This window comes from Thalassotalea eurytherma (assembly GCF_030161415.1).
In the GTDB taxonomy this organism is placed as follows: domain Bacteria; phylum Pseudomonadota; class Gammaproteobacteria; order Enterobacterales; family Alteromonadaceae; genus Thalassotalea_G; species Thalassotalea_G eurytherma.
This window is the reverse complement of sequence record NZ_BSSU01000002.1, coordinates 1-115,343: the sequence shown is the minus strand read 5'-3', so window position 1 is coordinate 115,343 and position 115,343 is coordinate 1. Positions and strand designations below refer to the sequence as shown.

Here is a 115,343-nt window from a genome sequence, read left to right as displayed (position 1 = left end):
TTTTATCAAGATCTACGTCAATAGTGATATCTGTTTCTTTAGTGGTGCGTGTCACGCTACTTTGGCGGTTATTAGATAACAGCTGATCGGCAATTGCCAACCAATTTAAGGTATCGCGATTGTATTGAATGCCAACAATACCCATGTTTTTGGCTAATTCGATATCTGTTTGGCGATCACCAATCACGTATGAGTCTTGGAAGTTAACTTTGCCTTGTTGCAGGTAGTCGGAAACTAAACCGAGTTTTGGCTTCCGGCAATTGCAGTTATCTTCTTCAAAGTGGGGACATAACAAGACATCATCAAACACCACACCTTGAGTAGCAAATAGGTCCATCATCTTATCGTGAGGAAGATCAAAATCTGATTGTGGGTAGCTGTTGGTTCCTAAACCGTCTTGATTAGACACCATGACAAGCCTGTAACCCTTGGCCTGCAATTTTAAAAGTGTAGGGATCACCATTGGCTCAAAGACGAGCTTTTCTAACGAATCGACCTGTTTGTCGGTGATTGGCTCTTCTATTAACGTGCCATCGCGATCAATAAATAAAATGTTTTGTTGAGACATGGTGTTTCCTAAACCTTTAACGTCTTTGCCGAAGTGTTTGCTAAGGCTTGTGTTATTGTATTTTTTACTAAAGATAATTCGTATTCGTTACCAATGCTTATACGTAAACAATTGCGTAATTGTACTTGTTTGGATTGATCTCGAATTAAAATGTTTTGTGCTTTTAATAAGTCGAAGAGGCCATCTTTATCATCGCATTCAAATAAAACAAAATTGGCATCGCTTGGGAAAACACGTTTACACCATTGCTGCTCACTTAGCCATTGGCTAAAGTCTTGCTTTAGCTGATTTAACGTAGTGACATCTTGTTGCATAGCTTTAATACCGCTTGCACTAAGTGATTGGCTCGCTATGTCAGCAACTGGCGCTGCAATTGGATATGGAGCGATGACCTTTGACATCATGGTAATAATGGCAGGGTTAGACAAGGTGAAACCACAACGTAAGCCAGCTAAACCGAACGCTTTAGATAAGGTACGTAGCACAACTAAATTATCGTATTGGTTTAATAATTTTTGCATGCTGTTTTGCGGGCTAAACTCAATATATGCTTCGTCTACTACTACGATCGCTTTTTCTTGAAAAATAGCTAACGTGTCTAAAATTTGTGACTCTGGCAATAGGTTACCTGTTGGGTTACCAGGAGAACATAGGAAAACGACTTTCACTTGTTCTGCAACTGCTTTGATACCATCGATATCTAACGTATTGCTTATCATCGGGACGTCGATGACATTTACCCCTTGTGCTTGAGCACTAATGCTATACATACCGTAAGTAGGTGAACAGATTAGAATGCTGTCTTGGTATGCTTTACAAAAGGTTTTAATGACGAGCTCAATACCCTCATCGGCGCCTCTAGTTGCCAATAACTGTGTTTTATCTAGACCGCTATAATTGCTATAACCTGTGAGCAAGTTGTCAGGTTGAAAGTCTGGGTAACGGTTTATATTGCTACTTTTAATTTGATACTCGCCTGAACCTGGAGCTTCATTGGCATTTAACCAAACCTTAGCATCGGTATCACTATCTGCTGAAGAAAATAGTCGACGGGCAGATTGATAAGGCACCATATCAACGAGCTCTGCACGAGCGAGGTTATCAATAAGTGTTTTAGTATTCATTGTCACGTCTTAATCCTCTTGACCATCAAGTCGAATAGTGACGGCGCGTTGGTGCGCGTCTAAACCTTCTGCATCAGTTAACTCAATTAAACATGGAGCAAGCGCTGCTAGCCCTTGCTGGCTAATCTCTTGAACGGTATAACGACGAGAAAAATCAGCCAATGACAGGCTACTTACCACTTTAGAATAGCCATAAGTAGGCAAAACGTGATTGGTGCCACTCGCGTAATCCCCAGCTGATTCAGGCGTGTATTTGCCAAGAAAAATAGAGCCTGCGTTACGTAATTTGCCCACTAAATCGCGTGGCGATTGTGTTTGTACAATTAAATGCTCAGGTGCGTATTGATTTGAGACTTCAACCGCTTCTTCAATACTGTCGACTAAAATGAATCGAGCGTGTGTTAACGATGCCTTTGCTATTTCTTTTCTCGAAAGTTGTGATAACTGTGCTAACGTTGCAGCTTGAACTTGCTCAATTATTTGGTTATTTGTCGCAACTAAGACAACTTGTGAGTCACTACCGTGCTCTGCTTGAGATAATAGATCTGCAGCGACAAACTGTGCATTGGCCGTTTCATCTGCAAGTACAAGCACCTCAGACGGCCCCGCGGGCATATCGATAGCAAAACCTGGTACTTGTTGAGATAGTTGCTTTTTAGCTTCTGTCACATAGCTGTTGCCAGGGCCAAAAACTTTATTAACTGGCGCAATACTGTCTGTGCCAAGCGCTAACGCGGCAATAGCTTGTGCGCCACCAACAGCATAAATTTCTTCAATACCACATAATTTGGCCGCAGCGAGTACTTCTGGCGCAATATTACCCGCACTATCTGGTGGTGAAACTAACACTCTGCGACGACAGTTAGCAATTTGAGCTGGCACACCAAGCATTAATACCGTTGAAGGTAATGGCGCTGTGCCAGCAGGAATATATAAGCCGACACTATCGATAGCTTCTGACTTTAACTGACAAACAACACCGGGCGATGTTTCAACACTGATTTCTTGAAGCGTTTGTGCTTGGTGAAAGCTTTTAATTTGGCTATACGCTTTTTCTAGTGCTGCTAAACGACTTTCACTCAATGACGCAACAGCTTGTTTAACTTGCTGCTGGCTAACGGTTAGTTCGCTCAACGCAATACCATCAAATTTTTTCGTTAAGGCCAGTAAGGTTTCATCACCTTTGTCACGCACTTGACTAATGATATCGCAGACTTGTTCGCTAAGCGTCTCGTTATCTGCGATTGCTGGGCGCATTAATAATGCAGCTTGTGCTTGCGCAGATAATGTTGACCATTGGGTAGTGGTAAACATTTTCTACTCCATCATTTTTTCAATTGGCATCACAAGGATGGAGTTACAACCTAACGCTTTAAGCGCTTCCATGGTTTCCCAGAAAAAGGTTTCTGTTGCCACTACGTGTACGGCAACTAAATCATCACGGCCAGCAAGTGGTAATACCGTTGGTGTTTCTTTACCAGGCATTAGTTCGCTAACTTGTTCAATTTTTTCAATCGGTGCGTGAAGCATAATGTATTTGCTTTCTTTCGCTTTCATGACACCTTGCATACGTTGCAATAAGGTGTCAAATATCGCTTGTTTATCTTGGCTTAGTGGATTTGGGTTTTGAATTAATGCTGCTGTAGAGCGATAGATGACTTCCACTTCTTTTAATCCGTTGGCTTCAAGCGTTGCACCTGTCGACACAAGGTCACAAATACCATCGGCTAAACCCACACGAGGGGCTACCTCTACTGAACCTTTAAGTAAGCAAAAATCAACATCGATATTGTTTTCACTTGCATAGCGTTTTAATAATTGTGGGTAAGTCGTCGCAAAACGCAGTCCGTTAAGTGATTCAATGCCGGTGTATTCAAATTCTTCAGGCATGGCCAATGATAAACGACAGCCACCAAAGTTTAGTCCCTTGGTTCTAATATATTCGCTGTTGTTACCTAATAGTTTGCGCTCTAATGCAGCTTCTTCTAACGTGTTGTCGCCAACGATACCTATATCACAAACGCCATCCATAACTAAGCCAGGAATATCACTAGAGCGCACACGCATAATGTCAATTGGCATGTTTGATACATGAGCAAGTAAACGCCTGTCAGTGAGGTTTAGTTTTAAGCCACAGCGTTTAAGTAGGTTTTGAGTATCGTCGCTAAGACGACCTGACTTTTGCATGGCGATTGTTAAACGTTTTGTACTTGTCATGATATTTCCTTAAATTATCACTCGAACTTCTAAAAAATTAAATCCTAAAAACTAAAAACCCCCGAAGGAGAAGGACTCTTTCGGGGGTTACGTAATATTTTTCCCGCTGAAAGGTCCATAGCCCCTCAGCGATTAAACCTGAGCAGCTAACCGATAATATGGTGATGATGATGTAAGTTGCTAAGGTTTAACATATTGCTTGAATCTCTTTACTGGTACTTGTTAGTAATGTGCTTGTATACACTATAATATTTTTTGCTGACGACACATTCGCCACTTGCTAATTACACTAAAGGGAAAAAAAAGATTGTGCAAGTGTCTTTTGTGATTGTTTTATGAAAAATTTCTATATGTTATGTTAGAAATAGATTTAAGTTGTTCAAATAATAGCCGATACAAAGTTAGGTTGAATGAAGTAAGCAATGGTTATGGATATTTTTACTACACAATTAAGGCGCGTTGTGCCTGTTAGGATCAAACCAGAAAAGCTTAAAGTGAAGGCTTTAGCTAAAGATGATCGTGTGGGTAAATTAGACGAAGAGCAAGACCATAGCTTAAATGATGAAGTTGATGTTTACAATCATAACCAACAAGATGAGCATAGCTCTGATAGCGAAATGCATCACGCGAGTGATGTCTCGCAAGAAGATGCAGATAAAAGCACGTCGAAAGACAACGAAAAATCTAAAGGAAATCGCTTAGATATTTTTGTTTAGGCTATCTTGTTGTCGAGCTTTACGCTTATAATTGCCTAAAATCACTTTTCACTTAAATCCATGGCTCAAGTCGAACAAGCTTTTTCGGCATCAGGCGCGTTAGCGCAAATTATTGATGGTTATAATCCGCGACAAGCACAAATTGATATGGCGCTTGAAGTTGAGCAAGCAATCGCTCAGCAATCATCCTTGGTGGTTGAGGCTGGCACCGGTACCGGTAAAACCTTCGCGTACCTCATACCTGCGTTACTCAGTGATAAGAAAGTGATCGTTTCCACAGGAACAAAAAACCTGCAGGAACAATTGTTTCATAAAGATTTACCCCTTATCAAAAAAGCCCTTAAGTACCATGGTCAGGTTGCCTTATTAAAAGGTCGTGCCAATTACTTGTGTTTAGAGCGCTTAGATCAATTCTCTCGTAGTCGAGGTCAACTCGATGCTCAAGGTTTACAAGACTTGGTTAAAGTTAAAACGTGGTCAACGTCAACTAAATCCGGTGATATTGGAGAATTAGTAGATGTTGCTGAAGATTCGCAAATTTTTCCATTAGTTACGTCTACTGTTGATAATTGCTTAGCAAAAGATTGCCCGTTTATTGAAGAGTGTCACCTGGTTAATGCAAGGCAAAAAGCTATCGATGCAGACGTTATTGTGGTTAATCACCATTTGTTTTTTGCTGATATGGCGTTAAAAGATACCGGTTTTGGTGAGCTAATTCCTAAAGCTGAAGTGGTCGTTTTTGATGAAGCACATCAAATTCCAGATATTGCGAGTGAGTACTTTGGCGATGCGTTTTCTACGCGACAAATTCATGAATTGGCTAGTGATGTTATTGCGCAATATAAAACGGCGCTGACTGATGTTAAACAGCTTGGTAAAGCGGCAGAAAAACTCGATAAAACAGCGCAGGAATTTAGGCTGCTTTTTCCTTACGACGGTGAACGAGGTAACTGGCGAGAGAAAATAAACATAAGCCAGTTTGAAACACAATATCAGGCGTTAAAAGATGATCTTGATTTTCTTTATCAAGTATTAAAGTTATGCGTAGGCCGAACACAAGAGATCGATCATTGTTTTGAACGTGCGGTATCGCTTTTGCAAAAGCACGATTTGATGGCAAATACTGACAGTTTTGGCATTAGTTTTTGGTACGAAACAACAAGGCGACATGTTGTGCTTCATCAAACGCCTTTATCGGTCGCTGATAAATTTAGTGCTTACGTAAACGAGTCTAACGCAGGTTGGGTTTTTACCTCAGCAACGCTTGCCGTCGACGGCCATTTTGATCATTTTAAAAAACAACTTGGTTTAACCGCTAAAGCATTGTTTTTAGATAGCCCGTTTGACTATTTAGCACAGTCACAATTATTAGTTCCACGATACTTACCAAGTGCTAACCACCCGAATCGAGCAAAAAAGCTGGCAGACCTAGCGACGCAATTAATTGCAGCTAGCGGCGGGGCCTGTTTTATACTTTTTACCAGTTATCGCATGATGAATATGGTCGCAGAGCTTCTTGAAGAGCAAATCAGTAATGAGTTGTTAGTACAGGGGCAAATGAGTAAACGTAAAATACTCGAACAATTTATTTCCTCTAAAGACGCTGTGCTTTTAGCAACGGCAAGTTTTTGGGAAGGTGTTGATGTTAGAGGCGATAAGCTAACTTGTGTCATCATTGATAAGTTGCCATTTGCCTCGCCAGACGATCCTTTGCTACAAGCAAGAAGTGAAGACGTTAAGCGCCAACAAGGCGACCCGTTTGCTCAAATTCAAATGCCACAAGCTGTTATAGCATTGAAGCAAGGGGTAGGGCGTTTGATTCGTGATGTACATGATAAAGGTGTATTGGTTATTTGCGATGATAGAATTGTTAATCGACCTTACGGCGAAGTTTTTGTAAAATCCTTGCCAAATATGAGACGCACTCGAGATTTAAATAGTGCAATTGCGTTTCTCTCTACTATTAATGAACAACAGAGTAATAAATGAATTTACTAGCCATTGATGCTTCAACAGAAGCATGTTCCGTCGCCTTAAATTTTGAAGGTAAACAATTCACGCAGTTTGACTTGTGCCCACAATCGCATTCGTTGTTGTTACTACCGATGATCGATGAAGTGCTTAAACAGGCTAATGTGACATTAGCACAACTCGATGGTTTAGTGTTTGGACGTGGCCCTGGCAGTTTTACGGGTGTTCGTATTGGTATTGGCGTAGCACAAGGTTTAGCTTTTTCTTCAGATTTACCGGTATACGGTGTGTCAACCTTGCAAGCCATGGCACAACAAGCATTTGAAGAGCATGGCAAGTCAGATGTTTTGTCAGGCATTGACGCACGCATGTCGGAAATCTATTTAGCGCACTTTAACGCAGATGACGCTGGCCTAATGCAAAGTATAAAAGATGAAATTGTAATTAAGCCGGCACTTGCCCAAGAGCATTTAGCGGTGAGTCAGCCTTTATATTGTGTAGGAACAGCATGGCAAGCTTATCAAGAAGCACTTGCACCGATGCAGCAAAATGCCGGACAACCTGATGTTTTATTTCCTCATGCCAAGTATATGTTAAAAATTGGCGAGCAGGCATTTAACGACGGCAAGTCAGTATCCGCCGAACATGCTCAACCTGTTTATGTACGCGATACGGTTTCGTGGAAAAAACTTCCAGGTAGAGAGTAGTTGTCGGCTTATTTTATTTTAAGTTTGTAGCTTATTATTAACTTTGCTAAATTAACGTTATGCAAATCAATTCTTCAACCAACACATATCCTGTTACTCAGGGCGTAAATTCGGGTCAAAATGTGGCTCGCGATTCGTCACGGATCGCTCGTGAGCAAAATGTTGAAGATACTACGAAAAAACCTGCCCAAAATAGTGAACGCCCGGTTGAGCGCTTAGACGTTAATGAGCAGGCGTTGGCTATTGTTGATGAACAACGTCAACAACAAACGGAACAAGAAGCTCAGCAGCAAAGCTTGGTGTTGTCGTCTGAAGGTGACACCAATAACACCTCGGTAGAGCAGGTAAATAATCGAAATCTCACGGCTGTTTCAGCGTACCAAGGTGTAGAAAACCTTCAACAACGTAGTGACATTGAACAACTTTTTGGTGTTGATCTTTACGCCTAATGCCTAATCAAGAAACGTCCCTGTTTTCTAAATATCATTTTTATTGGCTATTATTAGCGGCCATTATCTTTCGTCAAATTCCTATCGTTTCTGTGCCATTTAACTGGCTGGAAAGCTATTTTCATGAGCTCAGCCATGGCTTAGCGGCCATTATGACCGGTGGGCGTATTGTCCGTATTGAACTGTTTACCAATGGTGCAGGCCTATGCACGACACAAGGAGGTATCCGCTTTTTTGTTAGTTTTATGGGGTATTTCGGTGCAACCTGTTTTGGTGCGCTAATCTATAGCCTATCAGGTAAGCGTTTGCTGCATGCCAAAGCCCTTTGTGGCTTAATGATAGGTATTCTGGCGATTACCTTAATATTTTGGGTGTCGGATATTCTTACCGCTGTCATTATCTTAATGCTGATTGGCCTATTCGCGTTGAAATGGCGCATAAAAAGTGGCTATTCATTAAACATATTATTGAAATTCACCGGAATCATTGTTTTATTGAACAGTGTTTATTCACCATTGTATTTGATTGACGGTAGAAGTATGGGGGATGGAGCAACGTTGGCTAACCTTGCGTTTATTCCTGAATTCGTTTGGGTAGTTCTTTGGTCCGCGATTGGTGTGTTCTCATTGTTTTTATTAGCTAAACGCAGCCAGTCGCTATAAGTTGTAATAGAGATTTATGCTATGTTTGATGTAAGTATTTCACTACCCCATTTAACGGTTGCTGCCGTGTCCAATCAAGCAACAATGGCATCAGATAAACCCAAAGTTATTTTCTTACATGGTTGGCTTGATAACGCGGCCAGTTTTTCTGAGTTATTGCCTTTTTTTGAAGATTATCATGTTGTGGCTATTGATTGGCCAGGGCATGGGTTGTCAGATCATAAAAGTGTCGGGGCCCATTATCATTTTATTGATTGGGTCGACGATCTTTATCAAGTGCTCAATGCATTATCTTGGTCTAACGCGCATATTGTGGGGCATTCAATGGGCGGTATGATAGCGACAGCTTTTTCAGCCGCTTTTCCTGAGTATGTTCGTTCGTTGACACTGATCGATGCCTTTGGCTTCATCAGTGATCAAGAAAAAAATACCACCAAGCAAATTAAACAGGGTATTGAAAGTCGATTAAAGCAACAGCAAAAAACCGTAAAACTTCACCCAAATCTGCAGTCTGCAATAAAAGCCCGTTTAACGGTATCTGATTTTTCTATGAAAGAAGCTACACTGATAGTGGAGCGAGGAACTGAGCAAACTGAGCAGGGCGTTAAGTGGCGCACAGATTCACGGCTTAGAAACGTTTCGCCTTATCGGTTTACCTATGGTCAAGCACAGCAATTAATGCGTGATTTAACTGTGCCGGTTCAGCTGATTTATGGCGATAAAGGTATGGATTTTGTCGGCAAAATGCTAGAGAAGTTTAAGCCGTTAGTTCCACAACTAACGACCATTCAAATAAATGGTGGTCACCATGTACACATGGAACACCCAGAGAAAACCGTACGTTATATTTTGTCGTTTATTTCGGCACATTAACGTATTTTATTAACAAATTACTGGGCTTTTGCCATGAAGTGTGGAATTATGCGCAACTTTCGAGTAAAAACTCAGTTAAGAAAATTAAGTGCTCAATGATAAAAATATAGAAGTAAAAAACGAATATGAGCCCAACGAGTCGTACAATTAGGAGGAAATAGTGGAAAAAATTTGGCTAGAGAAGAGTTATCCGCCGGGTGTTCCCCACGATATAAATCCAGATAAATATTCATCTCTTGTTGAAATGTTCAACAAGTATGTTGGTATCTATGCAAATCGCACCGCGTTTATCAATATGGGTGCTGAGATTAGCTATCAAGAATTAGAAGAACAAGCGAAAGCATTTGCTGCTTATTTGCAGCAAGATTTGGGCCTTGTTAAAGGTGATCGTTTTGCCATTATGGTGCCAAATACATTGCAATACCCAATTGCTTTATTTGGTGCATTGTTGGCAGGTCTTACTGTCGTAAACGTTAATCCGCTTTATACGGCACGTGAATTAAAGCACCAGCTAAATGATTCTGGCGCGAAAGCGATGCTGATTATTGAAAATTTCGGTAAAACCCTTGAAGAAGTGATTGCTGATACGCCGGTAGAACACGTAATTCTTACGTCACTTGGTGATCGTTTAGGTACGATTAAAGGTAGCATTGTCAACATGGTCGTTAAGCATGTTAAGAAAATGGTACCGTCTTTTCATTTACCAAACACCATTAGCTTTAATCATGTCATAAAAGCGGGTTCAAAATTACCTTTTACCCCAGTATTGCTGAATGGTGATGACTTAGCGTTCTTACAATACACCGGTGGTACAACAGGTGTTTCTAAAGGCGCAATGCTTACTCATCGCAATATGGTTGCCAATTTAGAGCAAGCCAAAGCAATGATCAAAGAATTGCTATTAGAGGGTGAAGAGCTCGTTGTTACTGCTTTACCGCTTTATCATATCTTTGCGTTAACGGCGAACTGCTTAACGTTTATGACGATTGGTGGTACCAACTTATTAATCACAAATCCGCGTGATATGCCTGCTTTTGTTAAAGAGTTAAATAAATATCCGTTTACTGCGTTAACTGGCGTAAATACGTTATTCAATGGTTTATTAAATACGCCTGGCTTTAGTGATATTGATTTTAGCCGACTAAAGCTTGCTTTAGGTGGTGGTATGGCTGTTCAAAAAGCGGTGGCTGACAAGTGGCAACAGGTGACTAAAACACGATTACTTGAAGGCTATGGTCTGACAGAGTGTTCACCCATGGTTTCAATGAGCCCTTATGATCAAGATGGATACAACGGCACGATAGGTGTACCAGCGCCATCTACTGACATTAAAGTTATGTTAGAAAATGGCGACGAAGCGCCGATGGGTGAGCCAGGTGAAATGTGGGTATATGGCCCACAGGTCATGAAAGGCTACTATAACCGTGAAGAAGCGACTGAAGAAATATTAAAAGATGGTTGGTTAGCAACCGGTGATATTGCCGTTTGTCACGACAATGGCCATTTTTCAATTGTCGATCGCAAAAAAGACATGATTATTGTCTCTGGCTTTAACGTATTCCCGAATGAAGTTGAGGATGTTATTGTGATGCATCCTGCTGTTGTTGAAGCCGCAGCTGTTGGTGTGCCTCACGAAGTGAGCGGTGAAATAGTTAAAGTATTTGTAGTCGTGAATGACAAAAACGTATCAGAGCTTGAGCTGATTAAGCACTGTCGTGAAAACCTAACAAACTACAAAGTACCTAAAATTATTGAATTTAGAGAAGAACTACCAAAAACAAATGTGGGTAAAATTCTTCGTCGTGAGCTTCGTTAATTCAAGCTAGCTTCGACAAATACTTCTAGATACTAAAAAGCCACTCAACTGAGTGGCTTTTTGTTTTATACGAATACGTAATTATTGTGCGTTGATACGCTCACCGTTTACGTCAACACTATCATCACTCATTAAATAAACATATAACGGCATAATATCAACTGGTGTCGCAATTGATGTTTTATCTTCTGCCGGATACGCTTTATTACGCATAGGCGTATTAGTCGCCCCTGGGTTAATCGCATTACAGCGGATGTTCGTGTTGTCATATTCATCAGCAATCACTTGCATCATGCCTTCAGTGGCAAATTTAGAGACACTATATGCGCCCCAAAATGCACGACCTTTGTTGCCAACACCAGAAGACGTAAAAGCTAATGAGGCGTTTGGCGCAAGTTTCAAGGCTGGCAATAATGCTTGTGCTAATAAAAATTGAGCGGTGACGTTAATTTGCATCACGTCAGTCCAAATTTGTTCGTGAATTGTTTCAAAAGGCGTTAGTTCACCTAATGTTGAGGCATTTAACAGTGCACCATCTAATTTGCCAAACTGATCAACAATCGTTGATGACATATCATGGTAATTTTTTTTCGTTGCGCCTTTTAAATCGAGAGGAATAATGGCTGGCTCGGGCGCGCCTTGTGCAACAATTTCATCATACACTTTTTCTAGTTTTTCAACGGTTTTGCCTAATAAAATAACCGTAGCACCTAAACTTGAATAAGTTAGTGCAGCTTGCTTACCAATGCCATCACCAGCACCTGTAACGAGAATGGTTTTGCCTTGTAAGCTGTTTTCTTTGATTTGATAATCGAACATAAATATCTGAACAATGATGAATAAAAGCGTATTTTAAACATAAAGGGCGACGCTGACGAGACAAAAGTGACTAAATTACCGACTTATCAGCAAAATGTTACTAATAGATAAAAAAATCGCTAGCAGATTGGTAAATCTTGAGGTAATGTTAACTGGTCTAACTTGTTTGATTTCACTTATTTCAAATAACAAAATATTAAGTACAAACATAGAGCAAGTTAATTACAACAGTAATAAAGACTAGTCCTTGGGGAGATATAATGAAAAAGCTAGTTCTTAGTCTGGCAATCACCAGCGCACTCGGTTTAGCCGGTTGTGGTGGCGACGAGACTATTTCGAGAGTACAAGATAATTTAGAGAATAACGGCACAACGGTTTTACCAGCATCTCGCGTTGTGTTTGATCCTTCAAATGGTGTTTTATCAATACCAAATGACCTTCTTTTTTCAGGTACAACAGACGGTACATTAAACGTACCTGTTGCTGATCCAACTGATTATGCAGATCCTTCTGTCGCAGTAAGTGCGCTAGACGGTTGGTCGACTGTAAACCCTTTTACCATTGCCATTACTTATCAAGACGGTGTTAGCCTTAATGCTGATAGTGTTGACGGTAATACTGTTCGTGTATTCGAGACGGTTATGGGTGGTCCAGTTCAAAATCCAGGTTATGAAGATTGTGCACAAGTACCACAAGGTGCAGCCTGTACAGTCGTGAGTGAATTAATTTACGGTGTCGATTTTATCGCGCAAGCCAGCGGTGGCAGCGTTGCAATTGTTCCTTTACAGCCGTTAAAAGCCAAAACAAGCTATATTGTGGCGCTAACTGATGGTTTATCTGATACAAATGGTGAAGCTGTTCAAGGCTCTACAACTTATGAGCTTGTTAAGCAAGACATTACAACGCATCCGTTAGGTAGCCAAGCTCAGTTAGATCTGCAAGGCGTAGTGAATAGCTACGAAAGTGCTATTGGCCAAGCAGGTATTGATACTGAATCAGTGATCTACACGATGGCAATGACGACACAGTCAACTGTCGATGTAATAGGTACAGTCAAGTCATTGATGGCTCAACAGTTTGCTACTGAAGCAGCAATGATGCTTCCACCATCGTTATCAATTACCGGTGTAACTGATACAGGTTTATCTGTCGCTGATGCATTAACAGGTCAAATTCCAGCTGAATCAGTGCCGCTTTACAGCACCGCTAATTTATATGCTGCAACAATTAACCTACCATATTACTTAGGTGTCCCTTCGGCAGAAAACCCGACAGCACCAGTTACTGATTGGTGGAAAGCGTTATGCGACTCTGCTGCTACATTAGCAGGCTTAGCTGCGCAAAACCCAGGTGCAATTCCTGCAGATCCTGTTGATGCTATCGACGGTGAATGTATGGCTATTTCTGCAGCAAGTGGATTAGCAGCACCAGGTTTACGTAACTTAGGTGTTGATACAGAGCGCCACTTAACTAAATTTAACCCAGTACCAGCACCAACAGCGACATTGCCTGTCGCTATTCAGATGACAACACCTGATGTAGCCGTTGCAAATGCAGTACGTGCGAGTTTAGGTTTAGGTGACATTGCAATGCCAGCAGAGGGTTGGCCCGTTGCTATTTTACAGCACGGTATTACCTCTAAGAAAGAAGATATGTTAGCTATTACTGGTGCACTATCTTTACAAGGTATTGCGACAGTTGCAATTAACCATCCGTTACACGGTGACCCGGCATTAGGTGGCAGCCGTGGTTTTGATTTAGACCCAACATCACCTGGTGACGAAATCAACGCAACAACGGTATCTGCTACTCATTACATGAACTTAGCAAGTCTATTAACAACGCGTGACAATCTTCGTCAATCAATCGTTGATACCTTAGGTTTACGTTTAGGTTTAAATACCTTACCAGGCTTGATTGATGGCTCAAAAGTAACTTACTTAGGTCACTCATTAGGTGCTATTACGGGTACTGGCTTTACAGCAATGGCGAATAGCCCATTGGATCCACAAATTGATCCATTATTTGCTGTGAATGCTTCATCGCTTGCAATGCCTGGCGCTGGCGTAGCGAACTTCTTATTAGAATCTCCTTCGTTTAGCGGTTTAATTAAAGCAAGCTTAACGTTAGAGCTTTCTGAAGATTTTGCAGCATTAGTTGCAGCAACTTATCCAAATGGTCCAACTGAAGCTGAACTTGTCGGTATTTATGCGCAATTCTATGCAGCGTTAACTACTGAACAGCAGGCTGAGTTAGACGGTGGCTTCGCAGAGTTTACGTTTGCCGCGCAAACAGTAACTGATGCGGGTGATCCGGCTAACTACGCGGCAATTTTAGCGGCGACTCAAACACCAATTCATTTAATTGAAGTGGTAGGTGACGGTATGGATAACTTATCAGACCAAGTGATTCCAAATCGCGTTTCTACTACGCCAATTGGCGGTACTGAAGGTTTAATTGCGTTGCTTGGTTTAGAGAACGCAGGTGACAACCTAACTGATTTACCAATCGGTGGTACAGGTGTTATTGGTTCAACGGCTGTTCGCTTTACAGAAGGCTCACACTCATCAGTGTTAAGCCCAGTAGCAAGTGCTGCGGCGACCACAGAAATGCAAACGCAAGTTGCAACCTTCTTTGCAACGTTAGGACAAATGGTTCAAGTAACTGATACTGACGTTATTCAGTAATGGTGCAAACGCCTAGCGTTTCTTAAAAGAAAGATGACGAAAGCCCTCACTTGTGAGGGCTTTTTTTATCGCTAGAATACTTGAATTGTGTACAATGAGCACAAAGATACTAATAGATTAAATAACTAAAATAGGTTGGGACAATTTTTGGAATTTTTATACGAATATGGCTTGTTTTTAGCCAAGGCAGTCACTTTTGTACTGGCATTTATTATTGTTGTAGTAACGATTACCGCAACGGCAGTAAAACAAAAGTCTAAAAAAGGTGAGTTAGAAATAACCGACTTAAGTGAACAATTTAAAGAAGTTGAAGAAGACGTTATTCATCATCTTTTAACCAAGGAAGAGTTAAAAGAAAAGGAAAAACAAGATAAAAAAGCAGCTAAAGAAAAGAAAAAAGAAAAGACAGCAGACGCAGATAAAAAGCATCGCCTATATGTGCTTGATTTTAATGGCGGTATCGATGCAAAAGAAGTCAGCAGTTTGCGCGAAGAAATTAGCGCATTATTAACGGTTGCAACACCTGACGATGAAGTGTTTGTGCGTCTTGAAAGCGGTGGAGGCATGGTGCACGGCTATGGTCTTGCTGCTTCTCAACTAGATCGTATTCGTCAACAAAATATTCCACTTACGGTAGCTGTAGATAAAGTTGCGGCAAGTGGTGGTTATATGATGGCTTGCGTAGCGAATAAAATCTTATCGGCGCCATTTGCAATTGTTGGCTCAATTGGTGTTATCGCACAAATTCCAAACTTTAATAAATTATTAAAGAAAAACGATATTGAGTTTGAACAACTTACCGCAGGTGAATTCAAACGCACGTTAACAATGTTTGGTGAAAACACTGAATCAGGTCGAGCTAAATTTGTCGAAGAGCTTGAAGAAACGCACGTTCTATTTAAAGACTTTGTTCGTGAGCATCGCCCTAGTTTAGATATTGATAAAGTCGCAACAGGTGAGCATTGGTTTGGTCTTAAGGCGAAAGAACTTGGCCTAGTTGATGACATTCAAACCAGTGATGACTACTTGATGAGCGCAAGTAAAGACAAGCAAGTTGTTTTGTTAAAGTACGAAGTGAAAAAAGGTTTAGCGGAAAAGTTTTCGAAAGCAGCAAGCTTATCTATCGAAGAGGTTTGGAGTAAGCTTTGGCAAAAGAACCAGTTGCTTAAAGGGTAGTTCACAATATGGAAGCGACTTTTTGGCATAACTGCTGGCAAAAAAACTCAATAGGTTTCCACCAAGATAGTATTCATCCATTTTTGGCCGAATATATCGCGCCAAGAATCAACTCAAACGATACTAAAGTGTTTGTTCCTTTGTGCGGTAAGTCGCTAGATATGTTCTTTTGGGCTGAACATATGAAGGTCGATGGGTGTGAGCTCAGTGAGATCGCATGTCGTGATTTTTTTAAGGATCACGACCTAACTTATGCAACTCAAACGTATCCTGACTTTATTTGCTATCAAAAAGATGAAATTAGATTGTTTCAAGGTGATATTTTTAACTTAAACAATCAACAGGTTGCTAACTTTAGTTGGATTTATGATCGTGCTGCGCTCATTGCTTTACCTAAAGCATTGCAGGCTGAATATGTTGACTATATTAAAGCAAAGTTAACCCCTGGCGTTACGTTGGCTTTAATTACGCTGGAGTTCCCAGAGCATGAAATGTCAGGTCCACCATTTCCTGTGTTTAAAGCTGATGTACAAACATATTTTTCAGACTTTAACATAGAGCATGCTGCAACGAGAGAATTAACAGATAAGCAGTTTGCAAGGCGTACCTTTGACGTGAGTTCGTTGGTTGAAAGGCTGTATTTTATAACGGCTAAAAATGCATAACCCAATAAGCTTTTACTCGCTGTTATACGAAAAAGGCGCTCAAATGAGCGCCTTTTTTATTGTCGGTATTTCGATTAATCTCTCATTTTATGGAAATCAATATCTTCAATCTTTTGGCCTGCATTTGGATCATTAAAAATGTCTTCGTTTAAATGTCCTTCAGACTTAGCGACTACCATAGTAACCATTGAATCACCCGTTACATTGACAGCAGTTCGCGTCATATCTAATAGGCGGTCAACACCAATAATTAAGGCAATGCCTTCTACCGGTAAACCAACCTGATTCAGTACCATCGCTAACATGATTAAACCAACACCTGGCACACCAGCTGTACCAATTGAAGCTAATGTCGCTGTTAAAATAACCATTAAGAAGTCAGATATCGTTAAGTCAACATTGAAAACTTGAGCGATAAATACCGTCGCTACACCTTGCATGATAGCAGTACCATCCATATTAATGGTTGCACCTAGCGGTACTGTAAATGAGGCGATGGAATTGTCAGCACCCATTTTCTTTGTCGTTGTTTCTAATGTGACGGGCAACGTAGCATTCGAGCTAGCGGTCGAGAAAGCGAAAATCACGGTATCACGCATTTTCTTTAAGAAGGTAATTGGGTTTAAACCGGTTAGCAGTTTTAGCACGATTGGGTAGGTAATCAATGCGTGCATAAATAATACAGCTAAAACCACCATGAAATAAGCGATGAGATTGCTGATAGTATCAATTGAAATGTCCGTGAATAATTTAGCTAATAAACAAAATACACCGTATGGTGCTAAGTTCATTAAAATAGTCACCAAGCGCATGATAACTTCATTTAAGTCAACAAATAGCTCAGCAATACGTTCACCAGCTTGTCCGGCTAACGCCGTTGCAATACCAAAAAGTAAAGCAAAAACGATAACCTGCAACATATTACCTTGAGCAAAAGCAGTAAAAGGGTTGCTAGGGAACATTTGGATAATAACTTGTGCTAAAGACGGAGCCTCTTTACTGACAAAGGCAGTGTCTGAAACCATGTTAACGCCTTCTCCAGGTGAAACTAGTAACGCTAATGTAATTGCACCGGTAATCGCGACAGCCGTCGTAATCAAGTATAAACCGATAGCCTTACCACCAATTCTGCCTAATTTCGCCGTATCGTTAAGTGAGCACGTGCCGCAAACTAATGAGACAAAAACAAGGGGAACAACTAACATTTTTAAGCTGGCTACAAATATTTGGCCACCAATTTCAAAAATACCATCAACAAAAAATGAGCGGAATGAAAAGTCAAAAAAGTAGAGTGGGATAACAAAGTCTGTGCCCTGCGGCATTAAGAGTTTTAGCAAGAAGCCCGTTAAAATACCAGCTATCATGCCGATAACGATGCGTTTAGTTAAATTATTAGATTTATTTTCAGTCATAAATTATAAAAGGATTGAGTTATTTACTTTGTTTAGCGTAGCAGTATTTGGCTTGATAAAAAACCTCTGAAAACAGGGATTTCGAATTTTGTCGTGACGTATTGCTTATTATTCGGTTAAGATAATGTTGCTTATTAAAATAACACTAGGGAGAGCCTGTATATGGAGCTACTTCGTCGCTTAAGTTTATTGCTTGTGCTTGTTACAGTCGTCAGTTGTGGCGGTGGTGGTGATGGCCTATCAAGGGATGGTAACGGGGGGGGTGATAATGGTGGTACAGATGACAGTACTATAACCGTTACGCTAACCAGTACAGATACGAATGTCACTGGGCAAGTACCTGTTACTATCAGTGCAACAGTACTTGAAAATTCTCAGCCAAAAGAAGGCGAACTCGTTACCTTTACAACAACGCTTGGCGCTTTGTCTCCTACATCAGGTACTGCTCGTACCAACGCAGATGGTATTGCTGATATTGTGTTAACGGCAGGCTCGGTTCGTGGCGCTGGTGCTGTTACTGCAACATTAGACTCTGGTGAAACCGCAAGTTTAACTTTTTCTACACAAGGTGATGATATTGGTGTAGTGGGTGATATTAATATTACCGTTGAACTTGTTGATGCTCAGGGTAACCCTACTGATTCAATCACCGCTTCTAAACCGGCTAAAGCGATTGCTACAGTTAATGGTATTTCTGCACCGTTGATAGTGACATTTGACGCAAGCATTGGTGATTTACCTATTCCTACGGCTATTACTGACGAAAATAATCAAGCGAGTGTTGATTTATTTGCTGGTACCAGTTTAGGTGCGGGAACAATCACAGCGAGTATTGAGTCAGGTGAAAGTGGGCAAGAAATTTTTGTTATCGGCTCTACGTCAGTATTTATGGGAAGCGGTACACCATTTGAAGAAGGTGTTGCTGACATTGACTTAGCTGGTAGCTTGTCTGCTGGTGGTACGGCTGTCATTACCGTCAATATTGTTGATGAAGCAGGCGAACCGTTTACAGAAGCGATTGATGTTAACTTCAGCTCTAGCTGTTCAAGTACAGCAGCGCCAACGGCTGTTATAAGCTCTCCTATTAATACGTCTAATGGTACAGCATCAACGACTTACCTTGCGCAAGGTTGTGTCGGTGATGACACCATTAATGTTACTGCTAATGCAGGTGGCATTAACTTATCAGCAAGTGCCGTTGTCAACGTTTTACCCGCAGATGTTGGCAGTATCGAATTTGAATCAGCAACACCAGCAACTATTTCTTTATTAGGTACTGGTGCAGTTGGAGGCTCAGAAAGTGCGACGGTTGTTTTTAAAGTATTAGATACAAACGGTGACCCAGTTAATGGTCAAACAGTAAACTTTAGTTTAAATACTGATGTTGGTAACGTTTCAATTAGCCCTGACAGTGCAACGACAAACGCTGAAGGTTTAGTTCAAACGGTAGTTAACTCAGGTACGGTGGCAACATCAGTACGTGTGCAAGCGGTTATCGATGGTAGCGATCCGGCGATCACGTCACAATCAAGTTTACTTGTGGTTTCAACCGGTATCCCTGATCAAGACAGTTTTAGTTTATCTGCCGATATCTTAAACCCAGAAGCTTGGGTAGTTGATGGGACAGAAGTAGAAGTTACTGCGCGTTTAGCCGATGCTTTTAATAACCCAGTACCTGATGGTACGGCTGTTTCATTTACTACGGAAGGTGGTTCAATAGAGCCAGCATGTATAACGGTAAATGGCCAATGTAGCGTGACTTGGTTTAGCCAATTCCCACGCCCTGAAGGTAAAACGCTTGCTGAAGAAGGTCGTGTCCCAGAAGAATATAATACTATGGGGCAAAAATATGGTGGTCGAGCAACGATTTTAGCAACGGCGATCGGTGAAGAGTCATTCCCAGATTTAAATGGTAATGGACGTTTTGATGCAAGCGAACAAACTGCATTTGAAGGCACAAATATCAGTGGGTTTGTCTATGATCTGAAAGAAGCGTTTGTTGATCATAACGAAGATGGCTTATATAACCCGCAAGAAACTGGTGGTGAAGCTGGCGGTGATATCGAAACATTTGTTGATTTTGATAACTCACAAGACTTCACCGTTAACGATACTCAATACAATGGCGTATTGTGTGCTATTCCAGCTCATGCTGGATGTTCAGCGCAAAAGTCAATCAACGTACGTCAACAACTTGTGATTGTCATGTCTGGCTCGTCAGCAAATTTCGTGACGGTTTCAACCAGTGATGCTGTTGTTTCAACGATTGATGATGACAATGATCCTGCTACACCAGAAGTGCCAAACCCAAATTATGATGTAGATGATAATACGGTGTATATCGCTGGTGAAAATGTTGGTTCAGCAAGCGTTATTATTGCTGATTTACATAATCAACCAATGCCTGCAGGTACAACAGTAACCTTTAATGCTACGGTCGGCTCAGTGCAGGGGACATCAAGTTTTACTTGGCCAAATGATAACCATAACGGTGGTCGTGCATTTGGTGTGTCAATTAAAGGGGAAACAGAGCCGAAATCAGGCACATTGCTTATTGAAGTTGAAACACCAGGCGGTGCGGTAACTACATATAATGCAATTAATATTGTTATCCTTTAGTCATTAACGACGAATAAAAAAGGCAGCGTAAATACGCTGCCTTTTTTGTATTTGGTTAACTATTGCTATTTATTCATTTCATTGATCATCAATGCAGAAAGGTTACCTGCTACCTCGAGTGTTTTAGCCACAGCTTCTTGACCGCGACCCGTACTGTCAGTAAATGGCGCTATTTCCATCATGTCTGCACCCGTTATCAGGTAGATTTCAGCTAATGCTTTGATAATTTCCTCTGCTTCTTGAGGGTATAAACCATCTGGCTCTGGTGTCCCTGTTGCAGAAGCAAATTCTTGGTCAATTGCATCGATATCGAAACTGACGTAAAGCTCATCAATCGATTCTGGCGCTAACTGCGCTTTGATCCTTTCGATAATGACATTAACACCTTCTTCACGTACTTCATGCGCCCAGTGTTGTTTCACACCAAAGGTATCTTCCCAATGTGACTTAGGTTTACCACTTGAACGAATACCAACTTGAATTAAATGATTTGGTGCATGTAAATCATCTAAAATATGTGTACACCAAGAGCCAAAACATAAATCTATCCCTAATCGTTCATGCAATAAATCTGTGTGAGCGTCAAAATGGATAATTGCAGCGCGCTTACCTTGCGCTTTCTTCGCGACTAAATATGCTTTTGTCAGTGGGTAACTAATTGAGTGATCGCCACCAATACCAAAGATGCCTTTTTCAGGGAATTCACGGTAGAAATCATGCAGCGTTTCTTCTGTGATACTGAGTGGGCTTACCGGTAAGGTACTGTTTTCATTTTGATAAAGGGCGCGTCGACAGTTGCTTAATGTCGCTTCATTTAAATACTTGTCGTGCAATAAATGTGGAATAACACGCACATCACCTAAATCAAATACGGATAGGTTAGGGTGCTGCTCAAGTAATGTCGAGCGAACAAATAGTGGTCCCCAGTTAGCGCCACGTAAAATACCACCACCACAATCAGAGGCAATCCCCAACATCACTGCGTTGCAGGCCGACGGTAGTTTTTCAAATGACTGGTGCCAAAGCGCATCAATATTTTTTGTTTGGCCAAACAAGCTGTAGTGAAGGGCTTCTTTACGTTCTTTTGCTGTATTTACCGTAAATACACCATTGCCAGGTGGGCAAAGGGTTTGCTTGATGTTTTCAAAAAATTCCTGTTTAGAGCTTGTCATAATTTTCTCGAACTTACTTGTTTGAAGTGAAAATGACCACATCTTATGAATAATTATTGTTTTTATTTGCAAAAGATGGCAATTGCTTGGCTTTTATTGAAAAAAGCTATTACCTTTTCATGCAAAGTTTATTATGATGTGGCGCCAAAAATTTGGGCGTCATTATATCTAAATAGAAATATTTGGCTAATATAAAAAAATTATTACTTGTCAGCCTCGCGAATAATAGATATATCTAATAGTTATTTTAAAAAGCTTGTTATAAGTGTTTTTATTCATCATCGCCCAAGCTCATCCATTATATAGTGCGATACATGAAAGCTAGGGGAATCACCCCTTTATTTAGGAATTTTAGAACATATGGCAAAATCACTGGTCATTGTAGAGTCACCAGCTAAAGCTAAAACGATCAACAAATACTTAGGCAAAAACTTTGTCGTTAAATCGAGTGTTGGTCATGTCCGTGATCTTCCAACGGGAAGCTCAGGAAAAAAAGTTGCTGCCAAGTCGCCGGCTGAAGTAAGAAAAATGGCGCCTGAAGCAAAAGCAAAATATAAAGCAAAACGTGATAAGCAAGCATTATTTAATCGCATGGGGATAAACCCTGAAAAAGATTGGCAGGCTGATTATCAAATACTGCCAGGCAAAGAAAAGGTCGTCACAGAATTAAAGAAACTTGCAGACAATGCTGACACTATCTATCTCGCAACCGATTTGGACCGCGAGGGAGAAGCGATTGCATGGCACTTGAAAGAAATTATTGGTGCCGATGATGATAAATATAAGCGCGTGGTGTTTAATGAAATTACCCAAAACGCGATAGAACAAGCGTTTTCTGAACCAGGCGAATTAAGTATGCCTGGTGTCAATGCCCAACAAGCACGACGCTTTTTAGACCGTGTTGTTGGCTTTATGGTAAGCCCATTATTATGGAAAAAACTTGCTCGTGGCCTGTCAGCAGGGCGAGTTCAATCCGTAGCAGTAAAATTAGTCGTTGAAAAAGAACGTGAAATTAAAGCATTTATTCCTGAAGAGTTTTGGGATATTCATGCAGACACGTTAACTGCAGACAAGACCTCACTAAAACTTGCTGTTACTCATGAATTGGGTAAAGCGTTTAAGCCAGATAACGAAACGCGCACAATGGCTGCCGTTAAGTTATTAGAAAATGCAAGTTATCAAGTAAGTAAACGTGAAGATAAGCCTTCTAAAAGCTCATCATCAGCACCGTTCATTACATCAACGCTACAACAAGCGGCAAGTACCCGCTTAGGCTATGGTGTTAAGCGCACAATGGGCTTAGCACAGCGTTTATATGAAGCTGGTCACATTACCTATATGCGTACCGACTCAACGAATTTAAGTAAAGATGCCGTAGAGATGTGTCGTACTTATATTCGTGACAGCTTTGGCGATGACTACCTGCCTGAAAAAGCGAAAGTTTATGGTGCTAAGTCAAATGCACAAGAGGCGCATGAGGCGATTCGCCCATCTAATGTAAAATTAGAAGCAGCTTTGTTGATGGATATGGACGCCGATTGTAAAAAACTTTACGAATTAATCTGGCGCCAGTTCGTTGCTTGTCAAATGACAGCAGCTCGCTATGACGTTTCAACATTAACAGTAAGTGCCGGCGATTATGATCTTAAAGCCAAAGGCCGTGTGATGAAGTTTGACGGTTGGACGCGTGTGCATCCTCAACTGTCAAAATCTGATAAAGATACACATCTCCCTGATTTACAAGTTGGTGATGAATTATCATTAGTTAATTTAGAGCCAGCACAGCACTTTACTAAGCCGCCTGCGCGATTTGGTGAAGCATCGTTAGTAAAAGAGTTAGAAAAGCGCTCTATTGGCCGCCCATCGACGTATGCGTCAATTATTTCTACTATTCAAGACCGTGGTTATGTACGTTTAGAGAATAAACGTTTTTATGCTGAAAAAATGGGTGAAATCGTTACTGATAGTTTATCTGCTAGTTTTAAAAACTTAATGAACTATGACTTTACTGCGACGATGGAAGCTGAACTCGATCAAATTGCTGCTGGTTCACAAGACTGGAAAGCATTGTTAGACGAGTTTTACAAAAACTTTACTGAGCAATTATCAACTGCTGACAAACCTCAAGACGAAGGTGGTATGCCAAGCAATGAAGTTGTCCTTACAGATATTGATTGCCCAACGTGTGGTCGTAAAATGGGCATTAGAACAGCCTCTACAGGTGTATTTCTTGGTTGTTCAGGCTACTCATTGCCACCAAAAGAGCGTTGTACAACAACCATGAACTTAACCTCTGGTGAAGAGGCTGTTAGCGTTTTAGCTGAAGATCAAGAAACTGAAGCATTACGTGCAATGCATCGCTGTCCTAAATGTTCAACAGCAATGGATAGCTACTTAATTGATGAAACGCGAAAGTTACATGTTTGTGGTAACAACCCTCAGTGTGATGGTCATGAACTTGAGCTTGGCGAATTTAAGATTAAAGGCTACGACGGTCCAATCATTGAGTGTGACAAGTGTGGCTCTGATATGGAGCTTAAATCTGGGCGATTTGGTAAGTACTTTGGTTGTACCAACGCAGATTGTAAGAACACACGTAAATTATTGAAAAGCGGTGAAGCTGCGCCACCTAAAGAAGATCCGGTGCAATTACCAGAGCTACCTTGTGAAAAGTCAGAAGCACACTTCGTGTTACGTGACGGTGCGGCTGGTATTTTCTTAGCGGCTAATACTTTCCCTAAATCAAGGGAAACTCGAGCACCTAAGGTTGCAGAACTCAGTCGCTTTAGAGATAGAATTTCTCCTAAGTTTTATTATTTAGCAGACGCGCCGGCAAAAGACCCTGATGGTAACGAATCTATCGTTCGCTTTAGTCGCAAGACAAAAGAGCAATATGTAATGACTGAAGTTGATGGCAAAGCCACTGGCTGGACAGCAAAATATATTGATGAAAAGTGGGTGGAAGAAAGTAAAAAGAAAGCGAAACCTAAAGCAAAGGCTAAGCCTAAAGCAAAAGCTAAAAAATAGTGTTTAAGGTGACAGAAATAAAAAAAGCTCAACGTTGTTGAGCTTTTTTGTTTTAAATCTTAGCACTTATGTATTTGCAGTAGTGCTGATCAGTTTATCAAGCAAGTAGGTTAACTGCGTAAATTCACTTTCTGATAACCCTGTTTTGCCAAATAAGGTTAACGGGATATCAATTGCTTGCGCTTTAAGCGCTATACCCGACTCAGTTAAAGAGATAAGCACCGTTCTTTCATCTTCTTCACTACGTGTGCGTTGAACTAAGCCATTTGTCTGCATTCTTTTCAGTAAAGGTGACAACGTACCAGAATCGAGCTCTAAGGTCTCACCAAGCGACTTTACTGACAGTCCTTCACTGGTTGATTGCCATAGGGCTAACATAACCAAATATTGCGGATAGGTTAGGTTTAACGACTTTAATAGGGGCGCATACATCTTCGCCATTCGTTTATTTAAACGATACAGGCGAAAACATAACTGATTTTCAAGCGCTAAATGATTGGCCATTTTTTTACGCTAGTTGTGCTTTTATGTCAGCTTCAATCGCTTGAGGTTTAGTGGTAGGCGCGTAGCGTTTGATCACCTGTCCATCTTTGCCAATTAAGAACTTTGTGAAATTCCACTTAATTTTTTTAGTACCTAAAATACCTGGTGCTTCTTGTTTAAGGTGATTAAATAAAGGGTGAGTTTGCTCACCATTAACGTCTATTTTTGCGAACAGCGGGAAGCTAATATTAAAATTCAAATCACAAAACGATTTGATTTCATCATTTGAACCTTTTTCCTGTTGTCCAAATTGGTTACAAGGGAAAGCCAATATTTCAAAGCCTTGATCTTGATATGCTTTATAGATGTTTTGTAAACCTTCATATTGCGGTGTAAAACCACACGCACTTGCGGTATTTACCACTAATACGACTTTGCCTTTATATGCAGACATTTCAATGTTTTCACCTTTAAAATCTTCTGCGCTGAACTGATAAAATTGACTCATGATCTATAATCCTCTCGTTAATTAAAATAATGGTAGTGCAAAATTAAGTTGTGTGCAATCTATTTTTGCAGAGTAGAAAATTCTTGGTTTTTAATTGTTGTTAATGTTCGCTTTTTAGATAGAATGCCTAAAACTATTAGGAGTCATTAATGAAAGTAGCATTCATCGGGTTAGGTGTCATGGGTTTCCCTATGGCAGGTCATTTACAAAACGCTGGCTATAAAACAACGGTTTATAATCGTAGCGAAGCAAAAGCAATAGCTTGGCAGAATGAATTTTCTGGCAATATTGCTGCAACACCTAAAGATGCGGCGCTTGAATGTGATGTTGTTTTTTGCTGTGTGGGCAATGATGATGATGTAAGAAGCGTCGTTTATGGCGATTCAGGTATTCTTGCCGGTTTAAAACAGGGTGCTATTTTAGTTGATCATACAACGGCATCAGCCGAATTGGCGAAAGAGCTTGATAAAGCCTGCCAAGATAAAGGCTTTGGTTTTATTGATGCACCTGTTTCTGGTGGTCAAGCAGGTGCTGAAAATGGTGTTTTAACTGTGATGTGTGGTGGTAGTGAAAGTCATTTTGCCAAAGTAGCACCAGTGATGGATGCCTATGCGCGTTTTACACAATTAATGGGGGATGCAGGTGCAGGCCAGTTGGCTAAAATGGTCAATCAAATTTGTATCGCTGGCGTCGTTCAAGGTTTAGCTGAAGGTTTTAACTTTGCAGAAAAAGTCGGATTAGATCCAGATAAGCTGGTTGAAACGATATCTAAAGGAGCGGCAGGCTCATGGCAAATGGAGAACCGCTATAAAACGATGTTTGCAGGTGAGTATGAATTTGGCTTTGCCGTTGATTGGATGCGAAAAGATCTTGGCATCGCTTTTGAGCAAGCACAGCAACATAATATTGAACTACCGATGACCCGCATGGTTGATGGTTATTATCAAGAAGTACAATCTATGGGCGGCAATCGATGGGATACGTCTAGCTTGATTGCACGGTTTAAGAAGTAGATAAGCCAAATTTAAAAAAAGCCTCTATACTTTAGCTAATCGTTAGAGGCTTTTTATGTCGTTAAAATATTTACAGCTATTTTTTTGCGTTGTTTTTTTAGTGCAAGCTACTGATGTACTTGCACATTCTTCCGTTAATGAATCTTCTGATCCTACAGATAACTTAGTACCCATCGATATTGTTATTCCCGGCCCGTTAGATGGTAACAAAGTGAGAAACCCGTTTATTGAAGGCTTACTTCGATTAGTTTTTCGTAAAGAGAACTATCGTGTAAATATTGTTTACCATAAAAGAAGTTATACCCAAGGTAGGGCGTTAAAAGAGCTCAGCGATGGGAGCGAGATAGACTTAAATTGGTCTACTACCTCAAAAGATAGAGAAGCGCTATTAAGAGCAATTAAATTTCCATTATATCGAGGGTTAATAGGTTGGCGAGTTGCCTTAATTCGACCATCTGATCAAGCATTGTTTTCTGAAGTGAAAACCAAGCAAGATTTACAGCAGCTTTTAGCCGTTCAACGCTTTGATTGGACAGATTACGAAGTATTTAAAGAGAATCAGCTACCAATTGAAGGCAATTTTACGTTTCCATTATTATCAAAAGCTATTACATCTGGTATTGCAGACTATTTTCCTCGCTCTGTTTTAGAAGTGGTAACAGAGTCGGAGCATGAGCGTAATAAAGCTCTTGTCATTGAAGAGTCACTTTTATTTAAGTACAAAGCCGCCTATTACTTTTTCGTTCAAAAAGATAATGAAGCATTAGCAACTATTCTTGAATCAGGGTTAGAAAAGGCGTTTGTTGACGGCAGTTACCAAGTTTTATTTACGCAACATTTTGGTCATTCTTTAGCTAAACTAGGGTTAGATGAGCGTGTGGTGATTGAGCTCAGCAATACAAGCTTTCCAGTAGAAGAACACGCGGAAAAGTATTGGTTAAAGTAATGAGTGAGCTCTATTACTGGCTTATATAGTTGTATAATGCCTTTAAAATGGCCATTTTATTTTCGTTACTTTCATGCTCATAAGCTAAGTTTTCAAGTTTTAGCATGTATTCCTCAGCACTTAATATGCCTTTACCACCGAGTTGTATTTTATCTTTGCAATACAATTGCCATTGTTGTTTTTCTTCTTCGTTTAGCAAGTGCGGGTAATTTCTTGCTCTAAATCTAAATAACATAGGTGCAAGGCGAGGATCTTGAAACTCAAATGGGTGCAATGCTAACTGCTCGGCTGGCAATTGATGCAATACCGACATTTGTGCTTTATCACCATCACTAAAGAATGAACCTGAATAAAGCGCATGCTCTGCGTCTTCTTCAAGAGTATTATCATAGGTGCTCGTAAAAACTTCCGTTAAGGTTTCACGAAGCTCTAGGTGCTGCTTTAATTTCGCTAAGTTAGCTAAGCAAGCTTCTCTATCTATACCAAGTCGCTCTGCGTTTTCTGGTAGTAAGGTTTTAGCTGGAGCGACAACAGGGCACTTGTTAACATGAATCAGCTTTACTGGAATCGGCAACTCATCTTCGGCTAAATCTTTATATGAGGTATAGAGCCTTTCTTTTATTTGCGCAGCGTCGAGTGTTAACAGCGGGCTAATGTCTTTAGCTAAGTCGACACAGATAACCGCATTTTTATTTGTCGGATGGTAACTTAGCGGCGCGAACCAGCTTGTACACCCATTGGCTGATGGAATTTTACTTGTCGTATGAACAATCGGTGTCATGTTATAAACATCAATATGTGCACTGACTGCTTTTTTATTTTTAAGATCAAAAATGAATTGATAAAGCTTAGGTTGTTTTTCCTTAATCAACTTTGCCATTGCAATGGTCGCATAGACATCGCTCATTGCATCATGGGCTGCTTCGTGGCTTATGCCATTTGCTTGTGTTAGCAATTCTAGCCTAAAGCTGACAATACCGTCTTCATTTTCTGGCCAATTAATACCTTCTGGACGCAGAGCATAACAGGCGCGAACCATATCGATAATATCCCAACGACTATTACCATTTTGCCATTCTCGCGCATACGGGTCGTAAAAATTACGGTAAAGCAAATAGCGCGTAACTTCGTCATCAAAACGAATGCTATTGTAGCCAGCAACACAAGTATTTGGTGCAGAAAATAAACCATGAATACGTGCGGCAAATTCTGCTTCAGGTAAACCTTCTTTTAACGCTTTTTGTGGCGTGATACCAGTAACTAACGCGGCTTCGGGTTGCGGCAAATAATCAGCTGGTGGCTGACAATAAAAGACTTCAGGCTCACCAATAATATTTAAATCATAATCTGTTCTAATAGCAGCAAATTGTGAAGGCTTATCGTACTTTGGTGATACGCCCCAGGTTTCATAATCGTGCCATAAGATCGTTGGTTGATTATTATCTGGCGTTTGGTTGTTTGCTTGGCTTTGATGCATCATTTATTACTGGGTTTCGTTGGTATATGCACTTTTACTTAAACTCGCCCTTAAATCTGTCATCAGATCGTCATAGCGATTTATCTATGAATCAGGCAAGATAAGCGTGCTTGTTAAGCGAGCATCATAAACCTTTTAGGTAACCAAATCGAGGTTATTCATCGGGCAAACTTATGAATTATTGTATATTTAGTTACATTCGTACTATTTGACGAAAAGAAAATAATTGCTAGAGTCATCCTAATCACTCAAGGTTATGTATAACAATATGAATTTAATGAACTAAGGTAATTTAAAATGAATAAAAATAGTAAACTATTACCCTTAACTCTTGCGTTAAGCCTGTCATTACCATTTGCCGCAATGGCTGACGACCACGGTAAACATGCTTTTGATAACTCTCACAGAAGTGAAGCTAACCAGAAACGTGATGAGTTTCGTAAGCCTCACGAAACACTGGCATTTTTCGGTGTAAAATCAAGTGATAAAGTTGTAGAAATTTTACCGGGAGGTGGTTGGTACACTGAAATTTTAGCGCCAATGTTAAAAGATGAAGGTGAGTTAGTCGCTGCCCATTATCCAACAACAGTAGAATCAAAATATCGTAAGCGTTCTCGTGACAATTTCGAAAAGAAACTTAGCGAGAATAAAACGGTTTACGGTAAGGTCACTATAGCTGATTTTGATGCGAAAGCTGGCGTAGATAAAAAAGCAATGAACGCTGATGTTGTGCTGACATTTAGAGGCCTGCACGGCTTACAAAATGGTAACGATTTAGCAGCAGCCTTTAGCCAGTTTAATCAAATGCTGAAAAAAGGTGGCAAGTTAGGTGTTGTTCAACACCAAGCACCAGAAGGTTATGACGCAGTGCAAACGGCTAGAAAAGGCTATTTACCTAAATCTCATGTTGTAGCGGTAGCTAAAGCGTCAGGTTTTGATCTAGTGGCTGAAGGCTATTTTCACAACAACCCAATGGATCGCATTATTGTTGACGGCGTAGCAGGCGGTGTATGGTCATTACCTCCATCGTTAAATGCTAAAGAAGAAGCTGACAAAGAGAAGTTTCAAAAAGTAGGTGAATCAAACCGTATGACCTTGCTATTTAAAAAGCGTTAATGGTTTATCAATGATGAGAAGAAGGAGCTAAGGCTCCTTTTTTTATGCAAGAAACAAAAAATTAAATCGCTTATTCAAACAATTAACTGGCACTAATTGGCTGCTAACAGGTTATAATAGGCAAGGAATAAATTATTAATTGTGGAGCATCACTTGCAATTCTCTGACTTTGGTATTGATCGTAAATTACTTGAAACGGTTGACCATTTAGGTTTTAAATCACCAACCGACATTCAACAACAAGCAATCCCAGCCGCGATGGCAGGTAACGATCTTATTGCATCTTCAAGAACAGGTTCAGGTAAAACCTTAGCTTTCGTCTTACCGGCGATGCAAAGAGTTATAAAACAACGCGCGTTATCAAAGAAAGATCCACGAGTTTTAATTTTGGCACCAACACGTGAATTGGCAAAACAAGTGTTTAGTCAATTGCGACTGTTTACGGCGAATACGTCTTATAAAGCGGTGCTTATTCTTGGCGGTGAAAACTTTAATGATCAAGTTAAAGTACTTGAAAAACACCCTCATTTTTTAGTGGCAACACCAGGCCGTTTAGCCGACCACCTTGATCAAGGGCACTTTTATTTAGAAGGTTTAGAGCTTCTGATCCTTGATGAAGCCGATCGTATGCTTGATTTAGGTTTTGCTGAGCAACTTGATAAAGTAAACAAGTCGGCAAACCACCGTAAACGCCAAACCTTGATGTTTAGCGCAACACTTGATCATGCGCAGGTTAATGAGTTTGCTATGGATATGTTGAAGTCGCCAAAACGCATTTCAATTAACCAAGGCCATGATGAACATAAAGACATCACGAAACGTTTTTACTTAGCTGATAACCTTGATCACAAAGAAGCATTGCTCAGTCATGTGCTTACTCATGAAAAATTTACGCAAGTCATTATTTTTACCGCGACTCGCAGTGATACTGAACGTTTAGCAAGTTACTTATCAGCGCAAGATATTCCTGCCGTTGGCTTAAGCGGAGAACTAAACCAAGGCCAACGTAACCAAATTATGGAGCAGTTTAGCCGTGGCCAGTCTAAAGTTTTAGTAACAACAGATTTGGCATCACGTGGCCTAGATTTGGTGAATGTTTCTCACGTAATTAATTTTGATATGCCAAAACATACGGAAGAATTTGTTCACCGTATTGGTCGAACAGGCCGAGCGGGTAGTAAAGGTGATGCAATTTCATTCGTTGGTCCTAAAGATTGGTTAAGTTTTAAAAATGTTGAAGGCTTTTTACAAAGTCAATTTAGCTTTGACGTTATCAATGAACTACCTGCTAAATTTAAAGGGCTAAAACCGAAGAAAGATAAAAAGCCTAAACAAGCAGCGAAGCAGGAAGAAAACACAGCACCTGCTCAAAAACAAGCAATGGGCGCTAAAGTGAAAAAGAAAGTTCGCTTTGTTGAAGATGCCGGTGATTTGCCTGTACTAAAACGTAAAACTGGTCTTCAGGATAACGACAACGAAGAGTAATACGGACAGTTGATGAAAAACATTGTGGTAATGACGGGCGCAGGGATGAGCGCTGAAAGTGGCTTAAAAACATTTCGTGATGATAACGGGTTATGGGAAGGTCATGATGTAATGTCCGTTGCGTCAATTGAAGGTTGGAATCAAAACCCTGAATTGGTACTCGATTTCTATAATCAACGCCGTCGCCAGCTGTTAACGGTTGGGCCTAATGAAGGGCATTTAGCGTTAACAAAACTTGAGTCGGCCTATCAGGTTAATATTATTACCCAAAATGTCGATGATCTGCATGAACGTGCTGGCGCAACTAATGTCCTGCATTTGCATGGTGAGTTACTAAAAGCGTGTAGTATCAAAAACAAAGCCCATGTTCATGATTGTCGTCGCGATATATTATTTGGTGATACCGGCGCAGACCATGAGCAAATTCGCCCGTTTATCGTATGGTTTGGGGAAGGTGTTCCACTACTGACACAAGCTGCACATCAAGTCACTCAAGCAGATGTTATATTCATTGTTGGCACATCAATGCAAGTGTATCCTGCCGCGAGTTTAGTTGAATACGCTAAACCTGATTGCCAGGTGTACTACATAGATCCTAATCCACAAATTAATCGTTCACTAGCGCAATCAAGCCAGCTTGAAGTGATTGAAGATAGCGCAGGTCATGCTGTACCCAAGCTTGTCGATAAATTACTTAACGCGGTGAAATAGGGCGAACAAAGGCAAGCAAATTCGTTTGCTTATTGCGATAGCTTTTATATCGTTCGTGGTAAAGCTTAGGTAAAGAGTCTTCTGATACCTTGTTAAAACCTGATTTGAGGTATAATGCTGTTAACGATATATCTGCAAAGCAAATAATCGACTTTTTCAATAAAGCCATCTCGTCTATTAACGCCTTACTTACGCCATAATTTCTGTATTTTGGGTCAACAAATAAACCATGTAAAAACAGAGCCTTGCTCTCGTTACTATCATGGTTGTCTCGCATTTTGTCGTGTGCTTTTTCTATGTCTGACATGATGACACAACCAATGATTAGCGTATCCACTTTTGCCACAAAGCAATGATCAAACCCCATAAACTTAGCGGGATATTGCTGTTGTTTGTAAAAGGCCGTGATATCTTTTTTATCTGATTTGTTTGCCGTTTCAATGGTGAATGACAAAGACATACTAGGAGAGTTCGTTAGAGGGCAATAATGACTCAGTATAATCAAATTACCCTCGTAAAACTATGTGAGTGATATTAAATTCGAAGCGCTTTTTCACCTCGCGCAATGCCTACAGTACCTGAGCGCACCGATTCTATGATTTCCGTCTCATTGGCTAAAATACCAATAAAGGCGTTAATTTTTTCCACGTCACCGGTTAACTCGATGGTATATACCTGTTTACCGATATCCACAATTGACCCTCGAAAGATCTCGGTAATGCGGGTGACTTCTGTTCGCGCTTTATCTGTCATTGCTAATACTTTAACTAACAGCAACTCACGCTCAACATGATTACGCTCAGTTAAGTCGGTAATCTTAATCACATCAATCAGTTTATTTACTTGTTTAACAATTTGCTCAAGTACGCGATCGTCACCTTTTGTCACTATGGTAATACGCGACAAGCTAGCGTCTTCAGTGGGCGCAACAGATAAGGTTTCAATATTAAAAGCACGCTGTGAAAATAGGCCAACAATGCGTGATAATGAACCGGGTTCATTCTCTAATAAAATTGCAAGAATACGACGCATTATGCTTTTACTCCTTTGCTTAACCACATTTCATCTACCGCGCCATGCTTAATTTGCATAGGGTAAACATGCTCTTTTTCATCTACTAAAATATCAACAAAAACCAATCTATCTTTTATCGCAAATGCTTGCGCTAATTTTTCGTCTAACTCATCAAGGTGATTAATTTGAATACCTATGTGGCCGTATGACTCTGCTAATTTAATAAAGTCTGGCAGTGACTCCATATATGACGACGAATGCCTACCACCATAAATCATATCTTGCCATTGTCTTACCATGCCCAATGAACGGTTATTTAATGAGATGATTTTTACCGGCAAGTTATATTGCAAACAGGTCGATAATTCTTGAATATTCATTTGAATAGAGCCGTCACCTGTTACACAAACCGACTCAGCGTCAGGAAATGCCATTTTTACGCCCATGGCTGCTGGTAAACCGAAACCCATCGTGCCTAAACCACCTGAGTTAATCCATTGTCTTGGCTTTTTGAACGGGTAGTATTGTGCAGCGAACATTTGGTGTTGACCAACATCTGAAGAGATGTAGGCATCACCATGCGTTACTTCATACAATGACTCAATTACCCGTTGTGGTTTAATTTTTCCTTGGTCTTGTTGATAACTAATGCTCTTTACTTGGCGCCATTCATTAATTTGCTGCCACCAGTTTTGATTAATTGTTTCATCAACCACATATTCTTGCGCATCAATTTCTTCAATTAACTGCTGCATAACAATATCAACCAAACCAACGATAGGAATGTGAGCATTAATGGTTTTCGATATTGAAGTAGGATCGATATCAACATGCACGATGGTGGCATTTGGGCAAAATTTCTCTACCTTATTTGTCACCCTATCATCGAAACGTGCACCTAATGCTAAAATTACGTCAGCATTAGCCATTGCTTTATTAGCTTCAAGCGAGCCATGCATGCCTAACATACCGATGAAATTATCGTGCAGGCCACTTATGCCGCCTAAACCCATTAAGGTGTTAGTGATAGGCGCCTTTAATCGTTCAACTAGCGAAGTTAATAGCTCGCTTGCGTTAGCGCTAATAATGCCACCACCAGAATAGATAACTAAGCGTTTCGCTTGCGTAATCGTACTCACGGCTTTTCTAATTTGTTTTTGATGTCCTTTTACATTTGGATTATAAGCACGCAAATTGACGTCTTTGTTCATTTCAAATGCAGCGGTGTGATCTGGTATTAATATATCTTTAGGCAGTTCAACAACGACAGGTCCAGGGCGACCAGTATTGGCAATGTAAAATGCCTTAGCAATAACATTTGGGATGTCTTTTAAACTACGACAGCTAAAACTATGCTTTACGATAGGACGAGAACAGCCAACAATATCGGTTTCCTGAAAGGCGTCGTCGCCAATCAAGCTGCTAGCAACTTGACCCGCTAATACCACCATAGGAATTGAATCCATATATGCGGTGGCGATACCAGTCACACAGTTTGTAGCGCCGGGTCCAGAGGTTGCTAAGACAACGCCAACATGACCAGTTGCGCGAGCGTAGCCGTCTGCCATATGAGTTGCCGCTTGTTCGTGGCGAACAAGCACATGCTCTACGTCATCTTGATTAAAGATTGCATCATAGATATCTAGAACTGAGCCGCCAGGGTAGCCAAAGATGTACTCTACATCTAATTCAGCTAACGCTTTTACTACCATTTCTGCGCCAGTAAGTTGTTGCGTTGTCATTTGTTTTTTACCCTATATTAAAAACGATTAAAACCACACATAAAAAAAGCCCCCAGTCTGTCGAGTGGGGGCTTTGTTAGATTCATTACTAAAACTTATCAGCAACAAGCACCCCGGGGTAATAAAATCACCACGACTGAGAGTTTGTTGAGGACTAAGCTTGAATTCATTTAAAGTTAATGTACTAAAATATTAATTGCTCTATTAATAGCAAACACAACGTGAGTGTCAATAACTTTTTACAATATAGTGAATATTGTAGCTATTTATTGTTGTAAACGGTTAGGAAACACCCTAGTATTTTTGTGATTTTGGCTATTTGAATAGGAATTCGCATGTAAGGCGATGTTTCTAATAGTTAAATTTTTTTCAATTTTTTTTCACTTTTAAGGATTATGATGAAAAAACCCACTTCACAGGACACAATTAACCCCGCTCACGCTTATTTTTTAACCGTTTCCCCGTCTACCGCTCACGTTTGCGGCTACCGTTTCAAGGATTTTTGTCGCTTCACTTTTGACACTGATGATTTTAATAACTGCTCTTGGGGCGACATGAAATATCAACACGTCCTATCTTATATCAGGCACAAGCAAGAGGAGGGACTTAGCGTTAGTACATTAAAAGTAATGTTAGCTAACATTAAAAGCCTGTCAGAGCAATGCTATGTGCTTGGGTATCTTAATATCGAGGAACATTGGCGTATACAGAAAATAAAACCTGTGCGCGGTCAGACGCTACCCGCAGGGCGCTGTTTAACACTGGAAGAGATTTTAACGTTGCGCACTTTCTACCGTCAGCCGCATATAGACAAGCGGCACGCGTGGAACGGTGCAACAATTGCGCTTGGTTTAGAGCTTGGTTTTCGTAGAATCGAAACAAGACGGTTAAAGGTTGATGATATCGACTTTATTACAGGAACAATCGTTGCCACAGGTAAAGGCAACAAAAAGCGGTTAATTCCGCTCACAGACAACGCCGCAACCGCGCTAAAAACCCACTTAATTGCAAACAAAGTCACTAAAGGGTTTGTCTTTTGTAATCCTTACACATTAGAGCCACCGAGCGACCAAAGGCAAAGCTATGCTTGCGAAACTGTTGGTAGATTATTAAACCTATCCCATTTTTCAAGTCACGATTTAAGGCGCACCTTTGCAACCATGCTACTTGATAACGGCGCGGATTTAATTGCGGTTCAGCAATTGTTAGGTCATGCAAGCATTGAAATGACCAAAATTTATGACAGAAGAGGCGAGCGCATCAAGTTAAGCGCTATAAACCTACTGCCTTATTAGGTACTTTGCTCGTTGATATTGTTGTGCTTATTGGTTATCTTCGGTTGTTAATATCAACCAATAAGAAACATTATTTTATGGCGCTTTTAACAGCTATCGCTCCTTTTTTGGTCTTTATTTTAGGTGGCTTAATTGCATTAGCCTATAAAAAACCCCAAGAACACGAAAAACTAACCAATATGCTTGTGCGCTTTGCACTTGAAGGTTGGTGGGGTACTCTCTTGTTTTTTGGCGGTGCACTTAGCTTGTCGCTATACCAAGACATAGAAATGACAGGCTTTTTTGCTCTATACGTTTCGAGTTATGCATTTGTGTGGGTCTTGCCATTACTTACTCTTTTATTGTTTCTCCTGATGCGATTCTTAGGTTATGTTACGGAACAAATAAAATCTTAAAAACTCGCGTAAAAAGCAATATTTTCGCCTTGTTATCGTTACCTTGATAACACAAAGCCCTGCGTTAACAGGGCTTTTTATGCTTTACGCAATGACTTTCTTGCTCGATGAATTTAACGCGCTTTTCAAGGTTTTCAAGCGTTCGTTTTATCCATGCTATTTCCGTCTTTATCGCTCCAACACTGGCAATCGCAATAATGACTTGTGATAACAACAACAAGATTATTTGATTTTCCATCATTCTAATGCCCCTTTGACCGTTTCAAATAATTCATCGTCAAGTTTGTTGTCGGTTTTCTTCACTAAGTAACCGCAACAAGATAGCGTGATTTTGATTATCACTTTTTCCGTTAACAGCTTAAACGCCATTGTTTTTAAAATTGACCCTAACATTGTAATACCCCTTAAAATGCAAAATTAGCCGTGAATTTTTTTAGCAATCCAACTGCCTAGCTGAAAGTTTTCATTACCCGTTAGCTTTGCGCCAACGGCGTTAACGCCACGGTTAAAAATATTGTCATCGTTAATCGGGTTTATTGCTTGCCCCGTTTCGCGTGCAACTTCGGTTGCTTTGCGCTCGGCAAGATAAGCTAGCCCAACAACAATAACGCCTGCGGCTGTTACCATGCCCGCCTTGGTGTTAGCAAATTTAACTAATTTGTTCGTCATAAAACCCCCAATTAAACCCGTTTAAAATTTGTTTTTCTGTGTATGGTTGCACGCCATTTTCATGCTTAATCATTACCTCGATTAATCGTGGGTAATCGCTTTCGAGTAATGGCTCATAACGGCCAACACCGACAAAAGCGGCGGCGTGGTCGATATAACTTGTTGTGTTGTTTTCGCTCGGCGGCGCAAAGCGGTTAATAATGGCATGAACACTATTAAGCCCGTATTTGTTGCGATACGTGCGCAATATTCTTGCCCCCGCTCTAATGCCGTGCTCTGGCGTTTCAAACTGTGCAAAAGCGCCATCGTCACCGACAAGCCCCAACCAGTTTTCACCTTTGCGAATATTAAGCGGGTTATTATTTCTAATGCCCCGTGTTTGCTTTTCATTCATCGTAATGCCCCACAAAAGCAGGGCAAGCACTGCAAGCCCTGTTTTAGTCATCTAGTTAACCTCTTGCATAATCGCCACTGGCACGCCACCCGTTAAGATGCGCGAGCCTTTCCAACGATAAATAGAGTTGCCCTGCGCGTTGTCACGATAAGAAACAATTAACTGCCCTGATGTAGTTAGACAAGCGCTTGAATCACCTTCACCCACTGACCCGGTAACGTCATAAGCATGATAAGCAACAAGCGCTAAGTTTTCGTTAAACACCTCTAGACCATAGCGACCATTCACCACAACAGTGCCGTTAAGCACTTGCATGCCTCGCGCCTCATAGCTATCAATTGAACTTACTTCTTGCGTCCACTGTATGCCATCAATTGAACGATGAATTGACGGAGCAAGGCGAGCCTTAATAAACAAGTAACCTGTCTTTTTACACACGCCAAAGCCTTGCACCGTGTCTGCTTCAACGGGCGGCACGTGTTCAATCCATGTCACGCCGTTATCTGTGCTAACAAAGTGTTGTGTTGAACTCATAGCATGAATATCGCCATTTGGCGCAAGCTTTAGACCAAGAATGTGATTTGTTCCCGACGTATTCCACACAGGCTGATTCGCTAACTGCGTCCACTCCTCACCAAACACATTGTTTGTAATATGAATGCGCGCATCTGGCTTAGTGCTTTGCATAGCAACGCCTTTGCCGTTGTATACGTCAAATAAGGTAAAGCTACCCCCCGACGAATTAATACGCTCTGATTCAAGCGCAAGCGTGTCTTGATGAAAGCGCTTTAAGTACCCGTTTTCACATAAAACATAGATATACTCACCATCATAAACGGGCGTTTGACCTGCGCCCCCTTCGTAATCGTGACCTATGTCAATGGTTAATTGCGGCGTTAAATCATCACCGTTAAACACGTATGCAGTGCGGTAACTGTAATTAAAAGCAACAAGGCGCGAACCATCACGCGTTGTAAAATAATAATCTAAGCGCGTATTACCAAAGCCCGTTTGACCCGCATCGGTAATATCTAAAAACGTCTCGGGCGTGTTAACTTCACCCGATGTAAAAACAGGTTGAAATAATGGCTGATAAGCGCCGCTTGTTTCGTAAGCGTAAACCGCGCCTTGCGTTTGCATTGAAAAGGTTTCGCCCGCTTTTACTGGTATACCGTTGACAGCATTTAGACCAACGCCACCAATAAAAATATCGGCTTGCGGCGTAATTGTGATTTTATTGCGCCCGACTTTTGTCGGTAGCATTTCGTAAACATCACTAAAAACCTGACCTTCTAGCGATTCAAGCGCGCTTGACCCTACGGCTTTTGCATCAATTGGCGCATAAGTTAGCGGAATATCAGCAAGCCAAACTTTTACTTGCTGTGTTGTGTCTGATTCAAACGACACGCTAACAAAGCCCGCATTAACAGGAAATGCCATACCCGACACAATTTTTGTCTCAAAAACGGCATGCTCTTGCGTCCTGATGCGCGCAGTAATTTCGCCCGCCGCCAGCACTACATTAATAAAGCGCCCTTGCTGTGCAATCTCGGTTGCACGCCCCGCGTTAATTTCTACGTTAAAAAGCATTATTTGCCCCTCATAATAAAGACACTGACCACCGCACCAATAACCAATAAGCCAACGGTTTTCATGTTGGTTTCTGCCAATTGTGCGCCATCACTGCGGCTGTAACTGTCGGCGAATTGCATCATAGATTTAAAGCCGTTAGTTAGCGCAGTGTTGTTATCTTGTTGCTGTAAAAAGGCTTGCTCACCATTTAGATTTGCTAAATCAAGTGCAAAATCATTATTCAATTGATTAGATAATATGCTTGCTTCAACGGTGGAAAGCGCCATATCTAGGTTATTGTTGTTGGCTTCGTTTATCGTGTAGTTGCTTGCTTGAAAGATGCTATCAGCAAAGCCTAGACTTTGATTTTGACTATCTGATAAAAACGCCGCGTTTGTGTCATGCATTGCGCCCGCTAGGTTGCCCGCTTCAACGCCCGCTTGTATTGCGTCACTACCTAGCGCATAGGCTAATTCTGCCCCGACACCGATAGCATTATCAGCAAAAGATAATGATTCACTCGCAAGCCCTGCGTTGATTTGATTCGCTTGTGCTGCTAGCTCAATCGCGCCACCATCTAGCACGTTAATTGTGCCCGTGTTGTTGTTGTAATCGCCCGTTAGCGAGTTATCAATCTCCCAATCTTGCGAAAAATCCGCGCCGCTATAATCGTGTATTGTGCGATTATCTTGGTTGGTTGTTGTCTTTTTAGAGCTTGAAAATAAACCCATGTTAAGCCCCTATTTTTTAGCGAAAAAGAACAGCGCCACCACAACTACTGCGCCAATTGCTAACATATTGCTTTGATTGTCGTTAACCGATGTTTTGTAGCCAAAATCACCGAAGTGCCCGCCATCATCACCGCTAACGCCGCTTGATGCCGACATACCGCCGCCACCCGTTAAACTCGTTAAATTACCAAACATAAAAAAACCTTATTTTTTGATAAAAAAAAGCCCTATAAGCGGGCTTTATTTAAAATTGAACCTTGCAAAGTTGCCGCTTTATTTTGCGCCATTGGCACGCATAAACAGGGCTAACCCCAATAAACCAAGACTTGCAATCAATAACGGTTGATTGATTTCAATCGGTAAAGATTTCTTTTGTGTTGGTTGTACAACTTGCGTATCTCGCACAACGCCCGCGCCATTCTCAAGCTCTGGCACAACTTGCGCTTGAATTTGGTCTTGACCGCTTGCGCTTTTTGCACCTTTGACTTGTTCAACGGTAATCCACGCATCAAGCGCACCTGATAAACCCGTATTAAACGATTCCCAAAAGCCGCCCGCTTGCGTTGTAGCTACTGGCGTTTGTTTTTGCATTGTTAGTTGGTTTGCAAACATAAAACCCCCTTAAAAGGGCGAGCGCTTAAAAGCGACCCGCACCCCATACATCAACGTATTCGACCATCACTTCAACTTGACCCGTTTCAACTGCACTTGCGCGAATGCGGAAGTCTTGAATGTTTTGGGTAAGTGGTAAGGCGTGCTTTACGTCACCATCTAGAATTAAATCAATCACCGTTGATTTATCCGTTTCTGGCGTGCGACCGTTAGCGCTTTGGAACGTGCGCGCAATATCCGCGTCAATGTCATGCCAGTTCACATTATCAACAAGCAATTCCGCTTTAGTGATTTGACACTTACCATCTGCGTCCGAGCCATCTGGCATGTACATGTGAATAGCTGAAATACTTGCGCCTTGTGGGCGTGGTAAGTTGTCAATATCAAATTGACCCGCCGCCGATACTGGCACAATAAAACGGCGCACTTTGGTTAAGTAGTTAGGCACGTTAGCAACTGATTGCGTTGTCACTGCGTAAGCATTTAACACTGGCGCGCTTGCCGCCGCATCAATATCAAATTTGATGTGAGCAGTTGTAATGCCTTGTGTTGGGTTTGTATCTAGCCCGAAGAAACGACGGTCTGATAATTGGTGAAGCTCTGGACGCGCAAAGTTAAAAAATAACGTGTTAGCTTGTGCAGGGCGGTTATAGTGTTTATCCATAGATAAAAGGCGCTCGCCGTCTACCCATTCCGACACCATGCGACCATTGCATTCAAGACGAATGTTTTTAAGTTGCGCGGCGGTAACACCTGAAAATGCTAATGCAACGACTTCATAAACGTTACCTACTGGTAAAGTTAAAGTCACTGTGTTGCCTTTGGCAACATTAGCGATAGTTGGAAGTTGCTTTAAACTTTTCATTTAAAACCCCCAACTACAAATATTTTTTAATTGATAGCGGCGCAAACTTCTTTACTGCGGCTAAAACTGCAAGCGACACTAAAGCGCTTTTAATCATCGTTTTGTTAATCATAATAAACCCCTGCCATCACGGCGTTAGTTAAGTTGGTTAAAATTCATTTATAGAAGTAACACAATAAGAACATGTTACAAAGTGTTTACTGTTTATCTTATTTTTTTAATGCGGCGCGTGCCTAATTTGCCCGCTTTTAAACTCATGTCACTGCGTTTAAATTCCACCCATTCAAGCGGAATCATTTGTTGTAACATGTCCGTGCTTACATCAATTTCGAGCGCGATTTGTTTGCGGTCTGCGTGTCTGCCAAGTTGAAACACATTGATTGTTGCGGCGTTAGATAAAATGGTTTTATCCGCTTCGCTAGGGCGTTGCGTAACAGCAAGGATTTTTATGCCAAACTTGCGCCCGCGGCGAATTAGTCGCCCCCATGATGGCGGCGCTTTGCCTGCGCTTGTGACATCGGCGATTTCTTCGGCGATTGCCGCGCAGTTACCCCAACCAAAAGCACAATCGCAAAAGTGCGCAAAAGCCTCTTTACCTTCGGCAACAAAGGCGATTTTTAACGGTGTGTTTTTGTGCTCAATTATTTTTAGCGCTAACTCTTTAGCGCTTGTTACTTTAATAAAGCCCGCTTCTGCGCCGTACTCATTGTCGGGGTCAAACGCTATCACGCGGTTAGCTTTTTTTATTTCCGCTTTGATTTTGCTTGATTTGCCCGTGCCTGAGTTGCCGCAAATATATACGTGTTCAGCTTTTAGCGCGGTGTTAGCTCTAGTCATCGGCTTTCACCTCGCTAGGCTCAATCACGTTGCTTTGTGTGTCGGGCTTTTTCTCTGGCTTTTCTTTTAGTGGCACGCCTGCACGGCTACCAATAACCATTGCCGTAACCATTAGCGCGGATAATTCAAGCCCGTATTTATCAAGCCCGCTATCGGGTAAATATTTATCCAGTAATTTGCCGTACACTTGCCCGAGTTGGGCGCTTTCTTCTGCTTGGATTTTCCAGTTTGGTGCAAAAATATCTGCACTAACTTGGATAACTTGCGAGACTAGCGCGGCGCTTTCAATTTCTGGCTCGGCTTCGGCTTCAATATTTGCTTGTGCTTGCGCTTCTTCGCTTAATGGCGGGTTAAGTAAGGGGTTTTCTTTATCAAGTTGCTCGCCTTGAATAACAAGGGATTCGAGCGAAAAGGCTTCATCAGCATCAATGTGCTGTTCTTCGGTTGTCATAACGTTTATCTCCAACGGCTGACAGGCGCATAAAATGGCGTTTAATTAATGGTTATTGGTGAAAGTTTTCACCGTAAAGGGCAAGCCCTATTGCTTTTGCTATTTTGCTAAGTTGAAACATGTTATTCCTCATCGGTAAAGATGGTTGCAAACAACCCCTTTTTAGGTTGCTTTTCTTCGTTTGGCTTATCCGTTTTGTTACCTGGTAACTTATCGTTAAAAAAAGCCGTGTGCTTTTGCATGTAATCTTGCCCGCTTGGCATGTTGGGCTTTACCATGCCCGCCGCGCCAACGTAATACAGTTTATTTTTTTTGTCTTTTCTGACTTCTGCTTCATCATTGCAAAACGGGCACGTAATTGTGCCAATGGTTTCGTTAGCCATTATGGTTACGCTCCAATACTTCTAATCTATCAATCAAGCTTTCAACTAAATCAACACAGCCCGCAACGGCTTCTTCTGCAAGCTTGGGTTTCATTAACATGTTTGCGCTTTTGATGCGCTGTATATCAAGCTTAACGGCTTCTAATTTTTCTCTTACTGTAAACAAAGTGCTGCTCCTTTTTGTTCGTAACGGGAATTTTCCGTTAACGGTTTTGCTTTTATTAAATTAACATCAAGCTTTCTTGTTACGAAACGGTGCTGTAACCCTTGCAAATAAGCGATATGCTCAAGGCGGGCTTGTTCGCGCGCTTTGCACAATAGTGCGCCTTTATTGCTGTAACTTAACTTAACGCGCTTTGATGCGGGCTTGTTGCGCTGGCGAGCAAAAAAGGCTGATTGCATTTCGTTAAAAATTTCTTGTGAACGGGTTTCTAAATTCATGTTATGCCACCTCTTGAAAGTTGCCGTTTTCGTCTAAATAAATACTGCCTTGCTTGTGGCTAATAACGTCATAATTGGCATCATGTGCCGCCCATTGCCACGTTAATTCTTTTGTTAGTAATAACCATTCGCTATCACGTAAATGCGCCCTTGATTGTTTCACTGCTTCGATAGTGTCACGGCGTAATTGTTGCCAATGGGTATAACGGTGCTCTTTTACTTCGCAATTCCAAAACCGCTCTTGCATAGCGAATGTTAAAAAGCGTTCGGTTTGCTTTTCAGACAAGCCGCCAATACAAAAATCTGTTACGTAGGGGAGGGCGCTTTTATGTTGCGTTAACGAAGCGATTTTTTCGTTGGTGTTAAACAACTGCTTTTTTAGTCGCTCGATTTCTTCGCCGCGCCTGTTGCTTGGTGTTTTGTTATTGATTTTTTTCATGATAGCAACACGGGTTTTGGTGTCTTTTTGTGTTGCACTTAGGGCGTTAATTTTGCCTGTGATACGGCATTTTTTACGGCTTAACTTTTCGCGTAGTTCGCCTAAAATAGCAATGAAATTATCGGCATAAAATTCCCCGATACAATCCCAACTTGGGGCGCGGGCGCTTTGGCTAATGCCGTAGCGATTCCCTAGAATATCGCCTTGCTCTGATGCTGTGCCCTTTGTTAAATAGCCTACAGCTTTTAATAGGTAATTACTGGCGGCGTTTTTGTTTTTGATGCGCTCTAAATTCGCAAAACCATGCCCCCAAATTTTTTCTAATCTTTGCGCCCATGCATGAAAATATTTATATTCAACGTTCCAACGCATCAACACGTGCACATGCGGGTTTTTTTCACCGTGTTCATTCTCTGGCATTTCGGCAACCCATGCATAATCGAGCGGCGCGGCAACCTCTTTTAAGCCGAAGTTATAACCTTCTTCAAGATAGGCGCTATCGTGGTGTTTTCTGTGGTTGTAGTTGGGTAAATCGCGGTAATTTTCCACGCTATCAATGGGTACTAATTCACCCGTATTATTCTTTGGTGCAACCTTTTCAGGGCAATACATTGGCAACGCACCACGCACGCCACTAAACGGGCGCAAGTGCTGACCGACAACAACGGAATTATCAAACGGCTGTGTTTTTGACGGCAAGATAAAGGTTTGCTCTGCTTCGTCCTCATCAAGTTCAAACTCTGGCATGAAGCCGCGCTGATAGACTTTTTGCGCGGCATCAAAAAAGCGGCTGACTTCTTTGCCAATCGTGGTTAATGGCTCGAAAGTAACGGGAGAAAAACAACCCGTAGCGGCAATGGCATCTGCAAAGCCAAGTGCGCGCTCATCATCATTATGCAAAATGTCATTTGGTACGCCGCTGATGCATTCAATTTTGTAGCTGTGCTTTTGTGTTTTGGTTTTGCCATTTTTTAACTGCTTGGTGGTGGTGTAGGTGTAGCGCTTGGTTTTGTTGCCGTTAACGCAAATAATCGTTTCAAGTTTTTTTCTGGCTTCTTCGTTAAACGTTAAGGTTAAAAACGTTGTAAAACCATTGCGGCACGCCGCCATATATGCGCCTGATTCCAATAGCTTACGGCTTGCTTGTTGGGTTAACGCGCTTGTCATGCGTGCGCCTTGTTGGGTTGGCGGCGCAGTTTTTGACCCGTTGCCATTAGTCACTAAATTAAACTTGTAACGGCTCGACCATTCTTGGCGAAACAAGCGCACCGTTGTTTTTGTGTCTTTGCCTAGTGCCGTAGACGCTTGTTGCATACTTGAAAACACGCTGTAAGGCGTTTTTTTGCGTTTACAGCTAATTGGCTCGGGCGCACCAACAAAGCCCGCCTCGTGCTTTCTGCGAAGCTCGGCGTTTAAATCGTTCAATGCTTGGCGCTTTAGTCGCTCGCCCTCGGTTTTCTTATCCACTAAAGAGTGCAAATTGCCTGTCGGAGATTTGCAACTCTTGACTAGCCTATTACTATCAACGGCGAAAACTGCGTTTTCTTGTTGCGCCTTACGGCGTTTTTTTAGCTCGGCGTTTAATTCACGGTCTAATGCTTGCGCGTTGTCAATTTGCCATTTTTGCGGCACTAAAAAAAGCGGCTTTATTAGCCGCTTTTCGTGATTGCTTGTGGTACTCACTTGCTAAGCACCTCGGTCATGTTAACAGTATGGTAAACGTTACCGTGCTTGCATTGCCAATCAGCACTACTGCCCTTGATAACAATCGTTAACTTAGGCGTTAACGTGCGCGCCGCTACATCGTACAAGTAAAATTCACCGCTTTTTAACTCAATCGCTTTTTTTAACAAGTCATCGAGCAAGCGAAAAGAAAACGACTCTTTACCCCATTCAGCGTGCACAAGTGAGCGCAAAACAAGTAAAACGTCTCGCGTTGAATCTGAGTTAAAAACGCTAGGGATTTGTTGGTAAATATCTTTTTGCTTAATCATTAGTATGCCGCCTTTACTTGTTGGTTTATTAGTTGGTTGAACTGCGCCGCGCGCTTGGCTAATCGTTTAGCTTTGGCTTGCGTGCCTTGCGGGCTGTTAAGGCGTTGATAGTAGGTCTTTGAATTGTCAGTAATGCGTAAACCGTGCTTTTCGCGTAGCGCTTCGATGCGGGCTAGGCGTTTTGCCATCGGCACAATTTCTGTGAATTTTTTATGACGGCGGTCAAGTGTCTCGCTAATGATTTCTTGCGTGGTCTTTGTGTATATTTCCATGATAAACCCCTGTTAAAAGTTTCTTACTTTCCTGTTGAAAATCACGGGCTTTGCGTTGCAACGCGCCACCCGTTAACAGGAGAGTGCCAACCGTCAAGCAATGAGTGCTAACAACAAAACTGAACGGTTTTTATGCTGTAACCTCATCGGGAACATGGTGTAAATATGCGGGAACAAGTTGCAAAACGGTTAACTGTGGTCTATTTTTAAAAAGCTAACAACAAAACAGGTGTCTATATGACTGACTTAAACCCCTTGCTAGACATGGTGCGCGGCGATTTGTCCGATAATAAATTCGCGCAAAAATGCGGTATTCCACGCGTTTCAATCTCTAAATACCGTAATAACCACGCTTTTCCATCAAATGACACGCTTGACGTTATCGCCAAAGCAAGCGGGCTTGACCCTGTAATGGTGTATTTATTGGCGTATGCTGAACGCATCGACAACCCCGATGTAGCAAAGCGTTTAAAGGAAATGGCGCAAGAAAATAACGCATCTGACACGATTAACTAATGACTAATAACGATAACGTAGAAAACTTGGAAAAAGGCAAAATTACCCCCTGTAACAAGCTGTTTACAAGTGTAACTTGCGGGATTGGCTAACTGTTTGTTTTTTAAGGATAATATGAGGTTGGTTACAGTTTAATTGTAGCTATTTATTATCAAATTGTAATCTTGACATTAAATCTATTTAAAAACTTTAAGTGTATGTATATAGTGAGATTAAGTTATTTTATTATTGAACTTAGCTAAAGTTATGTAATCGTAGTAGCATAACGACATGACAAAAAGTTCATTAAACAAGAGGTTATAATGAAATTAAAAAACATCATCGCTGCAGTAGCGTTCTCTTTTATTTTAGTAGCGTGTTCTTCAACCCATAACGCAAAAGTAAACTTCGATAAAAATGATCAAATTGATACGTCGAATTATAAGACGTTTGCTTGGATTTCCGAATCGAAAACATTGGCGTTGCCAATTGATTTAAATCCTGTCATGCAGGTACGAGTAGAGGAGTCAATTGAACAAGTATTCATTGATAAAGGTTATAAGCTAATCGATGACGCAGAAGCGGCAGACTTTACAATTGCTTACACCGTAGGCTCTAGAGACAAAGTAAAGGTTGATAGCTACCCAGCAAGTTACCATGGTAGTTTTGGTTGGGGTAGAGGCTATTACCCTAGTCATCGATACTACGGCATGAGCGCAGGTACAGAGACACGTGTAAGCTCATATACTGAAGGTAAATTAGCGATTGATATTTTTGACGTTAAAACGAAGCAACCAGCATGGCATGGTTGGGCAGTGAAACGTCTAAAAAATGGTACGCAAGAAGCACCTAAAGAAGTCATTACTGAAATTGTTAGTCAAGTAATCAGTCAGTTTAATGTAACACCTGTACAATAAGTGACGATAAAATGTTCAATGTAAAAGCGGGCTTTAGCCCGCTTTTTTTATTCTTTAATCTTGTTTGTAACGAGTTTGTTTCAGCTAGCCGTGCCCATAAGTCCTGCTTGTTACTTTGGTGTTAAGCTTTTGTAATTAAAGGGTTAGCACCAAGGGTGTTTTGATCTACATCAACATGTTATCGGCACAAATTAGTTATAAAGTGTTACCACGTTTGTTATTTGAGTAGTTTAAGTTGTTTTCAAACAAAGGGTCACATTACACGGCAGGTGACTTCGCCCAACGCAACCTATTAAGGTGCGAGCCAAATACGCCTATTTATAAAGCTGCAAGAAGTATTTTAGATAATCAGTGTAGTTCCATTCTTGTAGAGAAAGATAACCAAATTGTTGGTATATGGACAGAAGCCGATAGTACTCTTATTACTCATCAGCAGCTATTAGGTACAGAAATTCAATACTATATGAGCTCACCTGTTGTGTCGGTTGAAAGTCACACAACGATAGAAGAGCTGATCATTAAGTTTTATCAATATAAAGTACGCCATTTATTAGTCTGTGAAAATGGACAGCCAACAGGCATAGTTAGCCAATCTGATGTCATTAAAAAGCGTGGCATTGAGCACCTGTTAAGTTCTCGACAAGTGAAAGAAAGCTACCAACGCCAACGCCCGATCACATTAAGCAGCGCAATCACTTTTGAGAGTATTTGTCAGCATATGCGAAAGTCTCGCGCAACGTCAGTGCTGATCGAAAATAAACAAACCAATGAAGTGGGTATTATTACTGAGCGGGATTTAGTGCGAATCCTTGCGGCTACTCAGCCTGTTGTTGATGTCTGGCTTTACACTTCGCACCCGCTAGTAAAACTTTCCGATAGTTGCACGTTACTCGACGCGTTTCACATGTTTAAAGAAAACAGTGTGCGTCACGTTGTGATCACCGACGATGAAAATAACGTGTTGGGCGTATTATCATTTAAAGATATTTTTGCGGGCATTGAGTACGCTCACTTTAATGAGCTTCAATCAACCATAGCCCGCAGAGAACTTGCGTTAAAAGATTCTCAAAAAAGCCTCGTGCTTGCAGAACGTATTATTTCAGCCTCGGTTGACGGTGTTATGATTGCTAACCAAAGTAATGAAATTATTTCTGTTAACCCTGCTTTCAGCAAAATAACAGGCTATGCGGCCAGTGAAGTGGTTGGTCAAAAAACATCTTTGCTTAGTTCTGGTATGCACCCTAAGTCGTTCTATCATTCTATGTGGTTAGACATTAACGAATTTGGCCAATGGCAGGGTGAAATTTGGAATAAGCGTAAAAACGACGAAATTTACCCGGAATGGTTAACTATTATTCGCATTGGTGAAGTCAGCGAAGATGATATGCACTATGCTGCAATTTTTAGCGATATAACAGAGCGTAAGAAGGGTGAAGAACAAATTCATGAGTTAGCCTATTACGATGATTTAACTAAGCTACCTAATCGTTCATTGTTTAACGACCACTTATCATCAGCACTTAAAGAGGCTGACGGTAAATTGGTTGCCGTCTTATTTATCGATCTTGATAGGTTTAAACAAATTAATGACACATTGGGCCACAAGGCTGGTGATGAGTTGTTAGTGATGGCGGCAAAACGCATCTCCTCAAGTGTTAAGCATTCGGATATAGTTTCACGGATGGGGGGGGATGAATTTGTTGTCTTGGTGCCTGCTGTAACTCATATAGACCATGTTGAACATGTCATGGGCCAGATTGTTACCGCTTTGAGCAAACCTTTTCTCTTATCTGGCCGAGAGCTTATTGTAACCTGCTCCATTGGCGCATCCATCTCATCAGAAAGCGGTTCTTGCGGCGATACGATGCTAAAGCACGCAGATATCGCGATGTATGAGGCGAAAAGCCAAGGACGAAATACATACCAAAGCTTTAAAAAAGAAATGAACCACGCTGCGGCGCAAAAACTTGCCTTGGAAAACCATTTACGAGCAGCCTTAGTTAACGATGAGTTCACAATAAACTACCAACTTCAATACGATAATAAAAATAATTGCTACAAAGGTTTAGAAGCGTTAATTCGATGGAAAAATCCTATCTTAGGTAATGTATCACCCGCTGAATTTATTCCTGTGGCTGAAGATATAGGATTGATCGTTGACATTGAAAGGTGGGTTTTCAATAAGGCTTGTCTTCAACGCCGTATCTGGCTAGAACAGGGCGTTGCATGCGGTAAATTATCGGTTAATGTGTCAGCAAAGCACTTTAGCAAAAACCTCTTTCAGTCAATAACCGATGCCTTATCAATCTCTGGTTTGCCTGCGAAATACCTAGAAATTGAAATTACAGAGTCATGTTTTATCACACGATTCGATTTTGTTAGTGATGTCATGAAGCAACTAACCGATATTGGCATTACCATATCGCTTGATGATTTTGGTACTGGTTATTCATCGTTAAGCTATTTAAGCCAACTTCCTATTAACGCCATTAAAATTGACGCAAGTTTTGTTGCCAACATTCCCGGAAAAGAGCGAGATTGTCGGCTTGTTACCGGAATCATTTCGATGGCGCAGAGCCTTGGCTTAGATATTGTAGCTGAAGGCGTTGAAGACATTGAGCAAGAGCAATTCTTAAAAGACAATGGCTGTCATGTTATTCAAGGTTATTTATATTCTAAACCCTGTCGTGATATTTGTACGCAACTAGCGCGCTAAGTTTCAGGCGTTAGTCCTGTTGCTGACGTTGCGGTATTGGTTGAGATACTGTAGCGTTGGCCTCAAATTCTCGGTAGTCATTGAGCAAAATGAAATTAACAATAGAGCAAGATAATCAAGGTGATATTGCGAGCTTTTTAAGTCAAAAAATTATAGCGTTTAATCATCAGCACTGGCAAAAAACAAAAAAGCAATCGCTAGCATTAACCTATCGTGATGATCAAAACACAATAATCGCAGGCGTATCAGGCATTACTTTTGGTAATTGGTTGCATTTGGAACGGTTATGGGTGGATGAGCCTTATAGAAAGCATGGTTTAGGCGCTAAGCTTTTACAGGAAATTGAACAACAAGCTACGGAGCTAGGCTGTACTCAGGTTCTCGTTGATACGCTAGAGTTTCAGGCTAAACCTTTTTATCTCAAATATGGTTATAACGTTGAATTTGAACAGCGCAATTACCCATTAACGGGCACAAGAACCTACTTAACCAAACCCCTTTAACCTAAATTACCGTTAGTTTCGCTATAGGATCTTACTCAAATGGGCTTACAACCCCATTCGCACCTTGCTGCAACATATGAGTATAAATTTGTGTCGTTTTAACATCTGAATGCCCCAATTGTGCTCGAACCGTTCTGATATCTGCACCGCTTTGTAATAAATGCGTTGCAAAGGAACGTTTAAGTGTATGAGGTGTATTCGGCTTGATGAGCTTGGCTTTTTTTCGCGGCAGCTTTAATTGCTTTTCGAACACCTGTATGGTGAAAGTGATGACGACGAATTTCACCTGTTTCAGGATAAATCAGGCACGATTAATGTGGCCGTTTCACCTTCTGTTAAAATGGTAAAAATCTGTGCTTCCGTGAATCGTTGTTTTTTCATGTTGTTTTCTTCGTTAAGGTTACTTTAGCGGGAAATCTCTATTTAGGCGATTCTGATTTTATGGGAGGGTTACAAGAACCTTCGCAAAAAATCAGAATATTCTCATTCCCGAATAGATTTACCACACAAGTCTCTAGCAATGTCGATAGTCAAAAACTATTATAGTTTCTACTTCATATTGTTAGATGCTTTACTTTAAAAGTTAAATTGCATCAATAACTACCGTCTAAATATTGTTAATTTAATGTTAAATATTCTCGCTAGGTGAAGTTATTCACACGCTTCACCATGATCTACACAAATCGTGAGTAATGACTTCTATTTTTCCCAAAACCAATGTAGGAGATGTCTCACATTGGCGTGCGAGATATATAGTATTTTTATAAGGTTGATTATATTTTAGCTTGTTAAGTGTCTGTTTTTTTTAATGTTTTATGTTGCTTTTGCTATATGTGAACATTTTGTGACTATATGTTTTTTTATTTAAGTGTCTTCTTCTTTAAAGTCAAAGGCGTAATATTATCAACGTCAGGAAGGCAAAGGTCAGGAAGACCTGTTACTAGGAAGGTAGCTTACTAGGAAGTAAAGGACAGTTTCAGGGTGAAACTAGTAATATGGATGTTACACAGGATGTATCTTAACTTAAGGATAAGTTAACAAGGAAGATAAGCGCCAGGATGGCGATAAGGATAGCTTAGAAATTGTATCTGCATTTCAAGGTTGAAGTGCTGCCGAGGATGGCAAAGGAAAAGAAAGGATGCTTAGGAATAACTAGGGATAGTGTCTTCAGGATGAAGCATGGACTAATGATTGATGTACGGATATATCAAGCTAGATAATTAAAAAGCGACCCGCACTGGGGTCGCTTTTTCTTTTCTAGGTCAAAATAAAATTATCAATTTCTTCTGTTCTACTCAACATAGCGGGTCACTTAATATACTTGTGACTTGAATCTATCGTTATCGCTATTCAACTTTCTAATCTTGATATTCATCGATAATCGTTGGCACTTTATAATCCTCGTGCTAGCTTAAATAAATAGTTTAACGTTTTATTAACGCTAGGGTGCAGTTGTTGAATGGACAACCATATTGAAAGCCTTTTAGTTCATTGGCTTAAACACAAAGATAAGTGTCAATGGGTATTAGCGACAATTATTGAAACTCAAGGTTCAGCTTATCGAAAAGCAGGTGCCATGATGCTGATCAATGATTTGGGGCAATATGTTGGTTTGGTTAGCGGTGGGTGTCTTGAATCAGATGTTATGCGTCATGCGATAGAGTGCTTAGCAACGGGTGAAAACACAAGAATCACTTATGATATGCAAGACGACAGTGATATCAGTTGGCAGTTAGGCATTGGCTGTGGCGGCATGGTGAAAATACTACTGCAACCCATAAATGAAACGAATAATTTCCTTAGTTTAAAACAAGTATATCAGCAATTATCTGCTGGTTATCCAGCTTCTTATTGCATTAATTACAGTACTAAACAGCCAAATAATTACCTTTGTGATGGCGATATAACATGTCAAGAAAACCAGCTTCAATTTGAATTGAAACCTCGTATCCGCATCGCTGTTTTTGGTGCTGGCGCAGACGCTATTCCGGTTGTAAAAATGGCGCGATCTCTTAGTTGGCATGTCACGGTTGTAGATCCAAGACCAAGCTATGCCAGGGCCTCTCTATTTAAAGAAGCTAGCGTGATTATTAAAGAGCCTTTTAATACCCTAGTTGATAGTCCTGCGTTAGAAAAAGTTGATGTTGCAATTATCATGACGCACAACTTAACGTTGGACGCACAAGCGCTTCGCTTGGTGCAGCAACTTAACTGCCAATACTCAGGCTTGTTAGGGCCAAAGCATCGAACAGAAAAATTAATGAAAATAGCGGGTATTAACGCGTCAGAAATTCGGGTGCCACTTTTTAACCCAATAGGTTTTGATATCGGCGGTGAGCTGCCAGAGTCAATTGCCTTATCTATGTTGAGTCAAGCTCATGCCTTTATGTACGGTAAAATTGATGTCAATGTCGCTGGTAATGTAGTTAACATGAGTGAGTATAAAAGTGCGATATAAAGCTTTAGTATTTGCCGCCGGCAATAGCTCGCGCTTTCAAGGGGTAAAGCAACTGGCAAGGGTTAATGGCGCGACGTTAGTTGAGTCGAGCTTTTGGCGTGTCGCGAACAGTGACATTGAAGATGTATTACTTATTTTAGGTCATCATAAAACACGAATCTTATCGGTCATTGATATTGATAATTATGCCGTAGGCTATGTAGAACAAGCGCATTTAGGTTTCGGTGTTAGTATTAGCGAAGCAGTTACTAAGTATGTGCTAGATGAATACACTGATAAAAGCGTTAGCCATGTATTAATTGCCCTAGCTGATCAAGTGGCGTTAACAACAGCGCATTTTAATCAACTTAAGTCAGCTTCATTAGCTCATCCAAATAAGATAATTTGTTGCCAAACGCGTGCCGGAATTTGTTCCCCTGTTATTTTCCCTTATGCTTATTTCAACTCGTTGTGCCAACTCAACGGTGACAAAGGCGCCAAATCAATTGTGATGAAAAATATGGAAAACGTTATTACGATAAATGTTGACGAAGCGTTGATAGACATAGACACACAAGAAGATTTTTTACGTTGGCAACAAGCCAATTCAACCGCAAATACATTAAATATTAAACGCCCAATTGGAGCGACAATAAATGATTAAACTAACAATTAATAATCAAGATGTAGATCTGAGCGTAGAAAAAGAGATGCCTTTGCTTTACGCCATTAGAGATGAATTAAAAATGACTGGCACTAAGTTTGGCTGTGGCGCTGGTCAATGTGGTGCCTGTACCGTTCATATTGATGGGCAAGCCATGCGATCTTGTATTACACCGATTTCGTTTGCCCAAGGTAAGCAAATAACAACGATCGAAGGGTTAGACGAAAACAATGATCACGTATTGCAAATTGCGTGGCGTGAATACAAGGTGCCTCAGTGTGGTTATTGTCAATCTGGACAAATTATGAATGCTGCCGCCATGCTATCAAACAACGCTAATCCAAGTGATGATGATATAGATAACGCAATGCAGGGCAATATTTGTCGTTGCGGCACCTATCCTCGTATAAAGTCAGCCATTAAGAAAGCGGCCCAACTTAAGCAAAGTCGGGAGTCGTAATCATGTCTACATTAAATAAAGTTAATGACCTGCAAGTTGTTAATGTCAGCCGTCGTCGGTTTATTCAAGGTTTAGGATTAGGTTCAGGTGCATTAGTGTTAGGCTTGTCCTTGCCTGGCTTTTCAGCCTTAGCAAGTGGGCAAAGCATGAAAGATAAAGCAGAGCATGCTTTAAACTTTTTTGTTGCGATTGATGATAATGGTAAAACATCAATTGTTTGTCATCGGGCGGAGATGGGACAAGGTATTCATACCTCAATACCACAAATGATCGCTGATGAAATGGAAGCCGATTGGGCCCAAGTTTTCATGGTCCAAGGCAAAGCCGATAAACGTTATGGCGCACAAGGTACTGCCGGTTCAACGTCTATTCGTAACCAATATATTCAAATGAGACAAATTGGTGCCAGTGCTCGACAAATGCTTGAGCAAGCGGCAGCCAATGTTTGGAATGTGCCATTAACGCAAGTTACTGCGCAAAACCATGAAGTGAAAAACCTAAGTAATGGTAAAACGTTAAATTTTGGTGAGCTAGCAAAAGCGGCGAGCCAATTAACACCGCCAGAGGCTGAAAAATTAACGTTAAAATCGCCTGAGCAATTTAAATATATTGGCAAAGAAGTCAAATTGTTCAATATGGATGACATTATTGCAGGCAAAGCCATATACGCACAAGACATCCAATTACCTGATATGTTAATTGCGAGTATCGCTCGACCGCCAGTGGTCGGTGGTAAAGTCGAGTCTTTTGACGCAAGTGAAGCATTAAAAGTAAAAGGGGTGGTTGAGGTTATTCAACTTAAAGAGCGTAATTATCCAGTGAATGTTCAGCCACTTTCGGGAGTTGCGGTTCTTGCCACCAATACATGGGCAGCCCATGAAGGTAAAAAGAAGTTAAACATCAAATGGCAAGACGGCGAGAATGCTGTTCACAATACGAAAGCCTATCAACAAGAGCTTATTGATAAAGTAAATAGTAAGGGGATATCGGTTCGCCAAAAGGGTGATGTCTACCAGCATCAATTTGATGAAAGCTTAACGGTTGAGGCAACATATAGTGTGCCATACATTAACCACACGCCAATGGAAACACCGAGCGCAACCGCGATTGTTACTGGTTCTGGTGACGACACAAAATGCACTATATGGGCTGGTACGCAAAATCCGCAATGGGCACAATCTTTAGTCGCTGGCGAATTAGGTCTGCCGCAGGAAAAGCTAGAAAATGTAGCGTTAAACCTTACGTTGATGGGTGGTGCGTTTGGCCGAAAATCTAAGTCTGATTTTATTATTGAAGCGGTAGAGCTGGCCCAAAAAGTCAAACGTCCAGTGAAAGTCGTTTGGACCCGAGAAGACGACATTCAGCATGGCTTTTATCATTCTATTTCTGCGAACTACTTAAAAGCGCAAGTTACGCCAGAAAAAGGCGCAGACTTTTGGCTTCAACGTGTTACGTATCCGCCAATTGGTTGGTTGTTTAATGATAAACAAGATAGGCCAAACGATAATGACTTATCCCTTGGTTTTGGTGATTTACCCTTTGAATTAAACAATTTAATCTGTGAAACCCAAACGGTAACCACTCATATTAGAACCGGCTGGGTGCGCTCGGTAGCCTGTATTAATAATGGTTTTGCTTTAGGCTCGTTTGTTGATGAGCTAGCCGTTAAGGCAAATGTGCCAACAAGGCAAATGTGGTTAAATTTATTAGGCGAAGATCGCATGGTTGATGTGAAAGCTGAAGGGTTCAACTACAGCAATTACGGCATGGACTATTCAACACACCCGATTGATATCAAACGCATGAAATCGTTGATTAATTTAATTAGTGATAAAGCAAACGTTGAAGAAGCCTTGCCTGAAAATCAAGGTTGGGGGATAAGCTTTCTACGAAGTTTTGGCTCTTACGTAGCCGCAGCAACAAAAGTCGAAGTGAGTAATAAACAAGTTAAGGTCCTTGAAATGCACACTGCAATCGACTGTGGCGTGGCCGTAACACCTGATCGTGTGAGATCGCAAATGGAAGGAGCGATGATTTTTGGTTTATCAATTACGTTAATGGGAGAAATTACCACTAAAGACGGTAGGGTTGAACAATCAAACTTTCATGATGCGCCAGTGACGCGTATGCATCAATCGCCACCTATGCATGTGCATATCGTTGACTCACAAGAGCCTCCTGGTGGGGTAGGTGAGCCTGGTGTTCCGCCTATTATACCGAGTATTACTAACGCTATATTTCACGCAAGTGGTATTCGTATTAGACACTTACCAGTCAATAAAACGTTGAGCGTCTAAGTTAACTAAAGAGAGGTCAGAATAACGGTTATTCTGACCTCTAGCACTTAAAGCGTTTCTATGCCTGCAAGTTGTTGTGAAAACTCGTCTAAGCCAAGTTCTAGACAATCACTATCATCAGCCCAGTCAACGCCAATAACAATATTATCTTGACTTAAATCTTCAACCCAAAATTCTAACCATTGGCTAACAGTGATCTTAGCCGCTTGGTAACTTTGCCATTCTTCAACACAATGTGCTTGTGCTTTTTCTTGACTAGACCAAACCGGCATTACGTCAGTTTCTTCAAAATGGATAGAATCTAAAACAACCCAATCTTCTGAACTTGGTTCGCAAAGTGCCCAAATAGCTTGGTCAGGTTTAACCTGCTGTAAAAAGTTTTCTAATAACTTTTCAGTCATAATGTTTTCTCAAATGTAAATGAAATAATAGTCTGAAGCTATTATATCTACTGCAGCAATGAATTACTTATTTTTATTTAAAGTAACGTATTTCTTCACGTTGAATGGGCGCTCTTTTCTGCAAGTTTCGCTATTGCTTACTTATCTGCAACGACGGTTTATCAAGCAGGCCTGTTGTTTGCTTGAACGTATACGGTAATTAGCTTACTGACCATAGTTGTTGCCTTGATTGTTGCTATTTACTATTGGCTAAAAGGCGTTGGTAAAAGAATCCTAACGATAGCGGTGAAGGTTATTAGCTAGCACTTCAAACGAGAAAGCTTATTGCTACTGGTAAGCGAAAATGCATGTTATTAGCAGCCAGTATCTTGTCCTTGAAGGTGCTGGTTGATCACCAAATTAATGAGTTTAGCGATGTTAGGAAGAATGTCGTTTTTCTTTTTAATGCGAATACAGCCTTTGCCACAATCAAAATCAGCCAGTAAATCTTCAGCCTCTTCGATTTTAGCTATATTGCCAATGTATAAGCCAACGAAATGCTTCTGTGCATTCAAATGAAAAACAAAGGTGTTGTCGTCACCAAAGCCTAACATTTTATAATTAATCGATTCTTTGAGTTGGGCAGGGTGGTCAAGGATAAGTTGGCGCAAAGCCAAAAGCGTTGTTTTGCGCCAATCATCGTCAAGCAAAGAAAGGTAATGAAGCGGATCTTCTGCTTGATATTGCACGAGTTATTTTTTCGGGTTGAGTTCGTTGAACTTTGCTAACTGCTCAGGCGTTGCAGGCGTTTGATGTTTCTCTTTCCATTCAATGTATGGCATGCCGTAAACCTGTTCACGGGCAGTATCAATATCTACCTCGACACCTAGCTTCTCAGCTTCTGCAACCGTCCATTTAGAAAAACAGTTGCGACAAAAACCTGCCAGATTCATCAGTTCAATGTTTTGTACATCTTTACGATTATCTAAATGCGCTAATAAACGTCTGAATACTGCTGCTTGAATTTCTATTTCTTTATCCATGTTAAACCTTTTTCTTTATTCTTCTGAGTCGACGGGCTTTGTTGGCACTTTGTAGCGCCTAATTTGTACAATCATCCCCATATATGGGTGATCAAAATAATGAATTTCTTTCGAAATCACCCGACGATTTTGTGAAAATCTCACGGCTTTTATTTGATGTTCTGGATCACTTAATAGGGCCGTTTCATGCGCTGCCAATGAGCTGTTAGCCACACTAAATTCAGCGGTAATATACAAATAGTGATTTAGGTGAACATTAAACAAGCCATCAATGGTCCAATCAACTTCCGGTGCAACAGGCATAACGAGTTGAGCCAATGGATCCGTTGAGTCGTCAACAGTCAACTCTGCAAGCGCATCTTGGGGAGAAATATCACCTTGTTGTAAGGTGTCAATAACCTCACTAAATGGGTGAGCTTTATCAACTATCGGAAGTGGTGTTTCGATTGGTGATTGATCAGCCGTTAACTCGTCAATCAATGATTGAGCCGTAGCTTCTTGTTCAACGCTCGCCATAAGTTCGACTTTTTCTTGCGTATAAGCCTGCATTGCTTTTTCATGGGCGTATGCTAAGTTTTCACCGGCAAATAATCTCATTGGGCGAGAACTACGCTTATTAATCGCGGGTTGACGCCACGCAGTATGTAATAAAGGCCTAAAATTCTTACTTCTTTTTAACTGCAATACAATGTCGTGTAATGCTAAAGACGCATCGTTAACAAGGTAAGGTTGTGACGAGTAAATATCTTCGTAGCGCATAATGGTACTTGGCATATTTTCAAGTGAAAAGTAATCAGCATTGAAGTTAGGTACGTCTTGGCTTAATTGGGATAATACTGCATCTGGCAGCAGGCAAATATCGTCAGGAATTGAAAACTGATAGCTAAATTGTTGCTCATCAAAAAAACGCTGGGCTTCGTTTACTTGGGCAAGCAATGCGTTTTGCTCTTCAATCGTTAAACTAGAAACAAAGGCTTCATCAGAAACTATGTCGTTTGCCGATGGCGTTGGTTGAGCAAACAGATCATCAATACTTTCTACTTTCTCGTATCCTTCACCGCTCAAGCTCGAGCTATAGTTTAGCTCTGATTCGTCAGTACTAATAATTTCTTGATCTCGTTGTTGAAACTCGAAAACTTCATCATTTGTAAGTGGACGATTATTGATTGTTTCGACGTTTGAAACCGTAAAACTTGTCTCTAAAATGCTGGCTTGATTGACATAAGGCGTAGGATATTCATTACCGCAGCTTGGAATTAATGCCTTAGTCGCTTCAAGGTTTGGGTTGATGTGCTTTGTTAATAAATCTCTAGGACGGTTCAACTTTACCTCAGGTAACTTAACGTCAAAGTCTTCTTTAAGTGCGCTTTTATCGCCAAGTTGGGCAAATAAAATAACTTCTATTTCAAACCAACGCTCTTTCGCTGCATTTTGAGCACCAGCAGTTGCTGGCACAAATGTTAATGCGCTGATAACGGCAAAACCAAGAGACTGAGTTAACTTCATTTACAATCCATATGAAAGCATTTAGTCGAATTGTCTTTGATAATAACAAATAATTATCAAAGACTTCGACAGATATTTTTGATTTAACTATTTTTTATTTGGGCTTAAATCACTAATAATCGATGTAATTAGCGTAAATCGTGTTTGCGTTGAATCTGTTTTCTTTACAAATTTGACTTTATTGGCGCCTTCCATTTTGTAAACACTTGGTTGCTTTTGAATCATTGCGATGATTTGCATCGGGTCAACTTTTGTGTCGTCAGAAAACTCAATAACGCCGCCATTAGCGTTGGCATCGATACGCGCTATGCCAATTTTTTGTGCTTTAAGTTTTAACTTGGCGATTTGAACTAGGTTCTTCGTGGCTTGCGGCAGCAGGCCAAAGCGGTCGATTAGCTCGACCTGGACATCATCAAGTGCTTGCTTGTTTTTACAACTAGCAATTCGTTTATAAATGCTCAAACGTAAGCTGACATCAAATATGTACTCTTCCGGTAAAAGGGCAGGCACACGTAAATCAATTTCTGTTTGGCTGGAGGTCACTTCTTCTAGCGATAATGGTTTACCTGATTTCAAAGCGCTAACCGCGTTGTCTAGCATTTCCATATACAAACTAAAGCCAATTTGACTCATTTGACCTGACTGATCTTCACCGAGTAATTCACCCGCACCACGAATTTCCATGTCATGGGTTGCTAAGGTAAAGCCTGCGCCTAAGTCTTCAAGCGAGGCGATTGCATCAAGACGTTTTTTAGCATCTTTTGTCATGCGTTTTTCATGTGGTGTTAGCAAATATGCATAGGCTTGGTGATGTGAACGTCCAACGCGACCACGCAATTGGTGCAATTGGGCAAGGCCAAGGTGGTCTGCTCTATCCATAATGATGGTATTGGCGCTTGGCACATCGATACCTGTCTCAATGATCGTTGTACAAACAATGACATTGAAACGCTGGTGATAAAAATCACTCATGATTTTTTCAAGTTCACGCTCACGCATTTGACCATGTGCCGTAACGATTTTTGCTTCAGGCACTAAGGTTTGAATATCTAGCGCAGTTTTCTCGATCGTTTCGACATTATTATGTAAGAAATAGACTTGGCCACCACGAAGTATTTCTCGCAGTATTGCTTCGCGAATCAGGTTATCTTCTCGTTGTCTCACAAAGGTCTTAACCGCGAGACGTTTCGCTGGCGGCGTTGCAATAATGGAAAGGTCACGCATGCCACCCATTGCCATGTTTAGCGTACGTGGGATCGGAGTTGCCGTTAAGGTTAGAATATCAACATTAGCGCGTAACTTTTTGATTTTCTCTTTTTGTTTGACACCAAAACGGTGCTCTTCATCGACAATTAATAGCCCTAAGTCGTGATATTTTATCGAGTTTTGCAACAGCTTATGTGTGCCGATAAGAATATCAATTTTACCTGACTCAACGTCTTCAATGATCGCTTTTTGCTGCTTCGGCGTTTTAAAACGAGAAAGCACTTCAATGTTAATCGGAAGGTTGGCAAATCTGTCTCTAAAGTTTTCGTAATGCTGTTGGGCAAGCAAGGTTGTTGGTACCAATAGTGCTACTTGTTTGGCATCGTTTGCCGCAATAAATGCCGCTCGCATTGCCACTTCTGTTTTACCAAAACCTACGTCACCACAGACAAGGCGATCCATAGCTGTTGGTTGCTGCATGTCACTAATTACCGCATTAATCGATTGTTCTTGATCTAGCGTTTCTTCAAAACCAAAACTGTTGGCGAAGGTTTGATATTCGTCAGGGTTAATCTTAAATGCATAACCTGTATTGCTGGCACGTTTTGCATAAACATCAAGCAACTCAGCGGCAACGTCTTTAATCCTTTCAGCTGCTTTTTGTTTTGCTTTTGTCCAACCTTCGTTTCCTAATCGATGAAGCGGTGCATGCTCGGCGTCAGTGCCAGAATATCGAGAAATTAAATGCAGTGAAGCGACAGGCACAAACAACTTAGATTCATTTGCATAACCTAACACGAGAAATTCAGTAGTAAGCCCTGCATTTTCGAGTGTTTGTAGGCCCATGTAACGACCAACACCATGCTCTAAATGGACAACCGGTTGGCCTAAAGAAAGCTCGGCTAAGTTTTTGAAGATGGCATCTGCTTGACCATCTTGTTGTTTGCCTCTTCGGCGCGATTGTCTAACGACATCACCTAGTAATTCAGCTTCAGTCACAACATTAATTTGTTGCCTTTTATGCTGGAAAATAAAGCCATGGGCAAACGTATTAACAGTGATACCAATAGCTTCATCAGCAGCGATAAAATCATCAAAGCTATCAAATTCACTCGGCGATAGGTTGTTTGCTCTTAACAGCTCTAAAACACTTTCACGACGACCTTGGCTCTCAGCAACAAACAACGTCTTGCTGACAGATTTGCCACTTTGTTGTTCGGCTAAAAAGCTATTAAGTGACGTAAACGGTTCTTTGAGCTGGTGATTTACCGCCACTTGAGGTAACTGCTCAACATCAAAGGCAATATCACCACTTGAGTTAAGTTCACTTGGTGGCTTAACAATCGTAATGCGCTGAAAACTATTTAACTGACTATATAGCTCATCAATTTTTAAAAATAATTGAGCAGGCGGCAGTAATGGGCGTGTTGGATCGTATCGACGATCTTCATATCGGTATTCAATATCGTGCCAGTAATGTTCAACTGCTTTTTCAATATCACCTTGCACTATGGTTAGCGTGTTTTCGGCAAGGTAATCAAATAATGTATTAGTCTGTTCGAAAAACAGCGGCAAATAATATTCAATACCTGCAGGCATTACACCCGAACTGACTTGATGGTAAATCGATTCTTTATCAATCGTGCCAGAAAATAGTCCACGATATTGTTGCCTAAATAAATTTATACCGCTTTCGTCGGTTGGAAACTCTCTTGCAGGCAATAAATTAATGGCATCTAGCTTGTCTTTTGAACGTTGATTTTCGGTATCGAATAAGCGAATTTCATCAATTTCGTCGTCAAAAAAGTCGAGTCGATAAGGCGAATTGCTACCCATTGGAAACAAATCAAGAATTGCCCCACGCACGGAAAACTCACCATGTTCCATCACTTGGTCTACGTTACGGTAACCATTTGCCTCGAGACTCACACGTAATTGATGTAAGTCGACCTTGTCGCCAACGTTGATCATCAGTGCGTTTTGCTCAAGATACTGCCTTGGTGCCAATTTCTGAGCCAATGTCGTAACCGGTACAATAATTATACCTGTTGTCATTCTTGGTAATTTATAAAGCGTGGCTAAGCGTTGAGAAATAATATCTTGGTGTGGCGAAAAACTATCAAAAGGCAATGTTTCCCAATCGGGGAATAAGCACAAGTCGATATTCTGATGATTGATACTGTCTAGCTCATGCTCTAAGCGTATTGCTGACGGTGTATCATCGGTGACAATAAGAATTGGCTTTTGCGCTTGTAAGGCTGCTTGGTAAATCGCGAGCGTAGCGCTTGAGCCCACTAGACCGTGCCAAGACTTTTTGTCTACTTTTCTTTTAAATTCAGTAGTTAAAGTCGGTGAATATAGCTGTGATAATTTCGACATAGGAAAATATATAGAATATAAGTGGTATTGCTCGGTAGCATCATGAGCGCATAATTATCGCGTTAACCTGATAATGACCAAACTGAATAATGAATAAATTAAGTATGCGGACTATCTTAGCATGAGTTATAAAAAATCATGAACAAATTAGAAGTTACACAGGTGAAAAATGAATTAATTGATGGTTCAGCACTATTAGCCTTGTTAAGCCAAAGTTAAATGAATGATTTACTTGTTATTCATAGACTTTTAGGCCGTGATATTTTATTTTAGCCAATAATAAAAAGATCTCTATTCTTCAAGGAATAACAATAATGAGAAACCTGTCTACCAGCGTCTTCCTTGCCAGTGCATTATTACTTACTGGATGTAACGGTAAATCTGGTGATAATGATACACCACCTACCGATGGTGAAGTTATCGAACTTTCTGCAATTACTGTCGCCATTCAAAATGCACAAGGTGATGAGCAACTAAGTTTTGAGCAAGGTGACAGTGCTACTGTAATCGCCACATTGACAGATACTTCTGGCGCATTAGTCAGTAATACCTCTGTTAGCTTTTCGACCAGTTTTGGTCAATTATCTCAAGACAGTAAACTCACCAATAGCGATGGTCAGGCTACAATTACCTTATCAAACCCAGATGGCCTCGCCGGTGCCGGTAGTATTTCGGCAAATGCTGGTGCGCTAGATGTAGCGACAATCGATTTTGAATATCTCGCATCAACTGAACCTGAAGAAGTGCTTCCTTCGTTGTCGGTTTCTTTGAGTTTAAATGGTCAAGAGGTTAATAACTTTAAAGCGAACGAAACAGTGCAAGTTATTTCAACCTTAGTCGATGGTGAAGGGCAACCAATCGTCGGTGAGATTATTACTTATACTGCTGATATCGGCGCATTGACGCCTGATACCGCGTTAACCAATAGCCAAGGCGTTGCAACAGTAAACTTAGCGGGTAATGACGCTATCGGTGCTGGTATTGTGACAGCATCGTACGGTGAAACAGAAACCCTTGCTTCAAATCGTTTAAATTACCAAGTTATCGCAAGTGACGAAACAATTTTAGATGACGTGATTCGTATTGGTTATTTTGATGCGACGGGTGAATTTGTTGAAGGTGAAATCGAGCTTTCAATTGACGGCAACCAAGTGAGTGCTGGTGGTACATTGGGATTAAGTGTCGATCTAGTGGATAGCGAAGACACGCCGATTAACTTAGCAACATCGGTAAGCTTTACATCAAATTGTGTCGCTAGTGGCAACGCAACGATTGAAGAAACCGTGTTCAGTATCCAAGGTGAGGCGAAAGCAACCTACGAAGATGTAGACTGTGCTGGCCTAAATGGTATTGATGATGTGATTGTCGCATCAGTAAGCCTTAATGGTGTAACTAATGTTGCTCAAACAACGATTGAAATTACTGGTGAAGAACTAGGTTCAATTGAGTTTCTATCTGCAGAGCCTGAAACCATTGTGCTTCAAGGCACGGGTGGCCAAGGTAATCAAGAAACCTCTACGTTAACTTTCCAAGTGAAAAGCTCTTTAGGTAATCCATTAGCCCAACAAGATGTTGAGTTCATTCTAGATACAACGGCTGGTGGAATTGCGGTAAATCCAACAATTGGTGTGACTAACAGTCAAGGTATCGTAACAACGAAAGTAACAGCCGGTAGTGTGCCTACAGCTGTTCGAGTTACAGCCAAAGCAACCTCAGAAGATGGCGGTGATATTCAAACGCAATCTGATTTGTTATCAATTAATACTGGCTTACCAGAGCAGCGATCTTTTACCTTATCGACAGAGGTAAGAAACCCTGAAGCTGGTAACATCAATGGTGTTCAAGTAGCAATTACCGCTCAACTTGCTGATAACTTTAATAACCCAGTGCCTGATGGTACAACGGTTAATTTTACCACTGAGGGCGGTGTTATTGAGCCAAGTTGTTTAACCGCAAACGGTGCCTGTTCGGTGACCTGGACAAGTGCTGAGCCTCGCGTTGATGATCACCGAATTACGATTTTAGCGACTGCGTTAGGCCATGAAACATTCTTTGATACTAACGGTAATAATACCTTTGATGATGCTGATGGTTCGGCAATTATTGAAGCAGATATTTCAGCAGGTTTTTCACGTATAACACCTCAAACGTCTGGTTTTGTTGATATGACTGAAGCGTGGCGAGATGATGATGAAGACGGTGTATATGCTGCTGGCGAACTGTTTTTAGATTTTAATAATGATGGTAGTTACAGCACTGAAGACGACTTGTTCAATGGTCCGCAATGTGAGGGTAGCAAGTGTGGCGCAGAGGGAAGCCAAGCCATTCATGTCCGCCGCGCTTTAATTATGGATATGGCCAGCTCAAGCGCATTATATGATCTAACTGATGAAAATGGCGTGAGTTATCCACTTGCAAGTGGCCCACAAACCATTACAGATACCTTAAGTTTTACTTTAGACTTTAGCGATACTGCAGGTCAGGCGATGCCATTTGGTACCACCGTTGCTGTTGAAGTAAGTGCAGGTACAGTAGAAGGCACCACAAACTTCACAGTACCCAACACACTTAACCCAAGCTCTATTGGTTTTGTTATCGTTAACGCGCCGTTAGATGATCCGGCGGTTGGTACATTAACCATAACGATTACTTCTCCGTCGGGCGTAGAAACAACCATAGTACAAACATTAGATTTGCCATAATAAGGGCAAAGCAAAAAGCCAGTGTTTATCACTGGCTTTTTTATTAATAAACAGGCCATTATTTTGAATAAACTTATTACCCTTTTTCATCGTTTAGCTTGTCAATTTATTAAGATAAAAAGCATTATTATCGCCTTGTTAGTGGGCAGCTTTATTAGTTTCTTTGGCTTATTAATTTTTGCTGAAATCAATACGCAAAATGTCTACTTAGTGCCATGTTTATTTACCTTTATGTGGGCGTTATTGTTAATGTTATTCATTGCATGCTTTGTTGATATTGATTATCTCAACCAAGCAAATGGTTCAATGTATCGTCGAGTAATGAATCAGTTCAAAAGGCTTTGGGCTTACTTTGTTGCATTGTTAACTCTTTTTTTAACGGCTGCGGTTATTTATATCAGTATAAAACTAATCGGTTTTTGGCTTTGAACAAAACTTTTGTCGTTATAGACTTGTATAATGAAAGAGAGCAGGACAAGGTCTATACTGTTTAACGTCAGTATGTAAATTTTTTCAGCGAGTTTGTTTTATGGCAAATGTATTGATTACCGGCGGTACTGGCTTAATTGGTCAGGCATTAGTTGAAAAATTAAAACAGCATCATCATGATGTTACTGTACTTACACGTCACAAAGCTAAAGCTGAAAAGGTTTTTGACTTTGATGTGGGGATAGTTGATGACCTCTACAGTATTGACCCTAATATTTACTTCGACGCCATCGTTAACCTTGCTGGTGAGCCGATAGCTGATAAGCGTTGGTCAGAAGCTCAAAAATCCCGAATTTACCGCTCACGCGTTGATAGCACCTATGGGCTGGTAAAATGGATGAAAACCCGTTTAATGATGCCTTCCGTATTGATCAGTGGCTCAGCTGTTGGTTGGTATGGCGATGGGAAGTCTAGTTTACTTACCGAGCAATCGGGTTTTCACCAAGAATATACACACGAACTTTGTCAAGATTGGGAAGACGCAGCACAATCAGCAAAAGAACTCGGTTGTCGAGTATGTATCATGCGAACAGGTCTTGTTTTATCCAACAAAGGTGGCTTTTTGCAGAAGATGCTGCCAAGTTTTAAGTGTTATGTTGGTGGACCAATTAGTAACGGTCGCCAATACATGCCTTGGATTCACATCGACGATATGGTCAACGCGATTATGTACTTAGCGTTTGATTCTCAACGAGAAAACCTTTCTGGCGTCTATAACTTAACAGCGCCTAAACCTGTCACAAATAAAGAATTTAGTCAGACATTAGCCAAAACATTAGGCAGGCCTTGTGCGCTCTTTGTACCTAGCTTGATGCTTAAATTGATCTTTGGTGAAATGGCTCAATTACTACTGACGGGGCAAAACGCGATTCCAGAGCGTTTAAGCCAAGCGGGTTTTGAATTTAAATACCATACCCTTGCACCGGCTTTAGAAGATGTGTTGAGCGAAAAGCATTAGCAGTTGCTTAGTCAGTAATTATTGTCGTTGAGATACCAGCCTCCGCTGGTATGACTCAAGAAAAACGCAGGGCTCAAGGAAAGAATGGTATGACTCTGTCTAATCGATTGCCCGAGTCATTGTGGCGCAGGACGCTAGGGCGCTTGAGTCATTGCGGCATAGGCAACTAACCCGTTTGAGTCATTGTGGCGCAGGCCGCAATCATGGCTTTGAGATACCAGCCTTCGCTGGTATGACTCAAGAAAAACGCAGGGTTCAAGGAAAGAATGGTATGACTCTGTCTAATCGATGGCCCGAGTCATTGTGTCGCAGGCCACTAAGGCGCTTGAGTCATTGCGGCGTAGGCCGCAATCTCATGAGTAAACTACTTAGTTGCTGCTTTCATCTCACTAATAAATGAAGCTAATTCAGTCAGCATTGCTGGTTCATCATCAAGATTTTTCTCAATGATATTGACGACAGCTGAGCCACTAATAGCACCTTTTGCACCACTACTTAATGCCGTTTTAACCTGCGTCGGGTTTGAAATACCAAAGCCAATGACGGCTGGAGCGCTTTCAAGTTTATCTAATTTAGCAACAAGTTGGTCTGCAACACTAGTTGCTTTTACCTCTGCGCCAGTAACACCAGCGCGACTAAGTACATAAGTGTAGCCTAGACTCGACGTGGCAACGGCGCTCAATGTTTCATCGTCAGCGTTAGGTGGTGCGATAAAAATAGGTGCGACATTATATTTGGTTGCTGCATCGATAAACGGCTTACTTTCTCGAATCGGTAAGTCAGCGATAAGCACAGAATCTACACCCGCTTGGCTGACATCGTGATAAAAGTTGTCTATGCCGCGAGCAAACACTAAATTTCCATACAATAACAAGCCAATTGGAATCTCTGGCGCGTACTCTCTAATTTTGGCAAGTATGTCTAAACATACATCGGTATTAACATTTGAGCCTAACGCACGTAAACCGGCTTTTTGGATAGTTAGGCCATCTGCACTAGGATCTGAAAAGGGAATACCTAACTCGAGTGCGTCAGCACCAGCGTCAATGAGTGTTTTAATGATATTAAATGAAAGCTGAGGGTTAGGATCGCCAATAGTGACAAACGGAATAAAGGCGCCGTGATTTTGTATTGCTAATTTAGCAAAGCAGTCATTGTAACGTTTGCCTACTTCAGTCGGCGCAGCGTTTGATGTAATGGTTGTGTTCATGATTGTTCCTTTTATTATTGCTGCGCTTGAAATTCGTCACCCAAAATAGAGTGGACATGGGCTAGGTCTTTATCGCCACGACCAGATAAGTTAACCAAGAAAACCGTTTCTTGCGTAACCGTTTCTGCCATTTTTAAGGCATGGGCGAGGGCGTGCGAAGACTCCAATGCAGGAATAATCCCTTCGTTTGCCGCTAGTGTTTGGAACGCTTGAAGCGCTTCATCATCATTAATCGCGACATATTCGGCGCGACCTGTTTCTTTCAAAAACGCATGTTGAGGACCAACACCAGGGTAATCTAAGCCAGCTGACACCGAGTACGACTCTTCAATTTGTCCATCTTGTGTCTGCATAATATAGGTGTAGTTGCCATGTAACATGCCTTTTGTACCAGCCGTTAATGTTGCGCCATGGTGATCGGTAGTTACCCCTTTACCACCTGGCTCTACACCGATAAGTTTAACGTCTTTTTCTTTAATGAAATCGGTAAACATACCAATTGCATTTGAACCACCACCAACACAGGCAATCACGTAATCAGGTAATTTACCTTCTTCTGCTAGCAGCTGTAGTTTGGCTTCTTCGCCAATCATTTTTTGGAATTCTCTCACAATTGTCGGGAAAGGGTGAGGTCCAGCGGCAGTACCCAATAAATAATGGGCACTGTCGTAGTTTGCAGACCAATCTCTGAGTGCCTCATTAACAGCATCTTTTAAAGTACCTGAGCCTGCCGTTACCGGAATCACTTCAGCGCCCATCAACTTCATTCGAAAGACATTGGGTTGTTGGCGTTCACAATCTTTTGCGCCCATATAGACTCGGCATTTTAAACCAAGTAATGAACAGGCTATAGCGGTAGCAACACCATGTTGACCAGCACCTGTTTCGGCAATAATTTCTTTTTTGCCCATACGTTTAGCGAGCAGCGCTTGGCCAAGTACTTGATTGGTTTTGTGAGCGCCGCCATGAAGCAAATCTTCTCGTTTTAAGTATATCTTCGCCAATGGATTTTTAACGATATTTCTGCATAACGTTAAAGGCGTAGGGCGACCAGCATAGCTATGCAATAGCTTGTCAAATTCATCAACGAATGCTTGATCTTTTAGTGCATCTATAAAGGCTTGTTCTAGTTGTTCGAGTGCTGGTACCAATAATTCACCAACAAACATGCCACCAAATTCACCGAAATAGGCAGGTAATTTTTCTCTTGTTTGTGTTGTCATCTTTAATAATTCCGAATTTTTTGAAATACTGCCGCGATTTTTTCAGGGCATTTATTTCCTGGGCTTTGTTCTACGCCCGAATTAATATCTAAACCTAGTAGTTCAAGGTTATTTGCCGTATCGATAGCTTGCATTATGTTGTCGCTATTTAAGCCACCAGCTAACATACAACGACTTAAATCTTCTTGTGTTTCTTGTAAATATTGCCAATCAAATTGCTCACCTGAACCACCTTGTTTGTTATCTAAAACGAAGCGGTTTATAAGCGAGTTTTTTGGCAAAGTGAAATCATTGATTTTGATGCTTACTGCTTGCCAGATTTCAATGGAATCAGGCAAGGAGGCTTTCAATTGGTTAATGTAATCATCACCTTCACTACCATGTAATTGCACGGCAAATAGCGCCAAATGTTTCACCGCTTCAGTTATAAAGTCGATAGGATGATCGACAAATACACCCACATAATTCAGGTTTGGTGTATTGGTCACAATATTGGTAGCTTGTGCTAGGTTGACACATCTTGGCGACTTTTCTGCGAAGATGAGTCCACCGTAAACCCCACCTTGTTGATATACGCTTTGTGCTTGCTCTTGGGTTGTTAGCCCGCAAACTTTATTTTCGCCAAAAATGAGTTGGCGACAGGCTAAATCAACATCGTTTTGTGCCATCACTGAACTGCCAACTAAAAAACCATCTACAGCGGGCGCGAGTTCTCTAACTTGCGCGTTGGTATAAATACCTGATTCTGAAATAACTAACATGCCCTCTGGAATGTGAGGTGCAAAATCAAATGTTCGGGAGATATCTGTTGAGAGATCTCGTAAATTTCGGTTATTGATGCCTATCAGTTTCGCTTCTAACTTTATTGCGCGCTGCATTTCTTCGGTATTAGATATTTCCGTTAATATTGCCATGTTGTACTGCTGCGCAATATTGGCTAACGCTACGTACTCGTCGTCATTGAGAACACTTAACATCAATAAGATGGCATCAGCCCCCAAATGGCGAGCCAAATACACTTGGTAAGGCTCAACAAAGAAGTCTTTGTTAAGTACAGGGCAGCTAACGTTTTCACATACTAATGATAAATACTCGTATTTACCTTGAAAGTATTTATAGTCGGTTAATACTGAGATACCCGCAGCGTACTTGTCGTAAGTTGTACAGATGTCTAAGACATTAAAGTCCTCACGAATAAGCCCTTTTGAAGGTGATGCTTTTTTACACTCTAAAATAAAGCCAGCACCTGTTTTACCTAAACTTGCATAAAGATCTTTAGTGGCAGGTACTAATGATTCAATAAAACTAGCTAGCGGTTTCTCTTGTTTATATTGCGCAAGAAATTCACGTTTATCTTCAACAATTTTTTCTAAAATATTCGCCATGTTTTTATCCCTTAGATAACTCAACGAATTGCATTAAGGTGTTAAAAGCTGCGCCACTTTGCAGCGTAGATTTAGCTAGTTCAGCGCACGCGATTAATGAATCGGCCTTGTCGTGAAGGTAAAGTAATGCTGCAGTATTAATAATTACCGCGTTATTGTGTGCTAATTCACCTTTACCCTGAAGTATCGCTTTAATGATGCTGGCGTTTTCTTCCGGTGTGCCACCTTTAATATCATCAAGTGTTGCTTGTTCAAGGCCAAAATCACTTGGCGAGATTGTTTTGTTAACCAATTCACCTTTTTCAATTGCTACGATTTGTGTGGTGCCATGCAGTGCGATTTCGTCTAAACCACTGCCATGAACTACCCAAGCTTTTTCAACACCTGTAATTTTTAATGCGCTCGCCATTGTTTCTAAAAGCGAAGGAGTATATACACCTAACAACATCGTTTTCGGTGAGGCTGGATTCACCAGAGGTCCCAAAATGTTAAACATGGTGCGAACACCCATTGCTTTGCGCACGGGAGCAGCGTGCTTAAAGCCTTCGTGATAAGCCGGTGCGTACAAAAAACAAAAATTAGTTTTGTTTAAACAGTTGGCTGCAACGTCTGGCGACATAGTTAGGTTAGCGCCAAAAGCTTCTAATAAGTCTGCAGAGCCAGACATAGACGAAACACTTCGGTTACCATGTTTTGCCATTTTTAAGCCACAGGCCGCAGCTAAAATAGCACTTGTCGTTGAAATGTTTATTGTGTTGGCACCGTCACCACCTGTACCTACACAATCTGTTACCGGATAGCTAACGGTAGGGAAGGGCGTTGCCGATTCTCTAATGGCTATCGCCGCGCCACCAATTTCTGTTGCCGTTTCACCTTTGATTTTAAGCGCTGTTAAAACGCTTGCTAACAACTCAGGAGCAACATTTCCGGTGATCATTTGTTGAAAAAAAGCTTGAGCTTGTTGCTGTGATAAATCATTACCGTCAATTAACGTTTCTAATATATCGCTCATGTTATACGTTCCCTGTTTTGCTGATGAAAGTTTCAAGTTGCTTGGTTTGCAGATAGTTCATGGCATTGCCCAGTAGATCTGAACCATAGTTAGTCAAAATAGATTCTGGATGAAATTGAAAGCCAATGATTGGCAGTGATTTGTGTTCAATCGCCATCACTACATCGTCAGTTTTCGCTGTGACAACCAGTGATGAAGGTACCGTTGTTGCCATTAATGAATGGTAACGAGCGACACTGAGTGGGTTAGCGATACCACTAAAAGCGCCATTCTGATTGTGTTGTACAAATGATGATTTACCATGAACAATGGCACTGGCTCTACCTACACTGCCACCAAAATGTTGCACTAAAGCTTGGTGACCTAAACAAATGCCGATCATAGGAAAGTTACCTGCTGACTTTTCAATCAATGCCATTAAGCAGCCTGCTTGGCTTGGGTTGCCAGGTCCTGGTGATAACACCAAGATCACTTGCTCACCAGTAGACTCGACATGTTCTACCATTTTTTGATAAATGAAATCAGCTGATAGGGTATTTCGATAAATCTCAGGGTGAAAACCTAGTTGGTAAAACTCGTCAACCAAGTTATAGGTAAAGGAGTCTAAGTTATCGAGCATGAATATTTTAGTTTGCTTGTCCATGGTTAAGCCTCCTTTTGTTGAGCAACAAGTGTCATGTTTTGCGCTTGGGTCAGGGCATTGATAACCGCTTGTGCTTTTTGGCGCGTTTCGTCCGCTTCAGCCTGAGGCACAGAGTCATAAACAACACCTGCACCGGCTTGAACATGTGCAACATCATCTTTTACAAAAGCTGAGCGGATAACGATACAAGTATCCATTTCACCTTCACCCGTCATGTAACCAACTGCGCCACCGTAACTGCCACGGCGCTTTTGTTCGACTTCTCTGATAAGACTTGTTGCTTTAACCTTCGGCGCACCTGAAAGCGTGCCCATATTCATACAGGCTTGATAAGCATGCAGGGCATCTAAATCGGTGAGTAGTGTGCCGCAAACACGAGATACAAGATGCATAACATGGGAGTAGCGGTCAACTTTGAGTAGCTCTGCTACATGGCGTGTTCCACCTTGACTGACTCGTGCAATATCGTTTCGAGCTAAATCAACGAGCATAATATGCTCAGCAAGTTCTTTTTGATCTTGTCTTAATTCAAGTTCAATTCGAGAATCTAAATCTAGCGCGATCTCACCGTTAGCTTTTTTACCGCGTTTACGCGTACCTGCTATCGGATAAAGCTCTACTTGTCTGTTTTTTTGCTGATATTTTAATGCAGATTCAGGTGAAGCACCGAACAAGCAAAAATCCTCATCTTTAAGGAAGAACATATATGGACTGGGGTTGCTCAGCTTAAGTAGGGCGTAACTTGTTAATGGGTTTTCACAAGGTAATGAAAAGGTTCGCGACGGTACCACTTGAAAAATATCACCTGCGCGAATATTTTCTTTTAGCTGGTCAACAATGCCACAGAATGTATCGTCACTAATATCGACTTTAGCCTGTTGAACAGGGACTGTCTGTTGATTAGTGATAGGCTGCGCTGAAATGTGTTCGAGAAGTCTTGATTTGATGTTTTGAATACGGCGGCTAGCTTCAAAATAACACTTTTGTTGGTCTGGTCCTGAAAATACTTGGCTAATAATCTCCGTCGTACGTTTTTCATGATCAATGACGATGATGTTTTCAGCTAAATAATAGACATAATCTGGGCAACTGTTTTCTCCATCAGATACGACAGGAAGCTGTTCAGCAATCGCCATCAGATCAAAGGCAAAAACACCACCAAGAAAAACCGCAAGCGGGTGATGAGTTTCGTTCGTTAGGTGATTAAAAATACGTAAAACCTGGAACGGGTTAGGTGCTTTTAAGCGTGTTAGTTCATCCACTTCAGGATTCGCACTGTCAAAATTTACCGTCAGTAAATTGCCGTCTAATTGACAGTGAGCATGTTCTTTCAATTGCTCATAAGCAAACGAAATAGCATGTTGGCCGTTAATCGTTAAACTTTTCAAGCGCACTTGCAAAGCGTTACATTCAATACGTACCGCCGCATGTGTAAGTAGCAAGCTTTTAGTTTGTTGTTTATTGTCAATTTCAGCCGACTCTAACAATAAGCTGTTGCTGCCGTCTTGGCATAGTGCTTTAAACACTGCTAAAGGATCGCTTTGGTAACGGGCACTGCTGGTTAGCGTTGCAACGGATCCAATTTCATTATTTATGTTTGAGAAAACACCGCTCATAATTGCTTTCCTGCTGCGCTTATAAAGGGTTTTATATCCGCCATTAACTGGCTAAAATCATCAGCGGTTAATGCTTGATGTCCATCCGATAAGGCTTCTTTAGGGTTTAAATGTGTTTCTACAATAATGCCATCAGCACCAACGGCTGCAGCTGCGCGTGACAACGGGTTAATTAACGATTTAACGCCTGTGCCATGTGATGGATCAACAAAAACAGGTAAATGGGTTTTTTGTTTAAGTAAGGCTACTGCATTTAAATCGAGTGTATTTCTTGTTGCTGTTTCAAAGGTGCGTATTCCTCGTTCGCAAAGAATAACGTTAGGGTTGCCAGCATTAATAATGTATTCGGCTGCAAGCAATAACTCTTCAATCGTAGCGCTCATACCGCGCTTTAGTAAAACAGGCTTTTTCTGCTTACCTACTGCCTCTAATAAACGGAAGTTTTGCATGTTTCGAGCACCGATTTGATAGCAGTCGACATAGTCAGACATTAAGTCGGCATCAATAGGGTCAATGATTTCTGAAACAACGGGCATGCCATAAACATCTTTAGCAGATTTTAACAACGCGAGGCCTTCTTCACCCAAGCCTTGAAAACTGTATGGGCTTGTACGTGGTTTGTAAGCGCCACCACGTAGTAATGGAATGTGTTGCGCTTTTAGCATTTCGGCAATGCCAAATAATTGCTCTTTGCTCTCAACTGAACAAGGACCTGCGATGACAGTAAAGTTGCCACCACCAACTTTTACACCACCAATTGAAATGATGCTGTCGTGGGCTTGTAGTTCTCTAGCGACGAGCTTGTATGGGCTTAAAATAGGCTTGACTTCGTCTACCATCGGGTAGCTATCAAGATGGAGTTGACGAAGGACCCGTTCGTCACCTAATGCGCCAAGTACGGTGCGTTCAACACCTGGCATGTAAAGCGGCTTTAATCCTAAGCTTGATATTTTATCTAAAATTTCGTTAGCATCGGCTTCGGTAGCTTCTGGTTTTAGTACAATAATCATGTGAATTCCTGTTTTCGTTAAAATGTAATTTGTCAGCCCGCGTAAATTGGCTGAAGCCACCAGATAAACCAGCTTTTAACTTTCGTTGTTAACATTGTTAATCCTATTGCGTTTTGCTTGGTTAAGTTATTAAAATTAAAGTGTTAAAAACAAAAAAGCCCACTTTGAAAGTGGGCTTTTTTGAAAAATTTTGCGTACAAGCATCTCTCACAACCCACTTATGTGTTGTTGTGCCACCACCAAATTGCTTTTTCAAAAGCGTTTAATTGTAAAAAGAGTGAATTATTCATCATGCTTGCTAGTTTTCGTTCCAAAGTACGTCTAATCAACGTAGAATCTCGTTAGTGTTTATATGAAAAGCTATTTTTAATTAGATGTCAACAGCTTCAAAACAATTAAATCGTGAGCAACGAATTGACTTACATAGTCATACAACGTGCTCAGATGGTAAGTATACCGCACAAGAGCTCATTGATAGAGCTGTCAACTTCCAACTTGATGTGTTGGCGATTACCGATCATGATTCCATAGATGCATTAGCTAGTGCAAAACAATATATTGCGGAAAAAGAATTATCACTACAAATCATCAATGGTGTTGAAATTTCAACCCGTTGGCATGGTTTTGAAATACACATTGTGGGATTGAATTTTGATGTTGAAAATCAAGCACTCAAAGCATTGCTCAGCCAACAAGCACAGGCAAGAGAAGAACGAGCAGTTAACATGGCGGCTAAACTTGAAAAGTGTGGTTTTGAAGGCATTTATCAAGACGCTAAACTATTAGCAAAAGATGGCACAATTACGCGTTCTCATTTTGCGCAAGTACTATATAACCGTGGCGCAGTAACCAAAATGCAAGCGGCATTTGATAAGTATATTGGTAAGAATAAGCGCGCTTTTGTTAAATCAACGTGGTGTGATATGGCGACAGCAATTAGTGCTATCCAACAAGCGGGTGGCAGTGCAGTCATGGCCCATCCTATTCGCTACGATATGTCAGGCAAGTGGCGTAGAAAGCTTATCGTTGAATTTAAAGAAGCTGGCGGTGACGCATTAGAAATTGTTTTGCCTCAAATGAATCCAGATCAACGCAAGCTAATGTTATCTTATTGTCACGAATATGGGCTCAAAGCATCATTGGGTTCAGATTTTCACTATCCAACGCCTTGGAGTGACTTAGGTAGAAACCTAAGATTGCCAGAAGACTGCACCCCCGTATGGCAACAGTGGTAACAAATCACTGATTAAATTTAGATAGCTAACTAAATTAAGTGCGCCAAACGCACAGTGATATGGCGTACATATACATGTAAGTGAATTTCACACGCGTTATATCAACCCACATTGATCGGCGAATATGATCACCGGTTGCATCATCGATTAACTGATCAACAAACGTAATTTTTAACAAAAATCGTCGTATTTATGAGCGTTGACGCTAACTGGTGCGCCTAACTGCTAGAGCTTTATCGACAACTTGAAGTTTGCAGTTGACAGAGCTATATTGCGCTTACCTAATAGACTCATTTAAAAAGGAGATTTTAATGTTTATTAAGGTAATGATGGCGCTATTGGGCCTATTGATTTTGTTAAACCACCCACCTTTATTCGCATCAATCACATCGCTGCCGACAGCTAGTGTAACAAAGACGTATATTTGCAATAGTGCATTAGTGAATAGTATCGACTGCAAGCAAATAAATGATACGACGTTAAGATTTGTGGCTAGAAGTTATATTGAAAACAGTGACACGATCGAGGAGTGTCGTTTAAACCCAGAGGATATTACATGTGATAATGAATCAATGTTTGTTTCACAGGTATTTTTCATATTTTATTACCCAACAACAGGAAATGTGCTTAAAGCAGTTGTAAAAAAGCCTTCTTCGTTAAACACATTGCAATACACCGTCGACGACGTGCCAACTAACAGTTCTGAGAGAAATACAGCTAGATTATTTAAAGAACTAAATGTTCAATATATTGAGTTGTTAAATACATATTCATTCAAGCAATATGAAGAAGATATGTTTTATAATACTTTTGGTCAGTCTCCAGAGCACGTGGGACATATTGACGGTGTTGATCCTAATCTTATATCGCGCTTCGGTAATTGCTTAACTGCAACATCGTACTACTTTAACTCAAGACATTTTGATGATAATTCAAGCGGATGTCAGTCATTTTTAAACAATTGGTTGGATGGGCATTTTCGCGAAGCAGGGAGTCCAACATCGGAACTTCATAACTTATTAGAGCGTATAAACATTTCCATTGATCAGGACGTAGCTTTAAACGTTAACTTACACTTAAATAAATCATTTAGCTTTGTTATAGAGTTTAAAGATAACTCCGTGTTGTCAATAAAAGTGACCTTGCCAGATAACCCAATGAAAGGCCTTGGGTTAGAACTTGAGAAAACGTTCTCTAAAACTTCGAGTGGGCAAACATTAGCTCAATTTATAGAAACCTCCCAATTGGGCGGAAATATAGAAACTGAATTGTCTTATGGAGAAGCACTTGATTATGCTCATTATTTAGGTGTAGCAGATAACTGTACAACGAATTTAATTACTATTGGCAGGGAAGTCGATTACCTGATTATTAAAACAGATTACCCTGATGGTATAGTCACTTTAACAATGCAAAGGTTAGGGGGTAGTCCTGTCAGTAGACAAGTAACCACCTGTAGCAACAATAAATTGGATTAATAACAGGTTCTACTAAAACCCTACCTAAACTTACAATTTATGTAAGGTTTCTTTTCGGTAGAACCATCACTCATCTCTCGTTTAACAGCAATACGCTGATTCTTTCCCATCAACACTTTAATTTGATACCAAGATTCTCTAAATAAAGCAAAACCAGGGCCAGACCACCACGATTTCTTATACAGTTTTTTAACTGCCGCTAAGGCATCTGGTGAACGATTTAAAAGCTCTTGCGCCAGTGTTTGCGCATGTTCAATAGGGTTATCGCTTAGGTGAGTGACTAAACCTAACGACTTCGCTTCTGTGCCTGATAATTGGCGTGCTGTCATCGCTAATTCTAGCGCTACATCTTTAGCAACTAATTCACGTAACGGTAATGATCCCCCCATATCAGGAATAAGGCCCCATTTAGCTTCCATGATAGATAAGTTAGCATCAGGTGTTGCGATCCTAAAGTCTGCACCAAGTGCAATTTGCAAACCTCCGCCCCAACAAATACCCTCAATAACGCAGATAACCGGCACGGGCACATCTCGCCAACCCGTACAAATATATTGCGCTTTGTTAGCAACAAAAGGCGACCACTTTGCCAACAGCTTCATACCATTTGTGGCGTTTGTTAAAACAGACTTAATATCTAACCCCGTACAAAAATTGTCACCTTGGCCACGCAAAATGATAACGCGCACAGACTTATCTTTTTTTAAGCGTTTAATCGTTTTACAAATAGCATCAAACATCGCCATATCAAGCGCATTGCCTTTTTCAGGACGATTAAGAGAGACCAGTGCAATACCTTGGTCATCGATAGCGGTGATTACGCGCGATGTTGTCATTATGATTCTACTTTTTTATTGGTCGTACCAGTAGGTTAAGATAATTTGTGAATAAGGTGAAGAGATTTTGCTTATTTACTGTTTAATTAGCATTTTATTACTTACAATATAAGCAATGCTTGGTATGTTTGAACTGTGCAGGCGCGTAGTTGCCAAGTAACCGATAAAAAGGAACTAACATGAGTCAGTTTTTCTATGTTCACCCGGATAATCCTCAGCAAAGGTTAATGAAACAAGCTGTTGAAATGATCCATGATGGCGCAGTCATTGTTTATCCAACCGATTCAGGTTATGCACTTGGCTGCCACGTTGGCGATAAGAAAGCGCTAGAGCGAATATGCCAAATTCGCAACATTGATATGGACCATGATTTTGCCTTGGTATGTCGTGATTTATCAGAATTATCAGACTATGCAAAGGTTGATAATACCGCCTTTCGACTAATGAAAAATAATACGCCTGGCGCATACACCTTTATTTTTAAGGCAACCAAGGAAGTCCCTAAGCGGTTGATGAATCCTAAGAAAAAAACCATCGGTATTCGAATTCCAAAAAACAATATCGTACAAGCATTATTAGCAGAATTAAATGAGCCATTATTGTCGACAACGTTAATTATGCCAGGCGAAGATATGGCAGAATATGATCCTGAACATATTCGAGATATTCTAGAAAAACGCGTAGATTTAATCATCAATGGTGGGTATTTAGGAGAGCATCCAACAACCATTATTGATTTTAGCGAGGGCGAGGTTGACATCATTCGTGAAGGTGAAGGTGATCCTCAACCTTTTAAATAACACACTATGTTTTCAATTATCTCGAAACCATTTTAATGAGTGATATGATTCAACAAGAATTACCGCTAGCCTTTGTACGAGGAGAGGCGGTAATTGAAAAGCCACAAGATTTATTCATACCGCCTGATGCGCTAGAAGTTATTCTAGAAAGCTTTGAAGGGCCGCTCGATTTACTGCTTTATCTTATCCGTAAACAAAAATTCGATATTCTTGATTTACCTATTGCGCCTATTTCTGTCCAATATATGCAATACGTTGAAGTGATGAAAGACTTCAATATGGAGCTTGCAGCTGAATATTTAGTGATGGCAGCTATTTTAGCTGAAATCAAGTCACGCCTGTTATTACCGAAACAAGTGGTTGCCGATGAAGAAATTGACCCTCGAGCGGAACTTGTAAGGCGATTGCAGGAGTATGAAGTATATAAACAAGCCGCTGAAAATATTGATGAATTACCTCGTCTTGAACGAGATACTTATACTGGCGATGCGCTGATGCCAGAAGCTTATAAAATAAAAATCCAACTGCCAGAGGTTGATTTGAATGAGTTAGCGTTTGCGATGCAAAATGTATTGAAGCGCAGTGAAGCATTTGAACATCATCATATTCAACGAGAAGCGTTATCAACAAGAGAGCGTATGGCTCTGGTTTTAAGTCAATTACAACAAGCAAATAATCAGCAACTCGATTTTGTCTATTTGTTTGATGTAAATGAAGGTAGGGCAGGGGTTGTTGTAAGTTTCTTAGCTATTTTAGAGCTTTTAAAAGAATCGTTAATTAAATGCATTCAAACTAACGCTTTTGGTTCAATATCGGTTAAACTTGCCTGATGGAAAATATTGATGATAAGCAATTGGTTAAATTGATCGAAGCAGCAGTCTTTGTTGCCGATAAACCATTGTCTAAAAATCAAATTAAATCAACGGTTTTAAGTCCGTATAAAGTCAGTCCTCAGCAATTTAATCGTGCCGTTAAAACGTTAACAGACGATTATGCAGATAGAGGAGTCGCCTTTATTGAAGTCGCTTCAGGTTATAGGTTTCAAGCGATTGATGCGTTTGCCAACGAATTATCGTTGCTCTTTCAAGAAAAAGCACCAAGGTATTCTCGCGCTTTACTTGAGACGCTTGCATTAATAGCCTATAAACAGCCTATTACACGAGGTGAGATTGAAGAAATTCGTGGTGTTGCTGTGAGCAGTCATATTATGAAAACACTACAAGATCGAGAGTGGGTTAACGTTGTTGGCCATAAAGAAGTACCGGGTAGGCCGTCACTTTATGCAACGACTAAAACTTTTCTCGATTATTTTTCGTTAACGTCGTTAGCTCAGTTACCTGAGCTAATGTCAGTTCCTGAGATGAAACTGGCAGATGACCTAACCCCTATTAAAGAGTCAGCAGACAGTGCCTAAGGTAATCACTACTGACGTAAGAGAAAAAGACTATGTCTGAAAAGTTGCAAAAAGTTCTTGCTAGAGCCGGCAAAGGATCACGTCGTGAAATGGAATCATTTATCAGCCAAGGCCGAGTAAGTGTTGACGGAAAAACTGCCTTCTTGGGCGATCGAGTAGACGGTACAGAGCAAATTCGTGTTGATGGCCATACCGTAAACCTTCAATCGAAAGACAGCGATATCTGCCGAATTCTTATGTACAACAAGCCTGAAGGCGAAATGTGTACAAGAAAAGATCCCGAAGGTAGACCAACTGTTTTTGACCGATTGCCTAAGCTAGAGAATGGCCGCTGGATTGCTGTTGGTCGATTAGATATTAATACCCAAGGTATGCTTTTGTTCACGACAGACGGTGAACTAGCAAATCGATTGATGCACCCATCTCGAAAAGTAGAACGTGAATATGCTGTGCGCGTATTTGGTGAAGTTAACGATGCAATGTTGCAACGTTTACGCAATGGTGTGAAGCTTGAAGATGGTCCTGCCAAATTTAATAAAATCACCTACCGTGGTGGCGAAGGACGTAACCATTGGTTCCATGTGGTGTTAACTGAAGGTAGAAACCGAGAAGTTCGCCGTTTATGGGAAAGCCAAGACGTTCAGGTAAGTCGATTAATTCGAGTGCGTTACGGTGATATTCAATTACAACGTCAATTGCCTTTGGGTGGTTGGGTTGAGCTAGGCCTTAAAGACGTTAATTACTATCGTAATTCTGTGCAATTACCGCCTGAAACACAGTCTAAAGTCAAAGTTGATGAAAAATCGATTGATAATGCTAAAAACAGACGTATTCGTCGCTCTGTGAAAAAGCATCATTTGCGTCAGCAGCAATCAAATCGACGCCGCAGATAATAGCTCAAATTTAATTTTTCAATCTCTTTAAGCACAGTTTTGATAGCTGTGCTTTGTCCAAGTTAACTGTAATTGTTTAAGTGAATTGTTGATGGAACACCAGATTTTAACGATTGAAACCCAAGCTGAACTCGTTGAGTTATGTCAGCAATTAGCGGGTGAAAGCCTACTCGCAATAGACACTGAGTTCGTTCGTACACGCACGCTTTTCCCTAAACTTGGCTTGTTGCAGGTAGCAAGTGCTAATACCACCGCGTGTATCGACCCATTAGCGGTAGATGATTTATCACCATTTTGGCAACTGTTAACCAATCCTAATATTCTTAAAGTCTTGCATGCTTGTTCTGAAGATTTGGAAGTCTTTTTAACGAGTGGTAATGTTAAAATTGCTAATATGCTTGATAGTCAGATCATGATGGCATTTTTAGGGCATGGTATTTCTCTAGGTTATGCCGCAATGGTAAAGCATTATTTAGCAATTGAACTAGATAAAACAGAATCACGTACTGATTGGACAAAACGACCATTATCAAGCAAGCAAATTCAATACGCCGGCGCAGACGTGTATTACTTATATCGTTTGTTTCCAAAGTTACGCGCTCAAATAGAAGAGCAAGGCTATTTCGATGCGGTTAGCCAAGAGTCGCAAAACTTAATTGATAAAAAAGCACAGCCAATCAATGCCGGTTTGTTATATCAAGACGTGAAATTAAGCTGGAAGCTAAGCCCTGTCGGTTTGAATCGATTGAAGTATTTAGCAAGCTGGCGCTACGAGCAAGCGGTTAAGCGCGATTTGCCTATTAGCTTTGTCGCCAAAGACAATACATTGTTCGCACTAGCACTTCACGATCCTAAAAGCGTCCCAGCAATGTTAGCGTTAGAAGGTTGTGACATGCTAGATGTTCGTTACAAAGGCAAGGCTATGCTGCATGTACTTAAATCAGCATCACAAGTTGAAGAACAAGATTTCCCAGAAAAGCTTCAGCGCCTTGATAATGCAGCAGGCTATAAACAAATATTCAAACGCCTCAAAAGCTTTTTAACAACTCAGGCTGAACAGCATAACGTACCTATCGCCGTATTAGCATCTAAAAAACAGATGAATCAATTGTTAAAATGGCAGTTCAATATTAATAATATACGCCAAACTAGTGAGCGAGTTGACTTGCTTAGTGGGTGGCGAAATGCCTTAATTGGCCAAGATTTGGCGAACTTTATTGCCAATAATTACCAATAATTTATATTACATAATCCTTGTTACTTAAAAGGTTGTTCTCATGTTATGTGCGGTTTATAAAAGCCCGAAAAAAGCGCAAACTTATTTATTCGTAGAAAAACGTGAAGATTTTTCACGTGTACCTGATCCATTATTAAAAACTTTCGGTAAACCTCAATTGGTAACCATTGTTAATTTGGCCAACAAAGACAAACTTGCTTTTGCTGATATCGACAAGGTTAAAAGTGAATTGGCTGACAACGGGTTTTATTTGCAGTTACCACCACCTCAAGAAGATTTATTAAAAGAGCATTTAAAAGCGCAAGGTCGCAGTGAGTATGAATAAAATGACGTCATTTTTCCGTATTTTATCGGTAGCCGTTGCTGGCGCCAGTATTTCCATATGCGCATTTGCCAATGAGAAAAAGCCTAGTTTTGAACAATATATCGCCCAGATAAAACAAGAAGCAGTTAGCAAAGGGTATAGTGAGCAATTCATAGACAATGCTTTTGCTAATGTGACCTTTCACCAACGAGCAGTTAAAGCAGATCGCAACCAACCTGAACGCGTTGAAACGTTAGATACTTACCTGCCAAAACGTGTACCTGACTGGAAGGTGCAACGTGCACGCAAGCTATTCAAAGAAAATCAAGAGTTACTAGTAAAAGTTGGCGATGAATACGGCGTACAGCCGCGTTTTATCGTTGCACTTTGGGGCCTTGAAACCAACTTTGGCCGAATTATGGGTAACTATAATGTGGTATCGGCATTATCTACATTAGCCTATGAAGGCCGCCGTGAAGCTTTCTTTAAAAAGCAATTGTTTGCCGCCCTGCAAATTTTGGACGAAGGTCATATCAAAGTCGAAAACATGAAGGGATCATGGGCTGGTGCGATGGGGCAGAATCAGTTTATGCCAACGTCATTTCTAGCATATGCAGTTGACGGTGACGGCGATGGCAAAAAAGATATCTGGGGTAATAAAGCAGATGTCTTTGCATCGATGGCAAATTACCTTAAAACAGAAGGTTGGAATGACGATTTAACTTGGGGAAGACAAGTACAATTGCCTGAAGATTTTGATATTTCTCATGCGATACCTAAAAATACAGGTAGTCGTAAAAACTGGTTGAAAGCTTGGGATGGTCATGAAAAAACGATGGCACAATGGCAAGCACTCGGCGTTCGTCGCGCCGATGGTAGAGATTTACCTAAGGTAGATATCACGGCTGCTATGGTGTTTCCTGATGATCAGAATGGCCGTGTTTATTTAGCTTACGATAACTATAAATCACTGATGCATTGGAATTTATCATACTATTTCGTCAGTTCAGTGGGCGTGTTGTCTGATCGTATCAAATACCCTGCAATTAAGTAGCAAATAAAATGGCAAAAAATAAAGCGCGGGCAAAACCTAAAACCAGTAAGCAACCTGAGGTTGTAGCGTTTTGGGAAACAAAGTCACTTGAAGAGATGTCTCGCGCTGAGTGGGAGTCGTTGTGTGATGGTTGTGCAAAATGTTGTTTGCATAAGTTTATCGACGATCCTGACGTTGATGACGACAATGAATTAAAGCCAACCGATCATATTAAAGAGCATGAGCAAATGGTTCATAGCTCGATTGTTTGTCACTTACTTAACGATAAATCATGTCAGTGCACGCAGTATGAAAAGCGCACGATACTCGTGCCAGATTGTGTCAGGTTAACGCAAGATAATATCGATGATGTGTTTTTCATGCCGCCAAGTTGCACGTATCGTCGGCTTAAAGAAGGTCGAGGCATGCCATCATGGCATCCGCTATTAAATCAGGGAAAAACCACAAAAATGCATGCAGCAGGCATGTCGGTGCGAGGCAAGGTGGTGAAAGACAATGAAGTATCACTTGATGACTTTGAAAAATATATTGTCACGTGGCCACTAAATGATTGCGATTGATAGTGAAATTAATGAAAAAAAGGCTGACATTCCAGCCTTTTTTTATGTCTGTTATTTGTCGAGTTGGACTAAGTGTTCATCAAAGAATTGGGCGTTGTTTACATAGTGACTTGCCGAAAGTTTTAGTAAGCCCATGGTTTTATCGTCGAGTGCTTTGACTACCTTAGCAGGTGATCCTAAAGCCATGTGACCATCTGGCACTTCCATACCTTCGGTGACAAGCGCGTTTGCACCTATCAAACAGTTGTTTCCAATTTTGGCACCGTTTAGCACGACAGCATTCATGCCAATTAAACTATTATCACCTACCGTACAGCCATGGAGCATAACTTTGTGGCCCACAGTGACATTTTTGCCCAAGGTTAACGGAAAGTTTTCATCTACATGCAAGATACTACCATCTTGAATGTTGGTGTTTTCACCAACGAATACCTCGTCACAATCAGCGCGAATAACGACATTAAACCAAATGCTCGCATTGGCTTTTAAGGTTACGCGACCGATAACCGCTGCCGTTGGTGCAACGAAACATGAATCGTCAATTGAGGGGCGATGTTTTGCGAGTTGATAAATCATAATTTTCCTGTTTATTTTCATCGTATCGGTTTGCGAAATCATTGTCACTTATAACCATATTTAGACAATCAATAATGAAAATAATATAAGTTAAAACAAAAAGCTGTATATAAAACGAACGCAAAATGGTAAAACAATAAACGTATGCGTTAACAATTACAATGAGAAACAAAGTACCGTTAAAACAATAGGTACTATCGCATCGTTATAAAAATATAATTTTCACAGGAACATAAGGTGCCTCATGAGAATAGGAATACCCAAAGAAACCACTTCAGGAGAGAATCGAGTAGCAGCATCACCTACATCAGTCAAAGCACTGATTAAGTTAGGGTTTGAAGTTGTCGTGGAAAAAGGTGCAGGGAAAAAAGCCAGTTTTAACGATACTGAACTCGTTGACGCTGGTGCAACTATTGTCCCGGTAGACGACGCTTGGCAAAGCGATATTATCTACAAGGTCAATCCACCGTCGCTCGAAGAAGTCGCATTAATGAAAGACAATGCGCATTTAGTCAGTTTTATCTCACCAGCGCAAAATGCAGAATTGCTAGACGCACTGAAAGATAAAGCTATTAATACATTGGCCATGGACATGGTACCAAGGATGACACGCTCGCAGTCTCTTGATGCCTTAAGCTCTATGGCTAACATTGCAGGTTATCGTGCTGTCGTTGAAGCAACTCATCACTTTGGCCGCTTTTTAACTGGGCAAATTACTGCTGCGGGTAATTTACCGCCGGCAAAAGTGATGGTTATTGGTGCAGGTGTTGCTGGTTTAGCGGCAATTGGCACTGCAGGTAGTTTAGGAGCAATTGTTCGTGCCTTTGATACGCGTCCAGAAGTAAAAGAACAAATTGAAAGTATGGGCGCTGAGTTTTTAGAGCTCGACTATGAAGAAGAGGAAGATGCAGGTTCAGGTGATGGCTACGCCAAAGAAATGAGCCAAGCCTTTATCGACGCAGAAATGGCGCTCTTTGCGGCACAAGCAAAAGACGTCGATATTATTATCACGACCGCGATGATTCCAGGTAAGCCAGCACCAAAACTGATTACTGCAGAGATGGTTAAATCGATGAAGCCAGGCAGTATTATTGTTGATCTTGCAGCCGCTGGTGGCGGTAACTGTGAATTAACCAAGCCCGGCAAAGTATCGACAATTTCTGGTGTCAAAATTATCGGTTACACCGATTTAGTTTCACGCTTGCCTAACCAATCTTCAGCCTTATACGCGAATAACTTAGTCAACCTGACAAAACTGACTTGTCCGGAAAAAGACGGTGAATTTACTATCGACTTTGACGATCAGGTCATTCGCAATATGACGGTTGTTAACGCTGGTGAGATTACCTTCCCACCGCCACCTATTCAAGTAAGCGCAGCACCTGCTAAGCCGAAAGTTGAGAAAGTAGACAAAACAGCTGAAGACGACGTTGTTAAGTCTAAAGCGACCCCGAAAAAATATTGGCTAATGACATTAGGCGCTGGTGTTTTTGGTTGGATTGCTAGTGTTGCTCCTGCTGATTTTCTATCGCACTTTACTGTTTTTGTACTCGCTTGTGTGGTGGGGTATTACGTTGTTTGGAATGTCAGCCATTCATTGCATACGCCACTGATGAGCGTCACGAATGCGATTTCAGGTATTATTATTGTCGGTGCGTTGCTTCAAGTAGGCAATGACAGCTTATTGATACAGATTCTATCTGCGTTTGCGATTTTAATCGCCACTATAAATATCGTTGGTGGTTTTGTGGTTACAGACCGCATGTTAAAGATGTTTAGGAAGTAGGGGAGCACGATGGAATTTTCTCAAGGTTTGATTTCCGCGGCATACATTGTTGCTGCGTTATTATTCATATTCAGTTTAAGCGGTTTAAGTAAACAAGAAACTGCTCAAGAAGGTAATTGGTACGGCATAGCCGGTATGACAATCGCGCTTATTGCTACGATTGCTGATCCTCGCGTTGATAACGTAGGCATGATTATCGTTGCGATGCTTATTGGCGGTACAGTCGGGTTAAAACTTGCTAAAAAAGTTGAAATGACCCAAATGCCAGAGCTTGTTGCTATTTTACATAGCTTTGTTGGTTTAGCCGCAGTACTCGTTGGCTACAACAGCTATTTTGAACTGCAAGGCAGTATGTCGGTTGTATTAACTGACGAACAACATGTCGCTCACACTATTCATTTAGTCGAAGTGTTCTTAGGTGTTTTCATTGGTGCTGTTACCTTTACTGGCTCTATTGTCGCTTTTGGTAAACTGCGTGGCATTATTAATTCAGCTGCATTGATGTTACCTCATCGCCATAAAATGAATTTAGCGGCAGGTGTTATTAGCTTCTTATTGATGATTAGTTTTGTTAATCAAGGTGGTGTTAATACACCATTGTTTATCATGACGATCATTGCGCTCGTTTTTGGTTGGCACTTAGTTGCGTCAATTGGTGGTGCTGACATGCCAGTGGTTGTTTCAATGCTTAATTCATATTCAGGATGGGCGGCAGCGGCGGCTGGTTTCATGTTAAGTAATGACTTGTTAATTATCACTGGTGCATTGGTAGGCTCTTCGGGGGCCATCTTATCTTACATTATGTGTAAGGCGATGAATCGCTCATTTATTAGTGTGATTGCCGGTGGCTTTGGTACTGACGTCAAAGTTGATACTGATACCGATTATGGTGAACATGTTGAGATCCAAGCTGAAGGTGTTGCTGAGCTATTAAAGCATGCAAAGTCGGTCGTCATTACGCCAGGTTACGGTATGGCGGTTGCACAAGCGCAATATCCGGTGCACGAGCTAACTCAAAAACTAAAAGCCATGGGTATCTCAGTACGTTTTGGTATTCACCCTGTTGCGGGTCGTTTGCCGGGTCATATGAACGTACTACTTGCTGAGGCCAAAGTGCCATACGACATCGTGTTAGGTATGGAAGAAATCAATGATGATTTGGCTGATACCGATGTTGTTTTAGTTATTGGTGCTAATGATACCGTTAACCCAGCAGCGGCTGAAGATCCGACAAGCCCAATCGCTGGTATGCCGGTATTAGAAGTTTGGCACGCTAAAAACGTGGTGGTATTTAAACGCTCAATGAACACGGGTTATGCTGGCGTGCAAAATCCTCTGTTTTTTAAAGATAATACACAAATGTTATTTGGCGATGCGAAATCTTCAGTTGAAGAGATTAGCAAAGCGTTATAATACGTAAGTATCCCTCAGTAAAAAGCTCGCCTTGTGCGGGCTTTTTTTATGTCTAAATATCTTATTTCACAAAAATATGATGCTATTTAACCACTTGGCTACATAAATAGTGACTATTTTTGTTATGGTAGAGGCAGGTTAGCATTTTAGGTGAACATATGATTGAACAATGGATAAATACCATTAATGGTTATTTATGGAATGACATCCTGATATACGTATTAATTGGTTGCGGTATCTGGTTTAGTGTAAAACTCAAAGGCATTCAATTTACACGTTTTGGTCATATGTTTTCAGTACTCAGAATGAGTACACAGTCTTCAAGCCAAGGTATTTCATCATTTCAGGCGCTCTGTACTACGCTTGCCGCGCGGGTAGGTACAGGTAATTTAATGGGCGTTGCTGTTGCCATCAGTTTAGGTGGCGCAGGTGCCGTCTTTTGGATGTGGTTAATTGCGTTTTTAGGCATGGCGACAGCATTTGTGGAAAGTGCTTTAGGTCAGTTATATAAAGAAAAAGGCGAGAACGGTGAGTTTCGTGGTGGACCCGCCTATTACATGCGTAAAGGCTTAAACAGCAAGAAAATGGCGATTGTCTTCTCGCTCTGTTTGTTTTTTGGGTATGGATTTGTCTTTAGTGCTGTTCAAGCAAACTCTATTGCCCAAGCATTTGAAGGTTCTTTTGGCTTTACGCCATTATACACCGGAATAGTGATCACAATTATTGCAGCGTTTATCATTTTAGGTGGTTTACGCAATATCGCTCGTTTTGCAGAGATAACCGTGCCTTTTATGGGCGTAGCTTATATTTTAGTTGTAGGTACCGTATTAGTGCTAAATATTGAACAAGTGCCAGTCATATTTTATAGCATCATTGCACAAGCGTTTGGTTTTGAGGAAGTTGCCGGTGGTGTTTTTGGTGCAGCGTTACAAGGCATAAAACGTGGCCTATACTCTAATGAAGCCGGCATGGGGAGTTCGCCAAACGCAGCCGCTGCTGCTGTGCCATATCCGCCTCATCCTGTCTCTCAAGGTTATATACAGATGTTTGCTGTCTTTTTCGATACGATTATTATCTGTTCATGCACTGCGTTTGTAATTTTACTGTCACAAGATTCAACGGCTGGTGCGGAAGGTATTCAATTAACGCAACAGGCGTTAGCTAGCCAAGTGGGTAGCTGGGGTAATGAGTTTATATCCTTGGCTATTTTAGTGTTTGGTTTTACATCCATTGTGGCAAACTTTGCTTATGCCGACAATAATTTGAAGTACATAAATTTGAACAATTTTGTTGGTCGTTGGTTTTTACGTGTAGGCTTTTTAGTCATGTTGGTGGTGGGGGCTCAGGCGACATTGCCACAGGTCATCGCATTGGCTGATATGTCAGTAGCCATGATGACTTTAGTCAATGTTACCGCAATTATCTTATTAACCAAGGCTGTTGTTTATATCACTAGTGATTACAATAAACAGTTGGCAAGTGGCAAGATACCAAGCTTTGAAGTGACCACTTCACAAGAGAATGAACTGAAACTAACGCAAGGTATTTGGCTAAAACATGACAAATAAAATTATTAAGCTTTAACAACTAACGGAGTTTAATTATGCTGCACGTTACTTTACAACCTAATTACGGTATTGCAATTTTAGAACCTGAAGGTGCCCTTACTGAGGCTGACTTTCTTGAAGCGAAGGGCATTATTGACCCATATATTGCAGGGTCAGGGGGGTTGAAAGGCGTGATGATCTATACAAAAGACTTCCCTGGTTGGGAGTCTTTTAGCGCCTTGTTAAGTCATTTAAGTTTTGTCAAAGAGCATCATAAGTTTATTACTAAAGTAGCCTTAGTGACAGATTCTGTTATGGGGAATTTACTCACGCCATTAGTCACTCATTTTGTTAGTGCTAAAGTGCAGTTGTTTGCTTACAGCAACGTAGAATCTGCAAAATCTTGGCTATTGGAAAATTAAGCCTACTATTTTGATAGAGTTTGATATAATCGCGCCGATTTTAAACTTGAGGTAATAACATGAGTGTTGATGCAATTGGCTTGTCGGCGGATCTTTTAAAAGCGGTTAAAGCGTGTGGTTATAAAAACTTAACACCAATCCAACAAAAATCGATTCCGTTAATCCGCAGAGGTCATGACCTTTTAGCAAGTGCTCAAACGGGAACGGGTAAAACCGCTGCATTTTCGTTGCCTCTTATCGATCTTATCGCGGATAAAAAAGCCAAAGGTAATCATCAAGTTAAGGTGCTAGTGCTGACGCCAACGCGAGAACTTGCCCAACAAGTATTTAACAACATTGTAGCGTACACTCAGTTTATGCCACTAAATGCTGGAGTAGTGTATGGCGGTGGCGCAATGCCTAGCCAAGCAAAAATGCTTAAACAAGGTGTCGATATTTTAGTGGCGACGCCCGGTCGATTATTAGAACACTCAACACTGCACAATGTGAGTTTATCTGGTGTTGAACATGTAGTTCTTGATGAAGCTGATCGCATGTTAGATATGGGCTTTTTAACTGACATTAATCGTGTTTTTGATTTGATTAAACATAAACACCAAACCTTACTGTATTCAGCGACTTTTTCAAACAAAGTCAAAACACTTGCCAATCAAATTTTACATACACCAAAAACGATTGAAGTTGCCAAGCAAAATTCAACATCTGGCAAAGTAAAACAAGCGGTTTATGCTGTATCAGAAGCAAGAAAGCGTGAATTGCTATCAGAAATTATCGGTGTCAATAATTGGCAACAAGTACTTGTTTTTGCAGGTACGAAAGAAAGCGCTAATGTTATAGCTAAAGAATTGAAACTTGATGGTATTAAAGCCGCCATTTGCCACGGTGATAAATCACAAGGTGCAAGAAACAAGGCGTTAGAACAATTTGCCGAAGGGCAGGTACGTGTATTGGTCGCAACAGACGTAGCCGCGCGTGGCTTGGATATTCCTGATTTACCGTATGTGGTTAATTTCCATTTGCCGTTTTTAGCTGAAGATTATGTTCACCGTATAGGCCGCACGGGGCGCGCTGGTAAAACGGGTACAGCAATTTCACTTGTTTCACCTAAAGACGAAAAGTTTATGGCAAATATTGAAACGTTTATTCACCGAAAGTTTGAGCGTATTGTCATGCCAGGCTATGAAATGACTGCAGACGAAATGGCTGAAAATTCTACGAAAACTTTTGATAAATCGAGTCAAAATCGATACAAAACAACGCAAGCTAAAAACAGAAAGATAGCATCAAAAAACAAAAGTTCACAACCAAGCCGTAACAAGCCTTCAGCGAAAGGGCGCAGTAAACGTCGTTAATCATGTTAAATGATGCTTCGCTTGCACAAACAATGGTTGATGTTCCTTTTGAATATCGCCATTGTTGCTGGTTTTGTGGTGAGCCAGCAAATCAATATTTCACCTTTCCACACAATGCTCACCTTGTCATCAATTGTATTCATCCAACGTTAACAGTACCTAGCTGCAATGAATGTAGCAGATTTGCATATAAAGCAACCTGCGACAGCATCTTTGCCGTGCACAGCCAAGTTAAGCAATCGTTGATCAAGCATTATCATAAAGATCTCGCAATTGGTGTTAACTGGACGAAGCAAGCACTTGAAGAAAGCGAGTTTGAAGGTGGTAATTTTGAAGGTTTTAAGCGCAGTGCTTGGTTCATATATGACGTAGCAAAAACACGGGTTAATTTTTCATCATGGCATTTAGAGCTTAGTGGCAGACATATTGAAGATTACTTGGCGGATCAGAAATTTACCTTTGATGGTGTTAGTTACCCAAATGTTGATGTTGCTATTAACCATTACAGCCAAATTTTTAAACTTGATAAAGTGTTTTTAAAGCAGCTGGTATATCAATTATCGAGTGATAAATTTTCAAGAGCGGTGAGTCTTTCACGCATTCATATCGATGCGACAGAGCAAGAAAAGCGCGCCATCTTAAAACAACTTTAAGATGGCTTAATGATTACACAATGCGAAGTGGTCCACGTGGCTGTGCGACTTTTTGTTTATATAGGCCCTGATCTGCACGATTGAAGAAGTTTGCTTCGTTATCATTATTATGCAGGAATGAAAAACCAACGCTTGCACTAACATCATATTTCGACAGTAAGGAATTCATTTGTGTTTTGTGGTGAATTCTCGCTTCAATGTTAGCAACTGATGTTGTATCAGCACCTTCAATAATAACTGCAAACTCATCACCACCAAATCTAAACGCCGTGTCGTAATCGCGAATACACGCAGATAAAACGCGAGAGAACTCTTTCAACACTATATCGCCAATATGGTGGCCATGCGTATCATTGACCTGTTTAAATTTGTTTAAATCGATCAGCATTAAGCTCAGCATATTTTCATTGCGTTTTGCATGATTAATGGCTTTTTTCAATTGGTCATCAAAAAAGCGACGATTGTTTAAGCCTGTTAGGTGATCGTGCATAGCAAGTTGGTTTGCTTGATGAAGCAATACGGCATTTTTAAGTGGATATGCTAGGTAACGATGAAGTTCTTGCAATGTATCAAGGTTTTGTTGGTTTAACCGTTGATTGATATGGTAAGTTAATACCCCGATGAATTCTTCATTAATACGAAGTTCAATCTGTTCTTTAAACTTACCGGGGCGACTACCGCGCATGTTTGCAATGCCGTCTTGGTATTGAAAACTTAAGCCGCTAAAGTCGGCATATTTTGAAGCTTCCATCGCAAAACGATTAATTAATTGCTCAAAACATAGGGTGCTTTGAAGCTGCTCAATTAAATTAAGAATACGATCGGCCGAAACCATTGGCTTGTCATTAAACAACTGAAACGCATTAAAACCCGATGATGAGTTATCAATAATATTTAACGTTTGCATACGGATACCTTTAAAACTTGCTTACGATAGATTTTGCAATAATCGCGCCGTTTTTAGGTGCTTTATAAATGGTAGTCTTTAGTGTATGTTTTTAATGGTAATTTTCTGGTAGTCTAACTGTAGAAGGCGCAGTAGTTAGCGATGATGTCAATGATTTGGCAGGCGATAATTGCCGTTATTGTCATGTTTTTGCCATTTTTCTGCCTTAATCTTATTCACTAGATATCATGATTTTTACTGTCAGTTTGTTATATTGGAACTGAATACCAAGAGATGTAAGGAAACTTTGTGGGAACCTATATAGAAGTCGTTGTTATATTAGCTAGTGCTGTTTGTTTTGTATGGCTTTTTAGAAAGCTAAACATGCCAGCGATTCTTGCTTATCTTGTTGCTGGTATGCTTGTTGGCGAGCACGGTTTAAACTTCACCCATAATAAAGTTGATTACGAGCACTTTGCTGAGCTTGGCATCGTATTTTTGCTTTTTACACTTGGCTTAGAATTCTCTCTCCCTAAATTAATGGCTATGCGCCGGTTAGTATTTGCCGTTGGTAGTGCGCAAGTTGCCATCTCTATGTTGCTGTTTACCATTATTGCCATGCTGTTGGGGCAAACGTTTAGCAGTGCATTAGTGATAGGTGGTGTTTTAGCGCTATCTTCCACTGCCATCGTTATTCGTCAATTAAGTGAATCTGGCGCGATGAAACGTAAATCGGGCCAATTGTCAGTGGCGATTCTGCTATTCCAAGATATAGCGGTTGTTCCGTTGTTAATCATTATTCCTTTGCTTGCCCAGCCAAGTGAAACATCCATGATTTTTGCCTTGGCGTTTGCATTAATTAAAGGGGTTTTTGTTGTTGGCCTACTTTTACTCGTTGGTAAGTGGGTGTTACCAAGAATATTCAACCTCATCGCGCAAGTTAGAACCGATGAGTTATTCGTACTAACAACCTTACTTGTTACACTGGTCGCATCTTCATTAACACTGTGGTTTGGCCTATCGATGGCGCTTGGCGCGTTTTTAGCGGGTATGATGCTTGGTGAAAGCCAATATAAATATCAGTTAGAGGCAGATATTCGTCCTTATCGTGATATTTTGCTTGGTTTATTCTTTGTGACCGTAGGTATGAAGTTTGATGTCAGTTACCTGCTTAATAATCCAATCGACATCTTTGTTCTATTGGTGAGCTTTATGTTGTGTAAGGTTCTGATTATTCATTACCTTGCCAAGCGAGCAGGTGAGAATGCTAAAGACGGCTTAGCCAGTGGTATTATGCTTTCACAAATGGGCGAGTTTGGTTTTGTATTAATTGCATTAGCCAGCCAAGTGAATCTTGTCCCGGTCGATGTAGCGTCTATTTTGATTGGTGTCGGTGTTATTTCAATGGCGATGACTCCTTATTTGATTGAGAATGCGCGTAGTTGGGCAATTACCCTTACGAAAGAAAAGAAAGAAAGTTATAGCGAACTGCAGGAATTGCCAGAGCAAACTGAACTGCAAGATCATGTCATTATTTGTGGCTTTGGCCGTGTAGGTCAAACGATTAGTCGCTTTCTAAAACAAGAACATATGGATTTTGTTGCCATTGATATCGACCCCTTAAGAACAACAAAAGCCAGAGAAGCGGGTGAAAATATTTTATTCGGCTCTTCTCGCCAATCTGAATTACTACACGCTGCTAAGTTAGACAAAGCTAAACTTGTGGTCATTACGTTTGGTGAAGATAAGCAATCGGCTGATGCCATTATGCGGGTGCGAGCTTTAGCGCCTAAAGTGCCAATTCTCGTTCGAACACGTAACGACGATCAGCTTGAAATGTTAAAGTCTTCAGGTGCTGATGAAGTGGTACCAGAAATTCTCGAAGGTAGCTTAATGCTGGTATCGCAAGTGCTTTCACTTTCAGGCGTGTCGTTTTCTCGCATTATTCGCTTAATGCAAAAAGAGCGAAAGAGTCATTACAACCATATGCATGGCTTTTTCCAGGGGGAGCAAACCGATATGAGTCAAAACAGTATCGAACAACGAGAATTTGCCCACGGAATTACATTAACAGAAAACTCTTTTGCGGTAGGCAAATCAATTGCTGAATTAAACTTCTCGTCAAAGCGCATTGATATTTTAACGTTAAGACAAGAAAGCGAAGAGATAGATTTGCCAGATGAGAACATTATCTTAAAGAATCAAGATACTTTAGTTATTCGAGGCAAACCACGACGCGTAGAATGGGCTGAACATTTTATTCATGAAGGTGAATAAGCGTCATTGGTTGAAAAGTAGATTATGTTAATTCGATAACGATAATAAAAAAGCCGCAATAAATATTGCGGCTTTTTATTAACTAGAAAACTATTCTTGATTGGCTATTTTGTCTTGTGTTTTTAAGTCAAAATCAGATTTATCGTGTCGCTCAATAAGTTGCTCTGCTGGATCCCCCCAAGCTCGGTTAACCATTCGTCCTCGTTTAACCGCCGGGCGTTCGCCAATTTCTTTGGTCCATCGCATTAAATGTTGATAGCTTTGTACGTCTAAAAACTCTGCCGCCTCATAGAGCTCTCCATTTACTAGCGCGCCATACCACGGCCAAATTGCCATATCCGCTATGGTGTATTCATCGCCACACATAAACTGGTTAGTCGCTAAATGTTTATCTAATAAGTCGAGTTGTCGCTTTACTTCCATCGTAAAGCGCTCGATAGGGTATTCAAACTTTTCTGGTGCATAGGCATAGAAATGGCCAAAACCACCTCCTAAATAAGGCCCAGCACCTACTTGCCAGAATAACCAAGATAAACAGTTTGCCTTTTGTTGAGGAGTGCTTGGGATAAATGCATTAAACTTTTCAGCAAGGTGCAACAAAATAGCGCCTGACTCAAAAATAGGTGTCGGATTATCGCTGCTGTTATCAAGCAAAGCCGGAATTTTAGCATTTGGGTTGATGGCAACAAATTCGTCACCAAACTGATCACCTTCCATAATATTTATGCTGTAGGCATCATACTCGGCATCATTAATACCAGCTTCAAGCAACTCTTCAAACATAATAGTGACTTTTACGCCGTTTGGTGTCGCCAGTGAGTACAATTGAAATGGGTGTTTTCCATTGGGTAATGCCTGAGATTGCCTTGCACCAGCCGTTGGCTGATTAATATTGGCAAATTTACCACCATTACCAGGTGTAAACTTCCATACCTTCGCAGGTGTATATGATGTAGACATTTACTTTACTCTCTTTAGAGGGATAAAAATGATCTTAGCTTTTCTTCATTGGCTAAGCCGTCTTGATAGCCAATCTTCATCAGCTTTTTCGTGAAGCTGTTTTCAAATAATAAATAGCTTATTAAACTCGCTTCCGAGTCGTTTGTTATACCTACACTGCGAAGCAATAAACGCACTGAAATTGGCAACTCATTGTAATGCTCAGCTGCAATTACATTAAAGTCATCACTCGGGTTAATGACCATGGTATCAACGTGTTTAAGCTCTTGTTGAGAAGCTATGCCATGAGATTGCATCAATGCGATTGATTCATTAATGCGCTCAAGCCGCTCCATATCACTTTGCAAAGTATCTGCAAAAATTGAATCAAGCATGTGGCCTGCAATTGTCGCACTCGTAGGCGGATGCGGATTATTTTCAAGCGAATAAAGTGGTTTGTGCGGTTGATCGACACCAATAACCAAAATCTTTTCGGCTCCTAAATGAATAGGAGGGCTAAGTGGCGATAACTGGTGGATTGATCCGTCACCATAATACTGACCATTTATTTCTATTGATGGAAATACCAGAGGTATAGCGGCCGACGCCATTAAATGTTCTGTGTTAATTTGGCAAGGGTGGCCTTTGCGTTTTGCCCGTTGCCAAGGGTGTATTGTATCAGCAGATTGGTAAAAGCTTATTGAGTCACCAGTGGTATAGCTTGATGCAGTGACGGAAATTGCCGTTAAGTAATTTCGAAGAATATTGTCATCAATGCGTTTAAAGTCGAAAACCTCTTTTAGCAATTCGCGAAGCGGGGCATTATTTAACAAACTATGAGCCCGCTTAAGGGAGTAATCAGCCTGAAAGCTCGATAATATACCGTTACCTAAATAGCCAAAGGCTCCCCATGGATCACTTTGATAAATGTTTTTTGTTCGTAGGTTTTTCCAAACCCACTCAAGCTTTTTAACACCTAAATGAAAACATGAAGCGTAACAGGCCATTGCCGTTGCATTTATTGCACCGGCAGATGTACCACAAATAATAGGGAAGGGGATACCGTGATTACGCGGCATAAAGCGCGTTATCGCGGAAAGCACACCTACTTGATATGCTGCTCTAGCGCCACCACCGGTCAGTAATAAAGCTTGGCGGTTACCTTTATAGGTTTTTTTTGAAGGCATAGACTAGGTAACAGGTAAAATATTGATGAACAAGGCTTAACTAAACAATATTATAAAGTTATTGCTTTATAAAGAAAAAAAAACCAGCTTTCGCTGGCTTTTTTAATTATATAAGACAAAAAGAATCATTAGAAAACATTATTATTAACGTCCACTAAATGAACCTTAACTGCTTACGCGTTTGTTAGCAGCGTCAAATAAAGGTGTACCTGACTGAATTACTGCAAGGTTAGCTGATACAGTTTTCTTTGGTAATTTAGAAATCATCAAAGAACCTGTTTTTACTGAACCACGATTAGCAGCAAATTCTAACAAGTTCTGACCATTACACTGAACACCGTCAAAAATACTACGTATTTTTAATTTGTTCGATTTTAAATATGAACGCATGCGTTTCTTGTCATCTGCAGCAACAAATTCACAAACATTTTGAGCAATGTTTGAAGCTTGAGCTGCTGGTGCCACGAAGGCAGACGTTAAAGTTAAAACTGTAATAGTAGAAGCTAGTAATAATTTTTTCATTTTTTAAGACCCTATGAATAAGAATGAGTTTTAAAAAGAAAAAACCACTGGTTTTACCTTATCGGTAACTCCGCTGTCGTAGGCTTTCGCCCTTAGACCGGTGGCTTTGCGTCATACTCTTTCAAGTATGTTGCCTTTTCTTTGTCATCTTCAGATTAACAAATTCGTACGTTAATGCAACACTTTGTTGTGCGATATATCTCAAGATATGTAGGATTTAGCCCCTAATTATGTGATTTAGCGTAAGATTTATGGAAAATTGTTGTGTTATTTATGTAACTGATATTGGATACTTTCAATAAAAACAAACAAAAAACGAGAGCCTAAGCTCTCGTTTAATAACTTAAAGTGGCGTCAACCTAGAAAGTCATTTCTGGCACATGTGCCGGAATAACAAGCTCACCTTCCGTGAGTTTTATAATCTCTTCTACACTAACGCCCGGCGCGCGTTCAATCAGGTGAAACTTACCTTCTTTGATCTCAATAAACGCTAAATCGGTTAATACGCGCTTAATACAGCCTTTACCGGTTAATGGCAGTGAACAGTTGTTAAGCAATTTAGAAACACCGTGCTTTGAAGCATGCGTCATCGTAACGATAATGTTATCAGCACCTGCGACAAGGTCCATTGCGCCACCCATGCCTTTGATTAACTTACCAGGGATCATATACGAAGCAATGTTACCATTTACATCTACCTCAAATGCGCCTAATACCGTCAAATCGACGTGACCACCACGAATCATCGCAAAAGACTCAGCAGAGTCAAATACTGAAGCACCGGTAGCCATGGTCACGGTTTGCTTACCAGCGTTAATTAAATCAGCGTCAATTTCTTCTTCTGTCGGAAATTGTCCCATCCCTAATAAACCATTTTCTGATTGCAGCATCACTTCCATGCCGTCAGGAACATAGTTTGCGACAAGGGTAGGGATACCAATACCTAAATTTACGTAATATCCATCTTGAAGCTCTTGTGCAACACGCATAGCGATTTGTTCACGAGTTAAAGCCATGATAATTCTCCTTATGCGTTATCTGATGGGCGAATAGTGCGCTGTTCAATACGTTTTTCAAACGTACCTTGAATTAAACGATCTACATAGATGCCTGGCGTATGAATCTGATCTGGGTCTAACTCACCCGGTTCAACAATTTCTTCAACTTCTACGACGGTAATTTTACCTGCCGTTGCCGCCAACGGATTAAAGTTTCTCGCTGTTTTACGATAAACAAGGTTGCCGTAGCGATCAGCTTTCCATGCTTTTACAATAGCAAAATCACCTTTTATCGCTTCTTCAAGGATATAATCACGTCCATCAAATGTGCGTTCTTCCTTGCCTTCTGCTACCGGTGTACCGAAACCCGTAGCCGTGTAGAAAGCTGGTATACCAGCACCACCAGCACGCATTTTCTCAGCAAGTGTACCTTGAGGTGTTAGCACAACTTCTAATTCGCCACTCATCATTTGACGTTCAAACTCGGCATTTTCACCTACATAGGAGGCAACAATTTTTTTAATTTGGCGATCGGGTAACAAAACCCCTAAGCCAAAGTCATCCACACCACAGTTATTTGAAACAACTGTTAATCCTTTAGTGCCTTTGCGCTTAATTTCGGCAATTAGGTTTTCTGCAATACCACATAAACCAAAACCGCCTGAAATCACTGTCATGTTATCTTCTAAGCCCGCTAACGCTTCTTGATAACTACTGACAACTTTATCAAAACCTGCCATTTTACTTTCCTCTCAAAGGTTTAACCTTTTAATCTTGTTATAATTTTGCTCGCATTGCCTGCGATACTTTTGAAACAGGCGCTTGATTCAGTTTGTCGGAAATAAACCAACCTGCTTCAAGTAATTTGTCTAAATCTACGCCACTGTCGATACCCATACCATTAAGCATGTAGACAACATCTTCAGTTGCTACATTCCCAGAAGCGCCTTTAGCATAAGGGCATCCACCTAGGCCCGCAACGGCACTATCAACAACAGTTATGCCCTGACTTAACGCAGTGTAAATATTGGTTAACGCTTGGCCATAGGTATCATGAAAGTGAACGGCGAGTTGGTTAGCGGGCACAACGGCTTTCACTGCGTCAAGCATTGCTGACACTGATGCCGGCGTGCCTACGCCAATGGTGTCGCCAAGTGAAATTTCATAACAGCCCATATCAAGTAATTTTTTGGCTACATTAGCAACGGCTTCCGGTGCAATATCACCTTCATAAGGACAACCTACAACGCAAGATACATAGCCTCTTACCTTAATACCTTTGCTTAATGCCGCTTCGACAACTGGCGAGAATCGCTCACGGCTTTCTTCAATTGAACAGTTAATGTTCTTTTGGCTAAAAGACTGTGAAGCGGCACCAAAAATAGCCACTTCATCAACATTAACTGACATTGCAGCATCAAAGCCTTTCATATTGGGCGTTAGTGCAGCATAAGTGACACCTTTGTGCTTGGTTAGCTTTTCAAATATCTCACTAGACGTTGCCATTTGTGGCACCCATTTAGGCGATACAAAACTGCCACTTTCTACATAGGTTAAACCGGCATCAACCAGTTTATTGATAAGCGCTATTTTGTTGTTAGCATCAATAAGTTGTTTTTCGTTTTGCAAGCCATCACGAGGACCTACTTCCACGATTTTAACTTTTTTAGGCAGTTGGTTACGTTCGATATAAGACATTTTTATTTGTCCTCCTCCGCGGCAAAGCCAACAAGTTGAGCACCGCCATCAACCATATCGCCAGCGGCAAAGAATAGCTCAGTTACTTTGCCTGCTGCAGGTGCTTTAATCGTGTGTTCCATTTTCATCGCTTCCATGATCATCAGTGGTTGATCCGCCGTAACAACATCACCGGCACTAACTAATACGCTAACCATCGTGCCATTCATTGGCGCAATTAAACCACCAGCGTCTGCCGTATCGTCATCACAACCTAAATCAGGCAAAATCTGAACAAAGTTAAAAGCACCGTTTTGGCGGTATAAACTAATTTGATCACCATTTTGCGCAATTGTTGCAGCTGAGCGATAACCATTGATATTTGTGGTTAATACATCATTTTCAATATGACCTTGGCAATCGTATGACTTGCTATCAACGGTGATCATAAAGCCATGGCGCTTTTGTTCTACAACGATGTCATAAACGCTATCATTGTGACGTAAGCCAACATGATGAACATGCGCTTCATTTAATCGCCAGGCATTGGTTTGATTCCAAGGTGAAAATGGATCATTTGACGATTGTGCTTTTTGCTTCGCTTTTTGTTCATTAGCTAGCACTAAATATAATGCAGCCATCGGCAATTCTTCGGTAAGCGATTGCTCGTCTTTATGGAAAATCTTATCTTCGTGTTTTTCAATAAAACCGGTATCTAAGTCTTCGTCAACGAATGGTTGGCAAGTTGCTAAGTTATACAAAAAGTCGATGTTTGTGGTGACACCGCTAATCCGGTATTCACTAAGTGCTTTTGCTAAGCGCTGTAATGCTTTGTCACGATTTTCATCCCAGACAATCAATTTCGCAATCATCGGATCATAATAAACACTTACTTCATCGCCTTGGCGAACACCGGTATCTACACGAACATTATCTGATTCAAGCGGTGTCGATAGGTAGGCAAGAAAACCTGTCGCCGGTAAGAAGTCATTATCGGCATCTTCTGCGTAAATACGTGCTTCAAATGCATGACCTTTAATGGTTAACTGATCTTGTGATTTAGGTAAAGTTTCACCTGAAGCAACACGTAATTGCCATTCGACTAGGTCTTGGCCTGATATCATCTCAGTAACGGGGTGCTCTACTTGAAGACGGGTATTCATTTCCATGAAATAAAATGAACCGTCAACATCGAGTAAGAACTCAACCGTACCTGCGCCTTCGTAACCAATGGCTTTAGCAGACTTTATCGCAGCTTCACCCATTTCTTTGCGCAGAGCTTCACTCATGCCTGGGGCAGGGGCTTCTTCAATAACTTTTTGATGGCGACGTTGCACGGAACAATCACGTTCAAACAGGTAAACGGCATTATCGTGATTATCACAAAACACTTGAATTTCTACGTGACGAGGTTGAGTTAAATACTTCTCAACTAACATGGTATCGTCACCAAAACCGTTAAGTGCTTCACGCTTAGCTGCAGCTAAGCCATCGCTAAATTCATTTTCTGACCAAACTTGGCGCATACCCTTACCACCACCGCCAGCCGTCGCTTTTAATAATACGGGGTAGCCCATATCATCCGCCGCTTTTTTCAATACGGCTTCACTTTGATCTTCACCATGATAGCCTGGTACTAAAGGTACTTGCGCTCTTTCCATGATGTTCTTGGCTGCTGATTTAGAGCCCATTGCTTCAATTGCGCCAACCGGTGGACCGATAAATACAATATTGTTTTGTTCACATAGGCGGCAGAATTCGGCATTTTCAGATAAGAACCCATAACCTGGATGAATTGCTTGTGCGCCAGTACGGCGAGCAGCTTCAATAACACGTTCGCTTAATAGGTAGCTGTCTCTAGAAGCACTGCCACCAATATGAACGGCTTCATCAGCCATAGTAACGTGCAGGGCATTAGCATCTGCATCTGAATAAACGGCAACCGTCAACACGCCGAGTTTACGGGCGGTTTTAATAATTCGACAGGCGATTTCACCACGGTTTGCAATTAAAATTTTGTTAAACATGATGATTACTCCTTATGCCAGTTAGGTGAACGTTTTTCGAAAAATGAACCTAAGCCTTCTTGGCCTTCTTCTGAAATACGAATAGCGGCAATACGCTTGCTCGTTTCTGAAATTAGGTTTTGATCAATATTTTTATAAGCAACATCAAAAACTAACTGTTTGGCTTGGCGCATAGCGATTGGGCCATTAGCTAATAGCGTATTTATCATCTTATCAACGCTTGCATTGAGCGCTTCAGGCGTTGTTACTTCATCAACTAAACCAAGCTGTTGTGCTTTATCGGCAAAGAATCGCTCAGCGGTTTGAAAATATCTGCGGGCGGCCTTTATGCCGATAGCGCTCACGACATAAGGGCTGATCGTGGCAGGAATTAGACCAAATTTAACTTCAGATAAGCTAAAGCTGGCTTTTTCACTGGCAATGACAATGTCACAACAGCTTGCTAAACCAACCGCGCCACCAAAAGCTGCTCCTTGAATTTTGGCAATGGTTGGTTGCGGAATAAAGTTAAGAGCTTTTAACATATTCGCTAGACCGTTCGCATCGTGAAGGTTTTCCTGATAGCTATAGTTTGCCATGCGCTTCATCCAACCTAAATCAGCACCTGCGCAAAAGCTTTTACCATTGGCGGCTAACACCATTAAACGCACTTTTTCATTTTCTGAGATATCAGTAAATACTTGGGTTAGCTGGCTGATGATCTCATCATCAAAAGCGTTATGCTTATCAGGGTTGTTTAATGTGACAGTAGCAACACCAAGGCTATCAATATCAACTAATACGGGATCGTTCGATAATTTAGTCATTGCAACCTCTACATTCTAAAGACACCAAACTGGGTGTCTTCTATTGGTTTATTGAGTGACGCCGAAATGGCAAGTCCTAATACTTGACGCGTATCAGCAGGATCAATGACACCATCGTCCCATAGCCGTGCAGATGCATAATATGGATGACCTTGATGTTCATAATTATCAATGATTGGCTGTTTAAATTGGCGTTGCTCTTCATCAGACCAAGACTCACCCTTTTTCGCCATTTGATCGGTTTTAACCTGTGCTAAAACCCCCGCGGCTTGTTCACCGCCCATTACCGAAATACGTGCATTTGGCCACATAAATAGGAATCTAGGATCATAGGCTCGACCACACATACCATAGTTACCTGCGCCGAAACTACCACCAATTAAAATCGTGAATTTAGGTACTTTGGCACATGCTACAGCCGTTACCATTTTTGCACCGTGCTTTGCGATCCCGCCTGCTTCATATTGCTGACCAACCATAAAGCCGGTAATGTTTTGTAAAAATACCAAAGGAATTTTTCGTTGTGCACATAGCTCAATAAAATGAGCACCTTTTTGTGCAGATTCACCAAACAAAATACCGTTATTAGCAACGATACCAACAGGGTAACCATAGATACGTGCAAAACCACATACTAACGTGGTGCCGTATAAGGCTTTAAATTCATCAAACTCACTACCGTCTACAACACGGGCGATAACTTCTCGAACATCGTAAGGTTGACGTGCGTCTTTTGGAATGACGCCGTAAATTTCATTGCTGTTATATGCTGGTTCACGCATTTGTTCAATGTTCATTTGAACAGGTTTTACGCGGTTTAAGTTACTGATTGCTTTACGTGCAATATCTAATGCGTGATGATCGTTTTGTGCATAATGATCTGATACACCGGAAGTACGACAGTGAACATCAGCGCCACCTAAATCTTCAGCGCTAACCACTTCACCGGTTGCCGCTTTTACTAAAGGTGGGCCAGCTAGGAAAATTGTACCTTGCTCTTTTACAATAATAGATTCGTCAGCCATTGCTGGTACATAAGCACCACCGGCAGTACAAGAACCCATCACGACAGCAATTTGTGGAATATGTTGCGCCGACATATTCGCTTGGTTGAAGAATATGCGACCAAAGTGTTCTTTATCAGGGAACACGTCGTCTTGATTGGGCAGGTTAGCACCACCTGAATCAACTAAATATACACAAGGTAAGTTATTTTCTTGTGCAATCGTTTGAGCGCGTAAATGCTTTTTAACCGTAAGCGGGTAGTAGGTGCCACCTTTTACCGTAGCATCGTTCGCTACGATGACACATTCTTGTCCACCAACACGGCCAATACCTGTAATAATGCCAGCCGCTGGCACATTGTCTTTGTATACATCATGTGCTGCTAATTGTGAGAACTCTAGAAATGGTGAACCTTCATCGAGCAGTGCGTTAACTCGATCACGTGGTAGTAATTTACCCCGAGAAAGGTGACGCTCGCGAGACTTTTCGCCGCCACCTTGTTTGATTGCATCAAGCTGTGTTTTTAAATCATCAACTTGCGCTTGCATATACTCGGCATTATCGATGAAGTCTTGTGAACGTGTATTTATTTTTGAAATTATCTTTGCCACGGGGAAATACCTGTGTTGTTAATATCAATGTAAGTGTTAAATCGAGATTCCGGCAAATGCCGGAATGACTCATCATTTTATATCTGCGTCATTGCGATACATGCCGCCATCTAATGCTTCACCATTAAGATGCTGACTTTCGTCAGCATGACTCATTGGTTTTTGCTGTTTACCTGAGGTCATTGGTTTTTGCTGTTTATCTGACGTCATTGTGGCGCAGGCCGCAATCTATTTAGATTCGTTAAATAATTCGCGACCAATTAACATACGGCGAATCTCTGACGTACCAGCACCAATTTCATAAAGCTTGGCATCACGCAATAAACGACCCGCTGGGAATTCATTGATATAACCATTACCACCGAGTAATTGAATCGCATCTAATGCCATTTTCGTCGCTAGCTCCGCTGAATAAAGGATAACAGCAGCTGCATCTTTACGTGTTGTTTCACCACGGTCGCAAGCTTGGGCAACCATGTAAACATAAGACTTCGCGGCATTCATTTGTGTGTACATGTCGGCAACTTTACCTTGCACTAATTGGAATTCACCAATTGATTGGCCGAACTGTTTACGGTCGTGAATATAAGGTACAACTAGATCCATACAGGCATCCATAATGCCTAATGGGCCACCAGATAACACAACACGCTCATAATCAAGACCAGACATTAATACTTTTACGCCTTTGCCTTCTTCACCAAGAATGTTCTGAGCAGGTACTTCACAGTCTTCAAACACTAATTCACAAGTGTTTGACCCACGCATACCTAGTTTGTCTAGTTTTTGGTGACGACTAAAACCCGGGAAATCACGTTCAACAATAAATGCTGTAATACCTTTTGAACCGGCAGTTACATCTGTTTTTGCGTAAATAACATAAACATTTGCGTCAGGACCGTTGGTGATCCACATTTTGTTGCCATTTAAGATGTATTTATCACCTTTTTTAACGGCACTTAATTTCATGCTAACTACATCAGAACCCGCGTTAGGCTCAGACATCGCTAATGCACCAATGTGTTCACCAGAGCATAACTTTGGTAAGTACTTTAATTTTTGTTCATGGCTACCGTTTTTACTTAACTGGTTTAAACATAAGTTAGACATCGCGCCATAGCTTAGGCCAACAGAAGCCGATGCACGGCTAATTTCCTGCATCGCAACAACATGCTCTAAATAACCAAGGTTTGACCCACCGTATTCTTCTTCTACGGTCATGCCTAACAAACCCATGTCACCAAATTTGCGCCATAAGTCATTTGGAAATTCATTGTCGATATCAATTTGCGCTGCACGTGGCGCAATTTCGTCGCGAGCAAAGGCATTGACTTGATCGCGAATCATGTCGACGGTTTCGCCTAAATTAAAGTTAAGTGATGAAAAGCTTGAAATCATGATAGTTCCTCACGTGTAGCCACCTGTAGTAGCAACATTGTTGTAATCTTATTTAGTTTTGTGAATGGTGCTTAGCGTGGTTAAACAGTTTTTTTCTAAATTGTCTAACTCAAGCAACACCACATTTATGTCTTCTAATTGCTGTTTTAAATCAGCTTTTTTGTCAGTAATAATGTTCAAAATCGTTGTTAGCTGTGTCTCGCTTGATTTATCAACATCATATAACTCGAACAAACGTCCGGTTTCAGCTAATGAAAAGCCAAGTCGTTTGCCACGTAAAATAAGTTTTAAACGCACCTTATCACGTGGGTAATAAATGCGTTTTTGACCTTCACGTACTGGAGAAATCAAGCCCTGATCTTCATAAAAACGGATACTGCGCGTTGTTATATCGAATTCTTTGGCTAATTCTCCGATGGTAAAGGTAGGCTTTGTTGTTTTCATAGTAGTCGTTATTGTCATTATTTTCTGGTTAACAACATACTGGAAGTTTACGTAAAGGTAAAGTATGATTCTGGGCGATGTGGTGGATGAGTGTAAGCGTAAGATTACAGCTTAAACGTGTTTTTCATCGATAAAATAGCGCTTGAATAAAGAAATAAGCGTACCAATCATCTAAAGTAGCGTCACTTTTATAAATATAATAAGACGACTACAGCAACAATTATCAGTAGCTTTACGTATACGTAAGCTACTTGTAAACCAACAATGCTAATAAATAGCTCGTGTTTTAAAGCATATAGAGGAATTATCATGTCAGATCCAATTGTTATCGTTTCAGCAGCGCGCACCCCAATGGGTGGCTTTATGGGATGTTTTTCAGGTGTCACTTCGCCAGAGCTTGGTGCGACAGCTATTAAGGCTGCAGTTGAACAAGCAAATTTGTCGACTAGCGATATCGATGAAGTTGTTATGGGGTGTGTTTTACCTGCTGGCTTAAAACAAGCACCAGCGCGTCAAGCGGCCTTAGGTGCTGATTTATCATTATCTACGGTTTGTACCACAATCAATAAAGTATGTGGTTCAGGTATGAAAGCAGCGATGTTTGCACATGATGCACTAGCCGCTGGTAGCATTGACGTAGCAATTGCTGGTGGTATGGAAAGTATGACCAATGCACCTTATATGTTACCTAAAGGTCGTCAAGGCATGCGTATGGGACATAGCCAAGTCATGGACCACATGATGATGGATGGTCTAGAAAACGCATACGATGGCGTGGCAATGGGTTGTTTTGCTCAAGATACCGCTGACCAAGAAAGCTTTACTCGTGAAGACATGGATGAATTTGCGCTTCGCTCTTTATCGCGTGCAAATGCCGCGATTGAATCAGGTGCCTTTCAAAATGAAGTAACGCCAGTGACAGTGAAAAACCGTCGTGGCGACATCGTAGTTGATACCGATGAACAGCCAGGTAACGCACGCCCTGATAAAATTCCGTCATTACGTCCAGCGTTTAAAAAAGATGGAACAATAACCGCGGCAAACTCAAGTTCAATTTCAGATGGTGCAGCGGCACTTGTCATGATGCGTTTGTCACAAGCAGAAAAGCGTGGTTTAACGCCGTTATGTAAAGTAGTTGGTCATGCAACACATGCTCAAGAGCCAGCAGAATTTACCGTTGCTCCTGTTGGCGCAATGAACAAGTTATTAGACAAAGTAAACTGGCAAGTTTCAGACGTAGATTTGTTTGAGATCAATGAAGCATTTGCCATGGTTACTATGTTATCGGTGAAAGCGTTATCTTTAGATATTGACAAAGTAAATGTTAATGGTGGTGCTTGTGCACTAGGCCATCCAATTGGCGCGAGTGGCGCACGTTTAATTGTCACGCTTGTTCACGCATTGAAAAACCGCGGCCTTTCAAAAGGTGTTGCCTCTTTATGTATTGGTGGCGGTGAAGCAACAGCAATCGCTGTCGAGATGCTATAAAAGTACTCAACAATAAATAACACAAATTAAATTATTACAACTGCTTGTGCTTTAAACAAAAATAATAAATCTAAAGCACAAGCCTATCTCTGGTGTAACTTCGGTTACACGATTTAGTAAGGAACTCTTGTGAATTTTGAATTAACTGAAGATCAGAAAATGTTTGCCGATATGGCAAAGCAGTTTGCTGATGCTGAATTCGCGCCGCATGCCGCAAAGTGGGATGCTGAGCATATCTTTCCAAAAGACGTTATCGCACAAGCTGGTGAGCTTGGTTTATGTGGGCTGTACTCTCCTGAAGAGGCTGGTGGCCTAGGTTTATCACGTCTCGATTCTTCTATAATTTTTGAACAATTAGCAATGGGTTGTACCGCAACCACAGCCATGATGACCATTCATAATATGGCGACATGGATGCTAGCAACGTGGGGCAAGCAAGCACTAAAAGATACATGGTGTCCTGGTTTGGTTTCAGGTCAACAGTTGGCTTCATATTGTTTAACCGAACCGGGTGCAGGCTCTGATGCAGCTTCCTTGCGCACAACAGCTAAAAAGCAAGGCGATTTTTATCATGTAAATGGTGCCAAAATGTTCATCTCAGGCGCGGGTGAAACTGATATGCTTGTTGTGATGGTGCGCACGGGCGGTGAAGGCGCAAAAGGTATTTCTGCGTTAGCAATACCAGCTGACAGTGACGGCGTTATTTATGGCAAAGCCGAAGAAAAGCTAGGTTGGAACGCTCAACCAACAAAACTGATTACGTTTGATAATGTAAAAGTGCCCGTAGGCAACTTGTTAGGCGAAGAAGGCGAAGGCTTTAAAATAGCGATGAAAGGCCTTGATGGCGGCCGTATTAATATCGCTACCTGTTCGATTGGTACCGCACAACAAGCATTAAATACTGCTAAAGAATATATGCAAGAGCGTGAGCAGTTCGGCAAACCCATTGCCGCGTTTCAAGGGATGCAATTTAAACTAGCTGACATGGCAACGCAATTGGTCGCAGCACGTCAAATGGTGCGCTTAGCGGCCTTTAAGTTAGATAATAATGATCCTGAAAAAACTGCATATTGCGCAATGGCTAAGCAATTTGCGACTGACGTTGGTTTTCAAGTTTGTGATGCGGCGCTGCAAATACATGGTGGCTACGGTTATATCAAAGAATACCCCCTTGAAAGACATTTCAGAGACGTTCGTGTGCATCAAATTTTAGAAGGCACCAATGAAATTATGCGTGTCATTATTGCGCGTAGATTATTAACTGAAGGCGCTGGTGAGTTAATTTAGGAACAATCATGTCAGAATTTTTAAAAGTAGAAAAACAAAATCATACGGCAGTTATCACCTTTAATAATCCGCCTGCTCATACCTGGACTGCACAAAGCTTAACTGATTTGAAAAATATCGTATTAGCGCTTAACGAAGATAAAAATATATATGCACTTGTTGTAACTGGCGACGGTGAAAAGTTTTTCTCAGCCGGTGCTGATTTAAATGTTTTTGCTGGTGGCGACAAGCAAGTAGCAAGAGATATGGCAGAAGTGTTTGGTCAAGCATTTGAAACATTATCGTCGTTTAGGGGGGTATCAATAGCTGCGATTAATGGCTACGCAATGGGCGGTGGCTTAGAAGTGGCGCTAGCTTGTGATATTCGCATTGCTGAAACACATGCTCAGATGGCGCTTCCTGAAGCAACTGTAGGATTATTGCCTTGTGCCGGTGGCACGCAGAACCTCCATATTCTAGTTGGCGAAGGCTGGACAAAACGCATGATTTTATGTGGAGAACGCATAAAGGCAGAAAAAGCTCTACAAATTGGCTTAGTTGAAGAAGTTGTTGAATCAGGTGAAGGTTTAACGGCTGCATTAACCCTTGCTTCGAAAGTTGCTAAACAAAGCCCAGTTGCTGTAACTGCGTGTAAAGAACTTATCCAAATGAATCGTTCAATGCCAATCGCAGATGCGTTGCCAAAAGAGCGCGATGCTTTTGTTGATTTATTTGATAGTGAAGATCAAAAAGAAGGGGTTAATGCCTTCTTAGAAAAACGCGCCGCAATTTGGCAAAACAAGTAGGGCAATCTCATGACAGACGTCGTTCTTTTTGAAGAAATTATCTGTAACAACGATAAGAAAATCGGGGTTGCAACCTTAAACTCACCGAAATCGCTAAATGCCTTAAGCGGCGATATGATTGATTTATTATACCCGCAACTTCAAGCTTGGCACGAAGATAAAGCCATAGCAGCTGTGATGTTGCAAGGTGCAGGTGAAAAGGCCCTTTGCGCCGGTGGTGATATTGTAAAACTCTATAACGATATGAAGGAAGCTGATGGTGACTTTAGCCCATCAATAGAAAGCTACTTTACCCGTGAATATCAGCTCGATTACCTCATTCATACCTACTCAAAACCATTTATTGTTTGGGGACACGGTATTGTCATGGGGGGCGGCTTAGGTTTAATGGTTGGCGCAAGTCACCGTGTGGTAACCGAAAGCTCTCGCATTGCTATGCCAGAAATTAGTATCGGGCTATACCCAGATGTTGGTGGTACTTGGTTTTTAAATCGTATGCCTGAAAATTGTGGTTTGTTTTTAGGTTTAACCGGTGCCTCAATTAATGCTTCAGATGCTAAATACACAGGTATGGCTGATTTCTACATACCATCTGAGCAAAAGCAAAACCTTGTTGATACCTTAAAGGCTATTAACTGGGGTGATACAACGGCGCTTAATCATGAAAAACTAAATGATGCGATGCGAGAAATCGAGCATCTGCACATTAATGCAATGCCGCCAACTTTTGTAAAAACCAACCAAGCACTGATTAATAAAGTGACCAACGCTGGTGAACTTAGCGAAATTGTTGATGCCATTATTAGCGTACAAGTAGAAGATAAGTGGTTTAACAAAGCGCAGAAGTCATTAAAGCATGGTAGTGCGATAAGTGCTCATTTGGTTTATCAGCAATTAATTCGCGCTGAAAAACTGACTTTAGCGCAGTGTTTCAGAATGGAGCTATCTTTATCCGTTAAATGTGGTCAGTACGGTGAATTTCAAGAAGGTGTGCGTGCACTGCTTATCGATAAAGACTATCAGCCAAAATGGCGCAATTCAGATATAAGCAGTGTCGAACCACAAACAATTGATTGGTTCTTTGAGTCTAAATGGCAAAATGAAGAACACCCGCTAGCACAACTTGGCGCATAGCAGTTAAGAATTTTAAGGAATTATCATGGCAAAAATTGCATTTATTGGATTAGGAAATATGGGCGGCCCAATGGCTGCGAATTTATTGAAAGCTGGCCACGCGGTTACAGTCTTCGATTTATCTAAGGACGCGGTTGAAATATTAGTAGGGCAAGGCGCTACTACACAATCAACAGCGCAAGAATGTGTTAAGGGCGCTGAGTTTGTTATTTCAATGCTACCTGCAGGTAAACACGTATCTTCTGTGTACCTAGGGAATGATGGTTTAATTAATCATATTGCGCCTGGCTCTCTTGTTATTGATTCATCAACAATTGATGGTTTAACGGCAAAAACTGTTGGTCAAGCACTAGAAAATAAAGGGATTCGCTTTATCGATGCGCCTGTATCAGGTGGTGTTGGCGGTGCAACAGCTGGTACATTAAGTTTTATGGTTGGTGGTGAACTAACGCAGTTTGAACGCGCTAAGCCGATTTTAGAAAATATGGGTAAAAACATTTTTCACGCTGGCGATTTAGGCGCAGGCCAAGTGGCAAAAGTGTGTAATAACATGTTGTTATCTGTATTAATGGTTGGCACGTCTGAGGCATTGCAGCTTGGTATTTCAAATGGCTTAGATCCGAAAGTACTGTCAGATATTATGAGTAAGTCATCTGGTAGCAACTGGACTTTAGATGTATATAACCCATGTCCTGATGTGATGGAAAATGTCCCGTCATCTAATGACTATCAAGGTGGTTTTATGGTTGATTTGATGGCAAAAGATTTAGGCTTAGCGATGGATACAGCGGTGAGCAGTCAGTCATCTACCCCTATGGGGGCGTTAGCCCGTAGCTTATACGCAATGCATGCTGCTGCAGGTAATGGCGCGAAAGATTTCTCAAGTATCTTTAACGCGTTTGGGCATAAAGAAAGTAAATAGGAACAATTAATGAACGTAGAAAACAAAACAATTGTCATCACTGGTGGTGGCCAAGGTTTAGGTCGAGCAATGGCACTTAACTTAGCTACCTACGGTGCTAAGTTCGCATTGATTGATCTCAATGAAGAGTTATTAGCTCAAACGGTAGCATTGATTGAAGAGCAAGGTGCAACGGCAAAATATTATGTTTCAAACGTTACTGTTGAGCTGGAGGTAGAAACAACCTTCAAACAGGTAATGGAAGATTTCGGTTCGATTGACGTCTTGATTAACAACGCTGGCATTTTGCGTGACGGCTTATTATTAAAAGCTAAAGACGGCCAAGTTGTTAAAAAAATGCCACTAGAGCAATTTCAGTCGGTCATTGACGTCAACCTAACGGGTGTTTTCCTTTGCGGTCGTGAAGCTGCTGTTCATATGGTCGAAAATGACACCGAAGGCGTTATCATTAATATGTCGTCAATTGCCCGCAACGGTAATATGGGGCAAACAAATTACGCAGCGTCAAAAGCAGGCGTCGTTGCAATGACAGTGACTTGGGCACGTGAACTTGGTCGTCACGGTATTCGTGTTGGTGCTATAGCCCCGGGTGTTATTCGTACAGCGATGACAGACGCGATGAAGCCAGAAATGCGAGAACGCTTAGAGAAAATGAAACCTGTAGGGCGTTTAGGTGAAGCTAACGAAATTGCGCACACAGTGAAGTACATTTTAGAGAATGATTTCTTTACTGGTCGTGTGGTTGAAATCGACGGCGGTTTATCAATGTAAAGGTAGCGTTTTATAACGTTAGATATCAAAGACGAGCTAAGCTCGTCTTTTTTGTTAGAATACTTGACCAAATTATCCCAAAGCGATGAACGAACATGCACTCGCTTAAAATCGCGTAAATAATAACAGTATCTAATTATCTCAACGTGTCTTTATCGAAAATCAGACATTTGATAGACAAGTTGATAAATCAACAGGTATCTAAATTAAGTAACATTTGGCCGTTTGGCTTTGTGGAGACACAACTTTATCAACATCGGGTGAATCGTCAGGAAAGGCTATAGCATATATATAGTGATAGTTCCTAACGAAAAGCTGGTTGTAATTAATACGATTTACAACGTTTTCTGTAGGTTTTGTTTGTTAATTAATCAAACGAGCAATTAAAACAAAATAAGTGTTGACGCTGAGAATAAAATCCCTAAAATGCGCATCCACTTCAACGGAGCAGCGTTAAGCTACTCGATGTAAGTAAACTCAATAAATAGCGAAAAGGCTATTTATTCTTTCATTAGGTAATGAAAGGCTTGTTTTGATATGTTTAGTTAAGTTATTGATTTACTAAACACCAACAAAACTTACGAAAACAGGCTCTTGTCAAAACAAGAAAAAAGTTTTCAAAAAGTGTTGACATCAAAACTGAGAAGCGTAGAATGCGCATCTCGCTTCGGGGCAACGGCCACTACGGTCTGTAACGAAGTTAACAAGCGGTCTAACAACGAATGTGATTGTTAGCTCGCGCCGAACAAAGCGTTCATCCATGAACGGTTCGGCATACCTACCTCGTGTAGGCATCTTTAACAATTAGTTATCATGCAATTTGTGTGGGCACTCACATTAGTA

At 41.0% G+C, this 115,343-nt stretch carries 110 protein-coding genes, 1 pseudogene and 1 riboswitch (1 of these 112 running past the window's edge); of the genes and pseudogenes, 53 read left to right on the top strand and 58 right to left on the bottom strand.

The genetic code is table 11. The features are described 5' to 3' along the window. The 4 genes in view from hisB to hisG are tightly spaced (at most 9 nt apart) and all read right to left on the bottom strand, a layout consistent with a single transcriptional unit that may run on beyond the window. Window positions 1-568 carry the 5' portion of a bifunctional histidinol-phosphatase/imidazoleglycerol-phosphate dehydratase HisB gene (gene hisB, locus QQK02_RS01900; protein ID WP_284206250.1) on the bottom strand. Its footprint begins 503 nt before the window's first position, so the window shows 568 of its 1,071 coding nt (coding positions 1-568); its start codon is at window positions 566-568; the stop codon falls past the left edge of the window. Between the two features lie 8 nt (window positions 569-576). Continuing rightward, entirely contained in the window at window positions 577-1,692 is a 1,116-nt protein-coding gene (gene hisC / locus QQK02_RS01895; RefSeq protein WP_284206248.1) for a histidinol-phosphate transaminase, read from the bottom strand. A 9-nt stretch (window positions 1,693-1,701) separates the two neighbouring features. Continuing rightward, window positions 1,702-3,006: a histidinol dehydrogenase gene (gene hisD, locus QQK02_RS01890; RefSeq protein WP_284206247.1), complete on the bottom strand. Its 1,305-nt coding sequence runs from the start codon at window positions 3,004-3,006 to the stop codon at window positions 1,702-1,704. 3 nt (window positions 3,007-3,009) lie between these two features. Further along, window positions 3,010-3,909, bottom strand: a complete 900-nt coding sequence (hisG, locus tag QQK02_RS01885) for an ATP phosphoribosyltransferase (RefSeq protein WP_284206246.1) — start codon at window positions 3,907-3,909, stop codon at window positions 3,010-3,012. A 428-nt stretch (window positions 3,910-4,337) separates the two neighbouring features. On the opposite strand from hisG, the gene QQK02_RS01880 reads away from it, so the two are divergent. The 7 genes from QQK02_RS01880 to fadD all read left to right on the top strand — a co-directional run bounded on the left by QQK02_RS01880 (window position 4,338) and on the right by fadD (window position 11,103). Continuing rightward, window positions 4,338-4,625 carry a hypothetical protein gene (locus QQK02_RS01880; RefSeq protein ID WP_284206245.1) on the top strand — a complete coding sequence of 96 codons (288 nt, stop codon included), beginning with the start codon at window positions 4,338-4,340 and terminating at the stop codon, window positions 4,623-4,625. 60 nt (window positions 4,626-4,685) lie between these two features. Beyond that, a complete protein-coding gene (locus QQK02_RS01875) occupies window positions 4,686-6,614 on the top strand; it encodes an ATP-dependent DNA helicase (protein WP_284206244.1) in 1,929 nt (642 codons plus the stop codon). Next, complete coding sequence (gene tsaB / locus QQK02_RS01870; protein ID WP_284206243.1) at window positions 6,611-7,303, top strand: tRNA (adenosine(37)-N6)-threonylcarbamoyltransferase complex dimerization subunit type 1 TsaB; 693 nt, start codon at window positions 6,611-6,613, stop codon at window positions 7,301-7,303. Before QQK02_RS01875 ends, tsaB begins: the two co-directional genes overlap by 4 nt. A 59-nt stretch (window positions 7,304-7,362) precedes the next feature. Beyond that, window positions 7,363-7,752, top strand: coding sequence for a hypothetical protein (locus tag QQK02_RS01865; protein ID WP_284206242.1), 390 nt, complete (start codon window positions 7,363-7,365; stop codon window positions 7,750-7,752). After that, window positions 7,752-8,414 carry a M50 family metallopeptidase gene (locus QQK02_RS01860; RefSeq protein ID WP_284206241.1) on the top strand — a complete coding sequence of 221 codons (663 nt, stop codon included), beginning with the start codon at window positions 7,752-7,754 and terminating at the stop codon, window positions 8,412-8,414. Before QQK02_RS01865 ends, QQK02_RS01860 begins: the two co-directional genes overlap by 1 nt. 21 nt (window positions 8,415-8,435) lie before the next feature. Continuing rightward, window positions 8,436-9,287 carry an alpha/beta fold hydrolase gene (locus tag QQK02_RS01855; protein WP_284206240.1) on the top strand — a complete coding sequence of 284 codons (852 nt, stop codon included), beginning with the start codon at window positions 8,436-8,438 and terminating at the stop codon, window positions 9,285-9,287. Between the two features lie 160 nt (window positions 9,288-9,447). Further along, window positions 9,448-11,103 carry a long-chain-fatty-acid--CoA ligase FadD gene (gene fadD / locus QQK02_RS01850; RefSeq protein ID WP_284206239.1) on the top strand — a complete coding sequence of 552 codons (1,656 nt, stop codon included), beginning with the start codon at window positions 9,448-9,450 and terminating at the stop codon, window positions 11,101-11,103. Between the two features lie 81 nt (window positions 11,104-11,184). On the opposite strand, the gene QQK02_RS01845 is transcribed toward fadD, so the two are convergent. Beyond that, window positions 11,185-11,922: a YciK family oxidoreductase gene (locus QQK02_RS01845; RefSeq protein WP_284206238.1), complete on the bottom strand. Its 738-nt coding sequence runs from the start codon at window positions 11,920-11,922 to the stop codon at window positions 11,185-11,187. A gap of 260 nt (window positions 11,923-12,182) precedes the next feature. Between QQK02_RS01845 and QQK02_RS01840 the strand changes: the two genes are divergently transcribed. From QQK02_RS01840 to QQK02_RS01830, 3 genes are all read left to right on the top strand, one after another. Then, window positions 12,183-14,609 carry a VolA/Pla-1 family phospholipase gene (locus tag QQK02_RS01840; protein ID WP_284206237.1) on the top strand — a complete coding sequence of 809 codons (2,427 nt, stop codon included), beginning with the start codon at window positions 12,183-12,185 and terminating at the stop codon, window positions 14,607-14,609. 147 nt (window positions 14,610-14,756) lie between these two features. Next, window positions 14,757-15,785, top strand: coding sequence for a protease SohB (gene sohB / locus QQK02_RS01835; RefSeq protein WP_284206236.1), 1,029 nt, complete (start codon window positions 14,757-14,759; stop codon window positions 15,783-15,785). An 8-nt stretch (window positions 15,786-15,793) separates the two neighbouring features. Further along, complete coding sequence (locus QQK02_RS01830) at window positions 15,794-16,450, top strand: thiopurine S-methyltransferase (RefSeq protein ID WP_284206235.1); 657 nt, start codon at window positions 15,794-15,796, stop codon at window positions 16,448-16,450. A 74-nt stretch (window positions 16,451-16,524) separates the two neighbouring features. On the opposite strand, the gene QQK02_RS01825 is transcribed toward QQK02_RS01830, so the two are convergent. Further along, on the bottom strand, window positions 16,525-17,862 hold the full coding sequence (locus QQK02_RS01825) for a dicarboxylate/amino acid:cation symporter (RefSeq protein WP_284206234.1): 1,338 nt from the start codon (window positions 17,860-17,862) through the stop codon (window positions 16,525-16,527). Between the two features lie 162 nt (window positions 17,863-18,024). Between QQK02_RS01825 and QQK02_RS01820 the strand changes: the two genes are divergently transcribed. After that, window positions 18,025-20,481: an Ig-like domain-containing protein gene (locus QQK02_RS01820; protein ID WP_284206233.1), complete on the top strand. Its 2,457-nt coding sequence runs from the start codon at window positions 18,025-18,027 to the stop codon at window positions 20,479-20,481. A gap of 65 nt (window positions 20,482-20,546) precedes the next feature. On the opposite strand, the gene QQK02_RS01815 is transcribed toward QQK02_RS01820, so the two are convergent. After that, a complete protein-coding gene (locus QQK02_RS01815) occupies window positions 20,547-21,653 on the bottom strand; it encodes an arginase family protein (RefSeq protein ID WP_284206232.1) in 1,107 nt (368 codons plus the stop codon). 360 nt (window positions 21,654-22,013) lie between these two features. Between QQK02_RS01815 and topA the strand changes: the two genes are divergently transcribed. Further along, window positions 22,014-24,680: a type I DNA topoisomerase gene (gene topA, locus QQK02_RS01810; protein WP_284206231.1), complete on the top strand. Its 2,667-nt coding sequence runs from the start codon at window positions 22,014-22,016 to the stop codon at window positions 24,678-24,680. A gap of 66 nt (window positions 24,681-24,746) precedes the next feature. Here topA and QQK02_RS01805 read toward each other — a convergent pair whose 3' ends face one another. After that, window positions 24,747-25,184 carry a MarR family winged helix-turn-helix transcriptional regulator gene (locus QQK02_RS01805; protein WP_284206230.1) on the bottom strand — a complete coding sequence of 146 codons (438 nt, stop codon included), beginning with the start codon at window positions 25,182-25,184 and terminating at the stop codon, window positions 24,747-24,749. 4 nt (window positions 25,185-25,188) lie between these two features. Further along, on the bottom strand, window positions 25,189-25,671 hold the full coding sequence (locus QQK02_RS01800) for a glutathione peroxidase (protein ID WP_284206229.1): 483 nt from the start codon (window positions 25,669-25,671) through the stop codon (window positions 25,189-25,191). Between the two features lie 149 nt (window positions 25,672-25,820). On the opposite strand from QQK02_RS01800, the gene QQK02_RS01795 reads away from it, so the two are divergent. Beyond that, a complete protein-coding gene (locus tag QQK02_RS01795; RefSeq protein WP_284206228.1) occupies window positions 25,821-26,684 on the top strand; it encodes an NAD(P)-dependent oxidoreductase in 864 nt (287 codons plus the stop codon). Window positions 26,685-26,739: 55 nt separating this feature from the next. Beyond that, a complete protein-coding gene (locus QQK02_RS01790; protein WP_284206227.1) occupies window positions 26,740-27,630 on the top strand; it encodes a hypothetical protein in 891 nt (296 codons plus the stop codon). Window positions 27,631-27,643: 13 nt separating this feature from the next. Here the strand turns inward: QQK02_RS01790 and sbcB are convergent, their stop codons facing one another. Beyond that, window positions 27,644-29,110, bottom strand: coding sequence for an exodeoxyribonuclease I (gene sbcB / locus QQK02_RS01785; RefSeq protein WP_284206226.1), 1,467 nt, complete (start codon window positions 29,108-29,110; stop codon window positions 27,644-27,646). A gap of 294 nt (window positions 29,111-29,404) precedes the next feature. Between sbcB and QQK02_RS01780 the strand changes: the two genes are divergently transcribed. The 3 genes from QQK02_RS01780 (at window position 29,405) to QQK02_RS01770 (ending at window position 32,419) form a co-directional block, all read left to right on the top strand. Next, complete coding sequence (locus QQK02_RS01780) at window positions 29,405-30,223, top strand: class I SAM-dependent methyltransferase (protein WP_284206225.1); 819 nt, start codon at window positions 29,405-29,407, stop codon at window positions 30,221-30,223. A 153-nt stretch (window positions 30,224-30,376) separates the two neighbouring features. Continuing rightward, window positions 30,377-31,708, top strand: coding sequence for a DEAD/DEAH box helicase (locus tag QQK02_RS01775; protein WP_284206405.1), 1,332 nt, complete (start codon window positions 30,377-30,379; stop codon window positions 31,706-31,708). A 12-nt stretch (window positions 31,709-31,720) separates the two neighbouring features. Further along, window positions 31,721-32,419 carry a Sir2 family NAD-dependent protein deacetylase gene (locus QQK02_RS01770; RefSeq protein ID WP_284206224.1) on the top strand — a complete coding sequence of 233 codons (699 nt, stop codon included), beginning with the start codon at window positions 31,721-31,723 and terminating at the stop codon, window positions 32,417-32,419. Here QQK02_RS01770 and QQK02_RS01765 read toward each other — a convergent pair. From QQK02_RS01765 to QQK02_RS01755, 3 genes are all read right to left on the bottom strand, one after another. Next, window positions 32,403-32,879 carry a GNAT family N-acetyltransferase gene (locus QQK02_RS01765; protein WP_284206223.1) on the bottom strand — a complete coding sequence of 159 codons (477 nt, stop codon included), beginning with the start codon at window positions 32,877-32,879 and terminating at the stop codon, window positions 32,403-32,405. The genes QQK02_RS01770 and QQK02_RS01765 overlap by 17 nt on opposite strands. A gap of 74 nt (window positions 32,880-32,953) precedes the next feature. Further along, complete coding sequence (gene ilvN / locus QQK02_RS01760) at window positions 32,954-33,451, bottom strand: acetolactate synthase small subunit (RefSeq protein WP_284206222.1); 498 nt, start codon at window positions 33,449-33,451, stop codon at window positions 32,954-32,956. Next, window positions 33,451-35,175: an acetolactate synthase 3 large subunit gene (locus tag QQK02_RS01755; protein WP_284206220.1), complete on the bottom strand. Its 1,725-nt coding sequence runs from the start codon at window positions 35,173-35,175 to the stop codon at window positions 33,451-33,453. The genes ilvN and QQK02_RS01755 overlap by 1 nt, the downstream gene beginning before the upstream one ends. A 395-nt stretch (window positions 35,176-35,570) precedes the next feature. Here QQK02_RS01755 and QQK02_RS01750 point away from each other — a divergent pair, with 395 nt between their 5' ends. Beyond that, window positions 35,571-36,470, top strand: coding sequence for a tyrosine-type recombinase/integrase (locus QQK02_RS01750; RefSeq protein ID WP_284206219.1), 900 nt, complete (start codon window positions 35,571-35,573; stop codon window positions 36,468-36,470). A 77-nt stretch (window positions 36,471-36,547) separates the two neighbouring features. Beyond that, window positions 36,548-36,865: a hypothetical protein gene (locus QQK02_RS01745; RefSeq protein WP_284206218.1), complete on the top strand. Its 318-nt coding sequence runs from the start codon at window positions 36,548-36,550 to the stop codon at window positions 36,863-36,865. A gap of 64 nt (window positions 36,866-36,929) precedes the next feature. Here QQK02_RS01745 and QQK02_RS01740 read toward each other — a convergent pair whose 3' ends face one another. The 17 genes from QQK02_RS01740 to QQK02_RS01660 form a co-directional block, all read right to left on the bottom strand. Next, window positions 36,930-37,106 carry a hypothetical protein gene (locus QQK02_RS01740; RefSeq protein WP_284206217.1) on the bottom strand — a complete coding sequence of 59 codons (177 nt, stop codon included), beginning with the start codon at window positions 37,104-37,106 and terminating at the stop codon, window positions 36,930-36,932. Next, on the bottom strand, window positions 37,103-37,258 hold the full coding sequence (locus QQK02_RS01735) for a hypothetical protein (RefSeq protein ID WP_284206216.1): 156 nt from the start codon (window positions 37,256-37,258) through the stop codon (window positions 37,103-37,105). The genes QQK02_RS01740 and QQK02_RS01735 overlap by 4 nt, the downstream gene beginning before the upstream one ends. A 24-nt stretch (window positions 37,259-37,282) precedes the next feature. After that, window positions 37,283-37,534, bottom strand: coding sequence for a hypothetical protein (locus QQK02_RS01730; protein WP_284206215.1), 252 nt, complete (start codon window positions 37,532-37,534; stop codon window positions 37,283-37,285). After that, complete coding sequence (locus QQK02_RS01725) at window positions 37,515-37,979, bottom strand: virion protein (RefSeq protein ID WP_284206213.1); 465 nt, start codon at window positions 37,977-37,979, stop codon at window positions 37,515-37,517. The genes QQK02_RS01730 and QQK02_RS01725 overlap by 20 nt, the downstream gene beginning before the upstream one ends. After that, a complete protein-coding gene (locus QQK02_RS01720) occupies window positions 37,980-39,518 on the bottom strand; it encodes a hypothetical protein (RefSeq protein WP_284206212.1) in 1,539 nt (512 codons plus the stop codon). It abuts the gene before it with no gap. After that, window positions 39,518-40,231, bottom strand: a complete 714-nt coding sequence (locus QQK02_RS01715; protein WP_284206211.1) for a hypothetical protein — start codon at window positions 40,229-40,231, stop codon at window positions 39,518-39,520. The genes QQK02_RS01720 and QQK02_RS01715 overlap by 1 nt, the downstream gene beginning before the upstream one ends. A gap of 9 nt (window positions 40,232-40,240) precedes the next feature. Further along, window positions 40,241-40,426, bottom strand: a complete 186-nt coding sequence (locus tag QQK02_RS01710; RefSeq protein WP_284206210.1) for a hypothetical protein — start codon at window positions 40,424-40,426, stop codon at window positions 40,241-40,243. A 78-nt stretch (window positions 40,427-40,504) separates the two neighbouring features. Further along, the gene (locus QQK02_RS01705; RefSeq protein ID WP_284206209.1) at window positions 40,505-40,843 is read right to left on the bottom strand and encodes a hypothetical protein; all 339 of its coding nucleotides are present in this window, start codon (window positions 40,841-40,843) and stop codon (window positions 40,505-40,507) included. 25 nt (window positions 40,844-40,868) lie between these two features. Further along, complete coding sequence (locus QQK02_RS01700; protein ID WP_284206208.1) at window positions 40,869-41,708, bottom strand: major capsid protein P2; 840 nt, start codon at window positions 41,706-41,708, stop codon at window positions 40,869-40,871. A 204-nt stretch (window positions 41,709-41,912) separates the two neighbouring features. Further along, a complete protein-coding gene (locus tag QQK02_RS01695) occupies window positions 41,913-42,545 on the bottom strand; it encodes a hypothetical protein (protein ID WP_284206207.1) in 633 nt (210 codons plus the stop codon). Further along, window positions 42,538-42,996, bottom strand: a complete 459-nt coding sequence (locus QQK02_RS01690; RefSeq protein ID WP_284206206.1) for a hypothetical protein — start codon at window positions 42,994-42,996, stop codon at window positions 42,538-42,540. The genes QQK02_RS01695 and QQK02_RS01690 overlap by 8 nt, the downstream gene beginning before the upstream one ends. A gap of 122 nt (window positions 42,997-43,118) precedes the next feature. Continuing rightward, complete coding sequence (locus tag QQK02_RS01685; protein ID WP_284206205.1) at window positions 43,119-43,379, bottom strand: hypothetical protein; 261 nt, start codon at window positions 43,377-43,379, stop codon at window positions 43,119-43,121. Further along, on the bottom strand, window positions 43,372-43,545 hold the full coding sequence (locus QQK02_RS01680; RefSeq protein ID WP_284206204.1) for a hypothetical protein: 174 nt from the start codon (window positions 43,543-43,545) through the stop codon (window positions 43,372-43,374). Before QQK02_RS01680 ends, QQK02_RS01685 begins: the two co-directional genes overlap by 8 nt. Next, on the bottom strand, window positions 43,533-43,820 hold the full coding sequence (locus QQK02_RS01675; RefSeq protein ID WP_284206203.1) for a hypothetical protein: 288 nt from the start codon (window positions 43,818-43,820) through the stop codon (window positions 43,533-43,535). The genes QQK02_RS01680 and QQK02_RS01675 overlap by 13 nt, the downstream gene beginning before the upstream one ends. A 1-nt stretch (window position 43,821) precedes the next feature. Beyond that, on the bottom strand, window positions 43,822-45,942 hold the full coding sequence (locus QQK02_RS01670; protein ID WP_284206202.1) for a rolling circle replication-associated protein: 2,121 nt from the start codon (window positions 45,940-45,942) through the stop codon (window positions 43,822-43,824). Further along, complete coding sequence (locus tag QQK02_RS01665; RefSeq protein ID WP_284206201.1) at window positions 45,939-46,253, bottom strand: hypothetical protein; 315 nt, start codon at window positions 46,251-46,253, stop codon at window positions 45,939-45,941. The genes QQK02_RS01670 and QQK02_RS01665 overlap by 4 nt, the downstream gene beginning before the upstream one ends. Next, window positions 46,253-46,525: a hypothetical protein gene (locus tag QQK02_RS01660; protein WP_284206200.1), complete on the bottom strand. Its 273-nt coding sequence runs from the start codon at window positions 46,523-46,525 to the stop codon at window positions 46,253-46,255. Before QQK02_RS01660 ends, QQK02_RS01665 begins: the two co-directional genes overlap by 1 nt. Before the next feature lie 237 nt (window positions 46,526-46,762). Between QQK02_RS01660 and QQK02_RS01655 the strand changes: the two genes are divergently transcribed. The 4 genes from QQK02_RS01655 (at window position 46,763) to QQK02_RS01640 (ending at window position 51,156) form a co-directional block, all read left to right on the top strand. Further along, complete coding sequence (locus QQK02_RS01655) at window positions 46,763-47,041, top strand: helix-turn-helix domain-containing protein (protein WP_284206199.1); 279 nt, start codon at window positions 46,763-46,765, stop codon at window positions 47,039-47,041. 302 nt (window positions 47,042-47,343) lie between these two features. Then, window positions 47,344-47,937, top strand: a complete 594-nt coding sequence (locus QQK02_RS01650) for a DUF4136 domain-containing protein (protein WP_284206198.1) — start codon at window positions 47,344-47,346, stop codon at window positions 47,935-47,937. 235 nt (window positions 47,938-48,172) lie between these two features. Beyond that, window positions 48,173-50,653 carry an EAL domain-containing protein gene (locus tag QQK02_RS01645; protein ID WP_284206197.1) on the top strand — a complete coding sequence of 827 codons (2,481 nt, stop codon included), beginning with the start codon at window positions 48,173-48,175 and terminating at the stop codon, window positions 50,651-50,653. Window positions 50,654-50,742: 89 nt separating this feature from the next. After that, window positions 50,743-51,156: a GNAT family N-acetyltransferase gene (locus QQK02_RS01640; RefSeq protein WP_284206196.1), complete on the top strand. Its 414-nt coding sequence runs from the start codon at window positions 50,743-50,745 to the stop codon at window positions 51,154-51,156. A gap of 31 nt (window positions 51,157-51,187) precedes the next feature. Here the strand turns inward: QQK02_RS01640 and QQK02_RS01635 are convergent. Next, window positions 51,188-51,452: pseudogene (locus tag QQK02_RS01635) on the bottom strand (tyrosine-type recombinase/integrase); the annotation flags it as partial. 1,163 nt (window positions 51,453-52,615) lie between these two features. Here QQK02_RS01635 and QQK02_RS01630 point away from each other — a divergent pair. Genes QQK02_RS01630 through QQK02_RS01615 form a run of 4 tightly spaced genes read left to right on the top strand, consistent with a single transcriptional unit; the run spans window position 52,616 to window position 57,014 of the window. Further along, window positions 52,616-53,614: an XdhC family protein gene (locus QQK02_RS01630; protein ID WP_284206195.1), complete on the top strand. Its 999-nt coding sequence runs from the start codon at window positions 52,616-52,618 to the stop codon at window positions 53,612-53,614. Further along, window positions 53,604-54,257 (top strand): nucleotidyltransferase family protein, encoded by a 654-nt coding sequence (locus QQK02_RS01625; protein WP_284206194.1) that lies wholly within the window; start codon window positions 53,604-53,606, stop codon window positions 54,255-54,257. The genes QQK02_RS01630 and QQK02_RS01625 overlap by 11 nt, the downstream gene beginning before the upstream one ends. Continuing rightward, window positions 54,250-54,717 carry a (2Fe-2S)-binding protein gene (locus QQK02_RS01620; RefSeq protein ID WP_284206193.1) on the top strand — a complete coding sequence of 156 codons (468 nt, stop codon included), beginning with the start codon at window positions 54,250-54,252 and terminating at the stop codon, window positions 54,715-54,717. The genes QQK02_RS01625 and QQK02_RS01620 overlap by 8 nt, the downstream gene beginning before the upstream one ends. A 2-nt stretch (window positions 54,718-54,719) precedes the next feature. Beyond that, entirely contained in the window at window positions 54,720-57,014 is a 2,295-nt protein-coding gene (locus QQK02_RS01615; protein WP_284206192.1) for a xanthine dehydrogenase family protein molybdopterin-binding subunit, read from the top strand. 47 nt (window positions 57,015-57,061) lie between these two features. Here the strand turns inward: QQK02_RS01615 and QQK02_RS01610 are convergent, their stop codons facing one another. From QQK02_RS01610 to mfd, 5 genes are all read right to left on the bottom strand, one after another. Beyond that, window positions 57,062-57,415, bottom strand: a complete 354-nt coding sequence (locus tag QQK02_RS01610; RefSeq protein WP_284206191.1) for a DUF2750 domain-containing protein — start codon at window positions 57,413-57,415, stop codon at window positions 57,062-57,064. A gap of 353 nt (window positions 57,416-57,768) precedes the next feature. Further along, window positions 57,769-58,143 carry an iron chaperone gene (locus QQK02_RS01605; protein WP_284206190.1) on the bottom strand — a complete coding sequence of 125 codons (375 nt, stop codon included), beginning with the start codon at window positions 58,141-58,143 and terminating at the stop codon, window positions 57,769-57,771. Between the two features lie 3 nt (window positions 58,144-58,146). Next, on the bottom strand, window positions 58,147-58,437 hold the full coding sequence (locus QQK02_RS01600; RefSeq protein ID WP_284206189.1) for a DUF1244 domain-containing protein: 291 nt from the start codon (window positions 58,435-58,437) through the stop codon (window positions 58,147-58,149). Window positions 58,438-58,452: 15 nt separating this feature from the next. Beyond that, window positions 58,453-59,943: a CsiV family protein gene (locus QQK02_RS01595; protein ID WP_284206188.1), complete on the bottom strand. Its 1,491-nt coding sequence runs from the start codon at window positions 59,941-59,943 to the stop codon at window positions 58,453-58,455. An 87-nt stretch (window positions 59,944-60,030) separates the two neighbouring features. After that, entirely contained in the window at window positions 60,031-63,528 is a 3,498-nt protein-coding gene (gene mfd, locus QQK02_RS01590; RefSeq protein ID WP_284206187.1) for a transcription-repair coupling factor, read from the bottom strand. 314 nt (window positions 63,529-63,842) lie between these two features. On the opposite strand from mfd, the gene QQK02_RS01585 reads away from it, so the two are divergent. From QQK02_RS01585 to QQK02_RS01575, 3 genes are all read left to right on the top strand, one after another. After that, window positions 63,843-66,230, top strand: coding sequence for an Ig-like domain-containing protein (locus tag QQK02_RS01585; RefSeq protein WP_284206186.1), 2,388 nt, complete (start codon window positions 63,843-63,845; stop codon window positions 66,228-66,230). A 63-nt stretch (window positions 66,231-66,293) separates the two neighbouring features. Continuing rightward, a complete protein-coding gene (locus tag QQK02_RS01580) occupies window positions 66,294-66,659 on the top strand; it encodes a hypothetical protein (RefSeq protein ID WP_284206185.1) in 366 nt (121 codons plus the stop codon). 100 nt (window positions 66,660-66,759) lie between these two features. Next, the gene (locus QQK02_RS01575; protein WP_284206184.1) at window positions 66,760-67,677 is read left to right on the top strand and encodes a TIGR01777 family oxidoreductase; all 918 of its coding nucleotides are present in this window, start codon (window positions 66,760-66,762) and stop codon (window positions 67,675-67,677) included. Between the two features lie 364 nt (window positions 67,678-68,041). Here QQK02_RS01575 and trpA read toward each other — a convergent pair whose 3' ends face one another. Genes trpA through aroF form a run of 7 tightly spaced genes read right to left on the bottom strand, consistent with a single transcriptional unit; the run spans window position 68,042 to window position 75,776 of the window. Further along, window positions 68,042-68,887: a tryptophan synthase subunit alpha gene (gene trpA, locus QQK02_RS01570; protein WP_284206183.1), complete on the bottom strand. Its 846-nt coding sequence runs from the start codon at window positions 68,885-68,887 to the stop codon at window positions 68,042-68,044. Window positions 68,888-68,901: 14 nt separating this feature from the next. Further along, a complete protein-coding gene (gene trpB / locus QQK02_RS01565) occupies window positions 68,902-70,110 on the bottom strand; it encodes a tryptophan synthase subunit beta (RefSeq protein ID WP_284206182.1) in 1,209 nt (402 codons plus the stop codon). Between the two features lie 2 nt (window positions 70,111-70,112). After that, on the bottom strand, window positions 70,113-71,495 hold the full coding sequence (gene trpCF, locus QQK02_RS01560; RefSeq protein WP_284206181.1) for a bifunctional indole-3-glycerol-phosphate synthase TrpC/phosphoribosylanthranilate isomerase TrpF: 1,383 nt from the start codon (window positions 71,493-71,495) through the stop codon (window positions 70,113-70,115). 4 nt (window positions 71,496-71,499) lie between these two features. Next, entirely contained in the window at window positions 71,500-72,507 is a 1,008-nt protein-coding gene (gene trpD, locus QQK02_RS01555; RefSeq protein ID WP_284206180.1) for an anthranilate phosphoribosyltransferase, read from the bottom strand. 1 nt (window position 72,508) lies between these two features. Next, complete coding sequence (locus QQK02_RS01550; protein ID WP_284206179.1) at window positions 72,509-73,150, bottom strand: aminodeoxychorismate/anthranilate synthase component II; 642 nt, start codon at window positions 73,148-73,150, stop codon at window positions 72,509-72,511. 2 nt (window positions 73,151-73,152) lie between these two features. Beyond that, a complete protein-coding gene (locus QQK02_RS01545; protein WP_284206178.1) occupies window positions 73,153-74,766 on the bottom strand; it encodes an anthranilate synthase component 1 in 1,614 nt (537 codons plus the stop codon). Beyond that, the gene (gene aroF, locus QQK02_RS01540; protein ID WP_284206177.1) at window positions 74,763-75,776 is read right to left on the bottom strand and encodes a 3-deoxy-7-phosphoheptulonate synthase; all 1,014 of its coding nucleotides are present in this window, start codon (window positions 75,774-75,776) and stop codon (window positions 74,763-74,765) included. Before aroF ends, QQK02_RS01545 begins: the two co-directional genes overlap by 4 nt. Before the next feature lie 374 nt (window positions 75,777-76,150). Between aroF and rnm the strand changes: the two genes are divergently transcribed. Both rnm and QQK02_RS01530 read left to right on the top strand, forming a co-directional pair. Continuing rightward, window positions 76,151-77,011, top strand: coding sequence for an RNase RNM (gene rnm, locus QQK02_RS01535; RefSeq protein ID WP_284206176.1), 861 nt, complete (start codon window positions 76,151-76,153; stop codon window positions 77,009-77,011). 311 nt (window positions 77,012-77,322) lie between these two features. After that, window positions 77,323-78,489, top strand: coding sequence for a hypothetical protein (locus QQK02_RS01530; protein WP_284206175.1), 1,167 nt, complete (start codon window positions 77,323-77,325; stop codon window positions 78,487-78,489). Between the two features lie 20 nt (window positions 78,490-78,509). On the opposite strand, the gene QQK02_RS01525 is transcribed toward QQK02_RS01530, so the two are convergent. Next, on the bottom strand, window positions 78,510-79,325 hold the full coding sequence (locus QQK02_RS01525) for a crotonase/enoyl-CoA hydratase family protein (protein WP_284206174.1): 816 nt from the start codon (window positions 79,323-79,325) through the stop codon (window positions 78,510-78,512). 179 nt (window positions 79,326-79,504) lie between these two features. On the opposite strand from QQK02_RS01525, the gene QQK02_RS01520 reads away from it, so the two are divergent. From QQK02_RS01520 to QQK02_RS01485, 8 genes are all read left to right on the top strand, one after another. Then, a complete protein-coding gene (locus QQK02_RS01520) occupies window positions 79,505-80,125 on the top strand; it encodes an L-threonylcarbamoyladenylate synthase (protein WP_284206173.1) in 621 nt (206 codons plus the stop codon). Between the two features lie 35 nt (window positions 80,126-80,160). Beyond that, window positions 80,161-80,955, top strand: a complete 795-nt coding sequence (locus tag QQK02_RS01515) for a segregation and condensation protein A (protein ID WP_284206172.1) — start codon at window positions 80,161-80,163, stop codon at window positions 80,953-80,955. Next, window positions 80,955-81,539, top strand: coding sequence for an SMC-Scp complex subunit ScpB (gene scpB, locus QQK02_RS01510; RefSeq protein ID WP_284206171.1), 585 nt, complete (start codon window positions 80,955-80,957; stop codon window positions 81,537-81,539). Before QQK02_RS01515 ends, scpB begins: the two co-directional genes overlap by 1 nt. Before the next feature lie 32 nt (window positions 81,540-81,571). Next, a complete protein-coding gene (gene rluB, locus QQK02_RS01505) occupies window positions 81,572-82,432 on the top strand; it encodes a 23S rRNA pseudouridine(2605) synthase RluB (protein WP_284206170.1) in 861 nt (286 codons plus the stop codon). A gap of 91 nt (window positions 82,433-82,523) precedes the next feature. Beyond that, window positions 82,524-83,669: a ribonuclease D gene (gene rnd, locus QQK02_RS01500; protein WP_284206169.1), complete on the top strand. Its 1,146-nt coding sequence runs from the start codon at window positions 82,524-82,526 to the stop codon at window positions 83,667-83,669. A 40-nt stretch (window positions 83,670-83,709) separates the two neighbouring features. Continuing rightward, window positions 83,710-83,994: a YcgL domain-containing protein gene (locus tag QQK02_RS01495; protein WP_284206168.1), complete on the top strand. Its 285-nt coding sequence runs from the start codon at window positions 83,710-83,712 to the stop codon at window positions 83,992-83,994. After that, the gene (locus QQK02_RS01490; protein WP_407704994.1) at window positions 83,987-85,027 is read left to right on the top strand and encodes a lytic murein transglycosylase; all 1,041 of its coding nucleotides are present in this window, start codon (window positions 83,987-83,989) and stop codon (window positions 85,025-85,027) included. The genes QQK02_RS01495 and QQK02_RS01490 overlap by 8 nt, the downstream gene beginning before the upstream one ends. Before the next feature lie 8 nt (window positions 85,028-85,035). Then, window positions 85,036-85,587, top strand: a complete 552-nt coding sequence (locus QQK02_RS01485) for a YcgN family cysteine cluster protein (protein WP_284206167.1) — start codon at window positions 85,036-85,038, stop codon at window positions 85,585-85,587. Between the two features lie 51 nt (window positions 85,588-85,638). Here the strand turns inward: QQK02_RS01485 and QQK02_RS01480 are convergent, their stop codons facing one another. Then, window positions 85,639-86,163, bottom strand: coding sequence for a gamma carbonic anhydrase family protein (locus QQK02_RS01480; RefSeq protein ID WP_284206166.1), 525 nt, complete (start codon window positions 86,161-86,163; stop codon window positions 85,639-85,641). A 244-nt stretch (window positions 86,164-86,407) separates the two neighbouring features. Here QQK02_RS01480 and QQK02_RS01475 point away from each other — a divergent pair, with 244 nt between their 5' ends. From QQK02_RS01475 to QQK02_RS01450, 6 genes are all read left to right on the top strand, one after another. Next, window positions 86,408-87,949, top strand: a complete 1,542-nt coding sequence (locus tag QQK02_RS01475; protein WP_284206165.1) for a Re/Si-specific NAD(P)(+) transhydrogenase subunit alpha — start codon at window positions 86,408-86,410, stop codon at window positions 87,947-87,949. A 9-nt stretch (window positions 87,950-87,958) separates the two neighbouring features. Beyond that, on the top strand, window positions 87,959-89,362 hold the full coding sequence (pntB, locus tag QQK02_RS01470) for a Re/Si-specific NAD(P)(+) transhydrogenase subunit beta (RefSeq protein WP_284206164.1): 1,404 nt from the start codon (window positions 87,959-87,961) through the stop codon (window positions 89,360-89,362). Window positions 89,363-89,520: 158 nt separating this feature from the next. Beyond that, window positions 89,521-90,930, top strand: coding sequence for an alanine/glycine:cation symporter family protein (locus tag QQK02_RS01465; RefSeq protein WP_284206163.1), 1,410 nt, complete (start codon window positions 89,521-89,523; stop codon window positions 90,928-90,930). Window positions 90,931-90,965: 35 nt separating this feature from the next. After that, window positions 90,966-91,331 (top strand): SpoIIAA family protein, encoded by a 366-nt coding sequence (locus tag QQK02_RS01460; RefSeq protein ID WP_284206162.1) that lies wholly within the window; start codon window positions 90,966-90,968, stop codon window positions 91,329-91,331. 59 nt (window positions 91,332-91,390) lie between these two features. Then, window positions 91,391-92,683: a DEAD/DEAH box helicase gene (locus tag QQK02_RS01455; RefSeq protein WP_284206161.1), complete on the top strand. Its 1,293-nt coding sequence runs from the start codon at window positions 91,391-91,393 to the stop codon at window positions 92,681-92,683. A 2-nt stretch (window positions 92,684-92,685) separates the two neighbouring features. Next, window positions 92,686-93,336, top strand: a complete 651-nt coding sequence (locus tag QQK02_RS01450; protein ID WP_284206160.1) for a hypothetical protein — start codon at window positions 92,686-92,688, stop codon at window positions 93,334-93,336. 13 nt (window positions 93,337-93,349) lie between these two features. Here the strand turns inward: QQK02_RS01450 and QQK02_RS01445 are convergent, their stop codons facing one another. Beyond that, window positions 93,350-94,243 carry a GGDEF domain-containing protein gene (locus QQK02_RS01445; RefSeq protein ID WP_284206159.1) on the bottom strand — a complete coding sequence of 298 codons (894 nt, stop codon included), beginning with the start codon at window positions 94,241-94,243 and terminating at the stop codon, window positions 93,350-93,352. A gap of 288 nt (window positions 94,244-94,531) precedes the next feature. On the opposite strand from QQK02_RS01445, the gene QQK02_RS01440 reads away from it, so the two are divergent. Continuing rightward, entirely contained in the window at window positions 94,532-96,499 is a 1,968-nt protein-coding gene (locus QQK02_RS01440) for a monovalent cation:proton antiporter family protein (protein WP_284206158.1), read from the top strand. A gap of 90 nt (window positions 96,500-96,589) precedes the next feature. On the opposite strand, the gene yghU is transcribed toward QQK02_RS01440, so the two are convergent. From yghU to QQK02_RS01380, 12 genes are all read right to left on the bottom strand, one after another. Then, on the bottom strand, window positions 96,590-97,459 hold the full coding sequence (gene yghU / locus QQK02_RS01435; protein WP_284206157.1) for a glutathione-dependent disulfide-bond oxidoreductase: 870 nt from the start codon (window positions 97,457-97,459) through the stop codon (window positions 96,590-96,592). 14 nt (window positions 97,460-97,473) lie between these two features. Next, window positions 97,474-98,625 (bottom strand): patatin-like phospholipase family protein, encoded by a 1,152-nt coding sequence (locus QQK02_RS01430; RefSeq protein WP_284206156.1) that lies wholly within the window; start codon window positions 98,623-98,625, stop codon window positions 97,474-97,476. Window positions 98,626-98,790: 165 nt separating this feature from the next. Beyond that, window positions 98,791-99,147, bottom strand: coding sequence for a DUF3718 domain-containing protein (locus QQK02_RS01425; protein WP_284206155.1), 357 nt, complete (start codon window positions 99,145-99,147; stop codon window positions 98,791-98,793). Window positions 99,148-99,207: 60 nt separating this feature from the next. Next, a riboswitch (cyclic di-GMP riboswitch) is annotated at window positions 99,208-99,292 on the bottom strand. A 214-nt stretch (window positions 99,293-99,506) separates the two neighbouring features. Then, on the bottom strand, window positions 99,507-100,163 hold the full coding sequence (locus QQK02_RS01420) for a 3-oxoacid CoA-transferase subunit B (RefSeq protein WP_284206154.1): 657 nt from the start codon (window positions 100,161-100,163) through the stop codon (window positions 99,507-99,509). A gap of 11 nt (window positions 100,164-100,174) precedes the next feature. Beyond that, window positions 100,175-100,885: a CoA transferase subunit A gene (locus QQK02_RS01415; RefSeq protein ID WP_284206153.1), complete on the bottom strand. Its 711-nt coding sequence runs from the start codon at window positions 100,883-100,885 to the stop codon at window positions 100,175-100,177. Window positions 100,886-100,922: 37 nt separating this feature from the next. After that, the gene (locus tag QQK02_RS01410; protein WP_284206152.1) at window positions 100,923-101,843 is read right to left on the bottom strand and encodes a hydroxymethylglutaryl-CoA lyase; all 921 of its coding nucleotides are present in this window, start codon (window positions 101,841-101,843) and stop codon (window positions 100,923-100,925) included. Window positions 101,844-101,845: 2 nt separating this feature from the next. Continuing rightward, window positions 101,846-103,849, bottom strand: a complete 2,004-nt coding sequence (locus tag QQK02_RS01405; protein WP_284206151.1) for an acetyl/propionyl/methylcrotonyl-CoA carboxylase subunit alpha — start codon at window positions 103,847-103,849, stop codon at window positions 101,846-101,848. A gap of 5 nt (window positions 103,850-103,854) precedes the next feature. Further along, window positions 103,855-104,655 (bottom strand): enoyl-CoA hydratase/isomerase family protein, encoded by an 801-nt coding sequence (locus tag QQK02_RS01400; RefSeq protein ID WP_284206150.1) that lies wholly within the window; start codon window positions 104,653-104,655, stop codon window positions 103,855-103,857. Window positions 104,656-104,663: 8 nt separating this feature from the next. Continuing rightward, window positions 104,664-106,271, bottom strand: a complete 1,608-nt coding sequence (locus tag QQK02_RS01395; protein ID WP_284206149.1) for a carboxyl transferase domain-containing protein — start codon at window positions 106,269-106,271, stop codon at window positions 104,664-104,666. Window positions 106,272-106,343: 72 nt separating this feature from the next. Beyond that, the gene (locus QQK02_RS01390; RefSeq protein ID WP_284206148.1) at window positions 106,344-106,481 is read right to left on the bottom strand and encodes a hypothetical protein; all 138 of its coding nucleotides are present in this window, start codon (window positions 106,479-106,481) and stop codon (window positions 106,344-106,346) included. Window positions 106,482-106,499: 18 nt separating this feature from the next. Continuing rightward, a complete protein-coding gene (locus tag QQK02_RS01385) occupies window positions 106,500-107,669 on the bottom strand; it encodes an isovaleryl-CoA dehydrogenase (RefSeq protein ID WP_284206147.1) in 1,170 nt (389 codons plus the stop codon). A 48-nt stretch (window positions 107,670-107,717) separates the two neighbouring features. Next, entirely contained in the window at window positions 107,718-108,113 is a 396-nt protein-coding gene (locus QQK02_RS01380) for a MerR family transcriptional regulator (RefSeq protein ID WP_284206146.1), read from the bottom strand. 309 nt (window positions 108,114-108,422) lie between these two features. On the opposite strand from QQK02_RS01380, the gene QQK02_RS01375 reads away from it, so the two are divergent. The 6 genes from QQK02_RS01375 (at window position 108,423) to QQK02_RS01350 (ending at window position 114,500) form a co-directional block, all read left to right on the top strand. After that, a complete protein-coding gene (locus QQK02_RS01375) occupies window positions 108,423-109,601 on the top strand; it encodes an acetyl-CoA C-acyltransferase (RefSeq protein WP_407704993.1) in 1,179 nt (392 codons plus the stop codon). A gap of 129 nt (window positions 109,602-109,730) precedes the next feature. Then, window positions 109,731-110,888, top strand: a complete 1,158-nt coding sequence (locus QQK02_RS01370; protein WP_284206145.1) for an acyl-CoA dehydrogenase family protein — start codon at window positions 109,731-109,733, stop codon at window positions 110,886-110,888. Between the two features lie 8 nt (window positions 110,889-110,896). Beyond that, window positions 110,897-111,673 carry an enoyl-CoA hydratase gene (locus tag QQK02_RS01365; RefSeq protein ID WP_284206144.1) on the top strand — a complete coding sequence of 259 codons (777 nt, stop codon included), beginning with the start codon at window positions 110,897-110,899 and terminating at the stop codon, window positions 111,671-111,673. 9 nt (window positions 111,674-111,682) lie between these two features. Further along, on the top strand, window positions 111,683-112,807 hold the full coding sequence (locus QQK02_RS01360; RefSeq protein WP_284206143.1) for an enoyl-CoA hydratase/isomerase family protein: 1,125 nt from the start codon (window positions 111,683-111,685) through the stop codon (window positions 112,805-112,807). Between the two features lie 25 nt (window positions 112,808-112,832). Then, on the top strand, window positions 112,833-113,729 hold the full coding sequence (mmsB, locus tag QQK02_RS01355; RefSeq protein ID WP_284206142.1) for a 3-hydroxyisobutyrate dehydrogenase: 897 nt from the start codon (window positions 112,833-112,835) through the stop codon (window positions 113,727-113,729). Window positions 113,730-113,738: 9 nt separating this feature from the next. After that, on the top strand, window positions 113,739-114,500 hold the full coding sequence (locus QQK02_RS01350) for an SDR family oxidoreductase (RefSeq protein ID WP_284206141.1): 762 nt from the start codon (window positions 113,739-113,741) through the stop codon (window positions 114,498-114,500). The last annotated feature ends 843 nt before the right edge of the window (window positions 114,501-115,343 follow it).

Excerpts from the sequence above, each read along its gene's own strand:
- QQK02_RS01750 (WP_284206219.1), top strand. The coding sequence starts at position 35,571 with ATGATGAAAAAACCCACTTCACAGGACACAATTAACCCCGCTCACGCT.
- QQK02_RS01655 (WP_284206199.1), top strand. The coding sequence starts at position 46,763 with ATGACTGACTTAAACCCCTTGCTAGACATGGTGCGCGGCGATTTGTCC.
- QQK02_RS01405 (WP_284206151.1), bottom strand. The coding sequence starts at position 103,849 with ATGTTTAACAAAATTTTAATTGCAAACCGTGGTGAAATCGCCTGTCGA.
- QQK02_RS01585 (WP_284206186.1), top strand. The coding sequence starts at position 63,843 with ATGAGAAACCTGTCTACCAGCGTCTTCCTTGCCAGTGCATTATTACTT.
- QQK02_RS01360 (WP_284206143.1), top strand. The coding sequence starts at position 111,683 with ATGACAGACGTCGTTCTTTTTGAAGAAATTATCTGTAACAACGATAAG.
- QQK02_RS01460 (WP_284206162.1), top strand. The coding sequence starts at position 90,966 with ATGCTGCACGTTACTTTACAACCTAATTACGGTATTGCAATTTTAGAA.
- QQK02_RS01650 (WP_284206198.1), top strand. The coding sequence starts at position 47,344 with ATGAAATTAAAAAACATCATCGCTGCAGTAGCGTTCTCTTTTATTTTA.
- QQK02_RS01815 (WP_284206232.1), bottom strand. The coding sequence starts at position 21,653 with ATGACAAGCTCTAAACAGGAATTTTTTGAAAACATCAAGCAAACCCTT.
- QQK02_RS01595 (WP_284206188.1), bottom strand. The coding sequence starts at position 59,943 with ATGAAGTTAACTCAGTCTCTTGGTTTTGCCGTTATCAGCGCATTAACA.
- QQK02_RS01805 (WP_284206230.1), bottom strand. The coding sequence starts at position 25,184 with ATGGCCAATCATTTAGCGCTTGAAAATCAGTTATGTTTTCGCCTGTAT.
- QQK02_RS01865 (WP_284206242.1), top strand. The coding sequence starts at position 7,363 with ATGCAAATCAATTCTTCAACCAACACATATCCTGTTACTCAGGGCGTA.
- rluB (WP_284206170.1), top strand. The coding sequence starts at position 81,572 with ATGTCTGAAAAGTTGCAAAAAGTTCTTGCTAGAGCCGGCAAAGGATCA.
- QQK02_RS01380 (WP_284206146.1), bottom strand. The coding sequence starts at position 108,113 with ATGAAAACAACAAAGCCTACCTTTACCATCGGAGAATTAGCCAAAGAA.
- QQK02_RS01855 (WP_284206240.1), top strand. The coding sequence starts at position 8,436 with ATGTTTGATGTAAGTATTTCACTACCCCATTTAACGGTTGCTGCCGTG.
- QQK02_RS01660 (WP_284206200.1), bottom strand. The coding sequence starts at position 46,525 with ATGGAAATATACACAAAGACCACGCAAGAAATCATTAGCGAGACACTT.
- QQK02_RS01780 (WP_284206225.1), top strand. The coding sequence starts at position 29,405 with ATGAATAAAAATAGTAAACTATTACCCTTAACTCTTGCGTTAAGCCTG.
- QQK02_RS01575 (WP_284206184.1), top strand. The coding sequence starts at position 66,760 with ATGGCAAATGTATTGATTACCGGCGGTACTGGCTTAATTGGTCAGGCA.
- aroF (WP_284206177.1), bottom strand. The coding sequence starts at position 75,776 with ATGATTATTGTACTAAAACCAGAAGCTACCGAAGCCGATGCTAACGAA.
- mmsB (WP_284206142.1), top strand. The coding sequence starts at position 112,833 with ATGGCAAAAATTGCATTTATTGGATTAGGAAATATGGGCGGCCCAATG.
- QQK02_RS01715 (WP_284206211.1), bottom strand. The coding sequence starts at position 40,231 with ATGGGTTTATTTTCAAGCTCTAAAAAGACAACAACCAACCAAGATAAT.
- QQK02_RS01600 (WP_284206189.1), bottom strand. The coding sequence starts at position 58,437 with ATGGATAAAGAAATAGAAATTCAAGCAGCAGTATTCAGACGTTTATTA.
- QQK02_RS01640 (WP_284206196.1), top strand. The coding sequence starts at position 50,743 with ATGAAATTAACAATAGAGCAAGATAATCAAGGTGATATTGCGAGCTTT.
- hisG (WP_284206246.1), bottom strand. The coding sequence starts at position 3,909 with ATGACAAGTACAAAACGTTTAACAATCGCCATGCAAAAGTCAGGTCGT.
- QQK02_RS01795 (WP_284206228.1), top strand. The coding sequence starts at position 25,821 with ATGAAAGTAGCATTCATCGGGTTAGGTGTCATGGGTTTCCCTATGGCA.
- ilvN (WP_284206222.1), bottom strand. The coding sequence starts at position 33,451 with ATGCGTCGTATTCTTGCAATTTTATTAGAGAATGAACCCGGTTCATTA.
- QQK02_RS01530 (WP_284206175.1), top strand. The coding sequence starts at position 77,323 with ATGTTTATTAAGGTAATGATGGCGCTATTGGGCCTATTGATTTTGTTA.
- QQK02_RS01705 (WP_284206209.1), bottom strand. The coding sequence starts at position 40,843 with ATGTTTGCAAACCAACTAACAATGCAAAAACAAACGCCAGTAGCTACA.
- QQK02_RS01725 (WP_284206213.1), bottom strand. The coding sequence starts at position 37,979 with ATGACTAAAACAGGGCTTGCAGTGCTTGCCCTGCTTTTGTGGGGCATT.
- QQK02_RS01620 (WP_284206193.1), top strand. The coding sequence starts at position 54,250 with ATGATTAAACTAACAATTAATAATCAAGATGTAGATCTGAGCGTAGAA.
- QQK02_RS01550 (WP_284206179.1), bottom strand. The coding sequence starts at position 73,150 with ATGGACAAGCAAACTAAAATATTCATGCTCGATAACTTAGACTCCTTT.
- pntB (WP_284206164.1), top strand. The coding sequence starts at position 87,959 with ATGGAATTTTCTCAAGGTTTGATTTCCGCGGCATACATTGTTGCTGCG.
- QQK02_RS01450 (WP_284206160.1), top strand. The coding sequence starts at position 92,686 with ATGTTAAATGATGCTTCGCTTGCACAAACAATGGTTGATGTTCCTTTT.
- tsaB (WP_284206243.1), top strand. The coding sequence starts at position 6,611 with ATGAATTTACTAGCCATTGATGCTTCAACAGAAGCATGTTCCGTCGCC.
- topA (WP_284206231.1), top strand. The coding sequence starts at position 22,014 with ATGGCAAAATCACTGGTCATTGTAGAGTCACCAGCTAAAGCTAAAACG.
- QQK02_RS01745 (WP_284206218.1), top strand. The coding sequence starts at position 36,548 with ATGGCGCTTTTAACAGCTATCGCTCCTTTTTTGGTCTTTATTTTAGGT.
- rnm (WP_284206176.1), top strand. The coding sequence starts at position 76,151 with ATGTCAACAGCTTCAAAACAATTAAATCGTGAGCAACGAATTGACTTA.
- trpB (WP_284206182.1), bottom strand. The coding sequence starts at position 70,110 with ATGACAACACAAACAAGAGAAAAATTACCTGCCTATTTCGGTGAATTT.
- QQK02_RS01845 (WP_284206238.1), bottom strand. The coding sequence starts at position 11,922 with ATGTTCGATTATCAAATCAAAGAAAACAGCTTACAAGGCAAAACCATT.
- rnd (WP_284206169.1), top strand. The coding sequence starts at position 82,524 with ATGGAACACCAGATTTTAACGATTGAAACCCAAGCTGAACTCGTTGAG.
- QQK02_RS01525 (WP_284206174.1), bottom strand. The coding sequence starts at position 79,325 with ATGACAACATCGCGCGTAATCACCGCTATCGATGACCAAGGTATTGCA.
- QQK02_RS01385 (WP_284206147.1), bottom strand. The coding sequence starts at position 107,669 with ATGATTTCAAGCTTTTCATCACTTAACTTTAATTTAGGCGAAACCGTC.
- QQK02_RS01740 (WP_284206217.1), bottom strand. The coding sequence starts at position 37,106 with ATGATGGAAAATCAAATAATCTTGTTGTTGTTATCACAAGTCATTATT.
- QQK02_RS01425 (WP_284206155.1), bottom strand. The coding sequence starts at position 99,147 with ATGAAAAAATTATTACTAGCTTCTACTATTACAGTTTTAACTTTAACG.
- QQK02_RS01420 (WP_284206154.1), bottom strand. The coding sequence starts at position 100,163 with ATGGCTTTAACTCGTGAACAAATCGCTATGCGTGTTGCACAAGAGCTT.
- QQK02_RS01840 (WP_284206237.1), top strand. The coding sequence starts at position 12,183 with ATGAAAAAGCTAGTTCTTAGTCTGGCAATCACCAGCGCACTCGGTTTA.
- trpCF (WP_284206181.1), bottom strand. The coding sequence starts at position 71,495 with ATGGCGAATATTTTAGAAAAAATTGTTGAAGATAAACGTGAATTTCTT.
- QQK02_RS01365 (WP_284206144.1), top strand. The coding sequence starts at position 110,897 with ATGTCAGAATTTTTAAAAGTAGAAAAACAAAATCATACGGCAGTTATC.
- QQK02_RS01515 (WP_284206172.1), top strand. The coding sequence starts at position 80,161 with ATGAGTGATATGATTCAACAAGAATTACCGCTAGCCTTTGTACGAGGA.
- QQK02_RS01690 (WP_284206206.1), bottom strand. The coding sequence starts at position 42,996 with ATGACAACCGAAGAACAGCACATTGATGCTGATGAAGCCTTTTCGCTC.
- QQK02_RS01860 (WP_284206241.1), top strand. The coding sequence starts at position 7,752 with ATGCCTAATCAAGAAACGTCCCTGTTTTCTAAATATCATTTTTATTGG.
- QQK02_RS01875 (WP_284206244.1), top strand. The coding sequence starts at position 4,686 with ATGGCTCAAGTCGAACAAGCTTTTTCGGCATCAGGCGCGTTAGCGCAA.
- scpB (WP_284206171.1), top strand. The coding sequence starts at position 80,955 with ATGGAAAATATTGATGATAAGCAATTGGTTAAATTGATCGAAGCAGCA.
- QQK02_RS01820 (WP_284206233.1), top strand. The coding sequence starts at position 18,025 with ATGGAGCTACTTCGTCGCTTAAGTTTATTGCTTGTGCTTGTTACAGTC.
- QQK02_RS01400 (WP_284206150.1), bottom strand. The coding sequence starts at position 104,655 with ATGACTAAATTATCGAACGATCCCGTATTAGTTGATATTGATAGCCTT.
- QQK02_RS01610 (WP_284206191.1), bottom strand. The coding sequence starts at position 57,415 with ATGACTGAAAAGTTATTAGAAAACTTTTTACAGCAGGTTAAACCTGAC.
- QQK02_RS01480 (WP_284206166.1), bottom strand. The coding sequence starts at position 86,163 with ATGATTTATCAACTCGCAAAACATCGCCCCTCAATTGACGATTCATGT.
- QQK02_RS01770 (WP_284206224.1), top strand. The coding sequence starts at position 31,721 with ATGAAAAACATTGTGGTAATGACGGGCGCAGGGATGAGCGCTGAAAGT.
- QQK02_RS01475 (WP_284206165.1), top strand. The coding sequence starts at position 86,408 with ATGAGAATAGGAATACCCAAAGAAACCACTTCAGGAGAGAATCGAGTA.
- QQK02_RS01390 (WP_284206148.1), bottom strand. The coding sequence starts at position 106,481 with ATGACGTCAGATAAACAGCAAAAACCAATGACCTCAGGTAAACAGCAA.
- trpA (WP_284206183.1), bottom strand. The coding sequence starts at position 68,887 with ATGAACACAACCATTACATCAAACGCTGCGCCGACTGAAGTAGGCAAA.
- QQK02_RS01675 (WP_284206203.1), bottom strand. The coding sequence starts at position 43,820 with ATGAATTTAGAAACCCGTTCACAAGAAATTTTTAACGAAATGCAATCA.
- QQK02_RS01630 (WP_284206195.1), top strand. The coding sequence starts at position 52,616 with ATGGACAACCATATTGAAAGCCTTTTAGTTCATTGGCTTAAACACAAA.
- QQK02_RS01430 (WP_284206156.1), bottom strand. The coding sequence starts at position 98,625 with ATGCCTTCAAAAAAAACCTATAAAGGTAACCGCCAAGCTTTATTACTG.
- sbcB (WP_284206226.1), bottom strand. The coding sequence starts at position 29,110 with ATGATGCATCAAAGCCAAGCAAACAACCAAACGCCAGATAATAATCAA.
- QQK02_RS01465 (WP_284206163.1), top strand. The coding sequence starts at position 89,521 with ATGATTGAACAATGGATAAATACCATTAATGGTTATTTATGGAATGAC.
- QQK02_RS01665 (WP_284206201.1), bottom strand. The coding sequence starts at position 46,253 with ATGATTAAGCAAAAAGATATTTACCAACAAATCCCTAGCGTTTTTAAC.
- QQK02_RS01730 (WP_284206215.1), bottom strand. The coding sequence starts at position 37,534 with ATGACGAACAAATTAGTTAAATTTGCTAACACCAAGGCGGGCATGGTA.
- QQK02_RS01685 (WP_284206205.1), bottom strand. The coding sequence starts at position 43,379 with ATGGCTAACGAAACCATTGGCACAATTACGTGCCCGTTTTGCAATGAT.
- trpD (WP_284206180.1), bottom strand. The coding sequence starts at position 72,507 with ATGAGCGATATATTAGAAACGTTAATTGACGGTAATGATTTATCACAG.
- QQK02_RS01710 (WP_284206210.1), bottom strand. The coding sequence starts at position 40,426 with ATGTTTGGTAATTTAACGAGTTTAACGGGTGGCGGCGGTATGTCGGCA.
- QQK02_RS01800 (WP_284206229.1), bottom strand. The coding sequence starts at position 25,671 with ATGAGTCAATTTTATCAGTTCAGCGCAGAAGATTTTAAAGGTGAAAAC.
- QQK02_RS01445 (WP_284206159.1), bottom strand. The coding sequence starts at position 94,243 with ATGCAAACGTTAAATATTATTGATAACTCATCATCGGGTTTTAATGCG.
- QQK02_RS01490 (WP_407704994.1), top strand. The coding sequence starts at position 83,987 with ATGAATAAAATGACGTCATTTTTCCGTATTTTATCGGTAGCCGTTGCT.
- QQK02_RS01720 (WP_284206212.1), bottom strand. The coding sequence starts at position 39,518 with ATGCTTTTTAACGTAGAAATTAACGCGGGGCGTGCAACCGAGATTGCA.
- QQK02_RS01495 (WP_284206168.1), top strand. The coding sequence starts at position 83,710 with ATGTTATGTGCGGTTTATAAAAGCCCGAAAAAAGCGCAAACTTATTTA.
- QQK02_RS01350 (WP_284206141.1), top strand. The coding sequence starts at position 113,739 with ATGAACGTAGAAAACAAAACAATTGTCATCACTGGTGGTGGCCAAGGT.
- mfd (WP_284206187.1), bottom strand. The coding sequence starts at position 63,528 with ATGTCGAAATTATCACAGCTATATTCACCGACTTTAACTACTGAATTT.
- hisC (WP_284206248.1), bottom strand. The coding sequence starts at position 1,692 with ATGAATACTAAAACACTTATTGATAACCTCGCTCGTGCAGAGCTCGTT.
- QQK02_RS01375 (WP_407704993.1), top strand. The coding sequence starts at position 108,423 with ATGTCAGATCCAATTGTTATCGTTTCAGCAGCGCGCACCCCAATGGGT.
- QQK02_RS01830 (WP_284206235.1), top strand. The coding sequence starts at position 15,794 with ATGGAAGCGACTTTTTGGCATAACTGCTGGCAAAAAAACTCAATAGGT.
- QQK02_RS01765 (WP_284206223.1), bottom strand. The coding sequence starts at position 32,879 with ATGTCTTTGTCATTCACCATTGAAACGGCAAACAAATCAGATAAAAAA.
- QQK02_RS01410 (WP_284206152.1), bottom strand. The coding sequence starts at position 101,843 with ATGTCTTATATCGAACGTAACCAACTGCCTAAAAAAGTTAAAATCGTG.
- QQK02_RS01735 (WP_284206216.1), bottom strand. The coding sequence starts at position 37,258 with ATGTTAGGGTCAATTTTAAAAACAATGGCGTTTAAGCTGTTAACGGAA.
- QQK02_RS01545 (WP_284206178.1), bottom strand. The coding sequence starts at position 74,766 with ATGAGCGGTGTTTTCTCAAACATAAATAATGAAATTGGATCCGTTGCA.
- QQK02_RS01695 (WP_284206207.1), bottom strand. The coding sequence starts at position 42,545 with ATGACTAGAGCTAACACCGCGCTAAAAGCTGAACACGTATATATTTGC.
- QQK02_RS01520 (WP_284206173.1), top strand. The coding sequence starts at position 79,505 with ATGAGTCAGTTTTTCTATGTTCACCCGGATAATCCTCAGCAAAGGTTA.
- QQK02_RS01825 (WP_284206234.1), bottom strand. The coding sequence starts at position 17,862 with ATGACTGAAAATAAATCTAATAATTTAACTAAACGCATCGTTATCGGC.
- QQK02_RS01880 (WP_284206245.1), top strand. The coding sequence starts at position 4,338 with ATGGATATTTTTACTACACAATTAAGGCGCGTTGTGCCTGTTAGGATC.
- QQK02_RS01615 (WP_284206192.1), top strand. The coding sequence starts at position 54,720 with ATGTCTACATTAAATAAAGTTAATGACCTGCAAGTTGTTAATGTCAGC.
- QQK02_RS01415 (WP_284206153.1), bottom strand. The coding sequence starts at position 100,885 with ATGGCAGGTTTTGATAAAGTTGTCAGTAGTTATCAAGAAGCGTTAGCG.
- QQK02_RS01455 (WP_284206161.1), top strand. The coding sequence starts at position 91,391 with ATGAGTGTTGATGCAATTGGCTTGTCGGCGGATCTTTTAAAAGCGGTT.
- yghU (WP_284206157.1), bottom strand. The coding sequence starts at position 97,459 with ATGTCTACATCATATACACCTGCGAAGGTATGGAAGTTTACACCTGGT.
- QQK02_RS01755 (WP_284206220.1), bottom strand. The coding sequence starts at position 35,175 with ATGACAACGCAACAACTTACTGGCGCAGAAATGGTAGTAAAAGCGTTA.
- QQK02_RS01485 (WP_284206167.1), top strand. The coding sequence starts at position 85,036 with ATGGCAAAAAATAAAGCGCGGGCAAAACCTAAAACCAGTAAGCAACCT.
- hisD (WP_284206247.1), bottom strand. The coding sequence starts at position 3,006 with ATGTTTACCACTACCCAATGGTCAACATTATCTGCGCAAGCACAAGCT.
- QQK02_RS01700 (WP_284206208.1), bottom strand. The coding sequence starts at position 41,708 with ATGAAAAGTTTAAAGCAACTTCCAACTATCGCTAATGTTGCCAAAGGC.
- QQK02_RS01790 (WP_284206227.1), top strand. The coding sequence starts at position 26,740 with ATGTCGTTAAAATATTTACAGCTATTTTTTTGCGTTGTTTTTTTAGTG.